This is a genomic window from Pseudoflavonifractor phocaeensis (genome assembly GCF_038439875.1).
Classification (GTDB): Bacteria; Bacillota; Clostridia; order Oscillospirales; family Oscillospiraceae; genus Vermiculatibacterium.
In genome coordinates this window covers 341,845-456,415 of record NZ_JBCDMT010000002.1, presented here as the reverse complement: position 1 = coordinate 456,415, position 114,571 = coordinate 341,845, and the positions used below count along the sequence as shown (strand labels likewise).

Sequence of the window (114,571 nt, the reverse complement as noted above, 5' to 3'; positions counted from 1 at the left end):
CGGCGCACTCGGCCTTGCCGGCCCCCTGGGCCAGGATGTAGACCTTCACCTTGGGCTCGGTGCCCGAGGGGCGGACCACCAGGTCGGTGCCGTCGGAGAGCTTATACTTGAGAACGTTGGAGCCCTTAAGCTCCATCTCGGACTTGGTTCCGGCAACCAGGTCCTCCTCGATGCCGGTGGAATAGTCCTTGCGCCGGGTGACGGCCACCCCGGCGATCTCGGTGAGGGGCTTTTCCCGCAGGTCGGCCATGAGCTTGGCCATCTTGGCCAGGCCGTCCAGGCCCGGCATGACCAGGTTCAGGGTCTTCTCGGCGTAATCGCCGTACTTGGCGTAGAGCTCCTGGAGGGCGTCGTAGAGGGTCATGCCCCGGTCGTAGTACCAGGCGGCCATCTCGGTGGCCACCAGGGCGGCGGTGACGGCGTCCTTGTCCCGGACATAGTCGCCCATCATATAGCCGTAGCTCTCCTCGTAGGAGAAGATGACCTTGCCCTCCCCGGAGGCCTCCAGGGCGTTTTTCTTCTCGGCCATGAACTTGAAGCCAGTGAAGGTGTCGAACATATTGACGCCGTTGACCTCGGCCACCTTCCGGGCCATCTCGGTGGTGACGATGGTCTTGAGGGCGGTGGCCTTCTCGGGCAGGGTGCCCATGCGCTTCTTGGCGCCGATGACGTAGTCCAGCAGCAGCACGCCGGTCTGGTTGCCCGAGAGGGGGATGAACTTGCCGGTGTGGTCCCGGACCATCAGCCCCACCCGGTCGGCGTCGGGGTCGGAGCCCAGGATGAAGTCGGCTCCCTCTTTGTCGGCCAGGGCCACGGCCAGGGCGAAGCCCTCCGGGTTCTCCGGGTTGGGGGAGGCCACAGTGGGGAAGTTTCCGTCCAGCACCATCTGCTCCGGAACGCAGAGGACATGCTTCATGCCCAGGCGCTTCAAGGCCTCGGGGATGAGCTGGTAGCCGGTGCCGTGGAAGGGGGTGTAGACCATCTTGAACTGGTCCGCCACCTTGGCCACCACGGCCTTGTCGGTGGCCTGGCCCATGACCTGGGTGAGGAAGGCCTCGTCGGTCTCGGCCCCCATGATGGTCACGAGGCCCTGCTTCACTGCCTCGTTATAGTCCATGCGCTTGATGCCGTCGAAAATGTCGATCTCCCCCATCTTCTTGGCGATGGCGTCGGCGTGGTGGGGGGGGAGCTGGGCGCCGTCGGCCCAGTAGACCTTGTAACCGTTATACTCCTTGGGGTTGTGGCTGGCGGTGACGTTCACCCCGGCGGTGCAGCCGTACTCCCGGATGGCAAAGGACAGCTCGGGGGTGGGGCGCAGGGCGTCGAAGATGCGGCTGGGGATGCCGTTGCCCGCCATGACGGCGCAGACCTCCTCGGCAAACTCCCGGGAGTGGTTGCGGCAGTCGTGGCAGACGGCCACGCCCTTCTTCACCGCCTCCGGCCCCTCGGCCAGGATGACCTCGGCGAAGGCCTGGGTGGCGTGGCGGATGACGTGGACGTTCATATTGTGCAGCCCCACGCACATGGTGCCCCGCAGTCCGGCGGTGCCGAACTCCAGGGGGGCGAAAAAGCGGCTCTCGATCTCCTTGTCGTCGCCGGAGATGGCCTTCAGCTCGGCCTTTTCACCGGCGCTGAGGGCGGGGGAATCCAGCCACTTCTGGTAAGTATCCTGGTACGTCATTGTACTTCCTCCTTTATTTTACTCGGCGTCTTCCGCCGGGGCTAAAAGCTCTTTCGCCTCCTGGAGGCGGCTTTCCGGGACAAAAAACTGGATGCCGGTGATGGAGCTGCCGCCGTACAGGAAGGACATTTCCCCCAGATCGGGGCGGTTGGTGAACACGGGAATACCGAATGCCTCCAGCTTGGACAGGGTGATCCCGCCGAAGGCCGCGAAATCGGCCTCACAGTCCAACAACACCGCTTTTTCCGGCTGGCCGTCCGGCCCGACGGGCCAATTTTCCACGCCCATGACGCTCGTCCCCCTTTTATTTGTGGTAGCTGGAGCCCTCGTTGATCTTAAACGCCCGATAGAGCTGCTCCAAAAGCATCACCCGGGCCAGATGGTGGGGAAAGGTCATGGGGGACATGGACAGCCGGGCCCACGCCTCGCTCTTGAGGGCCCCGTCCAGGCCGTAGGAGCCGCCGATGAGGAACACCAGGTGCTTGGCCGCGTTGTGGGTCCAGGTCTCCACCAGCTCCGCCAGCTCCTCGCTGGAGCGCAGCTTCCCCTCCACGCACAAGGCTATGATACTGGAATTGGGGGGCAGTTTCCCTCGAATGGCGGCGGCCTCCTTTTGGAGGGCGGCGTCGATCTGGGCCTGGGAGGGGTTCTGGGGCAGCCGCTCCTCGGCAAGCTCCGTGATTTGGAGTTTGCAGTAAGCCCCCAGCCGCTTGCGGTATTCCGCCACGGCGTCGGCGTAAAACTTCTCCTTCAGCTTGCCCACGCAGATGATTTGTACATCCATCATAGGCTCACACCGAATAGGCCGGGGACAGCTCCCCCCGGGGTGCGGCGGACAGGACCACGTCCCGCTCCGGGTCGATGCCCGCCCGGCGGAACACGTCCTGGGTCACCTGGAGGGCCCGGGCGGGGGTGTTGTTCTCTGCGGAGAGATGGGCCAGCAGAACGGTGGCGGCCCCCGCCTCCACGCACCAGCAGGCCAGGGCGGCCCCCGCCTCGTTGGACAGATGGCCCTTGCTGCCCAGGATCCGGGCCTTTAAATAGTAGGGATAGGACCCCGACTCCAGCCAATCCACGTCGTGGTTGGCCTCGCACACCAGCAGGTGGGCCCCCTGGACGCCGGAGCGCACCTCGTCGGTGACGTAGCCAAGATCGGTGACCACCGCCGCCTTCCGTCCGCCGTGGGTCAGGGCGAAGCCCATGGGCTGGGCGGCGTCGTGGGAGGTGGGGAAGGTCTCCACCCCGAAGGGGCCGATGTCCAGGCTGTCTCCCGGCGCCACCGGGCGGACCAGGTCCTCCAGGGCGGCGATACGGTAGCACAGCCGCCGGGCGGTGCCGGGACTGGTGTACACCGGCAGGGCGTATTTTTTCGTCAGGGTGGCAAGGCCGGAGACGTGGTCGGTGTGCTCGTGGGTGATGAGCACGCCCGCCAGCTCCTCGGGCCGCACGCCCAGGGCGGCCAGGGCGGTGGTGACGCGGCGGCAGGAGATGCCGGCGTCGATGAGCACGTGGGCCCCGCCGGCGCTGGCCAGCAGGCAGTTGCCCGACGAGCCGCTGGCTAACGTATGGATTTCCAAAGAATCGCTCCTTCTATGTATGGAAAAAGCGGCGGCGTCACGCCGCCGCTTTCGGGCTTGCTGTTCCGATTTTCTTTTAACCCACCTGGGCGGCCTTGGCCTCGTCGGGGGTGACCACCACCCGGATGTCGGCGCCGATGCCGGAGAGCTTGCGCACGATGTCCTCGTAGCCCCGCTCGATGTGGCGGATCTGGCTGATTTCCGTGGTACCCTGGGCGGCCAGGCCGGCGATGACCAGGGCTGCCCCGGCCCGCAGGTCGCAGGCCTCCACACAGGCGCCGGTGAGCTGCTTCACGCCCTCAATGACGGCCACCTTGCCGTCCACCTGGATCTGGGCCCCCATGCGGCGGAACTCGTCCACGTAGCGGTAGCGGTTGTCCCAGACGCCCTCGGTGAGGACGCTGGTGCCGTCGGCCAGGCACAGGCAGGCGGCCACCTGGGGCTGCATGTCGGTGGGGAAGCCGGGATAGGGCAGGGTTTTCACGTTGGTGCGGATGAGCCGCTGGGTCCGGCGGACCCGGACGGCGTCGTCCAGCTCCTCCACGTCGGCCCCCATCTCGATGAGCTTGGCGGTGATGCACTCCAGGTGCTTGGGGATGACCCCCTGGATGAGCACCTCGCCCCCGGTGGCGGCCACGGCGGCCATGTAGGTGCCCGCCTCAATCTGGTCGGGGATGATGGAATAGGAGCCGCCGGAGAGGTGGCTCACCCCCCGGATCTTGATGACGTCGGTGCCGGCGCCCATAATGGAGGCGCCCATGGAGTTCAAAAAGTTGGCCAGGTCCACCACGTGGGGCTCCTTGGCGGCATTTTCGATGATGGTGGTGCCCTCGGCCAGGGTGGCGGCCAGCATGATGTTCATGGTGGCGCCCACGGAGACCATGTCCATGTAGACGGTGGTGCCCACCATGCGGCCCTTCTTGGCCACGGCCCGGATGAGGCCGCCCTTCACGTCCACCTCGGCGCCCATGGCGGCGAAGCCCTTGATGTGCTGGTCGATGGGACGGCCGCCGAAGTCGCAGCCGCCGGGAGGGGGCACCTCCGCGGAGCCGAACCGGCCCAGCAGAGCGCCGATGAGATAATAGGAGGCCCGGATCTTCCGGGCCAGAGCGTCGGGGACCTTGGCGTTGCGGATGCGGGAGCAGTCGATCTCCACCGTGGTGCGGTTGATGGTTCTCACGTCCGCGCCCAACTCCTGAAGGATGTTCAGGATCAGCGTCACGTCGCTGATCTGGGGAATGTTCTCGATACGGCAAACGCCGTTCACCAGAAGGGCCGCGGGCAAAATCGCCACAGCCGCGTTTTTCGCGCCGGAGATGTCCACGGCGCCGTAAAGCGGTTTCCCGCCGTTGATCACATATTTTGTCAAAGCTGCACCCTCGATCCTTACCGCAGGTCCCACACCAGGACGGCGGCTATTGTATCAGACCGGCAAGAGACGACCGGTCATTCCTATTGTGTCCAATTCTCCGCGGATACACGCAGAAATACATTGTTATTATAGCATCGAGGCCTTTTAAAAGTAAAGATGTTTTCCAAACTTTCCACATGGTTGTGGAAATCAAACGAAGATATGGGCCGGATCATATCGATTTCCGTCGCCCGGGACACGGCGGAATAATATCCCGTTTGGGCGCAGAGCTCCCCCGGAAAAACAGTTTGCCCCAAGGGAGCAACGTTCCGTCCGCGGGCCCCCTGTTTGGAATGGAGGAATGCGATATGGCAGCGAACAGGACCCAGCGGTACGGGCTCCACCTGTGGGAGCCGGGGGACAACTTTCTGAGGGAGGAATTCAATGAGAACTTTGAGGCTTTGGACGCCGTCCCGGAGGCGGTGACCGGGACCTACACCGGGGACGGGGCATCCAGTCAGAGCATCACTCTGGGGTTCCAGCCCCGTCTGGTCCTGGTCACCAGCCGGGGGAATACCAGCAGCGGGTACGCCGCCGTGGCTGTACCGGGCGGCGACGGATACGCCCACAACGGCGGCGTGGCCCTTCAGGTGACGGAGGAGGGTTTCGCGGTTTTTATCGGCAGGCAGTATGTGTTCACCAACGAGACGGACAGGCGCTACTATTATCTGGCCGTCCGGTAAAAGAGGAAGCACCCCCGCCACACGGCGGGGGTGCTTCTTTGCCTAGAAATTAACTGTGCATCAGGTTTTTAGGCACCAACGGTAATGTCGTAAGCGGTGATCACATCGCCGTTCAGGGCAATGTAGGTCACGGTGACGACATCGCCGGCATCCGGGTTGCCGTTGGTGTTCGCGTCAGTCTTAAGGGTTACAGTCACGGAAGCGGCGTGGGCAGCGGTCAGGGTGGCATCGGCCACGGACTGGGCGCTGGCCAGATTGGTCAGGGAGTCAGCAGACACGCCGAGAGAGGCAAGTTTGGCGCTGGCGTCAAACGCGACCACCAGGGAGTAGGTCACGCCCACACCGTCGGGACCAGTGACAACGGCGGTGGCGCAGTTGCCGCCGGAGGTGCCGATGGTCACGGTGACGGCGTTGCTGAACAGGCCCATGACGTGGGTCTGGACATTGGTGATGTTGCCGGCAGCCAGAGAGGTAGCGGCGGGCACGCCGATCTTCATGGTGCTGTTGTTGATACCCACGCCGTCGGTCAGGTTCAGGGAACCCTCAACAGTGGCCAGACCGGTAACGGAGTTAAGGGTGTTCTTGTTCACGTCGATGACGATGACGTCCACCTCATCGCCGCTGGTGCGGTAGTAGCAGTTCTCAATGTAGGCGGCCACAGTATCGGTGCCGGGGTAGTTGATGCTGCTGGCCAGAGCGATGCTGTTGCCCTCAACGCCCGTCTTGTCGGCGTCGTTGATGTTCAGGATCACGGTCTGGTTGGTGATCTTGTACTCGGTGCCGGAAGAGGGAGAGGAGCCGCCCAGGGTGACCTTGCTGGCGCTGCTGGAATAGGCCTGGACAGCGCCGGTGGTGATACCGGAGGTGGTCACGTTCTTGATGGTCTGGTCGTCCACCACGTCATAGGCGATGACGGTGCGGGCGGGCAGCTTGGCGTCAACGGAGTCCTTCTCGCGCATGGTGATGACTTCGGAACCGTTCCAGAACTTGAAGACGTTGTAGGCGGTGCCGTCCACATTCTCAGTCCAGGAGGAGGTTACCAGGTAGCCGTAGTTGCTGCCGGTGAACACGCCCAGGTTCCAATCCTTCACGGAGGAGGTGGTATCATAACCGTAAATGTTGGAGGAGGTGTTGGCGTTGGCGATGACAGCGACAGAGGCCACGCGGACGCGGTTAAAGCCGTCAGAATCCCGGCCGATCAAAGCGGTAGCAGCGTTGTCGTCGTCAAAACGATAGTACTTGGTGGCGCCAGAGGCGTCGTTGTTGATGGACTTAAACTCCTTGCCGCTGATGACCTTCACGGCAGTGGCGGAAGCAGAGACGGTGCTGGAGGACAGGGAGGCGCTGGGGTTGGCGTTGGAAATGACCGTGTCGTCAGTGGCAGCATAGAGCACGATAACGGCATCGTCATCCACGATCACACCGCCGATGGTGTTGTCCTTGTCCCTCGTGGTGACAGCAGCGCCATAAGCATAGCTGTCATATCCAGCTTTGTTGTTGCTGGTCAGCAGAGTGAACTCATACTCACCGTCGTTGTTCACCTTATAGGTCACAACGCGGCCCATGAAGGCTTCTTCCTTATAGGTGTCGCCCAAGGTGTGGTTGCCGTCGAGGTCAACGTAATCATTGCCGTCGATATCATCGTACAGCTTGGCGACGGTGACGGTCTTCTTGGTGCCGTCGGCCAGGATGATCTTGGCCTGGAGGGTGTCGGAATTAAAGGTGTTGGCGGCGCCATAGGACATATCATAGATGACGGCCACGTCCTTGGAGCCGGTGGCGGCGGAGGTCAGCTTGGCGTAGTAGATAACGCCGTTGACGGCCACGTAGTCCATGGTAGAGCCGGACTTGATGGTGGTGGGCATGGTGTAGCCGGTAGCCACGGTGAACCAGCCGTCTTCCACCTGGAAGTCGGTGTAGGTGGAAGCGCCGCGGTTGAGGGCGTTGCCGGAGACCTTCACGCCGGAGACCTTGGCGCCGGTGACCTTCTCGACCTTGGTCAGCTCGTCCTTGTTGGCGTAGAAGTTACGGGTGGTGACCACATAGTCGCCCTTGGCCAGATCATCGGGATAGATGATGTCCTCCAGCTTGGGAGACAGGGTCTTCATGGTGCCCAGGGTGCCGCGGGCGCTGGACTGGTTGGACAGGGTCACGGCGGTGGAGCTCATGAAGGTGACCTCGGCCACGCCCATGGTGTGGACCAGAGCCACGTCGAACTTGCCGTTGCCGTCGTTGTCGATAAAGGTGACCTTATCGGCAAATACCCGGTCGGTAGCGGTGCTGCTGCTCAGGTCATTGTAGGTGTCGGTACGGGAGCCGGCGCCCATGTCCTTGATGAAGGTCAGGGTGGAGGAGCCGGTCTCGTAGGGATACAGCTCGCCGTCGATCTTCACCTTGTTGGTCTCGTTGCTGGGATAGCTGACCTTGGTGACGTCGGTGACGACCACGTTGTTCTTCTTAACGACGGGGTACACGCCGAACAGGGTGTCCTTGCTGTCGTTGTACAGGACCTTCACGTACTGGCCCATGTACTCGGTCAGGTCGGTGTCCTTGGCCTTGAAGTACTCGCCGTGGACGTTGGCCTGCTCACGGCTCTTGCCGTTGACGGCGTCAACATCCACCACGAAGCCGTCCTTGTTGGCGGCGTCGGAGCTGTTGGTCTCCAGCCGGCTGGTCAGATCATACTCGCCGGTGGCCATCAGAACGCCCTCGTAGATGTCCACGTTGTACTTTTCCTTGAGCATGGTCTTGCCGCTCTTCTTGTACTGGTAGGTGATCTCGCCATTGGTGATGGACATGTTGGGGTCCATCTGCATGGTCTCGGCCTGCAGGCCGTTGTAGATCAGCTGGGCGGCGTTGTCACGGCTGAGAGGCTCGGCGGGGTTCAGGCCGTCCAGGTCCTCGTACAGGTCGTTCTCGGGCTTGTTGGCCACGCCGTTGACGTTGATCTCCCAATCCACGCCGGTGAAGTTGAACACGGTGGCGTCGTAGCCCATGGCGGTCAGCACCATCTTCGCGGCCTGAGAGCCGGTGACGGAGCCGTCGGGGTTGAAGGTGCCGTCGCCCTGGCCGGAGATGATCTTCTGGCTGGAGCAGTACTCGATGTAGCTCTCGGCCCAGTGGTTGCCGATGTCGGTGTAGGTGGGGATGGTCTTGGTGCCCAGGACGGGCTCTTTGCCGCCGTGGAGGGCGATGGTGATCATCTTCGCCATCTGGGCGCGGGTGACGGTCTCCTCGGGAGCGAAGGACCCGTCGTCCTTGCCGTTGATGATGTTCAGGGACACCATCGTGTTCACGGCTTCACTGTGCTCAATATCCTTGACATCAGTGAAGTCCTTGGTGCCCACAGCTCCGGCGCCGGTCAGCATCAGCCCAGAGAGCATGGTGCCAGCCAAGCCCAAGCTGAGGACGCGCTTGAGGTTGTTCATGGAAATTCCTCCTTCTGTTTTTTGACAAGGTTCGGTTTTGCACCTCTAAAAACCCTGGAATTCCGGGCTTTTTCAGGGATTTAGGGGCGTATAACGCCCCTGGGGATTTAGAAAAGGTTGCGGAAGGGGCAAAAAAGGGCCGTGAAGCGCAGCTTCACGGCCCTTTTTGTTGCGGTGGTAGACTTTTTGGTTGACAAAATGGCGGAGGAAAACGGTGGAATGACTTGGTTTCAGAGGGTTTGGGCGGGTTTTGTGGTTGACTTTTGGTAGACTTGGGCAACTCTTGTGGAGAGGGGCGCAGTTGGGCCTTGGAGAAAGTAGGGGCGGATTGATGGCACTTTTATGGTCTGTTGCCCAAGAGGAAGAAGGGGGAATGGATGTGTCACAGAATCAGACGGAACGCTTTGGGCTGCATTTATGGGAGGCGGGCGACGACTTTTTAAGGGAGGAGTTCAACGAGAACTTTGAAGCACTGGATGACGCCGCCAGGGTGGTGTGCGGCAGTTATATTGGCAACGGAGCAAATGAGCGGCAAATCATGCTGGGCTTTATCCCAAAGGCGGTGGTGCTGTGCGACAGCTACGGCACCATGCGGGACATCAGTTATTACTACGGCGGTCTGGCACTGAAGGGAGGGGCGTCCCGTGCTTTCGAGGTGTCAGAGGGCGGATTTATCGTCCGATATGATCAGAACAGCCACTTTATGACCAACAGCGGTGGACAGACCTACTATTATCTGGCCTTCCGCTGAATAGGCAAAGCACCGGCCCCGGGATATTCCCGGGGCCGGTGCTTTTGTAGGATGTCACTGACAGGGATTGCTGGAAATCAGGAGGCGTGGCCGGTAGTAAAAGCGAAGGTAGGAGCGGCCACGTCAACTGCGGGATCATTCACGGTGGCGGTGAAGGTAATCACAGCACCGGCGCCCTCGGTGGCGTCAAAGTTGACGTTGTTACCATCAAAGGCAGTGGCATCACCAGAGACCACGGTAGCCCCATCGACGACCACGGTGGAGTTGGTACCAGCCGTAAAGGTCAGCTTGCCGTCGGCGGAGGCATTGCCAGAAACAGTCACAGTGTAAGTGATGGTCTCGCCGGCAATGGCCTGAGTCTTGTTAGTGGAGATAGTGGCGGTCTGCCCATTAGCGGCGACAGTCACGTTGGCGGCGGCGGTCACAGTTACGGTCGCACCAGCGTTGCCGGCACCGTCGATGTTGTTGTCCTCATCCACGAAGATGGCCTTAATCACGGGGGTGCCGTCCTCGACCTCGTAGATGATGTGGGCGTTGTTGTAGTCCTCGCCGGAGATCTTGGTGTAGGTGGTGATAGCATTGGCGGTAGAGGACTTGGTGCCGTCCACCTTCACGCCAATGATCTTGGAGTCCTTATCCATCTTGTAGATGGTGTCGCTGCCGCCGACCAGCTCGCCGGAGACGCTGTACTTGCCGGTGGTGGTAACGACCAGGTTCCGGCTGGTGTCGTACTCCTTCACCTTCACGGTGGCGTTACTGCCGCTGGTGACGTCGCCGCTGCCAATGGGAGCAGAGCTGACGGTGTACTGGATGAAGTCGCCCTTGGCGGCGGGGGAGGTGGAGCCGTCCACGACGACGGTCTGGGTCTCCTCGCCGTCCCAGACGGAGAGCTCGACCACGTTGTTGTCGTCGTTGTCCTTGGTGTACACCACGCCGGTGACATAGCCGTAAGCGGTGGCGTCGCCGGAGCCGGTGGGCGTGGAGTCAGAGGTCAGGGCGAAGGCCACGATCTTGCCGCTGTCCTTGGTGTAGAAGGCCTTGGTGTTGTTGCTGGCGGTCACATTGCCGATGGTGTTGGGATTGTAGACCTTCCACTTGGCGTTGGCGTAGACGAAAGCCACGGCGTCGTTGGCAGCCAGGGTGGAAGTGGGGGTGGTGTTGTTATAAACGGTCAGAGTCTTGGTGTTCTTGTTAAAGGTGTGCAGGTTGCCAGCGGCGACATCGTCGGTCACGGCGTCCACGGCGCTCATCTTGACCTCGGAGCCGCTCTTCACCAGCTCATACTTCACCATGACGGCAGCGGACTCAGCCATGCTGGCGGTGATAGCCACGCCGTTTACGGTGTCGCCGTACTTAATGCTGGAGTCGGAGTTAATGGTATAGGTAGTGGTGGTACCATCCTCCTTGAGGAGCTTCACCTGGTCGTTGATGCCCTGGGAAGCCTTCAGGACCATGGCGTAGTTCACGGTGGCGGAAACGGTCTTGCCGCCCACGTAGTACTTGCCGCCGTCCAGGACCAGCTTGTACTCGTTGCCCACAGTGTAGGTCATGGTATTGTCATAGTCGCTGAGCTTCTCGGTGTTGGCGGCCTGGTTGTACCAGGTGCCGTCGATGCGCAGCTTGGTGCCGTCCTTGGCCTCGACCTTGCCCTGAACAGTCTCAGCCTTCTTGATCTGGGTCTCGGCCACGTTGCCGTAGAAGGTAGCCACGGCCACCAGGTCGTCTTCCTTCACCTCATCGATGAAGTTGACGTCCTCCAGGTTCTTGGAGCCGATGCCCTCCAGCTGGACCTTCTTGTCGTTGAGGGAGGTGACGCTGGAGTAATCCCAGGTCTCCACATAGGCCTTGACAATCTTGCCGCTGTCGCTGTCGGTCACGAACTTGATGCGGTCGGCGGAACGAACCCGCAGGCCGTTGACGGCGGTGTTGATATAGGTGGCGAACTCAGCGGCGGTGCAGCCGGCGGCCTGGTTGTTGCTGGTGGCCGTATCAATATCACCGGCGTCCACGTCGGCCACGGCACCGTAGTTGGTCACGATGGCCACGTCGCCGTCGGCGGCCAGAGCGGCCACGTCGTACAGGGAGTCGTTGAACTTGATCTTGCCCTTGGCCAGGTTAGTAGCCCCGGCGTCCTGCAGGTCGGCCTTGGTGATGTCGTAGACGGTCACGGCGTTGGTGTTGAAGATGCCGTAGATGGTGTCATTCTTGTCGGGCTTGCCGGCGACACCGCCCTTGCCGTCCTTGAAGATGACCTTGAACTCTTCGCCGATGTTGGCGATGTCCAGGTCAGCGGGGAAGTCGGCGTTGCGGTCCAGCTGACCGGCGGTCACACCGTCGTCGGTGTCCAGACGGCCATTGAGCCGAACCTCATCCTTGGCGCCCATGCCCATGTTGTGGTTGCCCTCAAAGGTACCCACAAAGATCTTGGCGTCAAAGTACTTGTTCAGGAAGGACTCGTCGCTCTTGAAGTAGTTGTAGCTGATCTCGCCGGAGGAGGCAACCTTGTCAAAGCTGCGGTCCATGATCTTGGCCTCGAGGGCGTTGTAAGCCATCTGGGCCACATTGTCACGGGACAGGCCGGCGGAGGTGTCGATGGAGCGGATGCCGTCGTACAGCTTGGCGTCGTTGGCCTGGAGGTTGACGCTCAGCTCCCAGTCGATGCCGGTGAAGCCAAACACGTCGGAGTCGTAGCCCAGGGCCACCAGCAGCATCTTGGCGGCGGCGGCGCCAGTCACCTGGCCGTCGGGATTGAAGGTGCCGTCGCCCTGGCCAGCGATGATGTTCAGGTTGGAGCAGTACTCAATGTAGCTGCGGGCCCAGTGGTTGCTGACGTCAGTGTAAACGGGGTTGCTGGAAGTGCCCAGAGTGGGGTCCACACCGCCGTTGCGCATAACGCAGATGATCTTGGCCATCTCGGCGCGGGTCACGGTGCCGGCGGGGTCGAAAGCGCCGGTGTCCTTGCCCTTGAGCACGCCCAGAGTGGACATGACCTCGACGGCCTCTTTGTTCTGGATCTCATCGGCGTCGGTGAAATCCTTGCTCGCAGCCGAGGCGCCGACGAGCATCATGCCGGAGAGCATGGCGCCAGTCAAGCCCAAGCTGAGAACGCGCTTGAGGTTGTTCATGGAAATTCCTCCTTCTGTTTTTGGCGGGGGGTTATTCCCCGAAAAGACCCGTAATTTTAGGCATTTACGGATATTTTAGGGGCGTATAACGCCCCTGGGGATTAAGAATAAGTTGCTGAAAAGGCAAAAAGAGGCCGTGAAGCACAGCTTCACGGCCCTTTTTGTTGTGGTGGTAGACTTTTTGGTTGACAAAATGGCGGGGGAAAACGGTGAAATGGCTTGGTTTCAGAGGGTTTAGGCGGGCTTTATGGTTGACATTTGGTAGACTTGGGCAACTCTTGTGGAGAAGGGCGCAGTTGGGCCTTGGGGGAAGTAGGGGCAGATTAATGGCACTTTTATGGTCTGTTGCCCAAGAGGAAGAAGGGGGAATGTATATGTCACAGAATCAGACGGAACGCTTTGGACTGCATTTGTGGGAGCCGGAGGACAATTTTTTGCGGGAGGAGTTTAATGAAAACTTTTTGACGCTGGACAAAGTGTTGGGGGCAAAAAGCGAGGTGGTGTTCGGATCTTATACCGGGACTGGAACCGTAAATAGAGTGATATCGCTGGGATTTACGCCTAAGTGCGTTATCCTGGTCAACGACCGATGGCGGCTGTTTTCCACAAACAACCCCAACGACGTGGAAGGGGGTATTTTCTTTTCAGAGACGGATATCCCTAATTTTAAAATCGTCACGAACGGCTTCCGGGTGTCCAACGAGGAGAGCTATGGAGGCTCCACCAACAATGCCAGAATCCATTATTATATTGCGTTTCGGTAACAGGCTGGAAAAACACCCCCGGGTCATTCCTGACCCGGGGGTGAAACTAAATTTCAGTTTTTTGGTTCTGCCAAAGCACCGAAGAACAATTACTGATCAGCCAGAGTAAAGGTCAGCACAGTGTCCTTGGCAATAGCGGTAATGGTAACCACAACATCTTTAGTGGCGCCCACGGCATCGCTGTTGGTAAAGACAGAGGTGCCGGTGAAGCTGGTGGTAGTAGCAACGGGAGCAGAAGCCACAGTGGCGTCCACAGCACCGTTGGTCTTCTTACCGCCCAGGGTGAAGGTCACCGTAATGGTGTCAGTGCCGCCGGAAGCTGCGCCCACCACGTAGTAGACATTATCCACCTTAATGACGTTGGCACTGGCTCCCTTAATAGATGCGGTGGCGGTAGTAGCGTTGCCGCTGTCCGCATCAGTCACGCCGGTAGTATTCACAGTGCCGGCCACAGAAACCTTATAGGCCTGAGTCAGAGCAGGAACGCTCACATTGGTCATCTGTGTACCGTCAGCGGCGGTAAAGGTCATCTTAGTAGTGCCGTCGAAGGTAATGTTGGTGCAGCCGTCAGCAATCATCTGCGCACGGAGGGCAGAGATCTTCTCGGCAACAGTAATGGCGTGGCCGTCCTCCACGTAGAAGACAGGAGCGGCATAGTAGTTGCCGCTATCAGACTTCAGAACCTTGACGTCGGTGGTGGGAGCGGGCGTATCGGTGCTGCCGCTCTTGGGGTTCTGCACGACAACCAGCTTGGCAGTGTCGGGGTTGCCGCTGTCCAGGTCGAACAGGACGTAAGCGATCTTGTCGCCTTCCTGAGGACCAGCGCCCAGCTCGGCGGTGGGATCGTCCAGATACTTGCTGTCGTCCACCAGCAGGGTGTTGGAGTCGATCTTCATCTCGTACTTGTCGCCGCCAGCGGTCTTGACCACGAAGGTCTTGTTGTTGGAGGCCTCCACAGTGAGGTCCTTCAGCAGGTTGCCGCCAGCGCCGAGAAGCTTAACATCCTCAGTCTCGTAGTACTTGTCGGAGTTGATGGTGTAGGTGTAGACGCCAGTGGAAACACCCTTGCCGTCCACCTTCAGGTCGGTGATGGGATCGGTGCTGCCGGCCACAAAGGCCTTGACGCTGGTGTAGTCGCTGGAGGTGTTGTTCACGCTGTAAATGTACATGTTGTCATCCACATTGGCCTTGGTGATGTTGGTGCCATTGAAGAGGACAGCCACGATCCGATTGGCGGCGTTGGTAATGTACTTACCAGTGACAGTGCCAGTCAGAGAGGGAGCGGAGGCATAGCCGGTGTAGGTGTTGACCTTCTTGCTGTCGATGGTGGTACCGCTCATGGAGCCGTCCACATAGAAGAAGGAGGTGTTGGCGTTGGTGTAGCCCTTCACGGTGCTGCCGTCGGTGAGGGCGGTCTTGCCCTTGGTGAACTTGGCGTTGGTGAGGCTGGTGCCAGTGGCCTCGGTCAGCTTGATCTTGCCGTTGCTGCCGATGCTGTAAGAGCACACGGAGCCGACGTCGAAGTAGCCGGCGCCGCCGCCGTCCTTGTAGGTGTCGCCATTGGTGTTGACGGTGTAGGTGCCCACGGAGCCGTCGGACAGGACAACCTTGACCTGGTCGTCAATGGCGGTGCCCACGCCCAGAACCAGAGCGTAGTTGTAGGCGTTCTCCACGACCTCGCCCACGGCGGCGATGTAATCGCCCTTGCCCAGGTAGAAGGTGGCCTCGGTGTCCAGGTTGTTGGGGCCGTAGCCGGTAGCGGCGGTGATGCTGTCGGCGCCGCCGGTGTAGCCGGCGATCCAGGACACGTTGTAATTGGTGCCGTCGACCTCCAGCTTGGTGGCCTTGCTGGTGTCCTTGTCGACCTTATAGCTCTTCAGCTCGCCGGTGACGGACTCGGCCTTCTCCACGTAGAGGTTGCCGCCGATGTAAGCGGCCAGGACATAGTCGTCCTTCTTCACGTCGTCAAAGCCAACCACGTCGTCCTTGTCGGAAGCGGTCATGGCCTGGCCGGCGGTGACGGTGATGGAGCCGTCGCCGGAGGTGACGTAGGAGGTGACCTTGCCGAAGGCGTAGGTGTTCAGCAGGACATAGTCCACGTTGCCGTCGTCATCGTTGTCGATGAGGACCTTTTCCACGCCCCGGATGCCGGCCTTGGTGGCGTTGGCATTGGTCAGAGTGGTGGAGCCACCGTAGTTGGCGGCGGTCATGGTGCCGGAGACGATCTTCAGGCTGTTGTCGTCGGCCACTTTGCTGATGGAATCAGCGGAGTAGTCGGTGACCACGGTGTTGTCAGCGCTGACGATGACGGAACCCAGGACCTCAGCCTTGGAGGCGCTGGAGTTCTTCTTCACGTACACGTTGACGCTGCGGCCCAGATCCTCCAGACCAGTGGCGGCCTGCACGGTCAGGCTGGTCTTGAAGTCGTCCTGCTCGCCGTTGCCGGTGCCATAGTTAGTGACACTGATCCGGGTGCGGTTGGCGTCCAGGCTGTTGCCCTTGTCGGCGGTGGAGGCCAGGTCGGCGACCTCGTTGGCCACGACCACGCCCTCGACCTTGACGGCGTCAAACTTCTTCTCCATCATGGTCACGTTGCTCAGAGAGTACTTGTAGGTGACCTCGCCGGAAGAGGCGACGGAGTCATAGTTGCGGTCCATGACGCGGGCGTCCAGAGCGTTATAGAGCAGCTGGGCGGCGTTGTCGCGGCTCAGGCCCTCGGAGGGGTTCAGGCCGGACAGGTCGTCGTACAGGTCGCACTCGGGGGCGTTGGCGGTGGAGTTGACGTTCACTTCCCAGTCGATGCCGGTGAAGTTGAACACGTTGGAGTCGTAGCCCAGGGCCACCAGGGCCATCTTGGCGGCCTGGCTACCGGTGACGGTGCCGTTGGGATTGAAGGTGCCGTCGCCCTGGCCGGCGATGATGCCGTTCTTGGAGCAGTACTCAATGTACTTCTGAGCCCAGTGGCCGCCGATGTCGCTGTAAGCGGGGGTGGCGTTGGTGCTCAGGACGGGCTCCTTGCCGCCGTTGAGCATGATGGTGATCATCTTGGCCATCTCGGCGCGGGTCACAGTGGCGCTGGGGTCGAAAGCGCCGGTGTCCTTACCCAGGATGACGCCCAGGGCGCTCATGGTGGTGACCGCCTCTTTGTTCTTGATTTCAGCGGCGTCGCTGAAATCCTTGACGTCCGCAGCCGAGGCGCCGACGAGCATCATGCCGGAGAGCATGGCGCCAGTCAGACCCAAGCTGAGAACGCGCTTGAGGTTGTTCATGGAAATTCCTCCTTCTGTTTTTGGCGGGGGGTTATTCCCCGAAAAGACCCGCAATTTTAGGCATTTACGGATATTTTAGGGGCGTATAACTCCCCTCGCCTTACGCTCCACATGATAACCCAAAGAAATCCCCCCGTCAACGGCTTTCCGGGTTTTGTAACACAACCGTAAAAATCGGGGGCTTGTGTTACAGAAGGACGTCAGCGTACAATCAGCGCCCTTTTTTCGACGGTTTTTATTTATATTAAGGTAGGGAACCTTTTCCTCTCTGGGACCGTCTAAAACCAAGACAGTCCCGAGGGGGTTCAGAAAGTTTTAAGAATTTGTCACCGCTTTGTTCTTGCTATGCTTTTACCCCCACCTTATAATGTACTCTGACAGAATTTGAACAGCCAGGAGGAAACGCCATGTCTGAACAGCAGACTCCCGTGGTCGAGCAGGCCGCGGCCCCGCAGTCGCCCAGCACCCCGCCGAAGAAGGAGAAGACCCCCGCCACCCATGAGCAGAAGCAGAAGAAGCGCAAGCTCATCCGGCGGATCATCGCCCTGGTGGTGGCGCTGGCCATCATCATTACGTCCGCGGTGCTTTTGAAAAAGTTCGTGTTCAACGACAAGGAGGAGCTGGGCGAGGTCATGACCATGCCCGTCACCCTCGGCTCCATCCAGTCCATGGTGGAGGGCACGGGCAACGCCCGGGCCAAGAACTCCGCCACCGTCACCCCCGACGCGGGGTACAAGGTGCTGGAGCTCTTCGTCAAGGAGGGCGACACGGTGGAGGAGGGACAGCTCCTCTACAACCTGGACGACTCCGCCGCCCAGGAGGCGGTCTCCACCGCCCAGAACAACGTCCGCAAGGCCCAGGAGACGGTGGACGACTACAACACCGAGCTGTCCAAGCTCTACGACAACGTGGCCGACCTGACCATCAAGGCCCCCCATGACGGAAAGCTCATCGACATCAACGCCGACATCAAAAACGGCAAGGACATGTCCGTGGGCGACGCGGTGGCCACCGTGGTCAACGACACCAAGCTGCGCCTGCACCTCTATTACAGCTGGGCCTACGAGGGCCAGATCAGCGTGGGCCAGACCGCCCAGATCACCCTGCCCGCCTCCATGACCTCGGTCACCGGCACGGTGGAGCAGGTCAACTACGTCAAGCGGGTGGTCAGCGAGGGCGGCGTCACCTTCGAGGTGGTGTTCGTGCTGAACAACCCCGGCACCCTCACCGAGGGCATGACGGCCTCCGCCGCCCTCACCACCTCCGACGGCACCCCCATCTATCCCTACGAGAGCGGCAAGCTGGAGTACTTCGAGACCACCAAGCTCACCGTAAAGGTGGCGGGCCCCGTGCAGTCGGTGAACCTGATGAACTACGCCGACGTCACCAACGGCCAGGTGTTGGTACAGCTGGGCGACAAGGACGCCAGCGCCAGCATCGCCTCCAAGCAGAACAGCCTGCGGGAAGCCCAGAAGAGCGTGGACGACGCCGTGAAGGCCCTGGAGGAGGCCCAGAAGAAGCTGGAGAATTACCACGCCACCGCCCCCATCTCCGGCCGGGTCCTCTCCTGCAACCTGGTCTCCGGCGAGGACGTGGCCTCCGGCCAGGCCATCCAGATCGCCGACACCTCCACCATGATCGTGGACATCAACATCGACGAGCGCAACGTGGGCTACGTCTCCAACGGCATGATGGTGAACCTCCAGGACCAGATGGGCAATTTCTACATGGGCATCATCGAGCAGATCGCCCTCACCGCCAAGGCGGAAAACGGCGTGGCCTCCTTCCCCGCCACCGTGGTGGTGGATAACCCCGAGGGGATGCTGATGACCGGTACTTACATCCAATACTCCTTCGTGGCCAGCCAGTCCGACAACTGCCTGGTGGTGCCCATCCAGGCCGTGATGAACGTCACCCTGCCCCAGACCGCCATGCCCGGCAGCGAGATGGGCGAGGACGGGATGGAGCCCGGCATTGACGACGGCGGCATGGTGGACGGCGACATGGGCGTGGCCGAGCCCGCCGTGGACGCCCCCGCCGCCGGCGGCCCCCGGGCCCAAAGCCTTGGTATGGTGGTCATGAGCGGCGGCTCCTTCGCCGTGGACGGCGGCTCCATGGGCGGCTCCTTCGGCGGCAAGAGCGACACCGCCACCGTGTGCTTCGTCCAGGGCGAGCCCGACGAACGGGCCATCGAGGCCGACCCCTCCTGGAACATGCCCGAGGGCTTCTTCGCCGTGGTGGTCACCACCGGCCTGTCCGACGAGACCAACGTGGAGATCACCTCCGGCCTCAACGAGGGCGACATGGTCTTTACCGGCTACATGACCAACTCCGCCAACACCTACGGCTGATAGGGGCGCGCCATGCTGATTGAAGTCAAAGACCTATATAAGATTTATAATGAGGGAAAGGAAAACGAGGTCCGGGCTCTGGACGGCCTCGATCTCCAGATCGACCGGGGGGAGTTCGTGGCCATCATCGGCGCCTCCGGCTCGGGCAAGTCCACCCTCATGAACGTGCTGGGGCTGCTGGACATCCCCACCTACGGGGAATACCACCTGGACGGCACCGATGTCACCAGCCTCACCGATAAGCAGCAGGCCCATCTCCGAAACAAGCAGATCGGCTTCATCTTCCAGGGCTACAACCTGATCCCCGCCCTCAACGCCGCGGAAAACGTGGAGCTGCCCCTCATCTACCAGGGCATGCCCATCGACCAACGGGACGTTCGGGTGGAGGAGGCCCTGAACAAGGTGGGCATGTTCGACCGGGCGGGTCACAGGCCCGCCGAGATGTCGGGCGGCCAGCAACAGCGGGTGGCCATCGCCAGGGCCATCGGCACCCACCCGCCCATCATCATGGCCGACGAGCCCACCGGCGCCCTGGACTCCAAGACCGGCCGCCACGTGCTGGAGATCCTCCATAATCTCCACGAGGAGGGCTCCACCATCATCCTCATCACCCACGACAACGGCATCGCCGCCACCGCCGAGCGCATCGTGCGCATCTCCGACGGCAAGATCATCCTGGACGGCACACGAGAGGAGGCGGGATTGTGAATCTGAAACAGGCCTTCAAGATCGCCGCCAAGTCCATCGCCGCCAAGAAGGGGCGTTCCGCCCTGACCATGCTGGGCATCATCATCGGTCTGGCCGCCGTCATCATCCTGGTCTCCTTCGCCCAGGGTCAGAACAAGTGGATCGAGGACTATTACGCCAGCCTGGGCGACAACACCATCAACATCTCCGCCTGGACCTACAACGGCAAGGACGTGACGGAAAAGCTCTACTCCTACTGCCAGAAGATGGACGAGTACATCGTAGGCGTCACCCCCAACAACCAGGTCTACGGCAACACCACGGTGAAATACGGCGCCAAGACCCTGGGCCGGAACAACACCGACTGGGAGAGCCGCCCCAATATCATCATGGGCAACCAGCAGTTCGGCGTCTGCCAGAACTACACCCTGGAAAAGGGGCGGGACCTGGCCTATCTGGACATCGAGAATCTCAACCAGGTCTGCGTCATCGGCTCCAAGATGGCAGACAGCCTCTTCAACTACTCCAACCCCGTGGGGGAGACCATCACCATCAACGGCATCCCCATCAAGGTGGTAGGGGTCTACGCCGAGACCGACCCCAACAACATGTCGGGCAAGGACCGGGTCATCCTACTGCCCTACACCCTCCAGCGCTACTTCGCCGACAACGTGGACACCGGCAATTTCGTGGCCAAGGCCAAGGACGCCCGGTCCACCACCATGGCCATCACCCTCCTCAACGGCTACCTCAAGGGCCTGGTGGGAGACAACGGCTACGGCTACGCCGAGACCCCCAACCAGTGGCAGGAGAGCTCCAACGAGCAAAACCGGATGCAGCAGATGTTCCTGGGCGGCATCGCCGCCATCTCCCTGCTGGTGGGCGGCATCGGCATCATGAACATCATGCTGGTCACCGTTACCGAGCGGACCCGGGAGATCGGCATCCGCAAGGCCATCGGCGCCGAGCGCAAGAGCATCATCGCCCAGTTCCTCATCGAGGCCTGCCTCATCTGCGGCCTGGGCGGCATCATCGGCATCGCCATCGGCTATTTGGGCACGGCCATCGTCTGCCAGTTGGTCCTGAAATTCATCGTCTGGCCCAGTGTGTCCGTCACCGTGGGCTCCTTCGCCTTCTCGGTGGCCATGGGCGTCATCTTCGGCCTCTATCCCGCCATCAAGGCCAGCGGCCTCCAGCCCGTGGAAGCCCTTCGGGCGGAGTAACGGCCCGCCACCCCATACCAGAAAAGGATGTGTTGTTCCATGCGTGTGAATCGTCTCCTGGCCGCCGCCCTGGCTGCCGCGACCCTGGCGGGGACTGCCCCGGCCCTTCAGCCGCCGGCCTCCGCCGCCCAGCCCTCCTCCTTTACCGACCTCTCCGACCCCAAGCAGGCTGAGGCCGCCGAATTCCTCAAGCTCCTGGGGGTGGTCAACGGCGTCCCCGGCGGCGCCTACAACCCCTCCGGCACCCTGAGCCGGGCGGAGTTCTGCAAAATGGCGGTCTCCGCCCTGGACCGGGCCGACGAGGAGCTGGCCCAGCGGGGCCGCACCATCTACTTCGACGTGGGCCCCACCCACTGGGCCCGGGGCTATATCAACCTGGCCTCCACCATCACCCTGGGCTCCGACTCCGACGGCAAGGGCGGCACTGCCCTGGTGGCCGGGGCCGGGGACGGCAATTTTTACCCCGACCAGCCCATCACCTACGGCGCGGCGGTGGCCATCCTCTGCCGGATGCTGGGCTACGGCGTCAATGACGTGGCCACCGGCGGGGCGTGGTACGACGGTTATCTGGCCACCGGCGCCGCCAACGGCCTCACCGACGGCATCTACCTCTCCGGCGACGACGTCATCGACCGGGGCCAGGCGGCCATCCTCTTCTATAACCTCTATTTCACCAAGTCCAAGGGCTCCGATAAGACCTACCTGGTGAGCATGGGAGGCAAGGAGGAAGAGGGCGGCATCATTCTGGACACCGACGCCACCGCCGACGACGGCACCACCGGCTCGGTGGAGACCACCAAGGGCACCTATAAGACCGACCGCTCCTTCGATCCCTCCCTGGAGGGGCAGGAGGGCAAGGCTTTCCTGGATAAGGACGGCAAGCTGCTGGCCTTCCAGCCCAAGGAGGGCACCAGCCAGAAATCTGTGAACGTCCTCTCCACCAGTACTACCTACCTCACCATCTCCGGCGGGGACAAGCTGGATGTGGAGCCCGACACCGTGGTCTATCAGGACGGCAAGGCCACCACCTGGGACAAGGTCTATCTGAATGTGGCCTCTTCCACCGCCGTCACCTTCCACTACGGCGCCAACGGGAAGCTGGCCTATCTCTTCTTCCCCTCCGAGTCCGCCGACGGTCCCACCGTCATGGTGGCCCGCTCCACCCCCAACGGCACCGTCAACCCCTTCTCCGGCATGGCCGGGGGCGGGACCTACACCATGTTCAAAAACGGCGTGGCCGCCTCCGCCTCCGATATCCGGCAGTACGACGTGGCCACCTACGACAGCGGCACCCGCATCATCCAGGTCTCCGACCTGAAGCTCACCGGCATTTACGAAAACGCCTCCCCCAGCCCCTCTGACCCCACCAGCCTCAAGGTCATGGGCCACGACTTCCCGGTGCTCTCCACCGCCCGGAACGACCTGTCCTCCTTCAAGGTGGGGGATAAGATCACCCTCCTGCTCACCTCTGACGGCCGGGTGGCGGGAGCGGTTCCAGCCACCGCCGTAAAGGGCGAGGCCGTAGGGATCGCCACCGTCAGCAAGGGGGACGGCAATAAGAGCACCGCTACCGTCAAGCTTCTCCAGGGCGGCCTGGAGGTCAAGGGCGAGGTCTCCTCCGGCGCGGCCGATACCTATAACAACCAGCTGGTGACGGTGACCAGCAACGCCACCGGACGGCTGTCCCTGAACAAGATCTCCGGCAGCGCGGCCAAGGGCACTCTGGACGTGGCCGCCCGCAAGCTGGGAGAAAAGGAGATCGCGGAGAACGTGGCCATCTATGACCGTGTCAAGGACGGCGCCATGGTGGCTGTTGAGTACGAAGACCTCTCCGCCGCCGCCATTCCCTCCAGCAAGATCAGCTTTGTCTCCTACGACTACGCCGGCCGGGTCAAGTATCTGGTGCTGGATGACGCCACGGGGGATGCCTATACCTATGGGTATCTGTCCTATACCAGCGCAGAAACACAATGGGTAGATGATGAGAGCAGGCCCATTTATAAAAAGGATAACTTAGGCAACTTTGAGTTGGATGAGAATGGCAATAAGATTCTTCTTGGCTACGAGAAACAACTCGAGACCACCGGAACGCCCACCCTCTGTGTAAGGCAAGGGGACAAAGACGGCAAAGAAGTGGTCTCCTCCAAGGGTTCCTTTATCGGCTCTGTCCGTAACGGCGCCGCCGGCGGCGTAGCCTATGGAGCTGACGGCAAGGTGGTGGCCTCGGTTTACCTCCAGTCTCTCACTGGAGTCAACCGCACCGCCTTCGACCCCGAGGAGATGACGGTCACCGTGGCCGGCGTGGCCTACCCGGTGTCAGACACCGTCCAGTGCTATAACAAGACCACCAAGACCTGGTTTGCCCCCGGCAAGGACGGCATGGAAGCCGCCCGGGCCTATTCCGACGACCTGACCCTCTACTATGACCGCGCCCCCAGCGAGGGCGGCAAGATCCGTATGATCGTCGTCCCCTGAGCTTTAGCGTAAACAGCCCGGAAGCAAATGCTTCCGGGCTGTTTTTTTACCGAAGAGGGGTCCGGGTCTACCAAAAGTCAACCACTAAACCTGCACAAACCCTTTGAAATCAAGCCATTCCGCCGTTTTCCCCCGCCATTTTGTCAACCAAAAAGTCTACCACCACAACAAAAAGGGCCGTGAAGCTGTGCTTCACGGCCCTTTTTTGCTTATTTCTGCAACCTTTTCCAAATTCCCAGGGGCGTTATACGCCCCTAAATCCATGAAAAAACCCGGAATTTCAGGGTTTTAGAGGTGCAAAACCGAACCTTGTCAAAAAACAGAAGGAGGAATTTCCATGAACAACCTCAAGCGCGTTCTCAGCTTGGGCTTGGCCGGAACCATGCTTACTGGCATGATGATGGTCGGCGCCGGAGCTGTGGGCGTCAGCGACTTCACCGACGGTGAGGAGATCAAAAACCAGGAGGCTGTCACCACCATGGCCGCCCTGGGCGTCATCCTGGGTAAGGACACCGGTGCCTTCGACCCCGCCGGCAACGTCACCCGGGCCGAGATGGCCAAGATGATCACGGTCATGCTCAACGGCGGTAAGGACCCCGTCCTGGGCGTCAAGGCTACCCCCAGCTACACTGACATCGGCGGACACTGGGCCGAGAGCTACATCGAGTACTGCTCCACCCAGGGTGTCATCTCCGGCCAGGGCGACGGCACCTTCAATCCCGACGGCTCCGTCACCGGCAGCCAGGCCGCCAAGATGGCTCTGGCCGCTCTGGGCTATGACTCCAGCGCCTACAACTTCACCGGCATCGACTGGGAGGTCAACACCAACCGTGTGGCCAACGCGGACGCCGACCTGTACGACGGCCTGGCCGGAATCAACCCCTCAGAGGCCATCAGCCGCGACAACGCCGCCCAGATGCTGTACAACACGCTGGACGCCAGGACCAAGAAAATGACGCCCACCACCAGCACCAACGGCAGCATTGAGTACACTTACACCGACGGCGGCACCTTCATGCTGGAGAAATTCGGCGCCGTGAAGGTGGAGGGCGTGGTCACCGGCAATGAGATGGCCGTCCTGACCTCCTCTGCTACCGGCAGCCACCTGGATGCCAACCGCACCCGTCTCCAGGTCACCAATTACAGCACCAACCCCGGCAACGATGAGCAGAGCTACTTTGGCAGCTCCGGCACCGTGACCGTGCAGGCCACCACCGGCTTGGACGAGCTGGGCCGCAGCGTCAGCGTGTATGTGAAGACTGGTTCCAGCGCCTCCCGTGCCGAAATCATGGGCGACGTGATCCTCTCTGAGGATAACGTGGTCGTCACCGACTACTCCGGCGATTCCATCGCTACCGTGGCCGACGACAACCACCTGAACCTGGTCTCCGGCACCCAGACCGCCCGGAACTACACCAATGTCGCCGTGTACAGCGCCAGCGTGCCCGGCAACAGCACCCGTGGTGTGGAGAAAATCCTCATCGACAACGACGATGACGGCGACATCGACTACATCCTGCTGAACACCTACCGTCTGGGCCGTGTCACCAGCTACGTCACCACCGGCGACGGCTCCATCACCGTCAACGCCGGCGTCGGCGGCAACACTTATAGCCAGAGCGACGCCGACGACGTGGTGGGCTTCGAGGACGTGGCCCGCAACGACTACGTCATCGCCGCTGAGATCGGCGGCCGCCTCCACGTGGAGAAGGCCGAGACCGTCACCGGCGAGCTGACCGCTTACCGTACCAGCACTGACAGCAACAACGTTCTGGGCGGCGGCGCCAGCGCCACTTACAGCAACCGCCTGGCCATCGACGGCACCAACTATAACGTCGCCTGGCTCACCGGCTTCATCAATGGCACTGACAACGTCCAGCCTGCCTACAACTACGGCGCCACCTTCCTGAACAACAACGCCACCTTCTATCTGGGCAAGGGCGGCTATGTTCTGGCTGTGGGCGACTCCTCCGAGAACGCTTACAACTACGCTCTGGTCCTGGCCGCCGACACCGCCGGCGTGACCGATCAGGTCCGTGTGGTCCTGTCTGACGGCACCAAGGCTACCTACACCGTCAACTCCAACGGTCACACCTACAATGCCGCGAACAACTTGACCGACAGCTACTTTACGGTCGGTTCTCTGTGCTCCTACACCATGGCCAGCAACGGCTCTATCCGCCTGACCGAGGTGGCCAACATCACCGACAGCTCCGCCAAGACCACCTCCAGCGACGCTTCCTTCACCAAGGGCCGCACCGGTCTGACCATTAACGGCAGCACTGCGGTGTACACCAACTCCAGCACTGCCTTCTTCTACGTGAAGGACGGTAACCTCACCACCAGCACCGCCAGCGCCGACGTGAGCACCTACACTGGCTACGCCAACGCCACCTCCGTCACCGGCGCCAACGCCCTCTACTACACTAACGCCGCCGGTCAGGCCGTTGCCGTGGTGCTTTACAGCTCCACCCTTTCCGCCAACGCCGATGTGGACGATTTCGTCTATATTTATGGCACCGGCAACTCCAACAACGACTACACCGACGCCAGCGCCTTTGTGGCCGGCATGGATGGCCCCCAGGATATCCACGTAGACGGAGGGGTCTACGCCTACGCCGCCGGCGGAGCCACTCTTGGCACCACCGTTACCAACGAAGGCCTGTATAAGTACTCCACCACTCCCGAGGGCTACTACGAGCTGGCGGCCATTGCCGACTATGTCAGCGGCACCGGCGGCAACAAGTTGGTCTCCGACTACAACGCCAGCACCAACCCCAGCGGCAAGACCTACGGCGTGTACTCCGCCAGCGGCAGCACCGTCGTCATCGGCGAGTGGGATGCCAGCCACCAGGCTTTTGACAAGGCCGGCACCCTCTTCGAGGTGAAGATCACCTCCGACACCATGGTGGTGGACGACAGTTCCGATCTGGACGATCCCACCATGTCCTACGGCGACAACACCTTCTCCGAGGGTGACCGCATTGCCTACCTGCTGGTGAACCGGGACAGCAGCAACGTGGCTGACGAGGCCCTGGCCATTGTTACCAAGCGCAACCAGGCCGTGGCCGCCAAGCCCGCGCCCACGATTGCCAACGCCACTCTGGCCGCCGGTACCACCAACCCCCTGACGACTGTCAGCGGCACCACCACCCTGGTGGCCGGCACTCCTGCCACCGCTACTGCCTCTACCTATAACGCCACCACCGCCAACACCGTGAAGGTGACCATCGGTGCTGTCACTGGCGGTACCGCGGGTCAGGCCACCGTTGCCATCGACGGCGGCGTTGCTACCAACTACACCTCCAACGATGACATCACTTTGCCCGGCACTGGCGAACACACTGTGACCATCACCGTGCCCGTGACTGGCGATTCCACCCACTCCAACGCTACCTTCACCTACACTGTGACCATCACCGTCTCTTAATCGAGTTCCCACAAGCGATTTGAACGGCTGACACAGCCAAGAAAAGCGCCGCCCCATTTGGGGCGGCGCTTTTCCCATGCCCTCACCGAAATGCGAGATAGAAATGCTGAAACCGATTGTTGGTGGAGCCGCCATAACTGGCCTCGTTGGATACCTGGAACCCCCCGTCCACGATGGCAAAATTGGTTAAGCTCATTTCGGGGAAAAAGACGCCGCCGCCGATGTCCGCGCCCGCGTATATCTGGCCGCTGTGGTTCACCAGGATGACGCACTTGGGCGTGAAGCCCAAAGAGATGAGCCGATTGGCAGTATTGTCTCCGGTGTACGAGCCGAACACCACCTCAACCTTTTCCCCTAGTGCAGCCTCGATGGCCAAAGTGTTCTCATTGAACTCCTCCCTTAGAAAATTATCCCCCGGCTCCCACAGGTGGAGCCCGTACCGCAGGGTCTGATTTGTTGCCATACGCATAACCTCCCTCTCTGCCCAAGGCGGAAATGGGGGACGCGTTTCTCTTTTTTATCCCCTACCTGCCCCCAGGGCCCACTGCGCCCATTTTAAAAAAGCCGGCCCGGAACGAAATCGTTCCGGGCCGGCTTTTTCATTATCGGGTTGATCTGTATTGCAGTTCGTCACTCCGCCTTTTATTCCGCCGCCGTCACTGCGCCCGTGACGGCGTCCACGGCGTAGCGCCAGGGCCAGGTGTCCGTCTCGATATACCAGGCCGGGGTCAGGGTCACAGGCCCCGTGCCTCCGGCGGCGTACCCGGCGTACATCTCCGTGATCCCCGAACAGACGTAGCCCTCCTTGTTGAGGGCCTCCAGAAAACGGGACAGGGCGGTGGAAGCGGTGAGCAGGTTTTCCCCCGCCGTGCGCTCCGCCGTCCCGGTCAGCCAGCGGCCGCTGAGCTGCCTCAGCGCGCCGTCCTGATAGGTCAGGGTGACAGCCAGATCGGGCACCGGCGTCCCCTCCCAAAGCTGGGTGAAGGTGAGCCGCAGGGTGCTCCCCTGGGTCTCCCGGGACGCTTCCTGAACCTGAAGGCCCAGAGCCTCCAACAGCTCCGCCCCGGCCTGATCGGCGTCGGTGCCGTCCAGCGGCCAGGCGGCAGCGTCAAATTCCGCTGACGCTTCCCCCGTGGGGGAGAAGGTCACGGTGCCCTTTTCCCCCGTGTACAGGGTCCTGGAGCCCACCGTGGCCGCCTTGCTCACCGGCCCCACCAAAAGGGCGGCCTCGGCCTCTCCCATGGGAGAGGCGGTCACCCGCAGGCTGGACAGGGGCATGGCGCCCGGAACCTCCTCCGGCGCGAAGGCAATGCCGCCCCGCTCCAGAATGGTGATCATCCGCTCCCGAGTCTCCCGCTCGCTGCGGGCGGTCCGGCCGGCCCGCAGGCCCACCATGACCAGAAGGCAGACATTGACCACCACCAGCAAGAGCAGGATGATATTTTTGATTTTTGACCAGCGCATGGCCCCGCTCCTTTCCCCTCAGGGAGATTCCGCCACCCACCCGGCCGTGACGGTGGCGGCGTTGGCGTCGCTGTAACAGAGCGTCAGCCGCCCCCCCTGGCCGTCCAGGGCCACCAGGGCCGCCGCAGCCAGCAGCTCCCGGGGCACCACGGAGGTGGCGCCGCTGTTGCTGTAAGACCGCAGGTTGAGGGTGAAATCGGTGATCTCATTTCCCTTCACCAGGAATTGGGCCGCCCAGCCGGAGCCGCCCACCAGCACGGGCAGGCCGTCCAGCCGGTAGTGGAAGGAGACCACCCAGCCCTCGGCCCGGGCCTCGGCCCCGGTGAGGACCAGGGCCCCTTCACCCTTCCAGCCAGACATGGCCTGGTTGGCCAAGTCCCAGGCGGCCAAGGCGGCCTCCTCACAGGTGGGTTCGGAGCCGGCGGAGGCCACCGGGTAGCCCCCGTCCTCTCCGGCGTGGTACACCACGGTGCCCGTCTGGCTCACCCGCAGGCGGCCCGTGCCCTCGCTGATGGTCAATCCCTCGGCGGTCATATAGGCCGAGTCGCCCCCGGACTGGAATCCCAGGTATCCCAAAAGCTGGTCCAGGGCTTCCGCGTCCCCCACAAAATCCGGGCTGGAGGCGCTGTACACGATGGGCTGGGGCGTCGCCATGGACACCATCACGTAGGGGTCCAGCACGGCATAGGTCCCGTCGCTCTCGGCCAGGGCGTAGGCGAAGCCCGCGCCGTTGGGGTTGAACTCGTCCAGGACATCCTCCAGATGGCCCGTCCAGGCCACCTGGGTCCGGGCGGCCTGATAGTCTCCCCCGTCCCGCCAGCACAGCCACACGGTGGAGCCGTCCCAGGCCAGCAGGGCCGCTTGGGCGCCCCCCGCCAGGGTCTCCGGACCGCCCCCCAGCCAGGCGGACAGTGCCGCCAGAGGGGGACGGCCCTGAAAGGCGCAGTAGACCCCCGGCATCTCCAGCAGGGTCCGCCAGCGGCCCTCGGTGATCTTCTCCGCCGTCCCGGCGGTGGCCAGCCCCTCTCCCAGGAGGGAGGCCGTCAGCTGGAAGGCTTTGCCCACCAAATCCTCGTCGTAAGCTACGCCGTAGAGCCCCCGCTCGTTGCGCACGGCCAGCAGATAGGGCTCCAGGGCCTCTTCCGGCTGTCGGCTCTGGGGCTGATTGGTCTGCACCGGCTCCGCCATCCAGCCCCGCAGCTCGTTCACCATGGGCGTCTGGCCGGCCAGAAAGAGGGCCGAGCAGGCCAGGGCCACGATAAGGACGTCCTTCCCCAGCTCGATGAGCCTGCCCTTCCCCCTGGGGCGGGGCACCTGGGGCACCTTGTTACGCCTTGCCATGGCCCGGCCCCTCCAACAGCAGTTCCACCCGGATGGTCAGGCCGGGCCCCTCCCGGTCCACCAGCTTGATCTCCCCCTGGTGCTGGTCCACGATCTCCTTGGCGATGGACAGACCCAGGCCGGTGCCGCCAGACTCCCGGGAGCGGGCCTTGTCCACCCGATAAAACCGCTCAAAAATGCGGCCCCGGTCCTCGGCAGGGATGCCCATTCCGTTGTCGGCCACCTCCAGCCAGACCTTGTGCCGCCCCATCCGCCCGGCGGAGACCTCGATGCGGCCCCCGTCGGGGGTGTATTTGATGGCGTTGGAGACCACGTTCATCATCACCTGGGTGATCCGCTCCCGGTCCGCGGTGATGGAGGGCAATCCCGGCTCCAGGGTCAGCTCCAGCTCGTGGCCGTGGCGCTGGGCCTCCATGCGGTTGGCGTTCACCATGCTCTGAATGGCCTCGGCGAAGGAGAAGGTGGTAAGATTGAGCTCGCTGCGGCCGGAGTCGAACCGGGACAGGGTCAGCAAATCCTGGACGATGTGGGCCATCCGGTCGGACTCGCTGAGAATGACCTCCAAAAAGTTTTTCTCCGTATCCTGGGGAAGGGCCCCCGCGTTGTCCACCAGGGTCTCGGCGTAGGAGCGGATGTTGGTCAGGGGGGTGCGCAGCTCGTGGGAGACGTTGGCCACGAACTCCCGGCGCATCTCCTCGGTCTTGTGCTGCTCGGTGACGTCGTGGATGACCACCAGCACACCGGCCTGGGCCTCCTTGTCGAAGGGGGCCAACAGCAGCTCCAAACTCCGGCCGCCCCGCTCCCGGGCGCCCTCCACGTAACCCTTCTGGCCGGGCTCCAGCACCGCCTCCAGGGGGGCGATGTCCCCAAAGAGGGCGCCGTAGCCCACCGCCCCGCCCAGGGGCAGGGGACAGCCCAGCATCTCCTCGGCGGCGGGGTTGGACTGGATAATCTCCCCCAGCCGGTTGAAGGCCACCACGCCGTCGGTCATGTGGAGGAAGAGGGTGTCCAGTTTGTTGCGCTCGTTCTCCACCTCCTGGATAGTGTTCTGAAGCTGCCCGGCCATGCCGTTGAAGGTGGCGGTGAGCACGCCGATCTCGTCTTTGGAGTCCACCTCAATCTTGTGGGAGAAGTCCCCGGCGGCCACCTCCTCGGCGCCCTCGGTGAGCCGCTCGATGGGGGTAATGAGGGTCTTGGACAGCAGGAAGGAGAGGAGCACCGAGATGGCCAGGCCAAAGGCCAGCGCCTCCAGGATGAGGGTCACCAGCTCGCTGTTAAGGCTCTGCACCGTCTGTTTGGTGTCCTTGACGTAAATGACGTAATTCACCCCGCCCCGCTCCACGGGGATGGCCACGTCCATGTAGGCGGCGGAGACGTCGCTGTCGTCTCCCACCTCTCCCGCCAGGGCGGCGGCCAGGTTGTGGGTCATCTCCAGGTTCGTCACTTCTTTTTCCGAGCTGGTCAGGTAGGCCCCGGTGGCGCCGTCCAGCACGTAGTAGTTGCGGTTCCCGCCGTCCACTCCCAGACGGCCCTTGTTGGTGTCTAGCATCTGGCCGATCTGCTCGGCCCCGTTCTCCTCCCCGGGCACGATGCTCTCCAGGTCGTGGAAAAACTCCGGGTCATTTTGGAACACGTCCTGCATCTGAGTGTAGAACTGGTTGAGGTAAAACCCGGACACCGAGTTCACCAGAAAGGCCCCCACCACCGTCATCAGGGAGACGATGAGCAGCGTCATGATGAGCATGAGTTTCATATGCAGGCTGCGAAACATGGCGGCACCTTCCTACTTCAGCGTTTGTGCGACAGTTTTCCCCCCGGCGTACGGGGGCCCTATCCCTCGTGGAACAGGTATCCCAGCCCCCGGCGGGTGATGATAAACGACGGGTTGGCGGGGTCGTCCTCGATCTTCTCTCTCAGCCGCCGGACGGCCACGTCCACCGCCCGGACGTCCCCCACGTAGCCCTCATAGTTCCACACGTGCTCCATCAGGGCCTCCCGGGAGAACACCTTGTCGGGCTGGGCGGCCATGAACTTCAAAAGCTCATACTCCCGCTGGGTCAGATCCAGGGCCCGGTTATCCTTAAAGGCCATCAGCAGGCCCATGTCCACCAGGATACGGCCCCGCTCCAGCCGATCGGCGGCACTGGCGGCGGGGGCCTGGGGCTGGTCGGAGATCATGTCGATGCGGCGGATGTTGGCCTTCACCCGGGCCAGCAGCTCCCGCATGGAGAAGGGCTTGGTTATGTAGTCGTCCGCCCCCAGCTCCAGCCCCAGGACCTTGTCGGTCTCCTCCTCCCGGGCGGTGAGCATGATGATGGGGGTGGATCGGTTCTCCGCCCGCACCGCCTTGCACACGTCAAACCCGTTCATCTTCGGCAGCATCAGGTCCAGAAGGATCAGGTCGGGATTCTCCTCCAGCGCCAGCTTCAGCCCGGCTTGGCCGTCGTAGGCCTCCAGGGTGTCGTACCCCTCCTTGCTCAGGTTAAAGGAGAGGATATCCACGATGTTTTTTTCATCTTCCACAATGAGGATGCGTTTGCTCATTTCGTTCCTCCCGCCTCACGGCTCAGATATTCCTTGGTCTTTAAAATGACGGCCACGGTTTTGGCGTCGGTCAGCTCTCCCGCCATCACCCGCTCCACCAGAATGGAGAAGGGGGTGCGCTCCACCTCCAGGAATTCGTCCTCGTCCGGGTGCTGTTCCCCATGGCGGAGCCCCCTGGCCAGATACATGTGCAGCACCTCGGAAGAAAATCCCGGCGAGGCCATCAGGTATCCCAGGTAGACCAGCTCCTCCGGCTCCGCCCCGATCTCCTCGCTCAGCTCCCGCAGCGCCGCCAGCCGGTGGTCCTCCGGCCCGTCCAGCTTCCCGGCGGGCAGCTCCTCCGTCACCCGCCCGAAGGGATAGCGGAACTGCCGCACCGTATACACGGTGCCGTCGTCCTCCATGGGCAGGATACACACCCCGCCCGGATGCTCCACCACCTCACGGCTGGCTGTTTTCCCATTTTCCAGTTTAGCGGTATCCAGACGCACAGTAATGATCTTTCCCCGGAAAACAATCTGGCTGTCCACCGTCTCCTCGATCAGCTTCATGCATACCACCCCATTATGCTTTTTGATTTTAACATAGAGTAAGTATATCACAACAGATCTCATTGTGCCACCTTGAACTTCTTGGGTCATAGAGTTGCCCAAGTCTACCAAAAGTCAACCACTATACCCACCTGAATCCTTTGAAACCAAGCGGTTCCACCGTTTTCTCCCTGCATTTTGTCAACCAAAAAGTCTACCACAATAACAAAAAGGGCCGTGAAGCTATGCTTTACGGCCCTTTTTTGTCCTTTCTGTAATCTTTTTTAAATCCCCAGGGGCGTTATACGCCCCTAAAATATCCGCAAATGCCTAATATTACGGGTTTTTTCGGTAAATAACCCCCCGCCAAAAACAGAAGGAGGAATTTCCATGAACAACCTCAAGCGCGTTCTCAGCTTGGGTCTGGCCGGAACCATGCTCGCGGGCATGATGATGGTCGGCGCCTCTGCTGCGAGCAAGGATTTCAGCGACGCCGCTGATATCCAGAACACCGACGCTGTCAACACAATGGTGGCCCTGGGTGTCATCAAGGGCAAGGACACCGGCGATTTTGATCCCAACGGCAACGTCACCCGTGGTGAGATGGCCAAGATGATCTGTGTCGCCATCAACGGCGGTGCCGAGCCCGTCCTGGGCACCAAGGCTACCCCCAGCTTCAGCGACATCAGCAACCACTGGGCCGAAAGCTACATTGAGTATTGCTACTCTATGGGCTATGTTGCCGGCCGGGGCGATGGCACCTTCGCTCCTGACGCCACCGTGACCTCCACCGAGGCCGCCAAGATGATCCTGACCACCATGGGCTATAAGGCCGAAGTGTCCGGCTTCACCGGCATGGATTGGTCCATCAACACCAACTCCGTGGCCAACCAGCAGGGTCTGTATGAGAAGCTGGCCAAGATCGACACCAACGCCCCCATGAGCCGCGATAATGCTGCTCAGATGCTCTACAATGCTCTGGACGCCAAGACCGTGGAGCTGGGTGCCAGCGGCGCCGACTACAAGACCAGCACCTACACCTACACCGGCACCGAGCAGGTCGCCGTGGGCAGCGAGCGCGTGTACGTGTTCACCGCCAAGTCTACCAGCAGCAAGTACACTGAGCTGAGCGCCCTGGATGGTGAGGAATACGCCTCCCACGCCGACGCCGACTCCGATGCTGATGCCGCCGCCGGCACTGATGTCAGTCTCGGCACCGACTACACCCTGGAGTCCAAGTCCAAGGTCATCTACGGCACCCAGTCCGTCACCAAGACCAAGGACGAGACCTTTGGTCACAAGTTCCTGTCCCTGGACACCTATTCCGAGGACGGTGTGTACCTGAAGAAGGTGGAGAAGGACGCTAAGGGCACCTACACCATCACCCTGTCCGACGGCTCTTCCTTCAAGAAGGTCGCCGAGGACTACAGCAACCTGATGGGCGAAAAAATTAAGGTCCTGTCTAAGGCCTCCGACGATGTCTATGGCGTGTTCGCCTCCGGCGGCGCCGTTCTGGCCACCGGTGTGGTGGGCGACATCGCCTCCGGCTCCAGCGTCAAGAGCACCGACACCTCCATCAAGGTCGACGGCACCAGCTACAAGGTGGAGAAGACTGTTGGCACCACTCCCCTCTATGCCTTCAACGACTTTGACAACACCAGCTCTGATCTGAAGACCCTGGTCACCAATGAGGCCGCTTCCATCAAGGTCGTGGACCTGGACGACAACGGCAAGATCGACCTGGTGGTCTACACCCCCTTCACCGTGGCGAAAGTCACTTACGTGGGCTCCACCTCCTTCACCGCCGGTGGTAAGACCGTGAAGCTGGCTGATGTCAACACCTATGACGGCATGGCCAAGAACGATTACGTTATGATCGTGGATGGCGATAACACTGTTGACGGCGACGACACCTACACCAAGATCGACGAGATCATCAAGGGCGACGTCACCGCCACCAAGGACAGCGGCGCCAGCTTCAAGCTGGACGGCGAGTGGTACAACATGGCCGCCGACAGCATCCTGGCCAGCGGTTCCAAGAAGCAGGCCGACATCAAGGCCGGCACCACCGCCAGCAAGGTGGTCGTGGTCAACGGCTACGCCTTCTTCGTGGACACCTCCTCCGCTGTGGAGACCCAGGATTACGCCGTGGTGGTCGACGCCAGCAATAAAGTCGGCATGAACGGCACCCAGGCCAAGCTGCTCTTTACCGACGGCACCCAGAAGGTCGTGGATACCGACAAGGATTATTCTGATGAGGCTAACAGCGGTGCGGCTTCTCTCATCGGCAAGCTGGTCACCTATGACATCGACGATGGCGACTATGTCCTGACTGAAGCCGAGACCAGTGATGCCGATAAGGCCGGCTTCGACGAGATCGTTTCCGGATCCTACACCTATGCCAAGAACAACAAGAGCACCATCGGCGGCAACTATATCGACGAGAACGCCATCATCTTCGTGGAGAAGACCAACGGCAAGTTCACCGTCGTCACTGGTGCCACCATGATGAAGATGGCCACCGCCACTGTGTACAACGCCTACGCCAACAAGAACTCCTCCAACGGCTACAACACGGTTGCCATGGCCTTTGTTAAGGGCGATGTCACCTCTGCCGACGAGCAGTATGGTTACGTGGTCTCCGCCATTGAGACTGTGGACAACAAGGACAACGGTCTGGTCACCACCTTCACCATCTTCACCGGCACCGAGGACATTGTTGTCACCACCTCCAACAAGGCTTCCGACGCTTCTCTGAATGACCTGGCCAAGAACACGGTCATCAAGTATGTGGCCGACGGCGAGTACATCGACGTCAAGTCTGTCACCAAGCTGGATAAGAACACCTCCGGCATCGGTGCCATCATCGCCTACAACGGCAGCGATGAGATCAGCTTCATGACCGGTATGACCACCGAGACCATTGGCAGCGACACCGTGGATGTGGTGGATAAGAGCGGTACCAAGGTCCAGAACAAGGAGATCGACAAGGATACCGTCATCCTGACCGTCAACGTGGTTGACAAGGCTGGCGTGGCTGGCGGCGAGCTGGCTCTGGCCGATACCACGCCCAGCGAGAACTACTACGCCAACTGCTACTACGTCATGGGCACCGGCAACTCCGTCGCCCTGATCGTCTACTGCAACGACATCCTGAACGTGAACGGTTAACACCCTGCGTTCCTGATTCCCCCGCAGATGCGAAAAGCGGCGCTCCCGAATGGGAGCGCCGCTTTTGTCGTGCCGGTCAGCCTTGGACGGCCAGGAAATGATACCTGACCCCGGACTGATTTCCGCGGGGGCTTTGGTTGGAGCTTTCCCGGCTGAATACGGTAAAGCCGCTGGGATCCACCGCTACAACCGTGTCCTGGTCATTGACGGAAAGCTTCACGGGCCTGTCCCGGAGGGCCAGGCCGCCATATCCGGTGCGGCTGAGGCTCACTGTTATCTCGCCGTCCTCTCGTGCCGCCAATACCGAGGCGGGCCAAAATCCAAGCTCAATATGCTGCCCAGCCGCTCCATTGCCGGTATAACTCCCCGAAACTACCCGAGCGGACAGATCCAGTCTGCTGAAGTTTTCATTGAACTCCTCCCTTAAAAAGTCGTCCCCCGGCTCCCACAGGTGGAGCCCATATTGTTCCGTCCGATTCGTTGCCATACGCATAACCTCCCTCTCTGCCCCTGGGGGGTGCCCCCCTGCCGTTGTCCTTCCCCCGCATCCTCTCTCCCCCAGGCCCCGCCCTGCCCTGCCGCCCCTTTTTTCCACCTCTCCCAATCATTACAGCTATACAGCCAAGCCCCCCGCTCATATAATGGAGACAAACGATTCAAAGGAGGTCCCCTATGACCATCCAGCCCATTGGAGCCGCCAGTGTGGCCCTCTACCTGACCCCCGCCGATCTCTCCGAATACGGCTTCACCCCCGCCGGGCTCACCCTGGAGCAGGCCCTCCTCCTCACCCGCTCCGCCTGCGCCGACGCGGGCATCGTCCTCAGCGGCTCGGTGGAGATCGAAGCCTATCCCGAGTGCTGCGGCGTCCTGGTCTTTGCCCGGGTCCGCCCCGACGGGGAGCAGTGGTTCACCTTCGACGACCTGGAGGCCCTCCTCCAGGCCGCCCTGGCCCTCCGCCACACCCCCGTGGACGGGGCGCTGTGGTGGTGGGAGGGCAAATACTGGCTCTCCCTCCCCGTTCAGGTGGAGGCCGCCGCCGCCATTTGCTGCGAGTTCGGTGCCCCCCAGAGCGCCGATCCCCTCCGCCCCGCCCGCCTGGACGAGGCGGGAAAGCCCATCTTCTCCCACAACGCCCTCTCCGCTCTTTTTTACCATTTTTTACGTCTGCGGTCTTGACATTTATGGTATAATACCATTACTGGCCAAGTGGAGAGGAGGTGCCCAATGGACCGAAAAGGAACCAAGCAGATCGCCAAAAACAGCAAGGCCTTTCACGACTATTTCGTGGAGGACCGCTTTGAGGCCGGCATGGTCCTGGCGGGCACCGAGGTCAAGTCCATCCGGCAGGGGGCCGTCAACCTCAAGGATAGCTTTTGCCAGGTAAAGGACGGGGAACTGTGGCTCTACGGGCTGCACATCAGCCCCTATGAGAAGGGCAACATCTTCAACAAAGACCCCCGCCGCACCCGGAAGCTCCTCATGCACCGCCGGGAGATCCTCCGTCTCCAGTCCTCCGTCCAGCGGGACGGCCTCACCCTGGTCCCCCTGTCCCTCTATTTCAAGGACGCCAAGGTGAAGGTGGAGCTGGGGCTGTGCAAGGGCAAAAAGCTCTACGACAAGCGGGCCACCGCCGCGGAGCGGGACTCCAAGCGGGACATCGACCGGGCCATGAAAGACCGGGGCCGCTATTGACCCACTTTTTCTTGAAAAAAGTGGGCAAAGAGAACTTTAATACATTTATCTGAATTGTCTGCCAAACAGCTTGAAAGGACGTGTTTCCCATGGCTCAGAACCCCATCGTCACCTTCGAGATGGAAAACGGCGCCAAGATGACCGCCGAGCTCTATCCCGAGATCGCCCCCAACACCGTCAACAACTTCATCTCCCTGGTCAAGGCCGGTTTTTACGACGGGCTCATCTTCCACCGCTGCATCCCCGGCTTCATGATCCAGGGCGGCGACCCCAACGGCACCGGCACCGGAGGCCCGGGCTACGAGATCCCCGGCGAGTTCACCGCCAACGGCTTCCAAAACGACCTCAAGCACGACAAGGGCGTTCTCTCCATGGCCCGGACCAATGATCCCGACTCCGCCGGCAGCCAGTTTTTCATTATGGTGGAGAAGGCCCCCCATCTGGACGGCCAGTACGCCGCCTTCGGCAAGATCATCGAGGGCATCGAGACCGCCGACGCCATCGTCAGCGCCCCCACCGACTGGAACGACAAGCCCAAGACCCCCCAGAAGCTGAAGGCGGTCACGGTGGACACCTTTGGCGTGGATTACCCCGCGCCGAAAAAATCCTGACACAGCAACTTACCTCCGGCTCCCCCAGCATGGGGCCGGCTTCATGCCTTATCGGTCCTCGTGACCTTCGTCCTTTATCCTGGGAAAGCGGCTATGCCGCTTTCCCAGGAAGAGGAGGAGCAGCGAAATGAGCGAGCTTTCGGGCAAAGCCCGAAAGCGAGGGATATGCAGCTTGCTCCGACGACGAGGGGGCGTACTGGTTTCGACGGGGGTGTGGAAGTGGGAACAGCGGGCGGATGCGCCTAACATCCTTAAAATGGGCAAAAAACAATTAAACGCCAACAATAACGTTGAGCTCGTCGCGGCTTAAGCCGTGACCGTCCCGCCCGGAGGGGCCACAATCCGGGACGGGGCGTCGTGCAGTGGCGAACGTGAGTACGCAAAGCTTTGAGCGTGCCATGCATCATGAAGCTACCAAGCCTTTGAGTGTGTCAGCCCACGCCTGGGTAAGGGAATGTAAATGACTGTCTGCGCCCGGAGAAATTCCCATGAAAACGCTTTCGGACAGGGGTTCGACTCCCCTCGCCTCCACCATGAAAGTGCCTCGCTGTATTGCAAAATACGGCGAGGCACTTTCTTTTTGCCCATTTTCAAGGGCGAAACATATCAGAGCATTGGGTCGGGTAAACATTTAGGTAAACAGCGCACATAAAAATTTTTCGGTAAACATTTTTTGAGCGCTTAACTTTCGGGAAGTTTTGTGGTATAAGAATTAACCCAGCCATTTTGCCTCTTGTCCAAGAAGGGAGCCAAACATGGCAAGAACAAAAATTGAGAAGAACATCTACTATGACGACCAGAAGAAATTATACTATGTGAATATGGACTACGGCAAGGACGGCACGGGCAAACGCCACCAGGTACAAAAGACCTACCACACCAAGAAGGAGGCCCAGCTCGCCCTGGCAAAGTTCAAGGCCACCCGTGAAAGCGCCGTCATTCCCTGTCGGGAGACCTTGGCGGAATACTGCGGCTACTGGCTGAACACCGAGAAGCGGGAGCTTGGGGCCACCACCCGCTACGGCTATCGGAACATCATCGAAAACCACATTGTCCCCCATATGGGTAAGCTGGCCTTGAAGGATGTGAGCCGTGCCAGGATAAACGAATATCTTGCCGCCGTCAGCAAGGAGCTATCCCCCAACACCGTCCGCAAGCATTACGACCTGTTGAACAGCGTCTTTCTCACGGCGGTGCAGGAGGAAAAGGTGGGCAAGAATCCCCTGACCACCATCAAGCCCCCCAAGAAGGGCGAGGTGGAGTACAAGGTCTACAACGCCGACCAGCTTATAAACCTGTTTGAGCTGGTCAAAGGGGACCGCCTGGAAATCGCCGTGGGGCTTGCGGCACGCCTGGGCCTCCGCCGTGGCGAAATCTGCGGCCTGCGCTGGGAGCATATCGACATGACCGCACAGACCCTTTACGTCTGTGAGACACGCACCCAGGCGGGCAACAGCCACATCACCAAGGAGCCCAAAAGCGCGGGCTCCGTCCGCACCCTAAAAATCCCCGCCGAACTGCTTGTGTTGCTGGGGAAAATCAAGAAAGCACAAGAGGAGGATAAGCAGTTCTGTGAGGGAGAATATCAGGATAACGGCTATGTGTTCGCATGGCCCGATGGGAGGCCCTACCGCCCCAACTACCTGTCGGATATGTTCACCGACTTTCTCAGGAAGAAGGGGTTGCCCCGTATTCGGTTCCACGACCTGCGGCACAGCTTCGCAAGTCTGGCCGTTGAACACGCCGACGTGTACGACGTGAGCCGTGCCCTGGGCCATTCCAACACACGCATTACAGAGGATATTTATATCCACGACAACAAGAAATGCAAGACTGCCGCTGTGGAGGCGGTGTCAAAGGCATTGAGCGCATGAGCAGGGGGAGGCGGCGCTACCGCCTCCCCCTCCCCTGTGTCGGGTTTTCCCGACAGTGAGGCGGTCAGGGTTTCCCTGCGCCTCGGTTGTGCTGTGCTTGAAGTACAGCAGAAGTAGTCTGAAAGCTATGTCATGTGTCGGCATTAACGGCCTTGGCCGTTAATGCCGGACACGATATGCCACAAACGGAAACGAACGGAAACAAAAGGAAGGGGTGAGAATGGGGAAATCAATCAAGCACCAACTGATACACGCTATCGACAGTAATTTCAAAGAGGGCCAGGACAAGCACAGCATGAAGCGGGCGGGGTACGAGCGGCAGAGCACCATATTCAGCTTTGCCGACAGGAAGAATCTTATCGACACGGCGGCGGGGTTTGCAAACTGGCTGAAGGCGCAGGCAGACCCGCCCCGCTTTCTCTATGAGCTTCGGCCCGAGCACGTCCAGGGGTATCTCTCCGCCCATGCTGGGGCATGGACAGGGGCCACCCTCAAACTGCGGGCCTCCCATCTGCGCAAACTGGAAGCCCTGGCACGGGCCACCTATCCCAATAGTAAAATCAGCTTCACCGAGGGCGTAGCCGTCCCTGCGGCGGCCTCCGCCCCTTGCAGGACAGTCCAGGTGTCGGAGGCTGATTATATGCGCCTCCTGGACTACGCCGACCAGAGCAGAAGCGGGGCCAAATACGCCCCGTTCCTGTCTGGCTCCTGCGGTCTGCGGGTCAGTGAGTGCGCCAAGCTCAAAGGCTCGGATATCTCCATACAGGCCGACGGAACCGCCACGGTTCGGGTGGTGGACAGCAAAGGTAAGAGAAGCAGGGTCATTACCTTGAACAACAAAGATACTGTGTCACGTCTCGCTGAAATCTGCCGTGAACGAGGGGAAGGGCGGGTCTGCCCTGTCCAGTCGGACAGCCTCAATACATACCTTCGGAGGGCGTTCCACGCCCTGGGTATGACCGAGTACACCGCCCACAAGACCAGAGTTACCATGCCCTGCGAAAGCTGGCGGCACAACACTACTATGACGCTTGCCGACAGCAGGGTTTGACTATGAAGGAAAGCCTTTCCCGAACCTCTGTCTGGCTGGGCCACGGGAGGGACAGGGACGAGCTTATGAAGCATTATGTGCTAAATATAAGGTAAGCGGGGGACGAATATCGTCCCCCGCTTATCCACTGATAACCCTTAAAATGCATTGGAGATTTTTAAACCTTCAAGAAATCCTACATCAGAAATATCAAGTTCTACAGTAATATTTCCAAAACTTTTAGGACAGCTTTTTAATTTTTCTGTAATTTTATTTGTTTCATTATGAACCCCAATCCAATAATCGGTTACGATTTGGTCCAACTCATCTAACCAACCTACTAATGCATTTGCAGATTCAGTATCACACACATCTTTAATTAGGGCACAAGTCGCATTATAGTTAAATGGACTATTAGCACTATAATCAAATCCCTTAATTTCGATATAATGAGAATCTGTATCAAGTTTCATTGAAACAGCTCCACCCATAATATAAATATAATCAGTAAATCCAGAATTTCCAGCATCTACTCCATACTCATCACAAATTACTTTAGTATTGGGAAGATTTTCAAGAGGGTTTTCTTCACTAGAGCGCCAACTTGTGTTTACACCGACAAACTCTGATTTTGTTGCCGTCGGCGTAAATATTTTTCTTCCTTGGCTCTCAACCACTCGGCCCAGTACCGTGGCAAGCTCTCCCCGTGTGATGGGGCTGTTGGGCGAAAAGGTTCCATAATCGTCCCCGCCTGTCAGCACTCCCGCCCGATACAGGGTGAGAATCTCGGCACTGTAAGGGGTCTCTCCATTTACGTCGGGTAGCTTCTCCACCGTGTTGATTGCCTCGAACTCGGAGGCGGGGAGAATCCTCATCAACTGCCCCACCACATAGGCACGGGCCACCGTCCCATCCTGGGCGGCTTGGAGGTCAACGGCAAGCCCCTTTTCTTGAAGATAGGTATAACCCGCCGTCTGCCAGTCTCCGCTGACTTCACCCGTTCCGCCACTGTAAAGGTCGGCTATCCGAGCCATCAGCAGATAGATTTCTGGGGCGGTGATATTTTTCATGGGGCTGAACGTGGCCCCGCCCGTCCCATTCATCAGCCCAAGGCGATACATTTTCGCCGTTCCCGCTCCGAACCAGTCGGAGACGTACACGTCGGTAAACTGCCCTTCGGTATAGGTCTGCTTGTCTGTAAAGTTCTCCATGCTCCCCGTCACTGTAGCGCTGGCCGATACGGACAAGCCCACCATCAACGCCAGGGTCAGACACATACTGATGATTCGCTTCTTCATTCTCTTTTCTCCTTCTCTCTTTTTCGACATTCGCTGTTTATCATGATACGACGATTCATCCCATAAGACAATCCTTCCTTTCTTTATTTCGACCTGTTATAAGTTCCGCCCTTACTGATTAGGACATATTTCATTCTATTTCGGTTCATTCCGATTTATCACCAGGGTCACGATTTGCCACCACCGGCAAAGGATCGCCACGGTTTACCGTGGGGCTCCTTTGCCGATGGTGGCATGACCTCGGGGGTCAGACAAAAGAAAGCTGGGGGTCGAACCATTCTGATTTGTAATCGGCGGTCAGAATGTATAACTTATTAGTAGGAACAAAACACAACGGCTCCGTTGCGGCGGCTGTCGCCTACATTGGAACCAAAAAAACAAACTTACTTTTATATATTTAGGAGGTCATTCAATGCTTACAAAAGAAACCGTACTACGCAACACCATAAACAATACATTTGTAAAAAGAAGCTATTCACAAGCTAAGATAAGCAAGATAAGCAACAGCGACCTGATTCAGTTTATCTTTTGGTTTGATAATAACCTTGTCCTCCGTATTGGCAATCAGTACCGCTTTCGCGAGGACACACAGATAGCGCTATATTCCAACATGGCAATAAACCACTACACAGGTGAATGTATGCCTCCGCTGTTCTTTTTGCAAAACTATCTTGGCTTTACCTTTCCGCAAGCGTTATATTTGCTGAACCACTTTTATTTTAAGGTTGCCAAAGCTCCCATTCAAAAAGAACTAAACGCCATTTCGGCCAGTTCACACGCCGCTGTAAGCTCCATTAATGAATTAGACCTCAATGGCATTACCGACGAGGACAGGCTATTCAAGGGGGAGAATTTAGCCCTGCGGCGCACCATGGCCTACTTATATAAAACACGTCACATATCAAGAGACGTGGTATTACATTTTATCCACCACCGCTATTTGATGATGGACGAAAGCTACAACCTCTGCTTTATTACTTATCGTGACTCGCTGGCAAAGGGAGAAGTCATAGCCATCACCAAAAAGGGGACTACGGGAACGCCCTACGAGTGCAACCTAGTCAAAGAATCCAGCACGGGCTTCTTTTACGCAAAGAAGGACAACCTTTCCACTGCCGACTATGAAGAAGTCTTTGTCTTTGAGAGCATAATTGACCTGCTCTCTTACCTCTCCCTGCTCCGTGAGGGCCGTATCCATGAGGCCGACCATGCGGACAACCGCTGTTACATTTCCCTCAACGGGGCTAACAACCGAAGGTATTTAAGCGGCCTGCTCTTAAAATATCCGTCCATCCAGACTGTCAGCCTATGTATGGACAACGACCAAAAGGGCATTGAGGGGGCGGAGCGGTTACGGACGGAAATCAAGAGTATCATCAAGCCCGAAAATATCATAGACCTGCGGGAGCGTGGCCTAAAGCCTATTTCCGCCAAGTACGGCTACTGTAAGGACTGGAACGACGTGCTTCGGCTCCTTGCGGGTGATGTGCTGGCAGAGGTATGAAAAAGGCCCCGCCTCCGATTGGGAGGCGGGGCAGGGACCAAATCAATTCCGACCTTTCTTATATCGGGCTTGTGCCCTTCCATATATATTATTGATATGGAAACAAAATCATAACAAATACGGGGGTAATCATATGGAAAATAAAGAATGTATCATGTATACCGTGGAAGATGTTCAGAAGTTGCTTGGAATCAGCCGCAAGGCGGCCTACAAGCTCTTTAAGCAGGAGGATTTTCCCTGGATGATGATAGGTAACGCAAAGAAGATAATCAAAGAGGACTTCTGGGCATGGCTCCAAAAGCAGAAGCAGGGACGGGACAGCGCATAATGCGCCGTCCCGTTTTTTTGCACAAAATTTTCTGGCGAACTTAACTTTTTGAACGTTTTGTTATAAACTGATATTGTAAACTTCATTACAAAGTCAAATGGACTGAATTATAAACTTCTCCCTGTCCTTATATAATATATTATTATCTTTAAGTAAAATGTGTTAGGCAGGAAAATGAGAAGCAGGAACAAATGAAGTAAAGATTATAAAAAGGAGAATATACATAAACCAAAATGACAAAACCCCCGAACGCCCCGTTATGGATGTAAAGGAGGTTCAGACCATGCTGGGAATCAGCAAGGATTTAGCTTATAAGCTCTGTAACGATGGGCGGTTTAAGGTCAAGAAGCTGGGCCGCAGAACGCTGGTAAACCGTCAGTCCTTCAACGAATGGCTGAATAACGGAGAGATGTTCAGTGCCATGCGCCTGCACCGTTGACCAACAGGAGAAGGGGGAGCTTTGCTCCCCCTTTCTTCATACCCAGGCACAACACCACCGTACCAAAGCGGACAACGCAGACAGGAAAGCTGGGTCAACATCAGGTAAACATTTACCTTCACAACACCACAGGACACTATCCGACATCAAAGAAACCACCCCACCCGAACGCTTGAAACGCCCGCAATACAGCGACTTGACGGGACGAGACGGAATCATTGGACACGGGCCGAAACCTCGGCCTACTCGTTCGACTCCCCTCGCCTCCACCATGATAAGTTGACAAACTCTGCAAGCTGGAAACATCTTGTTACAAGGGTTTGTCAACTTTTCTTTTTTACCGCAAAACCGTTAAAAAGACTCAAAACGCACTTGGGGTGACTCGAACCCCGGGGCAAACAACTAAATTCATGAAAATGAGGCACAGCCGGTTGGCTGTGCCTTTTGCATACAAAAATTGTAATTGTAAAAGGAATGTGCTATGATGAACACAACAAAAAGCGAGCAGATCCGGGCCGGTCTGCAAAAGAGCTTTTGGAGCGGAACATCCGCTAAAGCATCTACCGTCTGCTACGGCTACAGTATGGCATCCACAGGTAATCTGTTGATCTGTCCTACCGAGGCAGTCATTGTTTTTCATATCTTCGACTGCTTTATTTTGGGTGACAGCTTGGGCAAGATTGTCGCGTTCCTGGTGCATATGGGAATACCCCCTCCCACTTGAAAACCGACATGGAGCCGTGAAATGATTTCCAAGCTTCTTGAAAACGAGAAATATGTAGGCGATGCCGTTTTGGGAAAAACGCAGGTGAAAGACGGCGTCCAAATTAAGGTGTTTGATTCAACAATACAGACTACTATAAAAATCACCACCCAGCGCTCATTTTCAAAGAATTATTTGATGCCGCCAACGGAAAATATCTGACCAGAGAAAAACGTGGCAGCATACTGCCGTGTCAGCACTCATACTCCGGAACAGCTTGTCAGTTTGTCGGCGCAGGAGTGCTACTATGAGAAGCGGATCCGAACAAATCCCTACTGGACGTTTGCGAGAGTTTACTCAGACATTAGAAGCGGCACTTAGAAAAAAGGACGGCGCAGATTCAGCCTTGATTTCAGCTTGGAAGCGGGGTAAGATCTACATGGTCCTTACGAAGTTGGCCCACCGATTTGGCCGGAACACTGCGGATGCATTAGAAACCATTCGGATGCTGCGAAGATGGAATGTGGATATTTACTTTGAGCAGGAAGATATCTACTCACTTTACGAGAGTTCCGAGTTTATGCTAACACTGAATTGTGCCAAAGCCTCGGAGAAGAGCCACTCCAACAGCCAAGACATCAAGTGGGGGCTACAGAAGTCTTTTGAGAACCCTGATTTTAAATACTATCAGCGCAAGTGCTATGGATATACCCATGATGCAGACGGTCGCCTTGAGGAAAAGCCACATGGAGCCGGGAGACGTTGAGGAAGATTCTTAACAACGAGAAGTATTCTGGGAATGGTGATTTTGCAAAAAACTTTCGTGGAGAACTTCCCAGAGCATAGACAACTGAAAAATAATGGGTAGTTGCAAAAGTATTTGATGGCTAAAAATTGCCAGCAATTATTGGGGGAAGACACTGAATGCGGATGTGACAGTGTGTAGGAGCAATTATATAGGACTTGTTATGTGAATAATGTGCTGTTGGACAGGTTGTGGAGTTTAACAATTATGAGAACTTTACTTTAGGTTTTTTATGATGCGCCATATGAGAGTCCTAAGATACAATCATAATTCGTTCCGAACGACGGAATGTGATAAAAATATTTGGAGAGGAAGTATAAAATGGGTTCAATAAAAAGTGACGTTAAATCAGTTTTTTTGTCTCGTTATCCAGATCAAGAAAGCCTTCTTAAATCCTTTCTCAACGGATTTGATATATCATATGCTGAAAAGAAAAGTCTCAATAATACCATATTGTTTGTATATCTTTTAAAGCCCGAGGACTATTTAAGTGATGCCTTTGGTATAGACAAAGAAATACTGTTAGCGTATTCTCCTTATGACACATTAGAACCTCGTACAATCCAAGCTGTCAACATGATGTTTGATGTTTTTCCGTTCAAAAACCGTGTTGACACTCTAAACTGTTTTGTGGTTTCTAAGGATTGTGGTATATTGAATTACGCAGGCATTACAAATTTTACGGAGGAACAATCCCGCTGCATTGTACCGTTTGTTTACGAGGAGCTAATTCAAGGTGCACATGATAACTGGTTTATTAGGAATCAGCTTCGAAAATATTTTTACGATGTGGATTTATTTGGTTACACGCTTCCCTTGAGAGATGAAACATCATTCTTTGGTCGCCAGCAAATAGTTGCAAGATATATTGATGCAATTAAACGGTGTGAAAACCGAGGTATCTTTGGAGTTCGAAAAACAGGAAAGACATCACTGTTGTTTAAAATTGACAGAATTATAAGGGCTCAGCATATTGGATTTGTTTTCTTCTATGATTGCAAATCCCCCTCTTATAGAAAACTACATTGGAATGAGCTTTTAGGTGAAATCTGTGACAATATTGCCAAGCGTTTAAAGATAAATATTAGAAAGGAATATGATGAGAAAGGTATTATAAAAAGTTTTCGTTATGTCGTCCATGAGGCTGCATTACGAAACAAGAAAATAATTATAATGTTTGATGAAATTGAGTACATATCATTTAAGAGTATTCTGGATAGTCATTGGCAGACGGAATTTATAGACTTTTGGCAGACTATTTGGTCTGTTCAAAGTATTCACCGAAACCTGGTATTTATTTTATCAGGCGTGAATCCAAGTGTAACGGAAGTTGATACAATAAATGGTATACAAAACCCTTTGTTTAGTATTGTTCAATCCGAATATTTACAAGGATTAACAGAAGAAGATACTCGTACAATGATTCGAACTCTTGGAAAGAGAATGGGTATTAAAATTAACCATACCGCTATAAGTGTTCTGTACAAGCAGTTTAATGGGCATCCCATGTTATTACGATTGGCATGTAGCTATATTAACCGCCAGTATAGCGCACAAAACCGGCCCATCAGCATATCTGATACCAATATTTCAGAGCTGCAGGAAGGTATAGATACAGAGCTTGCGTACTACTTCAAACATATTGTTTCTGAAATTCAACAGTTTTACCCAGATGAATATGAAATGTTTGAGATGCTTGCATCAGGGCAAGTCGCCGATTTTATTGAATTGTCCTCAATGGTAGACTACTCTAAACACCTTTATAGCTATGGACTTGTTGCAAAAGATAGTAATGGAATCCCAGTCGTAAACATACCAGTTGCAGGAAGATATGTTGCTATGGAGTTGGCAAAAAAAGAAAATCGTACATCTCTTTATCGCTTAGTAGAAAAAGAAAAACGAGACGATTGGATAACTCAACGTGTTAAATCTATTATACGCGACCTTCGCCAACTGGAATCCGCTATTCGCAGTTCTGGGAAAAATAAATTATTTGGTGAAAACTCCTTTCCCGAGGCCGAAAAATTTGCAACCATAAAACCAATCATTACCGAATCCGATTTTGAGACCTTTTTTAATATTTGTAACCGTTGCTTTGTGGAGTCTATAGAAAACTACGGAAAATCAATTTCAAAAAACAAATATTTTTGGACAGATATTAAATCTGACTTCCCTTTGCTTCATAAAGTTCTTCACAGAATTAAAGTATATCGTCATTCTCAAGATCACTTGGAGTTAAATCCCACCGTCTCTAGACAATATCAAGAGTTTTGGACAGAGGATACAAATGGTTTTTCCGATATACGGGATCAGCGATTTGCTGTTCAGCAAAAACTTCTTGAGAACTTTTTGGCCGCTATACAACTAGAAATAACTGATATTACTTGAGGATAGAGTCCTTTTATAATCACGACGTTCAATTATTAGCATTTTAACCATCTTAAGTTTCCTCCCATAAACTGGCGCCAAGGCTTTTTTAAAATGTAACAGTAGCCATCTTTGATTTCCAAAATCGGTGAGCTTCGCAGTTTATTTATACTACGTTGCTGGCCCTTGACTGCTGAACTTACGATTATCTATTAAAATATCGCAACCCTTGCTGCAGAACTCTTGTAGCCCTGCATCTTTTTCGTCAGCACAAGGCAAAAAAGAAGGAATTTTGTCAACTGACAAAATTCCTTCTTTTTGCTCCCGTGCCGCTCTGCTCCGAAATTTACACCAGGTTTCCAGCAAGGGTCCTAATGAATCCCGCGTCACTTTCAGCAATATAGGCCAAAAGCTGGGACAGAACCGATGTGCCCCCACGTTTGTGTTGTTCTGGCTTTTTTGTTATGATATGAGTATAGGTTATTTATATTGGCCTGCAATCCGCCAAAACAAATGCCCCGCAACTTGTAGTTGCGAAACTTCCATGTTCATTTGGTGGAGTCCGGCTCCAAAAATTGTTATGCTGCAGCCATGGAAGGAGAGGAGCGCTATGACATTCGGGGAAAAACTCCAACTGCTACGAAAACGGCAGGGTTTATCCCAGGAAAAGCTGGCGGAACAACTGGACGTATCCCGGCAGGCCATTTCCAAGTGGGAGCTGGGAGAGTCTCTCCCCGATACCGAAAATGTGGTCCAGCTCGGCAAGTTGTTTGACGTCTCAATCGACTATTTATTAAAGGACGAGTTCCTGCGGGAAGACGGGATTCCTGCGGCGCAAAACAACACGGCCGGCTCACAGCGTAAATTCCGCTCCAATATACAGCTTGTGATCGGTATCATATGCACCGCCATCGGCTGTATTGGAAATATTGCGCTGATGGTTCTGTCCACCATGATAGAAGTCCATGTAACCAAAACGCGGATCCTGCCTGACGGCTCCGTTCAATCCTATGGCGGCGGAGACGTGCTTGGATATGACTTTGGGACGTTCATCAGCGAGTATCGGCTGCAGGCACTATTGGTAATCTTTCTTCTTCTCGTGATCGGCGGCATCGCGGCCATATGGATATCCCGCATGAACTCAGACCGACAGCCCCATTGATCCATCACCCAGGCCGGCAAATACGATTCGCCCATCTATTTTGACTTTTTGACGCAAAAAAGGACGCGCCGCATTCTGGATGCGGCGCGTCCTTTTTTATCTATATTTTTGCGACAGCGCAGGTGGTCTTTTGTGGAAAGTTCTCTCCGTCCGGCTTTCTCAATCACCCGCTGCCGTTTTGCGGAAAAGTCTTTTTCAGCGGCCCTCAGTGGTGCCTGTCCCCATGATGTTCCCCCGCGCCGCAGCCTTCGCCGGGAAATGTCCACGCCCCTCCGTTTCCCGCCCCGCTGCCGTGGGACATGTGGCACCGCTCGATCTGCTCCTCGATCTCGCCGATGCCGCAGTGGGCGTATTCCGTAATGTCCACCCCGGGGTCCGCCGCCTGGAGCTCCAGCAGAGCCAGGTACTTCCCCGCCGTCATGCCGTAGCTGTGGGCCTCCTCCACCAGCGCGCCGTCCACCCCGTGGCAGGACACCCGGGCCTGTGCCCCCACCGAGGCGGAGGCCGTCTCGTCCACCAGGGCCAGCAGCCGCCCGGCCAAATCCTCGTCCTCAGACTGGACCGTAAGGGTGACGTAGTTCTCCCGCTCCAGGTAGGGCTCCAGATAACCGCTGTCCAACAGCGCCGCCACTGCCCGCTCCGCCGGCATCCCGTTCACGGTACCGGCCTCCAGCAGGGCAGCCCCCTCCGCGTTCAGGGCCCGGGCAGACACCACCCGCTCGAAGCGGTTCAGCGTCAGCTCCACCGACGGGTTCACGTCCATACTCACCAGCGCCGCGGGGCTCAGCCAAAGCCAGCTCCCGCCGCCGGCCAGCGCCAGGACCAGGCAGGCCGCCGCAGCGGCCAGAGCCCCCGCTTTCCCACGCTGTCCCGGCAGAGGCACCACGTCCCCCGGACGCCACTCCGGCCGGGCGGACACCGCCCGGAAGCCCCCCGATCCGTCCAGGACCACCGCCCTGCCCCCGTTACATTCCAATACCACGCCCGTCTTCACTCCGCCGCCTCCCCCTTGGGTAAAAATGCCCGGATCCCCGGGTGGTCCCCGGTCAGCAGGACCGCCAGGGCCGCGATATATTTTCGGTGCTTCTCCACCGTCTTTACCGACAGCCCAAACCGCCGGGCCAGCTCGCCCTGGGGAAGCCGTCCCGTCCGTCTGAAGCCGGCGCGCAAGGCCTCGTCCGCCGCCACACAGGCGGCCAGCCGGAGGCACTGCGTCCTGGCCCGCCGCTGCCTGGGGCAGGCTTGGGGCAGCTCCGCGAAGGTCACCCCGCACAGGGCCAGATCCCGGTCAAACTGCTGGATCTCCTGGGCCAAGGCCTGCCGTTCCAGCTCCCGGTCCCAGACATCGCCCACGGCCCGCTCCCCCTCCCGGAGGGGGACCACGTTTCCCGCGTGCCGCAGCTCCCGGCGACTCTCATCCAAAAGGCGGTTGCGGATACAGACCTCGGCGAAGGGAAGAAAGGCCCCCCGGGGGGGAGCGTACCGCCGGACGGCCTCCGCGAAGGCCACCATGGACAGGCTCAGCCGGTCGTCATAGTCCAGCCCGGGCCCGCCCTGTGCGGCCTGCTTCTTCAAAAAGGGCAGGTAGTCCCGCACCAGCTCCTCCATCGCCTGCCGGTCCCGCCCAGCGGCCAGGACCCGCGCTTCCAGCTCCTCCACTCCCACACCCCCTTGGTTCTAGAATACGCCCGCCGGGCCGGTTTTCATAGGGCAAAATAATATTTTTTTCTCACCCTACGTTTTGGAACTTCTCATTCGTATCCTATCTTAGACAAAATGAAGGGAGATCCTTACCATGAAGCTGAAACAAACCCTGGCGGCCACCGCCGCCTGCGCCCTCCTCCTGGGGGCGGTCACCCTCCCCGCCTCCGCCCACGGCGGGCGACACCACAATGCCTCCCCCTCCTACGCCGTGTGCGCGGTGGAGGGCTGCGCAGAGACCGGCCGCCACACCCACGACGGCGTGACTTACTGCGGCTACGACCATGCGGGCGGGACCTGCACCGGCGCCTCCTGCTCCGGCGGCGGCCACTCCTCCGGCCGCCACGGCGGGCGGCACTGCTGATCCTCATGAGACGCCCCGGCGGCAAATCCGCCGGGGCGTCTCATATTCCCAGACCTTGTCTAAAAACCGTTTCTTTCTTCTCCCCCACATGCGGGTCTGCCCAGACCCTTTCGACAGCGGGCCGGTGTTCCCACCGGCCCGCTGTCGTTTTCACAGTCCGGCCCCCGTGGCCTTCAGCCGTTAAGTTTCTGTAAATTGTTCTCATACCGGTTCCTTTTGGGCCATAAATATGTTAATATTATGACAATAGGTTTTCAATAGGCCCACCGCTTTTCCGCGGCGGCGCCGTTACGACAGGTCAGAAAGAGGTGTTTCGTGGGTAGGCCGAATCAAATCATACTGGAAAAAAACCGCACCATCCTGATGGAGAAGCTGAAGGAATCTATTTCCTCCGTGCTCCCCGTGACGGGGATCGTCTTTTTACTGTGCTTCACCATCTCGCCGGTGCCCAACGACCTGCTGATGGGCTTTGTTCTGGGGGCCGTGATGCTGATCCTGGGTATGGGGCTCTTTACCCTGGGGACCGACCTGGCCATGACCCCCATCGGAAACCACGTGGGCTCCGCCGTCACCAAGTCCCGCAGCGTGTGGATGATCGTGCTGGTGAGCCTGCTGGTGGGGGTCTTCATTACCATGTCCGAGCCGGACCTCCAGGTTTTGGCGGAGCAGGTGCCCGGCATCCCCAACATGACATTGATCCTGGCCGTAGCCGTGGGCGTGGGCTTCTTCCTGGTGGTGGCCATGCTGCGGATGCTGCTGCGGATCAAACTCTCCCACCTGCTCATCGCCGTCTATCTCTTCGTCTTTCTGCTGGCCCGGTTCGTCCCCCGGGAGTTTTTGTCGGTGGCCTTCGACTCCGGCGGCGTCACCACCGGCCCCATGACAGTGCCCTTCATCATGGCCCTGGGCGTGGGCGTGGCCGCCATCCGCAGCGACAGCAACGCCGAGAACGACAGCTTCGGCCTGGTGGCCCTCTGCTCCGCCGGGCCCATCATCGCCGTGCTGGTCCTGGGCATCGTCTACGGCGACGTGGCGGGGACCTACGTCCCCGTGGCCATGCCCCAGATCGCCGACTCCAAGGAGCTGTGGCTGCTGTTTCTCACCGCCTTCCCCAAGTATCTCAAGGAAGTGGCCCTGGCCCTGTGCCCCATCCTGGTCTTTTTCCTCCTGTTCCAAGTCACCAAACTCCACCTGCCCAAGGGGGAGCTCATCAAGATCTGCGTGGGGCTGGTGTACACCTACGTGGGGCTGGTCCTCTTCCTCACCGGCGTCAACGTGGGCTTCATGCCCGTGGGCAGCTTCATCGGCCAGCTCATCGGCGGCATGTCCCACAACTGGATCATCATTCCCATCGGCATGGTCATCGGCTACTTCCTGGTGGCCGCCGAGCCGGCGGTCCACGTCCTCAACCGGCAGGTCTACACCATCACCGCCGGCTCCATCCCCCAGAAGGCCCTCTCCACCAGCCTGTCCATCGGCGTCTCCATCTCCGTGGGCCTGGCCATGCTGCGGGTGCTGACCGGCCTGCCCATCCTGTATCTTCTGGTTCCAGGTTATCTGCTGGCCGGGGTCCTCACCTTCTTCTCCCCTCCCCTGTTCACCGCCATCGCCTTTGACTCCGGCGGCGTGGCCTCCGGGCCCATGACGGCCACCTTCCTCCTCCCCCTGGCCATGGGGACCTGCAGCGGCGTGGGCGGCAACGTGGTGGTGGACGCCTTCGGCGTGGTGGCCATGGTGGCCATGACCCCCCTCATCACCATCCAGCTGCTTGGGATCTACCACAAGTACCGCTTCCGCCCGGAGGAGGTCCAGGAGGAAGAGGCCGCTTCGGAGGACGAGGACGGCGGCGACATCATCACATTTTAAAGAGGAGCCGGCATGAGTAATATGTACTATATGGTCACGATTACCAAGCGGGAATACGGGGAGGAATACCTGCGCTACCTGTACGGCGGCGGGGTCCACTGCCTGTCCGCCGCCCTGTGCGAGGGTACCGCCCAGCAGAAAACCCTGGACCTGCTGGGATTGGAGAAAACGGAAAAGGTCATGATCTCCTCCATTGTCTCCAAAGACCTGGCCGGTGAACTGCTGCGGGGCCTGATGCGGACCATGCGGATCGACGTGCCCGGAAACGGCATCGCCTTCACCGTCCCCCTCCAGAGCGTCGTCAACCACTCCAGCCTGAAATACCTCACCCAGGGCCAAAATTTTGAATCGGATAAGGAGCGCGAAATGGAAGAGAACCGTTACTCCCTCGTGGTCGTGATCGCCCAGAACGGGCATACGGAATCGGTGATGGACGCCGCCCGCAGCGCCAACGCGGGGGGCGGCACCATCGTGCACGCCAAGGGCATCAGCGAAAAAAGCGCCGCCCAGTTCTTTGGCATGTCCATCGCCTCGGAGCAGGACCTCATCTATATCGTCTCCAGGCAGAGGGACGAAAAAAACATTATGCGGGCCATCATGGAGCACGCCGCCGCCAAGGATGGGGGCGTGCAGGCTGTCTTCTCCCTGCCGGTGAACCAGGTGGTGGGCCTGCGCAGCCTCCTGGACGACTGACGTGATAAAAAGCCGCCGCCCCGGCCGGGGCGGCGGCTTTTTCGCGTGTCAGTGATAAAAGACCTGAAAGAACTCCTCATAGGTGTCCTTCAAAAATCCCAGGTGCTCCTTCATATAGAAATAGGCAAATTCCCCGTTCCCATCCCGGATGGCCTCATAGATCTTCTCATGCTGGCTCTGAAGCTTGGCCGCTACGCTCTTTTGACGAAAGGGGGGCACCAGCTTCACCATGGGAGGGGCGTTCTCCAGCTCCAGAAGCCGGTCGAACATGTCAATGAGCACCTGGTTGTGGGTGGCGGCGATTATGGCCCGGTGAAAGCCCTCCAGCTCATCCCCGCCGGCGCTGAGGTAGTCCCCGATAGCCCGGCGCTCCTCCTCGTCGGCCCGGAGGGCCACCTCCCGGGCCGCCTCCGGCTCCAGAAGGATACGCAGGTTGGTGGAGTCCAGAAAGGTCTGGGGGTATCCCCCCTGGACCGCCTGGCTCTCCGCCAACTGCTGCCAGTCCATAAGCAGGTAGCTCCCCTTCCCTTTCACGGTCTGGATCACGCCCGTCTCCCCCAAAAGCCGCAGGGCCTCCCGCACCGTGATGCGGCTGACCCCCATCATCTCCATCAGCTCTTTTTCGCTGGGGAGCAGATCGCCCTTTTGGTAGATTCCCTGGGCAATCATGGTGTTGATCCGCTCCACCACTTGTTCATAGAGCTTTTTCCCCGAGGTCACTTTCGTCATCTCTGGTTCCTCCCATCCCGGGTCTGTCATTCATGTCTTACAGTATAACAGCGCCCGGAGGGAAATGCAAACGGAAACACCCGATCCGCTCCCGGATCGGGTGTTTCCGTTTGGAGTTTAGAGAAAGGAGGTGTATCCAAAACAGTCCTAAGACTGTGTTTGGCCGGTTAATTCCGCTTCCTTGGCCCGCTTTTCCTTCCGGGAGCTGTCCAGGGTGATGAAGCACACGCTGGTGAGGATGAGGACGCTGCCAACCACCACGCCCACGGTGACGGGGTCGGCGAACCAGATGGTGCCGAAGACCACGCTCACCACCGGCTCCAGCATGGACAAAAACGAGGCGGTGGAGGCCCCCAGCTTTTGGATGCCGAACATCATGAGGAAGTAGCCCCCCACGGTGGCCAGGCCGGAGCAGACGATGAGCTGGAACCAGCTCACGGGGCTGGAGGGCACCGCCAGGTTCCCCGTGGCGGGGGCCAGGACGGCGAAGAGGAGGGTCCCGGGGAGAGAGACGTAGAAGAGCTTTACCTCCAGCGGCAGGTCGTTGGCGGGGCCCTTCTCGTTGGCGATGAGGTAGGAGCCGTAGGTCAGCGAGGAGATGGCCGCCAGGGCGATGCCCAGCACGGGCAGGCTGCCGTTCTTACCAGTGAGGAAGAACATCCCGGCGATGGAGACTACGATGGCCGCCACCTGGAGCTTGGAGAAGCCCTCCTTGAAGAGGGTGCCCATGACGATACACACCACCGTGGGATAGAGGAAGTGGAGCATGGTCACGGTGCCCACGGGCATGAAGAGGTAGGCGGTGTTGATGAGCATGGCGGTGGCCACCATGCCGGTGAGGCCCATCAGGACCACCTGGATGAGCTGGGGGCGGCTCAATTTCAGGCTGCGGCCCCTGCCCAGGGAGACCGCCAGGGTCACCAGGGTGATGATGAGGTTGGTGAAGAACATCAGGCTGAAGATGGGCAGGCCGTCCACCATCAACTGCTTCTGCATGGAGGGCATGACGCCCAGGATGGTGGCCGAGGCCACCACCGCTAAGATTCCTTGTCCCATGGCGTCTCCTTACTGCCGGGCGGGGGCCCCGTTGACCCCCGCCTGGCGCAGGGCGGTCTGCCGGGCGTGGAAGTCGTTCTCGTCCAGCAGGGTCAGCGCCCCCGTGGGGCAGACCTTCACGCAGGCGGGCGTCATGCCGTTCTCCTGCCGGGTGAAGCAGGCGTCGCACTTGCGCATCTTGCCGTTCAGATCGAAGGTGGGCACGCCGTAGGGGCAGGCCATGGCGCAGGAGTGGCAGCCGATGCAGCGGGTGTTGTCGTAGAGGGTGAAGCCGGTGTCCGGGTCCTTGGTGAGGCACCCGCTGGGACAGCCCACCACGCAGGGGGCGTCGTCGCAGTGCATGCAGCTCACGGAGTAGAACTCCAGGTGCCGGGCCGCCTCCAGGGTGAAGGTGTGGCGGAAGGGCTGCTCCCCGCCGGGGATGTCCACGTCGTTCTGGTCCATACAGGCCAGGGCGCAGGCCCCGCAGGCGGAGCACTTTTCAGGGTCGAAAAAGAGGTATTTTTTCATACCGCATCATCCTTTCTCACCCCACAGCGGGTGGAGCGGTAGGCCGGGAAGCCGGAATAGGGGTCCAGATGGTCGCTGTCCAGGATGCTGTTGGCGTCGGCCTCGGAATAGCCGTGATAGAGGTTCACCAGCCCCTGGGGCATGGCGGGGGTGGGGTGGACGAAGACCCGGACCTCCCCCCGCTCGGTGGAGATAACGATGCGGTCCCGCTCCTTGAGGCCCAGGGCGGCGCAGTCCTCCACGCTCATGTCGGCGGTGGGGTCGGGCCGCAGGGAGCGGTTGTTAGGGCAGCCGTGGAGCCGGGAGTGGATGGCGTGGGGGATGCGGGAGCCGGAGGTGAAGGTGAAGGGGTACTTCCTCTCGTCGGCGGCGTCCAGGGGGGGCGTGTAGGTGGGCAGGGCGTCCAGGCCCCACTCGGGGTGGGCCTCGATGATGGCGGACTTGAGCTCGAACCTGCCCGTGGGGGTGCGCAGGCCCTTTTTCACGTGCTCCAGGGGCTCGAAGCGCTCCACCTCGGCCACCTTGATGGGCAGGTCGGCCTGCTTGAGCTCGGCGGTGGTCACGTCCAGGTCCCGGATGATGTTCTGGACGCAGGCCTCGTAGCCGGCCTTGAGGAGGCCGTCGTCCAGGTCCAGGCGGTTGGCCAAATCGCACAGGATGTCCACGTCGGACTTGGCCTCCCCCAGGGGGGGGATGACGGGATTGGTGTAGATGGCCACGCCGCCGGGGTAGGGCTTGAACTCCCCCCGCTCCATGGAGGTGCAGGCGGGCAGGACGATGTCGGCGTACTTGGCGGTGTCGGTGAGGAAGAGGTCGGTGTCCACGAAGAAGTCCAGCTTTTGGAGGGCGGCGAACATCCGCCCGTCGTCAGGCCACATACGGGCGTTCATGCCCAGGGCAAAGACGGCCTTGACGGGATAGGGCTCCCCGGTCTCGATCTGCCGGGGCAGGTCCATGGCCTGCATCTCCCCCTCCAGGTGGTTCCACAGGGGGAAGCGGTCCCCGCCCACGGGGACGGGGGCGTCCTGGGGCTTAGTGCCGTACTGGAACTCCTCCTCGTGGAGGGGGAAGCCGCACTCCACGTGGATATAGGTATGTACCACCGGGCTCTGGCAGCCGGGGCGGTCGAAATTGCCGGTGATGGCCAGCAGGGAGATGATGGCCCGGTAATTCTGGAAGCCGTTTTTGTGGTGGGGGATGGGGGCGGAGGACTCGTAGGAGGACATGCGCTCGCTGGAGGCGATGAGGTCGGCGGCCTTCACCACGTCGGCGTAGGGCACCCCCGTCAATTCCTCGATGTTCCCGGCGTGGAAGCCCTTGACGTACTCGGCGTACTCCTCGAAGCCGTATACGTAATTGGCGATGAACTCTTTGTCGATCTGCCCCCGGCTGATGAGCACGTTGGCGATGGCGTGGGCCAGGGCGCCGTCGGTGCCGCTGCGGGGCTGGAGGAACACGTCGGCCAGCTTTTCCGCCGCGGGGGTGTAGCGGGTGTCCACGATGAGGAACTTCACCCCCCGGGCCTTGGCCTCCATGGCCCGCTTGGCGCCCATGTAGTTGGAGTAGAAGGGGTTGTAGGCCCAGCCCAGGAAGAGGTCGCAGTTGGCCATGTCGGCGGCCCCCTGGTCCCCGGCGGCGGTCTTCCAGGCCATGAAGGCGGCGGTATAGCAGGAGCTGGACTCGCTGCCGTAGTTGGGGGAGCCGAAGGAGTAGGCAAACCGCCGCAGCATGGGCCGGTACCACTTGGAGTAGCCGGAGTAGAAAGCCACGGACTCAGGGCCGTACTGGGCCTTGGCGGCGTTCAGCTTTTCGGTGATTTCAGCGTAGGCCTCGTCCCAGGAGATGGGCTCGAACTTGCCCTCCCCACGCTCCCCCACCCGGCGCAGGGGGGTCATGATACGGTCCTTGCGGTACAGGTACTGCCGGTTGGCCAGGCCCTTGGTGCAGAGCTTGCCGTCGTTCTGGGGGTGACCGTCGGTGCCCTCGATCTTGATGACCTGGCCGTCCTTCACGTAGCAGCTCAGGCCGCAGTGCATCCCCGGCGAGCAGATGTCGCAGATGGAGCGCTTGACCTGGATGCCGGTATCCGCCCCGGGGATTTTGGCCCGGAGGCGCCGTTCCTCGTTTGTCATACCATTCCCTCCAAAGTGTCGATGAAGTCGCCTTCCAGGCCGTAGCGCAGGAGCTGGCCCCGCTGCTCGGGGGTGAAGCCGCTCTTCTCCCCCCGCAGGACCTTGACGAGATGGGCCTTCAAAATGCCGCTGATGCCGTAGTTGTCCAGGATGTTGAAGCCCACGGGCCAGCCGTCCTTCAGGACGGCCTGCAAATAGAAGCGCCGGTCGGGGCTATAGTACTGGTACACCTCGCCGGTGGCCCGGTTGTCCCCCAGGCCGATGAAGTCCATGTCCAGGAAGTGGGTGATGTTGTGGAGGATGTTGCCGTCGGTCTCGTCCCCCACCCCCGCCATGTTCCGCCCGGCCACCCGGCCCTGGACGCCGGCGTTGGCCCACAGGCCGATGATCTGGGTCTGGCCGGACTGGAGGTTCCTGCCCTGGCAGCAGTCCCCGGCGGCGTATACGCCGGGGGCGGAGGTCTCCATCCTCTCGTTGACCACCACGCCCCGGTCGATGTTCACCTGGGCGGGGTCCAGCAGCCCGGTGGCGGCCCGGGTGCCGATGTTCAGCACCAGCAGGTCGGTATCCAGCGTCTCGCCGTCGGCGAAGGTCACCCGGTAGCCCTCCGGGGTCTTTTCCGCCCCGGCCAGGGCCCGGCTGAAGGCCATCCGGATGCCCATTTTGTCGATGCGCTCCTCAATCATGGCGGAGACCTCGGGGTAGGCGGCCAGGGCGAAGATGTGGGGGGCCATGTCGGCCAGGGTGACCCGGATGCCCCGCTTTAAGAGCAGTTCCGCCACCTTGATGCCCACCATGGATGCCCCCACCACCACGGCGGAGCGGTACTCCCGTTCCTCCAGGGCGGTCTTGAGGCCCACGGCGTCGTCCACCGTCCGCATGCAGAAGGCCCCCTCCACCCCGGCGAAGGAGGGCGGCACGAAGGCGGTGGCCCCGGTGGAAACCAAAATCTTGTCGTAGCTCCGGACCTCGCCGCTCTCCAGCGTCACCGTGCGGCGCTGGGCGTCCACTTTGGCCGCACGGGTGCCGGTGAGGAAGCTGGCCTCGTACCGCTGCCCAATTTCCTCCAGGGTGCCGAAGGGGAACAGCCCCTCGTAGGGCAGCTTGCCACCCACGTAGTAGGTGGTGAGCATGGGGTTGTAGGGGGGCAGGTCGGTCTCGGTGTACACGTCCACCTGGGCGCCGCACCCCGCCTGCCGGATGGCCGCCAGAGCTTGGTAGCCCGCGCAGCCGAAGCCGATAATGGCAAATCGTTTCATAGCTGTGTTCTCCTTTACGGAAGGCGTCTTCCAAAACTGGTGCTCAGGGAGGCCCCCTGCGCGAAGGGGCTTCCCTCAGCACCCACCCGGAGCAGTTTGCGGAATAAACGGCAGGAAAGGAGGCCGGGAAAAATGGATACGTGACAAGGCGAAGGACGCCGACGGGCTGACGCCCGTCAAGGACGACAACGAAGTCACGTGCGATTTTTCCCGCCGAACTACTGCCGGTTATTTTGCAAGCTGCTCCAAGGGAGGAGGGATGCCACAATAGGCATCCCTCCTCTTGGGTGGATACGGAAGTTTTTCTTACTTGTTCAGCGCGGCGCCCTCCCGGCGGGCGAGCACGTGCTTGTAGCGGATCTGGGTGTAGACGAACAGCACCACCACATAGACCACGCAGGCGATGCCGGCGGGCAGGGTCAGGTCGGACAGGTTGACGTAGGAGGTGCCGATCATCAGGATGCCCACGAAGATGAGCAGGGTGTGGAGGGTGCCCTTCTTCATGTAGAAGTTGGACTTCCTGTACTCCTCGGGCAGGATGTCGGGGAGCTTCCAGCAGGCCAGGAGCACCATGAACTCGGTGATCATGTCGGTGCCGATGCCCATGTTGGAGATGAGGGTCAGGTCCATGCCGGTGACGATGGGCAGGGCGCCCATGACAAAGAAGACAATGAGCAGGATGACGGGCACGCCGTTCTTGTTCTCCTCGGCGCACTTCTCCGGCAGCCAGCCCTCCTTGGACGCGGCCTGGAGGCCCCGGGTCACCCAGGACAGGGTGCCGTTCAGGGTGGTCAGCAGGGCGAACATGGCGCCGCCGAAGACGAAGAACATGTACAGCCAGGTGGGGAAGATCTCCTGGGCCACGTGGGTCAGGTTCTCAAAGGCCACGGTCTCGATGGGCAGCACGCCGGAGGCCACGATGCCGATGAGGGCGTAGAACACGGCCACGATGGAGGTGGAGAGGATGATGACCTTAGGGATGGTGGTGGAGGGGTTCTCAATGTCGTCGCCGTTCTCAGCCACGAACTTGGCGCCGCCGCAGGCGAAGGAGAGCAGGGCCACGCCGGTGAGGAAGTTCTTGGGGCCGTTGGGCATGACGTTCTGGGTGGCCAGAGACAGGGTGGACCAGTCCACCTTGGGCAGGCCGAAGGCGATGAACAGGAACAGGCTGATGAACAGGAAGGCCACCATGACCTTCTGGACGATGGCGGAGCTCTTCAGGCCCACCATGTTGACGATGGTGCACAGCACCAGGGCCCCCAGGGCGATGACGTTCTCGTTAAAGCCGGTGAAGATGGTGCAGAAGTAGCTGGCAAAGCCCTTGGCGAAGGTGGCGATGAGCACCTGGCTCAACACAAACATGCCGATGTACATGAAGCTGGCCTTGTCGCCCATCAGGCGCTTGACGTAGGTGTAGCCGGCGCCGGAGGCGGGGATGGTGGACGTGAGGATGATGAAGGGGATGCAGGTGGCGATGGCAAGCAGGGCGCCCAGAATGAAGGCGTAGGGTGTGCCGTGGCCGGTGAGGCCGATGACGATGCCGGTGAGTACCATGATGCCGGAGCCGATGATCTGGCCGATGGCCAGGCCCATACAATCGCTGAAATTCAGCTTCGTATGGCCGTTCGCGGGCTGTTTGCTCATAGTGGTTCCTCCCTTATCTTTTGTGTTCCCTTTTCAAAAAAGCTCTCTCTCAGCTTTATTTGACGTAATTGCGGTAGAAGCGCTCCAGGCCTTCCAGGCCCTCCTTCAAGGTCGCGTGGGTGCAGCCGATGTTCAGGCGCATGAAGCCCTCGGCCTGTTTTCCGTAGTGGCTGCCGTCACCCAGGGCAAGGCCGTACTCCTTGGCCAGGATGGAGGTCATCTCGCCGCTGGTTTTGCCGGCGCAGGTCATGTCCAGCCACATGAGGAAGGTGCCCTCGTGCTTTGTGACCTTCACCTTGGGCATGCGCTCGGACACGAAGCTGTTGACAAGCTCCACGCTCTGGCGGAGGTAGCCGCACACAGCGTCCATCCAGGCGTCGCCGTGGGTGTAAGCCGCCTCCATGGCGGTGAAGGCCAGGTCGGCGGGGCCGAACATCCAACGGCTGTCGAACTCGTAGCGGACCTTGGCGCGGACGTCGGCGTTGGGAATCATGATGCAGGCGGAGACCATACCCGCCAGGTTAAAGCTCTTGCTGATGGCGGTGAAGATGACCAGCTTATCATGGACCTTCTCAAAGATACCCATGGGGATGTACTTGCGGGTGAGGCCGTAATCCGCGTGGATCTCGTCGCTCAAGAGCCACACGTCGTACTTGACGCACAGGTCTGCCACCCGCTCCAGCTCTTCGGCTGTCCACACCCGGCCCACCGGGTTGTGGGGGTTGCAGAAGACCACGGCCTTTACGCCGTTCTTGAGCTCGTTCTCAAAGCGGTCAAAGTCAATGGTGAAATAGTCCTCTTTGTGCTCCAGCGGGCAGTCCACCAGGGTGTGGCCGCTGTTCTTGATGGCGGCGAAGAAGGGGTCGTAGACGGGGGTGAAGGTGAGTACCTTATCCCCCTTCGCCACCAGGGCGTCCAGGGCAAAGTAGATCCCCGTCACCACGCCGCAGGTCATGAACATCCACTCGGTATCGGGCGTCCAGCCGTAGCGGCGGCTCCACCAGCCCTGGATGGCCTGGAAGGTGGAGGGCAGGGGGTCGGAGTAGCCGAAGACGGGGTGGTCACAGCGCTTTTTCAGCGCCTCGATAACCTCGGGCACCGTGGGGAAATCGGTGTCGGCGATCCAGAAGGGCAGCAGGCCGTCCTGCTGGCCAAAGCTGTTCTGGAAATTCCACTTGATGCTGGTGGTCCCTCTCCGGTCCACCGCTTGGTCAAAATCGTACATCAGAATAGGTCCTTTCTCTCATTGGGATTAGCTGCCGCGGGCCTCCCGGCCGTGAAGTCCGCGTGGGCGGCAGGTTTTTTGCCGCCCCGACCTATCATGTATTATAACAAGATAGGTTTGATTAAGCAACTTATTTGTTTACAGAATGTTCAAATTCGGCTCTTATTACAAGAATCATTTGGCTAAATTAGCGGATATGCACAAAAAATTGGTAAGTATGATGCCTTTTTGCCTGTCCTATTAATTTGTTAGTCAATACAAGTCAGCCATTAGATTCCCAGCAGGGACAGCAGCCCCACCGCCACCGGGGGGACCAGCAGGGCGGGCAGCAGGTTGAGGGTCTTGAACTGCTTGATGTTCAGGATGCTCAGCCCCGAGCTGAGGATGAGCACCCCTCCCACCAGGGAGATCTCGGTCAGAAGCTCCGGGGTGAGGTAGGGGGCGATCAGGTTGGCCAGCAGGAAAATCCCCCCCTGCCAGCAGAAGAGCACCCCCGCCGCGATGGCGATGCCCATGCCGAAGGTGGACGAGAGCACGATGGAGGTGATGCCGTCCAGGATGGCGTTGGTGAAGAGATAGGTGTGGTCCCCGTGGAGGGCGCTCTCGATGGGCCCCAGGATGGACAGGGTCCCGAAACAATAGAGCAGGATGGCGGTGGACAGCCCCTTGGCCAGGTTGGAGCCCTTGGAGAACCTGGCCACCAGGGAATCGAAGGCCGTGTCCAGGCGCAGCCTGGTGCCGATGAGCCCGCCCAGGGCCAGGCTGACGATGAACAGCACATGATAACGGCTGTCGGGCATGGCCCCTACGATGGAATTGATGCCCAGGGCGGTGGCGGCCAGGCCCATGGCATCCATCATGATGTTCTGGTACCGCTCCCCGATGCCTTTCTTCAACGCGCTGCCCAACAGGCTGCCCAATAAAATGGCGCTTGTGTTGGCAATGGTTCCGATCATACAAGTTTCCTCCTTGCGGCAATTTTCGCAGTCTCCAGCCTAAACCCTCCACCTACCGGAGAGTCAATACTTTTTTGATAATGCAAGGAGAAAGGCCCGGCCATAAGCGGCCGGGCCTTTCTCAGAGAGAGAAAAAGAAAACAAAAGAGGGTGGGCGCCCGGCTCAGCGGACCAGGCTCTCCCGCTTGGCCACCACGTGCTTATAGCGCACCTGGGTGAAGATGAACAGGGCAACCAGATAGACGGCCAGGCACAGGTAGTTGATGGGGGTCAGGTCGGACAGGTTCACGTAGGACGTGCCCAGCATGATGACGCCGATGCAGGCCAGGATGACCTTGAAGAGCCGCTCGTCCATGTGGAACATGGAGCTCTGGAACTCCTTGGGGAACTTCTTGGGCAGCTGCCAGCAGGCCACCAGGATGACGAACTCGGTGAGCACGTCGGTGCCCACACCCATGTTGGAGATGGCGGTCAGGTCCATGCCGGTGAGGATGGGCACGGCGCCCACCACGAAGAATACCAGCAGCAGGATGACGGGGGTGCCCGCCTTGTTTTCCTTGGCGCACCGCTCGGGCAGCCAGCCCTGGGTCGCAGCCACCTGGAGGCCCCGGGTCACCCAGGACAGGGTGCCGTTCAGGGTTGTGAAGAGGGCGAACATGGCGCCGCCCACCACGAAGAAGATATACAGCCAGGGCGGGAAGATCTGCCGGGCCACCAGGGTCAGGTTTTGGAACGCCACGTCCTCCACAGGGAGCACGCCGGCGGCCACGATGCCCACCAGGGCGTAGAACACGGCCACCAGGACGGTGGCCAGGATGACCACCTTGGGGATGGTGCGGGAGGGGTTGGGGATGGCGTCGGCGTTCTCCGCGATGTACTTGGCGCCGCCGCAGGCGAAGGACAGCAGGGCCACGCCTGTGAAAAAGTTCTTGGGGCCGTTGGGCATCATGTTTTTCGCGGTGATGGTCAGGTTGCTCCACTCCACCTGGGGCAGGCCGAAGGCGGCGAAGAGGGCCAGGCTGACCAGCAGCACCGCCACCATCAGCTTCTGGGCCGTGGCGGAGTTCTTCAGGCCGATGATGTTCAGGGCCACGGCGATCGTCAGGGCCAGCATGGCGATGACCGCCTCGTTGAACTGGGGAAAAATCTGGCAGAAATAGCTGGCGAAGCCCTTGGCGAAGGTGGCGATCAAAATCTGGCTCAGGACAAACATGCCCAGATAGAAAAAGCCCATCTTGTCGCCCAGCAGGCGGTTTGCGTAGGTGTAGGCCGCGCCCTTGGCGGGGATGGATGAATGCAGGACCAGGAAGGGAAAGGCGTTGCACAGGGCCACCACGGCGCCCAGGATGAAGGCCAGGATGGTGCCGTGGCCGGTCAGGCCGATTACGATGCCGGTGAGCACCATGATGCCCGAGCCGATGATCTGGCCGATGGCCATGCTCATACAGTCCGTAAAGGAGAGCATCTTTTTCCCGGAATTTCCGGCGTCACTCATGTCGGTTTTCCTCCTCAAAATTCTCAAAAAAGAGAGCGATCTCGCGAAAATGCCCTCCCCCCGGGGTCATGACTCCCGGAGGACACAGGCGGGTATGGCGTTGTCCAGACTGCCAGCCGGACCCAGCCTAAACCTTCCACCTGGTGGAGAGTCAATGGCATTTTCGCTAAAATCGCTCTTTCTTTTTTGTTCAATTTTGGGGAGGGCCTTCCCTCAGCCGGGCCCCGGAGCCACGGGGATCTGGAGTTCGGTGATAAAATCCTCCGGCCGCTCGGTAAGGCCGAAGTCCAGCAGGGCAAATTCCGCCCCGTCCCCGGCGGGGACCATGCCACGGTTCCGCAGCAGCTCCAGCACCCGGGCGTACTGTCCCCTGGCGTCGGCGTGGGAGCCCCGGAAGCGCCACAGGGCCCACTTGCCCCCGGCCAGGGTCCCTCCCAGCCCTTGGGGGGCCTCCCCCGGGTCCAGCAGGCAGAAGAGGCTGCGGTAGCGGTCGAAGCGGCCCCGCTCCAGGTCCTCCCGCCCTATGGACAGTCCCACCTTGCCCAGAAAATAGCTGGGTGCCATGCCGCTGGTGTTCTCCAGGGAACGCAGGGGCAGCTCCAGGCTCTCCCCCGCCCGTAGGGGCTGGTCCAGCACGGCGATGGGCCTGGGGTCCATGTCCTGGAAGCGAAGCAGGTCCAGAAGAGAGGTATCCATCACGTCGTCGATCTGCTTCACCCGTCCAGCCAACCGGGCCTTGGCGTTCTCCAGCGCGGCCAGCTGGCGGGTCACCGCCTCCTCCTGCCGCCGCAGAAGGTCCCGGATGCCCGCCGGGTCCCGGTGGGCCAGGGCGGCGCGGATGTCCTCCAGCCCCACCCCCTGGGTGCGCAGGTAGCGGATGGTGTTGAGCTGCTCGAACTGCTCCACCGAATAATAGCGGTAGTTGGTCTCCGGGTCCACCCGGACGGGGTGGAGGAGCCCCGCCTCGTCATAGTAGCGCAGGGTCCTGATGTTCATGCCGAAGAGCTTGGCCATCTCCCCGATGCGGAAAAGCTGTCCCATGTTCCCTCTCCCCCTCTCGCCGTCTCACTGCTCCGCCTCTTCCCGGCGGGCCAGGATCAGTCTTTTGGCCTTGCCCCGGGCCCGGCTGAGATAGACCCGCACGCTTCCTTCCTCCACGCCCAGGTCCGCCGCGATCTCCGCGTCCCGCCGGTTCAGGAAGTACTTGGCCATCAGCAGGGAGCGGCTTCGCTCGTCCAGCTCTCCCATCACGTGGTAGAGCTCATCGACGCGCTCCATGCGGATGATCTCCTCCTCCGCCCCGCCGCCGTCCAGAGGGTCGGGGCCATCCAGGGCCTCTTCAAAGGACACCCGCTTGTGGCGGTCCTGATAGCGCAGGAAGTTTTTCGCCTGGTTCTCCGCCGCCGTCACCACGTAGCTGGTGAGCCGGGGGCGGTTCAGCCGCCGCATGGTGTCGATGTGGTCGCACAGGGCTGCCGCCGTGTCGTGGAGGATATCCTCCCATTCGTCCTTCCGGCCCCTGGCCACCAGGCTGATCTTGTAGTACATCAGGTCCCGGTATTCCGCGTAGAGCTCCATCATAAAATTTCGGTCGCTTTCGTTTTCAATGGCAAGGATACAGCTTGGGTAAAAAATCATTTCTCTCAGCCCCCTGAATCCGCATTCGGCATCGTTGCGTCCCGCTCCAATTTGTGGTAAAGTTTGTTTGTTGTGTCGAAAATCGTCTATTGCCGCAAAAGAAGGGGTTTTATTATGACCATTCGGGAAGAAAAAATCGAGCGCTACGAGGAGGCCCTCTTCACACTCTGGGCGGACGAGGTGGCCGTCCGGGAGGGCCGGGACCTGGAGCGGGAGAACGCCGCCCTGCGTCTGGACGCCAATTTCCGGGTGCCCGAGGAGGTGGTCCGCAGAGGGAGAGAGCTCATCTCCCGGAAGCTGGCCGCACGCACCGCCCGGTCCGTGGGGCACCACGCCTGGAGGCTTGTCCACGCCGCGGCGCTGGTCTGCCTGTTCAGCATGCTGGCCTTCTCCGCGGCCTTCGCCGCCTCGCCCACCTTCCGGGCTAATACGCTGAATCTGGTGATTGAGACCTTTGATGAGGGAACAAGATTTAGTATCGCGTCAGAAGAAAACGGCTTAGAGTTTACCGTCAATTGGTTACCAGATGAATTGAAACTTGAATCTCGTGATGACAATCGAAATATGTCTTATAAAGAATACCAATCTTCCAACGGAAAATGTATTAGCATTGCACGAACCACAAATTATGATACCACATTTATTGTGGATACCGAGGCAGAAGATGTTCAGCACACAAACATCAATGAAAATAAAGCTGTTATATCCGCAAAAGACGAAAACGACATTCAAATCTTTATTATAGATGAGAAAACTTCCACTTATATTTACATCACGGCTGAAGGTATCGGATTAAAGGATTCTCTTCGCATAGCAGAAAATATTATTTTTTAAGTAACGTTTTTTGTCGAACGGTGTCTCCTATATGAGCTTAAGCTCAAAATAAAAGGAGGTCATCCGACATGAAAAAGCGTATTTCCAAGTTCCTCAGCATGATCCTGGTCTTTTCCTGTATTACAGCTACCCTCAGCACAGTTAGCGCTACATCCATTGAACCCAGATATACAGGGCTCTTCAATGCAGCAGTATCTCTCAATATTTCTTCTGGTGGACAAGCTAATCCGTTTTGTAGCGCCAAATTGCGTACTGGCTATACTGCTGATGTAACCCTTGAACTCCAACGCAGCACTAATGGGTATAGTTGGTCTTCTATTAAGGAATGGACTGGTTCCGGTTCCAGCATGATTTCTCTGGATAAAACCTACTACGTTACATCCGGTTATGAGTATCGTTCAAAGTGCTCTGTAAAGGTCTATGATTCTAGTAACAACCTAGTTGACAGTATTATTGAATACTCTTCCACAGTCTCTTACTAAGAAAGGAGCCTCTGCATGGCACCCGAACAGAATCCGTCCCCGGTGACCGCGGAAGCTCTGCTCCGCCGCCTGGGTCTGACGGGGAAGTTCACCGGCTTTCAAAGCGCCATCTGCCTGGTGGAGAAGGTGGTGGAGGATCCAACCAACCTCAAGCTGGTCACCAAGCGGCTCTACCCTGAGACCGCCGCCCAGCTGGGCATCACCCCGTCCGCCCTGGAGCGCTCCGTCCGCACCCTTGTCCAAGTGTGCTGGAACAGAGGCGACCGCAAATACCTCGACCTGGTGGCGGGTTTCCACCTGACGGAACGCCCCTCCAACACCGAGTTCATCGACATCCTGGCCAATTATCTGAGAAAAGCCGTTTAACAAGAAAGCCGGGCCTGCGGGCCCGGCTTTCTTTGTCTTCTCAGTGGAACAGCCTGCCGAAGAACCCCTTCTTCTTGGGCTTGGGCTCCTCTTTGGCCTCGGCCTGGGGCGCCGCGGGGGCGGCCTCCGGCCCGTCCGTCTGAGGGGCGGCTTCGCCCCGGTCCATGCGCTCCAGGGCCTTCTTGGCGTCCTCGTCCCCCTGGCCGGCGGCCTTCTCATAGAACTCCCTGGCCTTCACCTGGCTCTTGGTCAGCCCGCCCAGGCCGCTTTCGTAGTATTCGCCCATCTTGTACTGGGCGCCAGGGTGGCCCTTGACGGACGCCTTCTGGAACCACTCCACCGCCTTGAGCCGGTCCTTGTGGACCCCGTCGCCCCGCTCGTAGCACAGCCCCACGCTGTACATGCCCCGGACGTTGCCCTGCCCGGCGGCCTTCTCAAACCAGAAGAAGGCCTTCTCCATGTCCTTGTCCACGCCGGTGCCCTGGGTGAAAAACCAGGCGATATTGCACTGGCCGAAGGGGTCACCCCCCTCGGCGGCCAGCAGGTAGAGCCGGGCGGCCTCCTTCAAGTCCTTGGCCACCCCCTCCCCGTTTTCGTAGCAGTAGCCCAGGTTGCACTGGGCACGGGAGTAGTCCTGCTCGGCGGCCAGGGTATACCAGTGGACGGCCACTTCCTTGTCCACGGGCACGCCGATGCCCTCGTCATAGCAGTAGGCCAGGTTGCACTGGGCACGGGCCTGGCCCTGCTCGGCGGCCAGGGTGTACCAGTGGACGGCCTCGGTCAGATCCTTTTCCACGCCGATGCCCATCTCGTAGCAGTAGCCCAGGTTGCACTGGGCACGGGGGTAGCCCTGCTCGGCGGCCTTGCGGTACCACCGCACGGCCTCGGCCTTGTCCTCGGGGACGCCATGGCCGGATTCGTAGCACCAGCCCAGGTTGCACTGGCCGGCGTCGTCGCCCAAGTCGGCGGCCTTGCGGTAGCACTCCACCGCCTTTTCCCAGCTCTTGTCTACGCCCCAGCCCTGCTCGTAGCAGACCCCCAGGTTGCACACGGCGGGGGGATAATCCTGCTTGGCGGCGGCGGAGTAGAGGCGGAACGCCTCCTGGTAGTCCACCTCCACGCCCCGGCCCCGCTCGTAGCACCAGCCCAGGTTGCACTGGGCCCGGGGATAGCCCTGCTCGGCGGCCGCCCGGTACCAGCTCACGGCCTCCTCCCAGCTCTGGGGGACGCCCTTGCCCGCCTCGTAGCACCAGCCCAGGTTGCAGATGGCCCGGGGGTAGTTCTGCTCGGCGGCCGCCCGGTACCACTTCACGGCCTCTTCCCAGCTTTGCTCCGCGCCCTTGCCCGCCTCACAGCACCAGCCCAGGTTGCACTGGGCCCGGGGGTAGCCCTGCTCGGCGGCCGCCCGGTACCACTTCACGGCCTCCTCCCAGCTCTGCTCCACGCCCTCGCCGGCCTCATAGCACCAGCCCAGGTTGCACTGGCCGGGGGCGTAGCCCTGATCGGCGGAGCGGCGGTAATATTCCACCGCCTTCTCCCAGCTCTGCTCCACCTGGTCGCCCTCTTCGTAGAAGAGCCCCACCCGGCACAGGCCCCGGGGGAAGTTCTGCCCGGCGGCGGCGCTGAACCAGCGGAAGGCCTCGGCCAGGTCCTTCTCCACCCCCTTGCCGAACTCACAGCACCAGCCGTAGTTGCACATGCCGGGGGCGTAGTCGGCCTGGGCGGATTTCAGGTAGAGGGCGGCGGCCTGCTCCCAGCTCTGCTCCACCACCTCGCCGTTTTCATAGCACAGGCCCAGGCGGCACACGGCGGGGGGATAGTCCCGCACCGCGGCCCCCTGGTAGAGGCGCACGGCCTCCTCCATGTTCTGGTCGATGCCCTTGCCGTACTCACAGCACCAGCCCAGGTTGTTGAGGGCCCGGGGGTCTCCCTGGCCGGCGGCCTTGGCGTACCACTGCACGGCCTCGGTCCAGCTCTGCTCCACGCCCAGGCCGCTCTCATAGCACCAGCCCAGGTTGCACTGGGCCCGGGCGAAGCCGTTGTCGGCGGCGGCCCGGTACCAGCGGATGGCGTCGGGCCAGCTCTGGGCGATGCCCTCCCCCGCCTCGTAGCACCAGCCCAGGTTGCACTGGGCGGGGGGATAGCCCTGGTCGGCGGAGCGGCGGTAGAGCTCCACCGCCTTCTCCCAGCTCTGCTCCACCCCGTCGCCCCGCTCGTAGCACAGCCCCAGGTTGCAAAGGGCACGGGGGTCGTCCTGGTCGGCGGCGGCCTGATACCACTCCACCGCCTTGGCCTGGTCCTTTTCCACGCCCTCCCCAGCCTCGTAGCACCAGGCCAGGTTGCACTGGGCGGGGGGATAGCCCCTCTGGGCGGAGGCCTCGTAGAGCTTCACGGCCTTTTCCCAGCTCTGCTCCACCCCCTCGCCCCGCTCGAAACACAGGCCCAGGTTGCAAAGGGCACGGGGGTCCTGCTGGTCGGCGGCGGAGGAGTACCAGTAGATGGCGTCCTCCCAGCTCTGGGGCACGCCCTTGCCGAACTCGTAGCACCAGGCCAGATTGCACTGGCCCCGGGCGTAGCCCATGTCGGCGGACTGCCGGTAGAGGCGGGTGGCCTCCTCCCAGCTCTGCTCCACGCCCTCCCCTGTCTCGTAGCACAGGCCCAGACAGCACACGGCGGGGGCGTATTCGGCCTCGGCGGCCTTGCGGTAGAGCTCCACGGCCTTTTCAAAGTCCTTCTCCACGCCCTCGCCCTGCTGGTAGAGCTGGCCCAGGGCGCACCAGCCGGCGGGGTCGTCCTGCTCCCCCACCTGCTTGAAATACTCGGCGGCCTTCTCCGGATCCTTCTCCACCCCCAGCCCCCGCAGGTAGCACACGCCCATGCGGTAGATGGCGGGGGGATACTCCTGGTCCATGGCGGTCTCTATGTAGCGCAGAGCCTTGGCGTTGTCCCCTTTCTCCTGGGCCTGGTCCGCCAGGCACAGCCACCCGTAGCCGGAGACGTACTCCTCCTCCACGGGGATAAAAAAGGTCCCGCCGCACTCCGGGCACTTTTCCAGATTGGCGTCTTCGGTCACGTATCCGCAGTCCGGAGAGTCACAGCGAAAATACTCCATGCGATCAAACCTCATTTCTTAGCGTTTAGGTAGATTATACACCGATGGGGCTGATCCGCACAAGAGTAAAAAAAGGTCCGGGCGCCTTTTCGCGCCCGGACCTCTCCTCACAGCTTTTCCAATAGACAGCGGCGCAGGGTGAGCCGGCGAAAGGCCGCGTACTCCCCGGCCAGCTCCTCCAGCCGCCCCTCCTCCGCCCGGGAGAGGGGCTCCCACACCGTCAGGGCCGCATCCAGCCTGTCCCCCAGGGTCTTTCCCTTCCAGATCCCAATGACCCGGCCGCCCTTCAGGACGGCCCCCGGATTGGCCACCGTCCTCCACACCCGTTTTTGCAGGGCGGGGTCGGCCAGGACCACTTCCCGGTCCCTCAGATCCAGGTAGGGGTCGTGGGGACCCAGCAGCAGGAGCCGGTCCCCACCGTCCCCGGCGGCGGCCAGGGCCTCCAGCTCCTCCGCCAGCAGGTACCGGGTCCTCCCCGCCACCCCCACGGGGACGGTCTCCGCCGATACGCTCTCCCACAGGCGCTTGGCCTGTCTGGGGGAGGCGCCCAGCCAGTCCTGGAAGGCCGCCGGTCCGGAAGGCCCGTAGCAGCGCAGGAATTTCCGCGCCAGCCCCCGCTCCGCCTCCGGCCGGGGGGCGGGGGCACGGCCCACCCAGTTCTGAAAGGAGGTAAAGGCGGGGCTGTTCCCCTCCCGGGCCCCGAACACCACCTTGGCCGAAAAGGCGCAGGGCCGCAGAAGGAAGGACACCGCCGCCCCGCCCACGGTCTGCCGGTCCGGGGCGCCGTACATGGAGGGGTCCTCCCACAGCGCCCGCTTCTCCGGGGACAGGCCTTCCCCCACCAGCCCGGCCAAGGTCTGGTCCAGGGCCTCCTTGCTCTTCACCGTATGGTCGTCCAGATACCCCGCCGCCTTCTCCACCAGGGGGAGGAGCTCGTCAAAGGTCATCCCCAGGTGGTCCAGGGCCAGGCCGATCCCCCGGGTGTAGATCCAGGGCTCCTCCCCCGGCCGGGCCCGCAGGGCGTCCAGGAACACGCCGCTCTCCCCGGTGGGGAATACCATGGGGACGCCCCGGCAGCTCCAGGCCTGGAGCAGCTCCTTATCCTCATACAGGATGCTTTGCAGCCCCTCCTGCGTGCAGCCCTCCACCCGGTTGAAGAGGGCCGTCTCCCAGGCCCCCGGCGGGGAGTTCTGCACGCCGCAGGCCCCCGCGGCCTCCGCCTCGCCCCCCGGCGGCAGCTTCCGGTCCAGATGGTGGGCCCGAAGCCGGTAGCCCCGGACCTGTTCCAGCCCCACGTCCATTTCAGCGCCCCCCGTCTTTTTCCTGATGATACCACACCCCGGGCGGAAAGGCAAAGGCGGTTCAGTCCCCCAGCTTCTGGTCCACCTGGTCCCGCAGGGCCTTGGCCATCCGCTTGAGCCAGGCCGGCACCGGGGCCCCCATGGCCCCGGCGTTCTCCACGATGCTCCCCACCTCGGTGAGGATGTACCACACCACCACCAGCGGGCAGAGGAACACCGTATAGGCAAAGGGGAGGGCCGCCTCCGGCATGCCCCCCAGGATGTGCCCCACTACCAGGTCCAGAATTCCCGAGATGGTCACGGCGGCCACGCAACCGGCCTTATGCCAAAGCCCCTCCCGGGCCAGGGCGGAGGACCACTTCCCCGCCTTGCAGGCCGCGGCGGAGCCCGTCAGGTAGTCGATGGCCATGCACACCACCCAGGCCACGATGAGCCACCCAAACCACCCCCAAAGGGCCGTCAGGGCCGCCAGGGCGGCGGTCACGGCGGCTTTGACCCCTTTGATCCGCTCCTCCACCGTCATTTTCCCTCCTCCACCGGCCGCTCCAGCAGGCCCAGCCGGTCCAGCCAGGTCAATACCTGAAGGCCCGGCTCATAAACCATCACCGCCCCCTGGGCGTTCATTTTCACCAGCCCCGCGCGGATGGCCTTGGCCGCCGCGGCCTGGAAGTCCTCCGGCATCTCCGCGACATAGTTGTAGATCTTCATCTCGTCCTCCCCTTCCTCCTCATAACCGGGCCGGGCCGCCCCGCCCACGTACTTCAGCGCCCTCCGCCGCCGGGCCACGGTGCCGCCGTTGGCCTCGTCCCCGTCGCCGGTGTTGCCGTCGATGGTGGTCACGTACCCCGGCTCCACCTTCTCGCAGAGCCCCACGTGGTTCATGCACCCCGAGCGCCCGCCGTCGAACACGAAGAACACCAGGTCCCCCGGCCGCAGAGCCCCCTTGCCCACCGCCTGCCCCCGGGCCCGGTAGTCCCGGTACAGCTCCGTGCAGGAAGCGGTCTTGCCGCCACCGTAAAAAAGGGCGCCCGCTCCGGCCTGCCGGAACAGCCACCACTGAAAGGTACAGCACCAGGGATACCAGCTCCCCGCCACCTCCCGGCCGTAATAGGCCGCGTTGTACTTCACCCGGTTGCTCCCCGCCGGGTCCTCCCGGACCCCCAGCTGGCTCCTGGCCAGCTCCAGCAATGTCTCCGCCGTCGCCATTCGTTCTCCTCCCCTCGCTTCGTCCTCTTTTTCTTGTCAGGAATTTGCATTGACTTTTCGCCCCCGCCCTACTATTCTTTTGTGTGTGAAATCAAAGGAAAGGCGGATGTCCTATGATCAGCCAGGAACTGCGCAAGCTCTCCCCGGAGATCGACCCCCTGCGGATGGGCATGGGCTGGACCGCGGAGGACCTGTCCAAGCCCCAGGTGTTGGTGGAGAGCACCTTCGGGGACAGCCACCCCGGCTCGGGCCACCTGCTGGAGCTGGCAAACGAGGCCGTCAGGGGGGTGGCCCTGGCCGGGGGCCGGGCCGCCCGGTATTTCGCCACCGACATCTGCGACGGCATGGCCCAGGGCCACGACGGCATCAATTTCTCCCTGGCCTCCCGCTCCACCATCTGCGACCTCATCGAGATCCACGCCTCCGCCACCCCCTTCGACGCCGCCGTGTTCCTGGCCAGCTGCGACAAGTCGGTGCCCGCCCAGCTCATGGCCATGGGGCGGCTGGACCTGCCCGCCGTCTTTGTCCCCGGCGGGGTCATGGCCCCCGGCCCCGACCGGCTCACCCTGGAGCAGATCGGCACTTACTCCGCCATGTACCAGCGGGGGGAGCTCACCGGGGAGCAGTTCGCCTTCTACCAGCATCACGCCTGCCCCTCCTGCGGGGCCTGCTCCTTCATGGGCACCGCCTGCACCATGCAGGTGATGGCCGAGGCCCTGGGCCTGGCCCTCCCCGGCACCGCCCTCCTCCCCGCCGTGGGGGACGCGCTGAAGGACGCCGCCTTCCAAGCCGGGCAGGCCGCCCTGGCCCTGGCGAAGGCCGGCCTCACCGCCCGGAAACTGGTCACCATGGACTCCTTTGAAAACGCCGTCATGGTCCACGCCGCCATCTCCGGCTCCTCCAACGCCCTGCTGCACCTGCCCGCCGTGGCCCACGAGTTCGGCCTCACCCTGGACGCCGACGACATCGACCGGCTCCACCGGGGGGCCCACTATCTGGCGGATATCCGCCCCGCGGGCCGGTGGCCCGCCGAGTACCTCCACCGGGCGGGGGGCGTCCCCGCCGTGATGGAGGAGCTGCGGGGCCTCCTCCACCTGGACGCCCGCACCGTCACGGGCAAGACCCTGGGGGAGAACCTGGACGAGCTGAAGGCGAACGGCTGGTACGACCGCTGTCCCGCCCGCCTGGAAGAGGTGGGCCTCCAACGGGAGGACATCCTCCGCCCCTATGACGACCCCATCAGCGCCGACGGGGCCATCGCCATCCTCAAGGGCAACCTGGCCCCCCAGGGAGCCGAGGTGAAGCACACCGCCGTCCCCCAGCAGATGTTCCAAGCGGTGCTGAACGCCCGCCCCTTCGACTCCGAGGAGGAGGCCATCGCCGCCATCCTCCGCCGCGACATCCGCCCCGGCGACGCGGTGTTCATCCGCTACGAGGGCCCCAAGGGCAGCGGCATGCCCGAGATGTTCTACACCGGGGAGGCCATCTCCTCCGACCCCCAGCTCTCCGCCTCCATCGCCCTCATCACCGACGGCCGCTTCTCCGGGGCCTCCCGGGGCCCGGTCATCGGCCACGTCTCCCCCGAGGCCGCCGAGGGCGGCCCCATCGCCCTGGTGGAGGAGGGGGACCTCATTGAGCTGGACATCCCCGCCCGCCGCCTGGCCATCGTGGGCGCAAAGGGCGTCCGAAAGGCCCCCGCAGAGATGGAGGACATTTTAAAAGAGCGGAGGGCCCGCTGGGCCCCCCGCTCCCCCAAGTACACCGCCGGCGTCCTGGGCCGGTTCACCCGCTGGGCCGCCTCCCCCATGGCGGGGGCTTACCTGCCCTGAGCCCCGGCGGACAAAAGCTCCTCCACCTCCGCTCCGGTGAGCCGTCCGGCCGCCGCCAGGGCGTCCAGCCGGGCCTTGTCCCACAGGCGGGGGTAGTATTTCTTCGCCATCTCGTACACGCTCACAGCGCCACACCTCCCATCGCCGCCAGGAAGTCCACATCGGCCCGGAGCCGTTCCGTCTCCGTGGGCTCCGGCGCGGGGGGCCGGGGCCGTTCGGTGGGGGTGATCCCCACCAGTCTGCCCTCCTCCAGGGTAAGCTCGCAGTAGCCCCCGCAGTCCCACACGGCCTGGGTCAGCTCTCCGGGCACCTCCACCCAGCCCTCCAGCCAGCACTGGGTGCGGTGGCTCTGGCTCTGGATCCCCCGGCCCCCGTCGGCCCTGGGGGTCAGCTCGATAATGGTCATCATGATTTTACATCCCTCCCTCTACCGCTCCGCGTTCCCTCCCATCCGGTTGCACGGGGCCGTACATCCTCCCACAAAAAGGAGTTTCCGCCTATGAAAAAGATCCTCATGGTCGGCACCGGCGGCACCATCGCCTCCGAGATGACCGAAGCCGGTCTGGTCCCCGAGCTCACCGGCGCCGATTTCCTGAAATACGTCCCCGCCGTCCGCCAGCTGTGCCAGGTGGACTGCCTCCAGGTGTGCAACATCGACTCCACCAACATGACCCCCGCCCACTGGCGGCAGGTGGCCCAGGCCATCCAGCTCCGCTACGGCGGCTACGACGGCTTCGTGGTCTGCCACGGCACGGACACCATGGGCTACACCGCCGCCGCCCTGAGCTATCTCATCCAGGACAGCCCCAAGCCCATCGTCCTCACCGGCAGCCAAAAGCCCATCCACATGGACGTCACCGACTCCAAGACCAACCTCCTGGACGCCTTCACCGTGGCCTGCGACGGCCGGCTCCCCGGGGTGACGGTGGTCTTTGGCGGGGCGGTCATCCTGGGCACCCGGGCCCGAAAGACCTATTCCAAGAGCTTCGGCGCCTTCTCCAGCATCAACTACCCTGTTCTGGGGGTGGTCCAGGAGGGCCGGCTCATCCCCTACCTCCGCCCGGCCCCGGAGGGGACGGTGAAATTTTATCAGGAGCTTGACGAAAAGGTCTCCCTCCTGAAGCTCATCCCCGGGGTCTCCTCCGCCCAGCTGGCCTTCCTTCTCCGGGAGAGTGACGCCGTCATCATCGAGAGCTACGGCGTGGGCGGCGTCCCCGCCGGGGACCAGGGGGAGTTCTACCCGGTCATCCGCTCCGCCGTGGACGGGGGCAAGATCGTGGTGGTCACCACCCAGGTCCAGAACGAGGGCAGCGACCTGTCCGTTTACAACGTGGGCCACCGGCTGAAAAGCGACCTGGGGGTGCTGGAATCCTACGATATGACCACCGAGGCGGTGGTGGCCAAGCTCATGTGGGCCCTGGGCCAGAGCCGGGACAGCGAGCTGGTTTCCCGCCTCTTCTACACCCCCATCGCCGCCGATATCCTCTGCGGCCCCTGAGCCCTCCCGTGTTTCTCCACAAAAACGAAGATGATATTTCAGCGAATATTTCAAACAATTTCTCAGGAAACCACTATCTTTTTCAGATTTTTTCATCTATACTCATGAGTATGGACTGATGGTCCAGCAATCGCCGCCGCCAATCCGGCAGCAAGAAAAGGAGTGTTTCGAATGGATTTGTTTGACCTTTCCGGAAAAGTGGCTATGGTGACCGGCGCCAGCGCGGGACTGGGCGCCGACGCCGCCCTGGCATATGCTCAGGCGGGGGCCGACGTGGCCCTGCTGGCCCGCCGGGCGGAAAAGCTCACCGCCGTCAAGGAAGAGATCGAAAAGACCGGCCGCAGGGCTATCGCGGTCCCCTGCGACGTCACCGACGAGGAGAGCGTGAAGGCCGCCGTCTCCGCCGTGCTCCAGGCCTTCGGCCGCATTGACATCCTCCTCAACAACGCCGGCGTGGCGGTCCGCGGGGGCGTGGACACCCTGAGCGTGGAGGACTGGAACAAGTCCTTCGACACCAATGTGAAGGGCATCTTCCTGGTCAGCAAGTACGTGGTGCCCCAGATGAAGGAGCAGAAGTACGGCAAGATCGTCAACATCGCCTCGGTCAACGCCGTCATCGCCGACAAGAGCGACCTCTTCATCCGCCACTCCTACAACGCCTCCAAGGCGGCGGTGCTGGGCCTGACCAAGGGCATGGCCTGCTCCTACGCCCAGTACAACATCACCGTCAACGCCATCGGCCCCGCCCTCTTCGAAACCGAGATGACCGCGGGCACCCTCTTCAAGTCCCAGGAGTTCCTCAACGGCTACAACACCCTCAACCCCGCCGGCCGCCCCGGCAAAAAGGGTGAGCTGAACGGCACCGTGCTCTACCTGTCCAGCGACGCCTCCAGCTACGTCCAGGGCCAGTTCATCATTGTGGACGGCGGCGGCGCCCTGGTCTGATCCACTCTGACCCACCTGCAAAAACGCCCGGACGGCCATAGCCGTCCGGGCGTTTCTTACGCTCCGTAATACCGCAGCAGGTCCTCCACCAGCAGGCTTCCAATGAGCCCGCAGCCAAAGGCCACCAGCGCGGCGAACTGAAAGGCGTCCGCGTACTCGTAGAGCCGGGGCGCCATGCTGCCCCCCTGCCCCGCCCGGAACAGCAGGGCCAGGGTCCCCGCCAGCAGGATGCCGCACAAAACCAGCCCCCGCGTCAGCACGAACCGGGAGAGTCCCTTGTATGTAGACATTGTCTGCCTTCGCCTCACTTTCGTGGTGCTTCGTCGTCCTTTTGTATTGTAGCAAATGTAATTTTTGAAAACAACCGAAAGAAATTTCCAGCATAATTCGATCTGATTCGACGGCGTTTTTGTTTCCAGTTGACCGATAAGAGGGAAGGGTCAACATAAGACACGTGCCTTGTCGATTTCGGGTGAAAACTCTTCGTATACAAATGTCCTCCAATACAATATAATGTGGTCATATTGGTAAAAACGGGAGGCAGACTACAATATGAGGGAAGTTAAACTCGACCTGAAGTCCCTGTACCCGGACCTGGAGACCTCGGGCCTCCACGACTACTCCATCCTGGTGGACGAGATGGACGTGGGCAGCTTTTCCTGTGAAAGTTACGGCGTTTGTGTGTCGTCGAAACGCACGGAAGAGCGGATGGTGATCCCCCACATCACCATAAGCATCCCCCGCATCGATGAGCTCTTGGACAAGCTGATCCGCAACGACGTGGGTCCCACCCATCTCAAGGACGTGGTGGACGACTGGTTATAGGGGAAACTTTCACCATTACATCAAAAAAGGGCTCCGGCGGATTTGATTCCGCCGGAGTCCTTTTCTTCATCCGTTCCGCTCCGCCCAGTAGGCGGCGGTCTTTTCCCAGGCCGCGGCGTTCTCCGCCGTCTGCTCCCGGGGGGTGCAGCCCATGGCCAGCAGGACCTTTCCGGTGTAGTCCGAGAAGATTTGGGCCCCGTCGGCGTTCAAATGCCCGCCGTCGTAGAGGTGCCGCTCCGGGTCCAGCCCGATCTCCTCAAAGCTGTCCGCCCAGTTGACAAAGACCGCCTCCGGGGCCAGCCGGGCCACGTCCTCCTCCAGTCTTTGATAGACCGCCTGGGTATACTGGCTGTATGTGGGGTTGACGGTGAGCACCAGCTCCACCCCCGCCTCCCGGCAGACCTGGGCGATGCGCCCAAAGTCCTGGAGGTTCTGGAGGTAGACCTCCTCGCTCTGCCGCATGTCCCAGACCGCCGGCCCCTCCCAGGCCCGGTCGTACACCTGGTCCACGGCGGTGTGGCCCTTGAGCTGGTCGGCTTTGGCCGGGGTCAGAGCCTTTTTCACGTCCCCCGCCGTCAGTTCCTTCCAGCGGTCGTGGTAGAAGTACAGGTCGAAGAAGAGCCCCAGCCGCTTGTCCTCCTCCGCGGCGTCGAAGATGGCCCCCACCCGGTTGGCCCCCCAGGGCATATAGCCGATGTTGATTTGGGTATAGTTCTGATATCGGTCAAAAAAGAGGGAGCTGCCCTCCATCACCACCACCGAGGGGCTCTGGGTCTTCAGGGCCTCCTTCAGATACCAGTACGTGATGGCCGGGGTCTGCTCCGACCCGCCCAGCACATACCCCGTCAGCCCGCTGCCCGCGTACATGGCGCCGGGGTTCCAGTCGCAGTAGGCGTAGGAGCTGCCGAAAAACAGCACGTCGATGGAGTCCTCCGGCTCACAGAGGTAGGCATCCCAGGTGGAGCCGTAGTCCGTGTGGGCGGGCCGGAGGACCGCCGCGATAAAGTTCAGCAACAGGGCGGCCGTCAGGACAAAGGCCAGGGCGAACAGGGGTTCCTTCCACTTTTTTCTCATGTCCGCACCCCCTTAAAACTGCCCATAGATGAAGGACTGGGCGTCGTACCCGGAGCCGTAGCTGCCAAAGACCACCACGATCACCAGCAGCCCCAGGTACACGCACCACCGGACCCAGCGGGGGGCCTCCAGCACCCGGCGGGCCACGTCGGTCTTCTGCCGGGCGGCGTCCACGGCGAAGAGGAGGAGGAAGCCCGCCCCGGCGGCCAGGAACTCCCACCGGTCCATCCCCATGCCGGACAGGGGCGGCACCCACAACGGCCCCGTCACCATCCCCCGGAGCACCGCCAGGGCGGCGGACACCGAGCCGGCCTTGAAAAATACCCAGGCCAGGGTGGCCAGGACGAACACGCAGAACATCTGCCAAAGAGCGGTGATCTTGCTGTCCTCCCCCAGGTGGAGGACAGCCCGGACCCGGGTCCGGGCCGGGGCGGTCAGGCCGCCCACCACCTGATAGATTCCGTTCAGCAGGCCCCACACCAGGAAGGACACCGCCGCCCCGTGCCACAGCCCGCTGACAGCAAAGACGGCCAGCAGGTTGAGATACTTCCTCGCCCGCCCCTTTCGGTTGCCCCCCAGGGGGATATAGAGGTAGTCCCGGAACCAGGTAGACAGGGAGATGTGCCACCGCCGCCAGAACTCGGAGATGGAGCGGGAGAAATAGGGGGTGCGGAAGTTCTCCATCAGAGTAAAGCCCATGGCCTTGGCCGAGCCCAGCGCCATATCGGAGTAGGCGGAGAAGTCGCAGTAGATCTGAATGGAGAAGGCGCAGGCGGCAGCGGCGACCTGGACCGCCCCAAACTGGTCCGGGGCGGCGAACACGGTGTCCACCACCGCCGCCAGCCGGTCGGCCAGCACCAGCTTTTGAAAGGCCCCCCACAAAAAGCGGAGGAGGCCCTCCCGCAGGTCGTCATAGCGGAACCGGTGGGTCTCATTGAATTGGGGAAGCAGCTGTTCCGCCCGGCCGATGGGCCCGGAGAGCAGATAGGGGAAAAAGGAGAGGAAAAGGGCGCACCTGACAAAGCTCCGTTCCGCCGGAAGCCTGCCCCGGTAGACGTCCATCAGGTACCCCATGGCGGCGAAGAGATAGAAGGAGATCCCGGCGGGCAGCAGCAGCTTGGGCACTGCGGGAGCCCAGTCCAGCCCCACCCAACCCAGGGCCCGGACCAGGAGGGAGGCCCCGAAGTCCAGGTATTTGAACAGGAACAGCACCCCGATAAAGAGGCACAAGGCCAGGACCAGCAGCCCCTTCCGGGGCCGCTTTTCCAAGGCCCGGGCGGCAAAATAGGTCACCAGCGCCGCCCCCAACAGGAAGGGGAAGCTCTCCGGCCCGGCGCACAGATAGAAAAACCAGCTGCACGCCAGCAGCCAGCCGTTTCGGCCCCGGCCCGGCAGGAGAAAATACACCAGGGCCGTCAGGGGGAAAAAGAGAAAATAGCTCAGGGACAAAAAGCCCATGCCTTCCCCTCCGTTCGTCAAAATCAGATTTTATTTTAACGGATAAGCGTCCGGCTGTCAAACGGCGGGAGAGGGGCTCCGGGGGCCCTGGAGCGGGCCAGGGGCCGCCCGCCTCTCGTTGCGCCGGAAAATCAAATATGCTATACTGAAAAAACCTCGATTCAATCCCAACCATCAAGGAGGTGAGCGCCACGGACGCCCTTCTCTCCCTGCCCCAGACCCTTCTGGACGCGTTCCACCAGCTCTTGGCGGAGTATCCCGCCGCGGCAGGGTGGTATACCACCCTGGTCCGCTTCCTCTTTCCCATCCTGGCCCTCCTGATCCTGGTGAAGGCCATCCGCTCCCTCCTCACCGTCCCCCACCTCCCCGAGGTGTGGGCCTACCTCTCCCTGCCCAACGGGGCCGGGGCCCCCCTCACCCACTGGGAGAACACCCTGGGCCGCTCCCCCCAGGCCGATGTGGTGCTGGAGTACCCCACCATCTCCCGTCAGCACGCCGCCCTCATCCGGGACCCCCACGACCAGTGGACGGTCTACGACCTGGACTCCAAGGGCGGCGTGGCGGTGAACGGTAAGCCGGTGGAGGACGCCGCCCCTATCCAGTACGGCGACGTGCTCTCCCTTGGGGGCGTGGAGACCGTGCTCCTTCCCGTCTCCCCGGAGGAGAAGGCGGAGCGCCGTAAGCGTCGCAAGCAGGAGGCCAAGCCCGTCTCCCCCTGGGGGAGCCTCATCCTCCTCACCGTTTTTCAGGTCCTCACCGGCATCCAGCTCACCCTCTCCGAGGGGGCCGGCGCCACCCCCGTCCTCCCCTTCACCTTCCTGGCCCTCACCCTTCTGATGTGGGCCTACTTCCTCACCCTCCGGGCCCTGCGCCGGGTGGGCTTCGAGATGGAGACCATCGCCTTCTTCCTCTCCACCCTCTCCCTGGCCGTGGTGGCCTCCTCCAACACCCCCGCCCTCCCCAAGCAGTTTTTGTGCCTGGTGCTGGGGCTGATCACCTTCCTGGTGCTGGGGGTCTTTCTCCGGGACCTGGAGCGGGCCAAAAAGATCCGCTGGCTCATGGCGGGGGCCGCCATCGGCCTGCTGGGCCTCACTCTCGTGCTGGGCAGCCGGAAGTTCGGCGCCACCAACTGGATCACCATCGGCGGCATGTCCCTCCAGCCCTCGGAGCTGGCCAAGATCTGCTACATCTTTGCCGGCGCCGCCACCCTGGACCGGCTCTTCAAAAAGCGGAACCTGGCCCTCTTCATCCTCCTCACCGGGGCCTGCCTGGGCTGTCTGGCCCTCATGAGCGACTTCGGCACCGCCGCCGTCTTTTTCATCACCTTCCTGGTCATCGCCTACCTCCGCTCCGGGGACTGGGCCACCCTGGGCCTCATCACCGGCGGGGCCGTGGGGGCCGTCATGGTCATCCTCAGCGTCAAGCCCTACATCCTCGCCCGCTTCGCCTCCTGGGGCCACGCCTGGGAGAACGCCAGCGTGGGCGCGGGCTACCAGCAGACCCGGGCCATGGCGGCGGCCGCCTCCGGTGGCCTCATCGGCGTGGGCCCCGGGGAAGGCTGGCTCCACGTGGTGGGGGCGGGGGACACCGACCTGGTGTTCGGCATGCTCTGCGAGGAGTGGGGGCTCCTCATCGCCCTTCTGGCCGTCGTCTGCGTGGTCACCCTGGCGGTCTTCGCCGTCCGCTCCTGCCGCACGGGCCGCTCCAGCTTCTACACCATTGCCGCCTGCGCCGCCACCTCCCTGCTGGTCTTTCAGACCTGCCTGAACGTCTTCGGCTGCATGGACCTGCTGCCCATGACGGGGGTCACCTTCCCCTTCGTCTCCAACGGCGGCTCGGCCATGATCGCCTCCTGGGGCCTGCTGGCCTTCCTAAAGGCCACCGACACCCGGCAAAACGCCAGCTTCGCCATCCGCCTGTCCTCCAAGCGGGAGGACGCCGCCAACGCCGATTTGGCGCCCAAGGTATCCCCTGAGGGGGAGGAATGATGTTTTCCCCCGTGGGGGGACGGAGGGGCAGGGCGGCCCTGCGAGGCTGCCTCCGGCGGGGCAAAGCCCATTTCTTTTTTCGTGAAAAAAGAAACGGTCTTTGATGCCAAAGAAAAAAGTCAAACTAAATTTATTGGCGGTGGCTCCTAACGACCGGCGCTCACGTCTGTCAACTCCGTCTTCTCCTAGCGCCGCTGCCGCTGGGTACTGCTGTACAGCCAGCGTTTGCAACTCATAGGTGCGCCTGGGCCCGGAAAATTTGTCAAATAGGCTTCCCCTGGGGGAAGCTGTCTGCGAAGCAGACTGATGAGGGGAACGTATCAGTTAACAGGGCTTTTCTCTATGTCCGCAGTTCCCCTCATCCGTCAGCCCTTCGGGCTGCCACCTTCCCCCCAGGGGAAGGCGAAAGACCAACTTTCTATCAAGAACACGTCAGCGGCCGAGCGGCGCAAGAGGGACCACGGGTCGCACAGACGCTCCCGTGCTTTTCCCCCTTTTTCGGGCAGTAGACCTTCTACTAAAAAGGAAACCTGCGAGCAGGTCAGCACCAAAGACTTTTCTTTGGGGGTCTGGGGCGGCGTTTCTTTTCCTCGGGAAAAGAAATGTCCCCCAGATAAGCGCACGTTTGACGTGCAAGCACTCAACGAAAGAATATCCTTATCCTGACACCCCCCAGTGAACATCCAGAAAGGAGGCCCCTCATGCGCAAAATCGAAAAGCGGGCGGCGGTCTGCCTCCTGCTGTCCCTGGCCCTCCTGCTGGGCGCCGGCCTCTTCGCCTTCCGCTTCGTCACCAGCGGGGGCAAGTGGGTCTCCTACCTCTCCACCTTCTCCGGCCGCCCCGCCTCGGGCCGGGTGCTGGACCGGGACGGGGACGTTTTGAGTTATGTTAACTCAGACGGCAGGCGGGTCTACTACGACAACCCTGCCGTCCGCAAAGCCACCCTCCACGCCGTGGGGGACGCCCAGGGCCGCATCGGTACCGGGGCCCTGGTAGCCTTCTCCGACCAGCTCTCGGGTTACAACCTCCTCACCGGCACCTACTCCCCACTGGGGGCGGGCAACGACCTCTACCTCACCATCGACGCCTACCTCAATTATGTGGCCCACCAGGCCATGAACGGCCGGAAGGGCACGGTGGCGGTCTACAACTACGAGACGGGGGAGGTGCTGTGTATGTACTCCGCCCCCACCTTCGACCCCGCCGATCCCCCCGCCGTTTTGGATGGGGACCCCGCCTACGATGGAGTTTATGTCAACCGCTTTCTGGGGGCCACCTATCCCCCTGGCTCGGTGTTCAAGCTGGTCACCCTGGCCGCCGCCATCGAGAACATCCCCGACCTGGCCGGGCGCACCTTCACCTGCACCGGCGCCACCGTGGTGGGGGGCGAGACCATCACCTGCCCCTCGGCCCACGGGGAGCTGGACGTGGAGAGTGCCCTGGCCCACTCCTGCAACGGCTTTTTCGCCCAGCTGGCCGCGGAGCTGGGGCCGGACGCCCTGGCCTTCTACGCCGAGGAGGCGGGCCTCACTCACAGCTATACTGTCAGCGGCCTCAGCACCGCCAAGGGCCACTTCGACCTCACCGATGCCACCGCCGGACAGGTGGGCTGGGCGGGGGTGGGACAGTACAACGACTTGGTGAACCCCTGCTCCCTGCTGGTATATATGGGCGCCATCGCCCGGGGCGGCGAGGCCGCCGTGCCCCAGCTGGTGCTCAAGACCCAGTCCGCCCTGGACCTCCCCCTCACCTTCTACCTGAAGAAAAAGACCGGCCGACTGGTGGAGGAAAAGACCGCCGAAAAGCTGGCCGACATGATGGCCAACAACGTTCAAACCGCCTACGGCACAGGCCGCTTCCCTAATATGGACGTCTGCGCCAAGTCGGGCACCGCCGAGGTGGGCGGGGGCAAGGCCCCCCACGCCTGGTTCGCCGGCTTCCTCCGTGGGGAGGATACCCCTTACGCCTTCGTGGTGCTGGTGGAAAACGGCGGCTCCGGCTCCGACGCGGCGGGGAACGTGGCCGCCAAAGTGCTGGACGCCTTGGTAAACGGATAAGTGAACCAATTCCTGTCAATTATCATGAAATTCTGGTTATCCTATTTTCTCAATCCTCCCACAAGACGTACGTCTTGTGGGAGGATTTTTGCCATTATTAAAAACCCCCGCCCATTTTTCAGCCGGAATAAAATAAATAGAAAAAACCAACCATAATGTGAACTGCTTCATACCCCTTTTTTCGTACAATGTTTATAATTCTAAACGCTGGAGTGCATTTTTTGTGCCACCCCTGAAAAGGAGGACCCTGTGCTGAATGATTATTATTCTCCCTGGATCTCGTCCGACCTCTCCTCCTGGACCGCCGTCGCCCGTCCGGAGTTTCTGGTCCCCATGCCCAAGGGGACCCACATTGAACAAGGCCGCGACAACACGGGCTATATCTATCTGGTGGAGAGCGGCCAGCTTATGCAGACCGTCCTCTCCCAAAGCGGCACGGAGCGCATCCTGATGTTCCTCGCCTCTGGCAGCCTGTTCAATGAGATGGGGCTGTTTGAGTCGGCATTCACCTTCTATGCCGTCGACGCCCTGGTGAACTCCATGCTCTACCGTATCCCGCAGGACCGGTTCCTCCACTGCCTCCACCAGGACAACAACCTGTGCCTGGCGCTGATCCGTCAGCTCACCCGCAAGGTGGCCATTCTGGCCCACCAGACCTCCGACCTGGTGTTCGGCAACGCCTATCAGCGCATTGCCGCCGAGCTTCTGTATTTTGTCTGCAACCACGGCGTCCCCGTGTCCGGGGGCACCATGATCGACATGGACATCACCCAGCAGTTCATCGCCAAGCGCATCAACACCTCCCGGGAGACCGTCTGCAAGGTTATGGGCAAAATGACGGCTGCGGGCATCCTGAAAAAGGAACAGGGCCGCTATGTCATCCGTGATGAGGAGGCCCTGCACCGCGCCGTCGCCGCTCTGCGGGACACTTGAGGCAAGCCCTCTCTTCGGCGAGAGACGAAGTTGATCAAACATTGGGGAAAGGAGGAAAAAATATGATTATGAACATGCCCGTCAGTTCCTTTTTTGTTTACTACGTGGGATATTTCCTGCAGGCCGCCGTCATTGTTGCCCTGGGCATTTACTGGTACAAAACAGAAGGCCGCAAATAGCGTTTCGCAAGCCGTTCTGCCCCTGACAGCGCCGAAGGGACCGCCGCACTGTACAGATACGAATGAGGAGGGATGACCGCATGATTATTTTTTGTATCGTTGTCTTTTTAGTGGCCATGATCGTGGTTGGATACGTCGCCACAAAAAAAGTCAAAAACTCCAACGACTATTACCTCGGTAACAAGGAATTCGGCCCCTTTGCCACCGCGTTCAAATTTGCAAGCACCTGGGAGAGCGGCTCCAAGCTGGTGGGCTCTCCGGGCCAGGCTTACGCCAGCGGCATGACCGCCTTTTTGCAGGGATTGACCTCTCCCCTGGCCTATTTCATGAGCTTCCGGGTCTTCGGCCCCCGTCTGAAGGCCGCCAGCGACTACTATGACGTCATCACCGTCCCCGAAATGCTGGGGAAGCGCTACCACAGCCAGACGGTACATACCGTCAGCTCCCTGGCCCTGCTCGTGGGGCTGATGGGCACCCTTCTGGGCCAGTTCCAGTCCATCGGCAACGTGGTGGGCACCGTTCTGGAAATTCCCTATGTGCCCGCCCTCGTCGGCGGCGTGGCCATCATCGGTTTGTACACCGTCTTCGGCGGTTACCGGGCCTCCGTGTGGACCGATATGGCCCAGGGCGCCTGCATGGTGGGCGGCTCCATCCTGATTTTCATCTTCGTCGTCAAGGAGGCCGGAAACTGGTCCCTCCCCAGCCTGAATGAACAGTTGAACGCCATCCAGCCCACCATGCTCCACCTCACCGGCGGGGCGGAGATGACGGTGCTGACCCTGTGCACCTTCCTCATCATCCCGCTGTTCATGGGCATCGCCCTGCCCCAGCAGTCGGTAGCCATCTTCTCCATGAAGGACCGCCGGGTGGGCAACGCCTCCCTTATCATCTGCGTGCTGTTCTCCACCGTGCTCATCTGGGGGCTCTATTTGGCAGCCATGACCGCCCGCACCATGGACGGTTTTGTGGTCCAGAGCCCCGACGCGGTAACCACCACCCTGGCCATCCAATACATGCCCGAGGTGCTGGCGGGACTGTTCATCGCCGCCATCCTGGCCGCCATCATGAGCACCTGCGACGGCGTGCTGCTGGTGGCCTCCTCCATCCTCACCCGGGACATTTTCCGCCGGATCAAGCCCGACGTCTATGAAAAGCACGCCGTGGCCTATAACCGCCTGGCCACCATGGTAGTGTGCGTCATTCCCCTTCTCATCGCCATCAAGCCCCCCGCCGCCGTATTCTGGGTGGTCTCCTTCGCCATGGCGCTGACGGTGTTTACCTTCGCCCTGCCCATGCTGGGCATCATCGCCATCCGCCGGGCCACCAAGGAGGCCGCTCTGGCCCAAATCATCGTGGTGGTCCTGCTCATCCCCGCCTGGGTAATCTTCGGGCTGGACAAGGCCACGGGCATCTCCGCCCTGGCCATCGGTATGCTTGCCGCCCCGGTGGTCTTCTTCCCGGTGATGCTGCTGACCAAGCCCCCCGCCAGCGATCCGGAGACCGACCGGCTCTGGGAGATCTACGGGGAGATTCGGGAGGAGCGGCGCCAGGCCAAGCTGGCCCGCAAAAAAGGATGATTCGCCGACAGGCAGAACAGGAGGTATCTCAACCATGAAAATCGGCACCGCCACATGCGAAAAGGGCCAAAAGGCCACAGGTTACATCCACACCGCCTGGTTGGGGGACTGCAGCGAGGTCCGGGTCCCCGTCATGCTGGTCCGGGGCGCGCAGGACGGCCCCGTCCTGTGGATCAACGCGGGGGTCCACGGCGAGGAGGTCTCCGGCATCTTCGCCATCCACCGGCTCTTCGAGCGTTTGGACCCCGCTCAAATCAAGGGCGCCGTCGTGGCCACCCCAGGCTGTAACCCTCTGGGGCTGAAGGGGCACAACAAATTCACCCCCGAGGACCAGCTGGACCTGGACCAGCAGTTCCCCGGCCGTCCGGACGGCTGGCTCAGCGAGCAGATGGCCTATCACTTCTTCCGCGAGGTGAAGGACACCGCCAACTACATGCTGGATCTCCACGCCCTGGGCGGCGTGGACGCCGCGCCCTACACCGTGTTCAAGTCGGCGGCGGGGGTGAACCCCAAAATCAACGCCGACACCCAGGCCTTGGCCCTTTTGATGCAGGCCCCCTTCAACTGCCACGTGGACCTGACCACCGCCACCGGGGAGCTCCCCGGCTCGGTCATGGGGGCCCTGGACATCCAGTGCATCCTCAACGGCATTCCCGCCGTCATGGTGGAGATGGGCGCGGGGAACCGGGTGGTCTGGGAAAACGTGGACCGGGTCTGTGAGGGCATCCAGCGGGTCATGCGGTACATAGGCCTTCTGGACGGCGAGGCCGCTTTCATCCCGGGACAGAAAATCGTCACCAAACGCTGCTTCCCCACCAACACCCGGGGCGGCCTGGTCTTCCCCCAGGTCAAGCCAGGCTCCATCCTCAAGGGCGGCGCGCTGATCGCCCTGGTCAAGGACTACGTGGGCAACGTGCTGGAGGAGATCCGCGCCCCCCAGGATTGCATCGTCATTGGCATCCTGGAAAACCCCATCGCCAACGCCGGCACAGTCATCACCGCCATGGGCCTGGAATGGTATGAGACCGACCAATGAAGGGAGAAAAAACACCATGATCAACTCTCTGAGAGATTACATCGCCCTCCTAGATGAGCTGGGCTGGATCGACCACATCACTGATGAGGTGGAGCTTCTGCAAATTCCCACCATCATGAAGGAGCAGGAACAAAAGCGGCGCACCGTCCTGTTCGAGCATGTCAAAGGCTGCCGCTCCCCCCTTATCAATAACCTCTTCCCCAGCCGGGACTATCTGGGTCGGCTCTTCTCCTGCGAGGGCCGGGACGTGACCCGGGTGTTCGCCGAGCGCTACGAGGCCTCCATCCCCCCCGTCCTGGTGGACAGCGGCCCCGTCCAGGAAGTGGTCCTGGGCAAGGGGGAGTTCGACATCCGGGACTTCCCCTTCATCCAGCACAACGCCGGAGACGCCGGGCGGTACATCACCGCCGGCATGGTCATCGCCAAGGACCCCGTCACCGGCGTGCGCAATTTGTCCTTCAACCGCATGCAGCTCAAGGGCCCTGACCGCACCGGCTTCCGCATGTCCCCCACCCAAGACCTGGAAAACTACTACAACAAGGCCAAGAAACTGGGACAGAATTTGGAGATTGCCGTGGTCATCGGCAACAGCCCCTATGAGCTTCTGGCCGCGGCCTGCGGCCCGGCCCGGGACGTGGACGAGCTGGGGATCGCCGGGGCCCTCCGGGGCGCTCCGGTGGAACTGGTCAAATGCAAAACCGTGGATTTGGAGGTCCCCGCCAACGCCGAGCTGGTGCTGGAGGGCTACCTGGTCCCCGGCGAGATGGAGCCCGAGGGCCCCTTCGGGGACTTTATGGAGTTCAAAATCCAGATGATGGACAACCCCATCCTCCACATCCAAACCGTCACCATGCGCAAAGACCCCATCGTCCAGTGCATCGGCGCCGGCTCCAAGGACGACGGTACCCTCCTGAGCACCCCCCGGGAGGCCCAGATTTACAACGTGCTCAAGGCCGCCAACGCCGATGTGACCGCCATCAACCTCAACCTGGTCAACAACTACCTCACCGGCGTGGCCGCCATCCGCAAGCAGTTGGAGTACGAGCCCAAAAACCTCATCATGGCCGCCTTCGGCAGCTTCAAATTCCTGAAAAACTTCATCATTGTGGACCATGACGTGGATATCTTCGACCCCAAGGACGTCTTCTGGGCCCTCTCCACCCGCCTGCGGGCGGAGCAGGGGGTGATGGTGGTGCCCCACACCGTGGGCTTCGGACGGGATGACCACGGCATCCACACCGCCAAGATGGGCATCGACGCCACCGCGCCGCTGAACTGCTGGGATGAGTTTGCCCGGGTGCAGCCCCCCGCCTGGCCGCCGGAGTCCTGAGCGGCCCCCGCCGGTGGCCGGGGCCGGAACCGGGCCGGCGGGCGAACTGCTGCGCCTGTCCGGCCCCATGCTGCTGGGCAACCTGTTCCAACAGCTCTACTATCTCACCGACATCTGGATAATTGGCCGCTTCCTGGGACAGGACGCCACCGCCGCCGTGGGCGCGGTCATGCCCGCGGTCAATCTGCTGCTCACCCTCCTCATCGGCCTGGCCGGCGGCGCCAGCGTCCTGTTCAGCCAGCGCGCCGGGGCGGGCGATCAGGCGGGAGAGCGGCGCTGCGTGGAGACCGCCGCCGTCCTCTGGCTGGCCGCCTCCGCGGCGGTCACTGCCCTGGGCCTGACCCTCTCCCGCCCCGCCGTGACGGCCCTGGGGGTGCCCCCCGCGCTGCGGGAGCCCGCCCTGCGCTATCTGACCATGGTCTTCGCGGGCACTGTCTTCAACAGCGGCTATAACACCCTGGCCGCCCTCCGCCGGGGCGCGGGGGACGCGGTGCGGCCCATGCTCTTTCTGGCCGCCTCCGCCGGGGCCAACATCGCTCTGGATTACCTCTTTCTCGTCCCCCTTGGTCTGGGGACGGCGGGGGCGGCTCTGGCCACGGCTTTGGCCCAGGCCATGGCCTGCGCGGGGCTTTACCGCTCCGTCCTGCGGACTAGCTCCCTCTACCGGCTCCGGCCGGGCCGGGTGCGCCCCGCCGCCGAAGACGTCCGGGCCATCCTGCGCCTGGGTCTGCCCGCCGCCCTCCAGCAGGCCGCGGCCTGCCTGGCCGCCTTCGCGGCCCAGATCATGGTCAACTCCCTGGGGCCCCAAATGATTGCCGGCTATGCCGTAGCCCTCCGGGTGGAGAATTTTGTGGTCCTGCCCGCCGTCAGCCTGGAGCACTCCGTATGCAGCCTGACCGGGCGCAGCGTAGGCGCGGGGCGGGAGGATTGGATTTCCAAAGCCCTGGGCTGGGCGCTGGCCTTTTCCGCTGTGCTGGGCGGAGGGCTGTTCCTCTTGTTCCAAAGCCATTCCGGCGCCGTCATCTCCCTCTTCCTCCCCGGCGCGGGCGAGGCCGCCCGCCTGGGCGGGGCCTATCTCGCCGGCGCGGGCGCGGGCTACTGGGCCCTTCTGTGCACCTATGCCCTGGGCGGCGTGTTCCGGGGCAGGGGCAGAGCGGCCGTCCCCCTGGCGGCGGCCCTGCTGGGCTCCTGGCTCATCCGCCTGCCCGTCACCTGGCTCCTGCTGCGCCGGGGCGGCGGGGCCGACGCCCTTTGGCTGGGGGCGGTCCTGGGTTGGCTGGCCGGGCTCTTTCTGGAGCTGGCGGTTCTGGTCCGGGACCGGCGCCGCAACACGCGAAAAAGGAGCTGTTCGATATGAATCTGGTCGTCGCCATCTCCGGCGCCACCGGCGCCATTTACGGCGTCCGCCTGCTGGAAGTCCTCCACGCCATGCCCCAGGTGACCACCTATGCGGTCCTGAGCCACTGGGCCCGGCAGACCATCCCCCTGGAGACCGGCCGCGCGCCCGAGGAGGTGCTGGCCCTGGCCGACCGGGTCTTCGACGACAACGACCTGGCCGCCGCCATCTCCAGCGGCTCCTTCCGCCACGACGGAATGGCCGTGCTGCCGTGCAGCATGAAGACCCTCTCCGCCATTGCCAACGGCTACTCCGAGACCCTCATCGCCCGGGCCGCCGACGTGACGCTGAAGGAGCGCCGCCCCCTGGTGCTGGCGGTCCGGGAAACCCCCCTGAGCCCCATTCACCTGGAGAACATGCTCAAGCTGTCCCGAATCGGGGCCGTCATCATGCCCCCCGTGCCCAGCTTTTACAGCTGTCCCACCTCCCTTGAGCAGGTGGTGGACCAGTTTGTGGGCCGGGTGCTGGACAGCCTCGGGGTGGAAGGCCATTCCCTCTGCCGCCGCTGGGACGGCACGCCGCCGCTCTGACAGCCTGAAAAGGAGGCGTTTTTCTTGACGCGCGAAAAAAAGGCGGGCCTGCTCCCCTTTCTGCTGGGATTGGCCCTGTGCCCCGGCCTGCCGGCAGTGGGGCTGCTGGCGGCCGCCCTGTGCCCCGAAGACCTGCCCGCCCTCTACTGGGCGGTGTCCCTCCTGCTGCTGGGACACCTGTTTTTGAGCTGTCTCACCAGCCGTCAGGCGGCGCGGCCCATCCTCTTCGCCCTGACCGCCTCGGCCAGGATGCTCTTCCTTCCCCCGGCGGCCACGCTCTTCCGGCAGATGTTTCAGGCCGTCTGTCTGGGCTCCCTGGCCGTCTTCCTCTTCACGGCGGCGGGAACGCTCCGAACCGCGTGGGTCCTGGCCCGCCGGGCCGGCTGGGAGGGCGGACAGAATGGATGACGCCCCCCTCCTGCTCTCCTTCGGCCGGGGCCGCCACCGAATCACCGCCCGCGCCCTGGCCTGCGGGACCGACCTGCTGGTCAGTTTCACCGGCGGCGATACCCCCCACATCGGCGCCTGCGCCACCGCCGTGCCCCGGCCCAATCTGCGCCCAGGCGGCCCCTCCTCAGCCAGCGCGTCGGTCCTCTGCGTCCCCGGTCACAAGGAGGACCTCCCCGCCCGGCAGGCCGCCCTGGCCTTAGCCTCGGCCTGCGGCTGCGTGGTCTGTGTCTGCGCGGGATTCCACGTGGATGACGCGTCCCCCGCCGACATCGAACTGCTGCAGACAAACTTCACCTCTCTCCTAGAAGCGCTGACCAATGCCTGTCGGGGTTGGCCCTCTCTCCGGCCTCCGGCAGGCGGCAGGCCGTAAAGCGGCGCTTCCGCCTCTCTCCCACCGGGCGGCAATTCCTTGCCGCCCGGCCCTTTTTATGCTAAAATGGGGGCCAAGCATCAAAGGGGGGCGTTTCTCCGTGACAAAGCCAAAGCTCATCGTCATCCTGGGCACCACCGCCTGCGGCAAAAGCGGCCTGGGCGTGGCCCTGGCCAAACGATATCAGGGGGAGATCGTCTCCGCCGACTCCCGGCAGGTATACCGGGGCCTCGATCTGGGCACCGGCAAGGTGACGGCGGAGGAGATGGAGGGCGTCCCCCACCACATGCTGGACGTGGTAGACCCCGGCCAGCCCTACTCCGTGGCCCAGTTCCAGCAGGGGGCCTATGAAGCCATCGACGGCATCGTCGGCCGGGGGAGGCTCCCCTTCCTGGTGGGGGGCACCGGCCTCTACGTCCGGGCGGTGGCCGAGGGCTTCGTCTTTCACGCCGCGCCACCCGACCCCGCCCTCCGCTCGGAATTGGAGGCCCTCCCCACCGAGGAGCTGCGGGCCCGCCTCGCCGCCCGGGGCGTGGCCCTGGACGTGGACGCCTGGAACAACCGCCCCCGGCTGGTGCGGCTGCTGGAGAAGGCCCGGACCGGTTGCGACCCCCACGCCGAGGCCCAGCGAGACCCCCGCTACGATGTTTTGACCCTGGGGGTCAATTTTCCCCGGGAGACGGTCTGCCGCCGCATCGACGACCGCCTCTTAGCCCGCCTGGACGCGGGCATGGTAGAGGAAGTGGCCGCCCTCCGCGCCGGGGGCGTCCCCGACGACTTCCTGGAGGGCCTGGGGCTGGAATACCGCTACATCCTGTGGTACCTCCAGGGGAAGCTCAAGACCGAGGATGAACTTGTGGACGAGCTGGGCCGGGCTATCAAGCGTTTCGCCAAGCGGCAGGTGTCCTGGTTCAAAAAGGACACGGACGTCCACTGGCTGGACATGGAGGCCGACCCGGCGGCGGAGGCCGGGGCCCTCATCGACGCCTTCCTGGCCTGAGCCCCCTTCAGAATTTCTTCATAATTCTTTACTAAATCCTCATGGTTTCGCTACTGTTTTCCTTCGATTTTTCGGGTAGACTGAAGTCACCCTTGAAAGACCGGAGGAAACCCATTATGTTTTGGAAATTCAAAGAAAACGCCGCATGGCTTGCCTGCATCTCCGACCTGCTGCCCGACGAGGCCGTGCAGTCCATGAAATCTCTGCCCCAGCACCGCCGGGGCTTTAGCTGCTACCACCACTCCCTGCTGGTGTCCTACGCCAGCTTCGTCCTCTGCCGCCGCCTGGGCTGGCGGGCCAAGGAGGCCGCCCGGGGCGCCCTGCTCCACGACCTCTATCTCTACGACTGGACCGACCGCAGCCTCCACACCGGCCGCGCCCATGTCATGAACCATCCCCGCTGGGCCCTGGAAAACGCCAACGCCCGCTTCCTACTCACCAAGCGGGAGCAGGACATCATCGCCACCCACATGTTCCCCGTGACCCTTACGCCCTACCACTATTTGGAGTCCTTTGCCGTCAGCACCATGGACAAGGTGTGCGCCGTCATGGAGCTGCTGGGGATCCTCCCCGAGACCGTCCCCGCCCCCTACGCCCTGCCCCAGAACGTTTACGCCTATCAGGAACTCTCCCTGGGCCGGGCCATCTCATAACGTATAACACCACAAAAAATGGACATGCTGATACCATCCATAAAGGGGGTATCACCATGTCCGTTTCCTTTGAAAACAGCGAGACCAAACGCAACGTCCTCCGGGCCTTTGCCGGTGAGAGCCAGGCCCGCAACCGCTACACCTTCGCCGCCGGTCTGGCCAAGAAGAACGGCCTGGAGGTCATCGAGGCCGTCTTTACCTTCACCGCCGACCAGGAGCGGGCCCACGCCAAGGCCTTCTACGACTACCTGGAGAAGTGCTCCGGGGAGAACATTGCCATCGACGGCACCTATCCCGTGGACCTCTACCCCACCCTGGTGGAGCACCTGCGGGCCGCCCAGCACAACGAGTACCAGGAGTGGGAGCACGACTACACCGGCTTCGCCCACGTGGCCAAGGAGGAGGGCTTCCCCGAAATTTCCCACCTCTTCTCCCAGATCGCCCGTATCGAGCAGGTCCACGGCGACCGCTTCGGCCTCTTCGCCGACCTGCTGGAGCAGGACAAGCTCTTCGTCAGCGAGGTGGAGTGCCAGTGGATGTGCCTCAACTGCGGCTATCTGGTCACTTCGACCCGTCCGCCTGAGATCTGCCCGGTGTGCAAGGAGGGGCAGGGGTATTTTGTTCGGATGGAAATGGTTCCCTATCAAATGGCAAAGAGATAAGGATAGGCATCTCCGTCAGAAAGAGCAGGATCTCCTCCGGGGTGGGCTCCTCTCCGGAACCGTGAAGGGGCGCCCAGGCGGACCGCTTTTGGGGCTTCTCGCTGGTCATGCCCCTGCGGTAGAGGTTCAGAATGCCCTGCCGCACCGTATCCACGTCGCAGTGCATACAGCGGGCCACCTCCGTGAAGATCCCCGCAATGTGCCCCATCATCTCAGGCGTATCATCCAAAAGGATGGCCCCCCAGTGGGGGCCTTTCTTTTTTGCCATCTTTATCCCCTCCTTTTAACAGTATACCTCATTTAAGGTTTAATATTAGCCTCTTGTTAGTTCTATTTTATACCTTAGTTGAGCGGTAAAATTAACTCAGAAGGGAGGGAATTACTGTGGACGTGGTGGCACATATTTATGAATTGCTAGACGCGCGCGGCTGGTCTGTATATCGTTTAAAAAAAGAATCCGGCTTGCCCCAGTCTACCCTCAGTAATTTCTCCCGTGGAACGGTCCCCAGTATTTCCACTTTGGAAACTATCTGCAAGGCCTTGGGTATCACATTATCCCAGTTTTTTGCCGAAGAGGGTGAAGCGGTAATTTTAACACCTAACCAAAGGAAGTTTTTAGACCGCTTGAATTGCCTCTCCCCGGAAAAACAGGCGGCCTTGCTTCAATTCATGGATCAAATGTAAAACAGGACGGAAACCGGTGAAGGTCTCCGTCCTGTTTTTTGTGGCTGCACGTCGGGACGTGCGTAAATCTGGGGGACATTTCTTTTCCCGAGGAAAAGAAACGCCGCCCCAGACCCCCAAAGAAAAGTCTTTTGGTGCAGCCTTGAGCGCAGATTCCCTTTTCAGTAGCAGGTTTACTGCCCGTTGTTAGGGGGAAAAGCACGGGAGCGTCTTTACGACCCGTGGTCCCTCTTGCGCCGCTGCCGCTGACACGTGCTTGATACCGCCTGGTCCTTAGCCTTCCCCTCGGGGGAAGGTGGCAGCCCGAAGGGCTGACGGATGAGGGGAACTGCGGACACGGGGAAAGGCTCTACCAAAACGATAAGTTCCCCTCATCAGTCTCGCTTCGCTCGACAGCTTCCCCCAGGGGAAGCCTAAGACCTGTCGAACCCCGGCGGCGCTACGAAGTGCGCCGCCGGGGTTTTCTTACCCTCTTGTGGACAGCTTGGGGAGGTTTCCAAAGTGAGGGGGACCACAGTCCCCCTCCTTTGGTCGTTGAGAGGGGGACTTGGGGGAGAGAGTCGAAACCGCAGCGTTAAGAAAACTTGCCAGTGGCAAGTTTTTAGCGTAGGCCACCCGGCTATGCCGGGCGGGTCTCTCTTTCAAGGGGAGCACAGCAGGGGTGCCATCTTTTCCACGCGGAAAAGATGGTCCCCCAGGAGGCTCCACCTCCCGGAGGTGGCATCACAGGAACACCCGATCCTCCCCCCGCCGGGCATACCCCTCCTCCAGTTCGGTCTTATGGTAGAGATACCCGGCGTCGTCGTAGTACTTGGCCCCCACGGGGCACTTCTTCACGCAGGCCCCGCACTTGATGCAGATGCCCACGTACTGGGCGGGGTCCTCGGCGCTGATAGATCCCATGGGGCACACCTTCACGCACAGCTCGCACTTGTCGCAGGCCTCCGAGGTCAGGGGCTTGACCTTGAGGATGTTCACCGGCGCGCCCGCCCGGTCCCTGGGCTGGTAGTACCCCCGGTAGGGTTTGGGCGTCCCCTCCACCTCCACTTCGGGGCAATCGGTCCCCGCGGCGGCCAGCTTTTCCGCCGCCCGCTCCCCCAGCTGCCGGGCCAGGGCCAGATCCTCGGCGTCGGGCCGCCCGGCGGCCAGAGTGGTGGAGAAGGAGTGCTCTCCCACAAAGGCCCCGGCGGCCAGGGGCCGGAAGCCGTGGTCCGCCAGGATGTCTCTGAGCTCCACCAGGGAGTCGTCAAAATTCCGGTTGCCGTAGGTCACCACAGGCACGGCGGCGGCTCCGTGCCCCGCCAGGGTGTCTAAGTACTTCAGCAGCACGTTGGGCACCCGCCCGGCGTAGGTGGGGGTCCCATAGACCACCGCGTCGGTGTCCCGGAACTCCGGCTGCCCCTGCCGCCCGGCGGGCAGGGTGAAATCATAGGTCTCCACTTCCAGCCCCAGCTTTCCCGCCAGGGCCTCCGCCACCGCCCGGACCACCTTTTCCGTGGTGCCCGTGGCGCTCCAGTACATGGCCCAAACCCGCTCGATCTTCATAGGTTTTCCCCTTTCTCTTCCTGTTTTATCCTGCCGCTTTTTTTCTTTCAGTATATCAGTCCCCCTTCCCACTTGCAAGTGCAAGCCAATCTGATATAATACCCATTAGCAGCGCCCGGAACGGGCGGAGGGATGGGAATATATGAACATCATTATCGTGGGCGACGGCAAAGTGGGCGCCGCCCTGGCCGCGCAGCTTTCCACCGAGGGGCATGACATCACCATCATCGACTCCAATCCCCAGGTGGCGGGCCACAGCGCCGAAAAGCTGGACGTCATGGCGGTCATCGGCAACGGGGCCTCCATGACCACCCTCCAGGAGGCGGGCACCGACAAGGCAGAGCTCCTCATCGCCGCCACCAGCCGGGACGAGCTGAACCTGCTGACCTGCCTGACGGCCAAAAAGCTGGGGGCCAAGCACACCATCGCCCGGGTCCGCAACCCGGAGTACGCCGACCAGCTGGTGGCCATGCGGGACGAGCTGGGGCTGTCCATGACGGTGAACCCGGAGCTCTCCGCCGCCTACGAAGCCTATCAGCTCCTCCAGTTCCCCTCCTTCCTCAAGCGGGAGTCCTTCGCCAAGGGCCGGGTGGAGATCGTGGCCATTCCGGTGGACGAGGGGTCCAAGCTGGCGGGCATCCCCCTCTTCAAGCTCTACGAGATCGCCGGAGTCCAGGTCCTTGTGTGCGCCGTGGAGCGGGGGGAGGAAGTACATATCCCCTCCGGCGGCTTTACCCTGGAGGCAGGGGACACCATCTACGTCACCGCCGGCCTGGCCGACCTGGCCAAGCTGGTAAAAAACCTGAAGCTGGTGGACCGCAAGGTGAAGAACCTGCTGATCATCGGCGGCTCCCGCATCGCCTTCTACCTGGCCCACCGGTGCCTGGACAGCGGCGTCTCGGTGAAGATCATCGAGCGGGACCACCAGCGCTGCCTGGAGCTGGCCGAGGTCCTCCCCGGCGCCGTCATCATCGAGGGGGACGGCTCCCGCCAGGACGTGCTGGACGCCGAGGGCCTGCGGCTGGCCGACGCCGTGGTCACCCTCACCGGCATGGATGAGGAGAACCTGGTTCTCTCCATGTTCGCCAGCCACGTGGGGGTGCCCAAGGTCATCACCAAGATCAACCGCATCGAGTACGCCGACGTGTTCCGCAAGCTGGGCATTGGCTCGGTCATCAGCCCCAAGGGCCTGTGCTGCGCCAATATCGTCCGCTACGTCCGGGCCATGTCCTCCGCCAGCGGCATCGACTCCGTGCTGGCCCTCCACTCCATCGTGGACGGCCAGGTGGAGGCCCTGGAGTTCCTGGCCGGACCGGAGACCCGCCACTGCGGGGAGACTTTGAAGGACATCCCCCTGAAAAAAGGCATCCTGGTCTCCTGCATCACCCACGAAGGAAAAACCATTCTCCCCAAGGGCGACAGCCGGTTTTACCCCGGTGACACGGTCATCGTGGTCACCGCCGGGGACCACGCCATCAGCGATCTGGACGACATCTTCTCCGACTGACCCGGCGAGGGGCGCGCCCCTACCTTATGACTTGGATGTGTGTGTGCATTGAATCGGAAAATGATTGGAAAGTTCCTGGGGTTCCTCCTTTTGCTGGAATGTCTCTTCCTCCTGCCCCCGGCCCTGATTTCCGCCATGGACGGGGAGGGGAGGGCCCTCCGGGCCATTTTTACCACCATGGCCATCTCGGCCGTGGTGGGCGGCGCCCTCTCTCTGGGCTGCCGCAACGCCCAGCGCAGCTTTTACGCCCGGGAGGGCTTCCTCATCGTGGCCCTGGGCTGGATCGTCCTGTCCATGGTGGGGGCCCTCCCCTTCTGGCTCTCTCAGGAGATCCCCCACTACGTGGACGCCGTGTTCGAGGTCATCTCCGGCTTCACCACCACCGGAGCCTCCATCCTCACCAACGTGGAGGCCATGAGCCGGGGCCTCCTCTTCTGGCGCTCCTTCACCCACTGGCTGGGGGGCATGGGTATCCTGGTGTTCCTGCTGGCGGTGGTGCCCACGGGCAAGGGGGGCTACTCCGTCCACCTCCTCCGGGCCGAGAGCCCCGGCCCCAGCGTGGGCAAGCTGGTGCCCAAGATCCGCCAGACCGCCGCCATCCTCTACCTCATTTACGTGGCCCTGACGGTGCTGTGCGTGGCCTTCCTCCTGGCCGGGGGCATGTCCCTCTTCGACAGCCTGTGTACCGCCTTCGGCACCGCCGGCACCGGCGGCTTCGGGGTGAAGAACGACTCCATGGCAAGTTACAGCCCCTATCTTCAAAGCGTCTGCACCGTGTTCATGGCCCTCTTCGGGGTCAATTTCAGCATCTACTTCCTTGTCCTCCTGGGCAAGTTCAAGCAGGTGCTCCACTCTGAGGAGCTGGGGGTCTACCTGGCCATCCTCCTGGGCTCCATGGCTGTCATCACCGTGAACATCCTCCCCCTCTATTCCGGCAGCATCGGCGCCGCCTTCCACGACGCGGCCTTTACCGTCTCCAGCATCATGACCACCACAGGCTTCGCCACGGCGGACTTCAACCTCTGGCCCCAGCTCTCCCGCAGCATTTTGGTGGTGCTGATGGTGGTGGGGGCCTGCGCCGGGTCCACCGGCGGCGGCATCAAGTGCGCCCGGCTGGTGCTCCTCTACAAGTCCCTGGTGGCCCGCATCCGCCAGACCTTGCGCCCCCGCAGCGTCAACCTGGTCCGGGCGGAGGGCCACACGGTGCCCGACGAGGTCTTGCAGGGCGTGAGCACTTACATGTCCGCCTACTCCGCCATCGCCGTGGTCTCCTTCCTCATCCTGTCCCTGGACAACTTCTCCCTGGAGACCAACCTCACCGCCGTGCTGGCCTGCCTGAACAACATCGGCCCCGGCCTCGACATGGTGGGCCCCACCAGCAACTATTCCCTGTTCTCAGACCTGTCGAAAATCGTCCTCATGCTGAACATGCTCCTGGGACGCCTGGAGATCTTCCCCATCCTGATCATGCTCTCCCCCCGGACCTGGCGGAAGGCCAACTGAAGCCCCTTCCCACCCACCACTGCGGAAAAGGAGGTCCCCATGCAGCTCCAGCAGCTTCAGTACTTCAAAGAGGTAGCCGACCACGGCAGCTTCAACAAGGCCGCCGACGCCCTCATGATGACCCAGCCCAATCTGAGCCGTGCCATCCAAAAGCTGGAGAGCGAACTGGGCCTGACCTTCTTCCTGCGGGACAATAAGGGGGTCCAGCTCACCGAGGAGGGAAAGATCCTCTACCAGTATGTCTGCGGCATCCTGGACCGCATGGAGATCATCCGCAGCATGTCCCAGAAGGAGGCCCCCCGGGTGCTGACGGTGTCCGCCTTCCCCACCCTCACCTCCTCCGGCCTCCTCCAGCAGCTCTATGAGCGCTACCGGAAAAACAGCATCCACTTCACCCTTCGGGAGGCCCGCATCTCCGAGATCATCGACGACGTCCACCAGCTGCGCTCGGAGCTGGGCATCATCCACGTCAACCAGGTCCAGCGCAGCCAGGTGCGCAACCTGCTGGAATACCGCCAGCTGGAGTTCCACCCCATCTGCAACGACACCTGGTACGCCTACCTGGGCCCCCACAGCCCCTTCTACCACCTGCCCCAGGTCCCTATCCGGGACCTGCTGGAATACCCCGTCCTCCGGGCCCCCGACGACTACTTCTCCCTGGTCACCTCCCACATGGTCATCGACGGCGTCAGCCTTTTGAACGGCACCAAGCGGGTCCTCTTCCTCAACAACGAGGGGGCCATCATCAACCTCCTGCGCACCACCGACGCCTTTACCTTCGGCATGAGCTGGAACCGGGACTTCTACGCCGAGCTGGGCATCGCCTGCAAGCCCATCGTCAACTGCGACGTGGAGATCTCCCTGGGCTGGATCAAACGGAAGAAGGAGCGGCTGTCCGGCGAGGCCGAGCGCTTCGTCTCCCTGCTGGAAAAAAATTATACCCCCTGAATCCGCACCTCCCAAAGCGGGGAGCCGTCTGATCGACGGCTCCCCGCTTTTGCGTCCCGTTCTAAAAAGCATTGCTGGGCAATACTTTTTCTTTATTTCCCATATCGCAGGCATAACTGAGCTATATTTTATTAAGATTATACAACAGAAGATCTAAACTCTATAATTTATTTATGGAAAACATCCAACACCCGACCGTTTGGAAAGGAGGTTTGGACACAGCGCCGCCGGATCGCCGCCCCTGTTGTTTGTGTCAGTTGTCAACGCGGACGTATCAGCCAAGTTGGAAAAGGAGGTTCCCTATGCTGCCGATTTTTGCGCTCGCCGTCCTGTTAGCCATCTACGCCCTGGGTGAGATCGTCGCCCAGAAAACCAAAGCCGTGCTGTCCATGACCCTGGTCATCGCCCTGGTGCTCCTGGTCGGGTTCTGGTGCGGCCTGCCCCCCACCATCTTTGACGACGCCGCCATCCCCGGGGCCGGGATGCTCCTGGTGGGCATTCTCATCACCTCCCTGGGCACCCGCATCGACTTCGCCGAGCTCCGCCGCCAGTGGAAGACCGTCATCATCGGCGTGGTGGGCGTCTCCGTTGCCGTGGCGGGCATCATCCTGGTGGGCCAGTTCGTCATCGGCCGGGACATGGCTATGGCCGGGGCCCCCATCTTCGCCGGCGCCAATACCGCCTCCCTGGTGATGATCGACGCCCTGGGCAAAAAGGGCCTGAGCGAGCTGAGCACCTTCTGCATCCTCATGCTGGTCACCCAGAACTTCGTGGGCATCCCCGTGGCCTCCCAGCTCCTGCGGAAGGAGGCCAAGGATATGCTGGCCCGCCCCGACCAGCTCCGGCTCTACATGCACACCCAGGCCGAGGCCGAAGAGGCCAAGCGCCGCAAGCCCCTTCAGCTCCCCGAGATGTTCGCCAAGCCCTCGGTGTACCTGTGCAAGCTGGCCCTGGTGGCCACCGTGGCCAACGTGCTGGCAAGCCTCACCAAGGGCAAGATCCACTACTTCGTCTTTGCCCTGCTGCTGGGCATCCTCTTCTACGAGCTGGGCTTCCTGGAGGAGGACTCCCTCACCAAGAGCCACGCCAGCACCTTCATCCTCTTCATCACCACCGTGGTCATCTTCACCAACCTGGCCAACACCACCCCCCAGCAGGTGCTCAGCATGCTCCCCGCCCTTCTGCTGTGCCTGGGCATCGGCGTGGTGTTCGCCGTCGCCGCCGGCTTCGTGCTCGCCAAGGTCCTCAAGGTGGGCACCGGCCTGTCCATCTCCATCATCCTCACCTGCACCTTCGGCTTCCCCACCACCCTCTTCATGCCCCAGGAGGTGGCCCAGGCCATCGGCCGCACCGACGAGGAGAAAGCCGCCCTGCGCAACTACTTAGAGCCCAAGATGATCACCGGCGGCTTCGTCACCGTCACCATTTTCTCCGTCATTCTGGCCGGCATCGTGGCCGGGATGCTGTGACATCGGGAAAGGAGTTTTTTCATGGTTCTGGAATTGGCCCATAAATATCACCCCTACATGGTGGACCTGCGCCGCCACTTTCATATGCACCCCGAGCTGAGCTTCCACGAGGTGGAGACCTCCAAACGGGTCCAGGCCGAGCTCACCAAGCTGGGCGTCCCCTTCCAGGTGGTGCCGGGGAGCAACTGCGTGGTGGGCACCATCGAGGGCGGTAAGCCCGGAAAGACCCTGGCCCTCCGGGCGGACATGGACGCCTTGTCCATCCAGGAGCTGTCCGACCCCCCCTATAAATCCACCGTCCCCGGCGCCATGCACGCCTGCGGCCACGACGGCCACACCGCCGCCCTCCTGGGGGCGGCCCACATCCTCATGGACTGCCGGGACCAGCTCCAGGGCACCGTCAAGCTCTTCTTCGAGTCCGGTGAGGAGCTGGGCGGCTCCATGGACACCCTGGAAAAAGAGGGGTTTTTGAAGGGCCTGGACAACTGCTTCGGCATTCACATCTGGGCCGACGTGCCCGTGGGCAAGATCTCCTGTGAGCCGGGAGCCCGGATGGCGGGCACCGACCTCTTCACCCTGAAAATCACCGGCAAGGGGGCCCACGCCTCCACCCCCAACCAGGGGGTGGACGCCATCGTGGCCGCCGCCTCGGTCATCATGAACCTCCAGACCATCGTCAGCCGGGAGCTCTTCCCCCAGGACGTGGGGGTCATCACCATCGGCAAGCTGACGGCGGGCCAGCGGTTCAACTCCATCGCGGACGAGGCCATTTTGGAGGGCAACCTGCGCTCCTTCGACCCCATCATCCGGGACAATTACTGCAATATGATCAACCGTGTGGCGGAAAATACCGCCGCCGCTTTCCGAGCCAAGAGCGATATGATATACTATCTGAAAGGCACCCCGCCCCTCATCAACACCAAGGAGGGGGCCGACTTCGGCAAGTCCGTTGCCGTCAAGCTCCTGGGGGAGGACTGCGTGGCCGACCTGCCCCCCCTCATGGCCGGGGAGGACTTCGCCACCTTCATGGAGAAGGTGGGCGGCACCTTCATGTTCGTGGGCGGCGGCTTCCCCGACCGGGAGAACGCCCCCCACCACAACGGCTGCTTCGACATCCACGAGGATTCCCTCTGGATCACCGCCGCCATCCACGCCCAGTACGCCATCGACTACTTGAGACAGGACCCCTGACGGGCAAGCCCGTCCCGGCCCGGAAAAGATAGGAAGTGCGCCCCATGCTGAACATCCGAAAAGACCCCGCCCTCACCCAGCGCGGCATCCCCTTCGGCCTGGTGGAGGTCCGCTATCCCGACCCCGCCGCCTGGCGGGCGGAGGACTTCTACGCCCTGGCCGAAACCGGGCTGGCCGGATTGAAGGAACGCTTCGCCCAATATGACCGCAAGGCGGTCTTTTCGGAGCATCCCTACTCCCGCTTCTTCAAGAAGTTCAAAAAGACCTACCCCGTCATGCTCCAGCTGGAGTCCTTTCTCCTCAAGGGCCGCCCCTTCCCCCGCTCCAGCCCCGCGGCGGAGGTGCCCTTCCTGGCCGAGCTCATGACCCTGGTCCTCTCCGGGGCCCACGACGTCCAGGGGGTCCAGGGAGAAATATGCCTCTATTCCGCCCTGGAAAAGGAGCCCTTTCCCGGCATGCGGGGGGAGGAGGCCCACACCTACCCCGGCGACGTCTGCGGCCGGGACGAGGGGGGCGTCATTTTCAGCATGATTGCCGGGGCGGACGAGCGCACCTGCGTCAAGCCCGGCAGCCGCCATGTGTTCTACCCCGTGTTCGGCGTCCCGGACCAGCCCCCGGAGGCCTTGCGGGAGCCCATGGAGCAAATCGCCCGCTACGCCCGGACGCTCTCCCCCGGGGCGGAAGTGGAAAGTATGGTTCTATGAGCGGAAAAGAGCCGCCCCCGGTTGGGGACGGCTCTTTTTATTCGTCGTTCGATAAAATTTCGTCCGTGGTGACACCCAAAACCTGGGCCAGCCCTTTTAACTCCACGTCCGTCACAAACCGCTTTCCGCACTCGATTTGCTGGATCGCGTTTTTTCCCAGATCCACGTCAATGAGCTGGAGCCTGTCGGCCAGCATCCGCTGTGACACCTTTCCGGGCAGTTGAAGCCGCAGCTTTGCTATCTTGGGGCCGGAAATATTCATTTTTCCATCTTCGGCTTTATTTTTAAACACGCTTCTACCCTCATTGACATTGAATGCTTGTCATTTTAAGTAGAATTATATGTTATATTTTCCCTCAAGATGACCTTTACCACGGGTCAATTTACGGAGGGCTATAAAATGCTGGACGAAGCACTGGAAGAACTGTTTCAAGCCGCTACGGACTTTTTGGACGGGGAATTGGCCCAAACGCAGGAATATTTAGACCTGTTAAAGGAGCGCTCCGACCTGGAAGATGCGTTGATGCGAGTGTACGACTCCCGCTTCAGTCGGTTCCTGTTCAACTATTCCATGTGCATTTTGATGGAGGAAGATATCGTGGCCCGCCACTATTTTGAGCAGGGCTACCTGGCCGCCGGCGGGGGCGTCTGACAGGCGCCCGGGAAGTTGGGGGGCTATTCTTTCTGGAAAGAATAGCCCCCCACCCCCCCAAGAAAGCACTCGGGGGAGAGAGTTTCGACTCTCTCTCCCCCGAGACCCCTACTCTCAACGACCAAAGGAGAGGCACCTGCGGGTGCCCCTCCTTTGGAAACCTCCCCGAGTTGTCCACAAGAGCGAGAGAAAACCCCAGGGCCGCACTTCGTAGCGGCCCCGGGGTTCGTTTTCCTATTTCCAAAGCCTTCCCTCGGGGTTGGCTGTCCGTTAGCGGCTGTGCCCGCCCTTGGCCTTCCCCTTGGGGGAAGGTGGCAGCCCGAAGGGCTGACGGATGAGGGGAACTGAGGAAAACGGGAAAGGCCCTGCTAAAGGGATAAGTTCCCCTCATCAGTCTGCTTCGCAGACAGCTTCCCCCAGGGGAAGCCTAAGACCATTGCCACGGGCTCCCCCCACGCGGGACGTACCGTCTCTAAATCACAGCCGCTTCTCCAGCTCCCCCCGGATGGCCTTCAAAAACGCCACACTGGTGACAGCCTTGGCGGGGCTCTTCCCCTCCCAAAGCCCGGCCAGGTCCTTGGTCATGGTCCCGCCCTCGATGACGGCCACGCAGGCCTCCTCCAGCTTCCCGGCAAACTCCCCCAGGGCGGGGATGCCGTCCAGCTCCCCCCGCTTGCGCAGGGCCCCGGTCCAGGCGAAGATGGTGGCCATGGGGTTGGTGGAGGTTTCCTCCCCCTTGAGGTACTTATAGTAGTGCCGGGTGACGGTGCCGTGGGCCGCCTCGTACTCGTAGTTCCCCTCGGGGGAGACCAGCACGGAGGTCATCATGGCCAGGGAGCCGAAGGCGGTGGACACCATGTCGCTCATCACGTCGCCGTCGTAGTTCTTGCAGGCCCAGATAAAGCCCCCCTCGGAGCGGATGACCCGGGCCACCGCGTCGTCGATGAGGGTGTAGAAATACTCGATGCCCAGGGCGTCGAACTTGTCCTTGTACTCGGCGTCGAAAATCTCCTGAAAGATGTCCTTGAACCGGTGGTCGTACTGCTTGGAGATGGTGTCCTTGGTGGCGAACCACAAGTCCTGCTTGGTGTCGATGGCGTACTGGAAGCAGGACCGGGCGAAGGAGGAAATGGACTCGTCGGTGTTGTATTGGCCCTGAAGGACGCCGGGGCCCTGGAAATCAAAGATGGTCTGGCGCTTCTCCGTCCCGTCGGCGGCGGTGAACACCAGCTCCGCCTTCCCCGGCCCCTTGGGCTGGAACTCGCTATTTTTGTACACGTCGCCGTAGGCGTGGCGGGCGATGGTGATGGGCTTTTTCCAGTTCTTCACCACCGGGGAGATGCCCTTGACCATGATGGGGGCCCGGAACACCGTGCCGTCCAGGATGGCCCGGATGGTGCCGTTGGGGGATTTCCACATCTCGCTGAGCTTGTACTCCTCCACCCGCTGGGCGTTGGGGGTGATGGTGGCGCACTTCACCGCCACGCCGTATTTCTTGGTGGCCTCGGCGGAGTCCACCGTCACCTGGTCCTTTGTCTTTTCCCGCTCGGGGAGCCCCAGGTCGTAATACTCGGTCTTTAACTCCACGAAAGGCTCCAGAAGTTCCTGCTTGATCTCGCCCCAGAGGATACGGGTCATCTCGTCCCCGTCCATCTCCACCAGGGGGGTGGTCATTTTGATCTTATCCATGGGTAGCTCCCCCTTTTCGCATTTGTCACAGTTTACCACGATGAAGTAAATAAGTCAACGCCCGGCCCCGGCGCATAGGATGGCGGGAAACTGAATTGACGAGGTGTACCCGCCATGCTGAAAAAACTGCTTTCCGCCCTCCTGTGCGCCCTCTTCCTTCTCCCCTCCGCCCTTGCGGTGGACGGGATGGACGTCAGCGTCTTTCAGGGGGACATCAACTTTAACGCCGCCCGTGCCGACGGCATCGAGTGCGTCTATATCCGCTCCAGCTACGGCCAGTCCGGCGTGGACGAGACCTTCCGGCAGAATTACTCCCGCGCCTCCGCTGCCGGGCTCTCCTTCGGCTTTTACCACTACCTGGAGGCCCGCACTCCCGCCGCCGCCCGCCTGGAGGCCGAGCATTTCGCCGCCCTCCTCCGCCCCCTGACCTACGACTGCCGCCCCGCCCTGGACTTTGAGAACTACCGGAGCCTGGACGAGGCCCAGGCCACCGCGGTGGCCCTGGCCTTCCTCCAGCGGACGGAGGAGCTTTTGGGGGAGCGGCCCATGATTTACGCCGACACCTACACCGCCTCCACCCGGCTGGAGGACGCCCTGGCCGCCTACCCCTACTGGGCGGCGGAGTGGGACGTGGAGACCCCGGATCTCACCGGCACCCCCTGGACCGACTGGACCGGCTGGCAGTATACCGACCGGGGGCTGGTCAGCGGGGTCAACGGTTACGTGGACCGGGACCGGTTCACCGACGGCGTTTTCCTGGCCGAAGAGGAGGCCGCCTTCCTCTACACCGTCCGCCCCGGCGATACCCTCTGGGCCCTGGCCATCCGCTACGGCACCACCGTGGACGCCCTTGTCAGGCTCAACCACATCCAAAACCCCGACCTTATCTACGTGGGCCAGGTCTTGCGCATCCCCGGCCAGGCCCCGGAATATGAGACCTACACCGTCCGCCCCGGCGACACCCTCTGGGGCCTGTCCATCCGCTATGGCACCACCGTGGCTGAGCTGGTGGAGCTGAACCACATTCAGAATCCAGATTTGATTTATGTTAACCAAGTTTTGCGGATCCCGGTGCGGTGAGGGCTAGTCGCACGTCGGGACGGGGGACCTTCTGGGGGACATTTCTTTTCTGTCTCAGGGAAGGGTGACCTGGCCGGCATAGCCGGCCAGCCTCCGCTAAAAATGCGCCACCGGCGCATTTTCTTAACGCTGCGGCCCCAGACCCCCAAAGAAAAGTCTCTGGTGCTGACCTGCTCGCAGATTCCATTTTTAGTTGAAGTTCTACTGCCCGAAGCCAGGGGGAAAAGCACGGGAGCGTCTGTGCGACCCGTGGCCCCCCTTGCGCCGCTGCCGCTGACACGTGCTTGATACAGCCTGGTCTTTAGCCTTCCCCTGGGGGAAGGTGGCAGCCCGAAGGGCTGACGGATGAGGGGAACTGGGGACATGGGAGAGGCTCTGCCAATCCGACAAGTTCCCCTCATCAGTCTCGCTTCGCTCGACAGCTTCCCCCAGGGGAAGCCTAAGACCTTACGAACCTCAGGACTGTTACAAAGTTTAGGGTCAAGATTTCTCCCCTCCTGCGCATGCGGGACAATGACCCAAAGCCGCCGGAGGGCCGCAGAGCCGCCGCCCCAAGCCCCCCTTGCCTTTTCCGCAGAAAACCCTTATAATGGGTCTACTTGCGAAAAAAGGAGCCAAAACATATGGCCAAGACCGTCATCCCGGAGGGTTACGCCCCCTCCCTGAACCTCTACGACACCCAAAAGGCCATCGGCCTGCTCAACCGTCTCTTCGAGGACACCCTAGCGGGCGCCCTCAACCTCCGCCGGGTCTCCGCCCCCCTCTTCGTGGAGGCCAGCTCCGGCCTGAACGACGACCTCAATGGCGTGGAGCGGCCCGTCTCCTTCGACGTGCCCTTCGCCGCCAAGGACGCCCAGGTGGTCCACTCCCTGGCCAAATGGAAGCGCATGGCCCTCTACCGCTACCACTTCTCCGTGGGGGAGGGGCTCTACACCAACATGAACGCCATCCGCCGGGACGAGGAGCTGGACAATCTCCACTCGGTCTACGTGGACCAGTGGGACTGGGAAAAGGTCATCGCCCCCCGGGACCGCACCGAGGAGTTCCTGCGCCGGACGGTGAACGATATCGCCCAGGCCATGCGGGAGACCCAGCTCACCCTACGCTCCGCCTTCCCCGTCCTCACCAAGCTGCCCCTGATGGCCGGGGAGGTCTCCTTCGTCACCGCCCAGGAGTTGGAGGACCTCTGGCCCCAGCTGCCGCCGAAGGAGCGGGAGCGCCGCTACGTGCAGGACCACCCCCTCACCTTCCTCATGGGCATCGGCGGGGCCCTCAAGTCCGGCAAGCCCCACGACGGCCGTGCCCCCGACTACGACGACTGGAGCCTGAACGGCGACCTTCTGGTGTGGAACGAGGTGCTGGGGGACGCCCTGGAGCTCTCCTCCATGGGCATCCGGGTGGACCCCGACGCCCTGGACCGCCAGCTTACCCTGGCCGGCTGCGACGCCCGGCGGGAGCTGCCCTTCCACAAGCTGCTTCTGGCGGGCAAGCTGCCCCTCACCATCGGCGGGGGCATCGGCCAGTCCCGGCTTTGCATGTACCTGCTGGGCAAGGCCCACATCGGGGAGGTCCAGGCCGGTATCTGGGACCCGGACACCACCGACGCCTGCGAATCCGCCGGGGTCATCCTGCTTTGATCCAACCGCAAAAAGCCCCCTGTCCCGTATCGGGACAGGGGGCTTTTTTATCGCAGGACCTCCGCCATAAGCTCATTGAAGCGCCCGCTCTCGCTCCACTGGGGGAAATGGCAGGACGCCTCAAACCAGAAAAACCGTTTTTCGGTCCGGATGGTCTCATAGTATTCCCACGCCAGGGCCGAGGACACGTGGGCATCGTGCCGGCCCTCCACAAAGATCACCGGCACACCATAGGCGCGGACGTCCTCAAAATCGGTCTCCATAAGCTCCGGCCATAGCCGCTGAAGGGACTGAAGCGACCCCTTCTGCCGCCCCATCAGGTCCTTGAGCCCATATTGGCCCGAAAACAGGAAGGGGGCCACAAGGCTGTTGTAGCTCCTCTTTCCATAGAGGGAGCCCCCCTGCTTCACCACCTGCCCCGTGACGAACAGCAGATCGTCCAGCCAGTGTTCCCCGGTGTAGGCGCAGTCGATGCCCCTCAGCTTTTCCAGCGTCTTGCCCGAGGCTCCGGCGCAGGCGAAGTCATAGGCCCTGCGGCAGGATTCTTTCATATGGACCACCTGGCCGCAGCCCACATAGGCCCGGACCAGCTCCGGGTGCCGTTGGAGGAACCGCAGGCCAAGCACGCTCCCCCAGGAGTGCCCCACCAGGTACAGCTTTTCCTGGTGGAACCGCTCCAGCAGATACCGGGTCAGCGCCATGAGGTCCTCCAGGAACACCTCGATGGTCACCCGCTCCCCGCCGCCGAAGGGGTAATAGGACTTCCCCGTCCCCCGCTGTTCCCAGACGGCCACGGTGAAGTCCCGCTCCAGCGCCCGGTTGTACTTGCGCACCAGCGGCAGCGCGGCGTCGCCGGGCCCCCCGTGGAGGTACAGCAGCAGCGGGGCGTCCTGCCGATCCGCCCGCACCGACACATACTGGGGCACGCCCTGGAGGGGGATCATCCCCTCTTCACAGACCGCCCCGCCCATCAGAGATTGACCGTGACGGCCTGCCGCCAGTTCTTTCTCTCCCCGTGCTCCATAAGCTGGGCGCCGGGTCGGCCCATCAGGTCGTGGCCAAGGCCGGGATAGCCCTGCCAGGGCTCGATGCACACAAAGCCGGGGATGCCGGGCTTGCTCCAGAGGAGGACGTTGGGATAGCCCGCCGTCTCCACCTCCAAATATTTGCCCGTCCCCTTGTGTTCCAGCCGGGCCCAGGCCCCCACGTCGGTATAGCGGATGGAGTCGTCGTCGAAGATGTGAGAATCCAGCGCCACCACCCGGCCGCTCTCAAAGCGCACCTGGTACTCCTCCACCGCCGTCCCCGGCAGGAAGGGGCACCGCAGGGCCGGGTGAAACCCGAACTGGACCGGCATGGACCGGCCCGCCCGGTTCTCCACCGTGCAGGTGGTGACGGCGGAGCTTCCCTCCAGGGTGTGGACCGTCTCGAACCAGAAGGCCCAGGGCCACATGGCCAAGCTCCCCGGCCACTCCAGCCGGAAGGACAGCCGCTCCGGCGTCCGCTCCACCAACAGGTGCTCCATGTCCCGGACGAAGCCGTGGCGTCTGTCCGCCTCCCGGTACTGAAAGCCCCGGTCCTCATACCAGCCATCCTCGATGGCCCCCACCCAGGGGAAGCAGACCGGCGCCCGCCGGGGCCAGATCTCCGCCCTGCCGTCCCACAGCAGAGGCAGTCCCTCCCTGGTGGTCAGGCTGTGCAGCTCCCCGCCGAAGGTGCTGGCGGTCAGGGTCAGTTCGCTATTTTCAATGGTGTACTCCATATTATTCCGCTTCCTTTATCCACAGGTTGCTCCCATTGTACCAGCTTCCCGCCCCAAACGCAACCGCGCACCCATCGCCCACCACCGGAATAGGATGGCCCAGCAAGTGATATGGAGGGAACGCCTATGCGGCAACGATTGAATTTCTGGGTCATCGGGGGAGACCCCCGGCAGATGACCCTGGCCCGGTCCCTGGCCGAGGACGGGCACACGGTACATACTTACGCCTTGGACCGGGGGGGCGAACCGTCCCTGGCCGCCGACGGCCTGGCGGGGGCGGCGGTGGCCGACTGCGTGGTCCTCCCCCTCCCCGCCGCCGACGGGGAGAACCTGAACGCCCCCCTCTCCTCCCTGCGCCTGCCCCTGGCCCAAGTGCTGGACACCCTGCGCCCCGGCCAGCTCCTCTGCGCCGGGATGGCGGACGCCAGGCTGGTCCAGGCCGCCGAGGCCCGGGGCCTCACTCTCCGGGACTACTTCGCCCGGGAGGAGCTGGCGGTGGCCAACGCGGTACCCACCTCCGAGGGGGCCATCCAGATCGCCATGGAGGAGCTGCCCATCACCCTCCACGGCTCCAAGGCCCTGGTGGTGGGCTACGGACGGCTTGGCCACGTGCTGGCCCGGCAGCTGCGCGGGCTGGGGGCCGCCGTCAGCGTGGCCGCCAGGAACTACACAGACCTTGCCTGGGCCCAGGTGTGGAGCTATGGGGTGGAGCGCTCCGACCAGCTCTCCGGCTGGCTGTGCGGCTACGACCTGGTCATCAACACCGTTCCCGCCCCCGTGCTGGGCCGGGCGGAGCTGGCCGATCTGAAGCCCGGGTGTCTGGTCATCGACCTGGCCTCCAAGCCAGGCGGGGTGGACTTCACCGCGGCGGCGGAGCTGGGAGTCAAGGTCATCTGGGCCCTGTCCCTCCCGGGCAAGACCGCCCCCGTCACGGCGGGGCTGGCCATCAAGAATACGATCTACAATATTTTGACCGAGTTAGGAGTGTGACCATGGAATTGGAATCCTGCCGCGTCGGCTTTGCCTTCTGCGGTTCCTTTTGTACTTATGCCAAAGCCCTGGACGCCCTGGAGAAGGTGAAGGCCCGCTTCGGGGACGTGACACCCATCGTCTCCCAGGCCTCCGCCGCCTGCGACACCCGCTTCGGCAACGCCCATGACTTCATGCGGGAGATGGAGCGCATCTGCGACAAGCGGGTGGTGGACACCTTGCAGAAAGCCGAGCCCATCGGCCCCAAGCAAACCCTGGACGCTCTGGTGATCTGCCCCTGCACCGGCAACACCCTGGGCAAGCTGGCCGCCGGCATCGCGGACACCACCGTCACCCTGGCGGCCAAGGCCCACCTGCGCAACGGCCGGCCCCTCATCATCGCCGTCTCCACCAACGACGGCCTGGCCTCCTCCGCCAAGAGCATCGGGACCCTCCTGGACAAAAAGCACGTCTACTTCGTCCCCTTCCGCCAGGACGACCCCGTGGGCAAGCCCACCTCCCTGGTGGCCGACTTTTCCCTGGTCCCGGACACCGTCGCCGCCGCCCTCCGGGGCGAGCAGCTCCAGCCCCTTGTGCTGGGGCCTGAAAAATAAACAAGGACGGCGGCGCGGCTCATGCCGCGCCGCCGTCTTTCCCTGTCAGGAGATATGGATATTCACCCCGTTGACCTCCACGCCCTCGTCGGCCCGGATGAGGATGTACTTTTTTCCGTCGATGACCCTGGTCTCCACCAGGTCCTCCCGGTCGGGGCTGACCCGGATGGTCACGTCCGGGGTCTTGATCTCGGTCTGGGCGGTGTCCACCAGGTTTTTGGGACTCAGCGCCCTGCCGTCGCCGAACTCGGCGGCGTACCGGGCCTCAAAGGTCTCGGTCTGGCCCTCGGCCACCCCGCAGGCTGAGAGCATTTTCTTCACCACGTGCTGGTCCACCACCAGGGGCTCCTCGGCCTTGCTCTCCTTATGGGCCTCGATGAGGCCCCGCAGCCGGCCCTGCACCCCCTGGACCACCTCCAGGGAGCAGTCGTCGGACAGGCTGTCCGCCAGGATGGACTGGAAGGTCTCCCGCTGGGCCTGGGCGGGCATGAGGGGGTCCACGTGGAAAATGGCGTCCACGAAGCCGGGGTGGCTGTCGGC

101 protein-coding genes and 1 other RNA gene (2 of these 102 running past the window's edge) are annotated in these 114,571 nt (G+C 61.4%); 58 read left to right on the top strand and 44 right to left on the bottom strand.

Annotation, left to right across the window (positions count from 1 at the left end):
- From AAEU42_RS04190 to AAEU42_RS04170, 5 genes are all read right to left on the bottom strand, one after another.
- On the bottom strand, positions 1-1,681 hold the 5' portion of the coding sequence (locus AAEU42_RS04190) for a phospho-sugar mutase (RefSeq protein WP_342232277.1). 47 nt of this gene lie to the left of the window's left edge; 1,681 of the gene's 1,728 nt are visible here — the first part of the coding sequence; its start codon is at positions 1,679-1,681; the stop codon falls past the left edge of the window.
- Positions 1,682-1,699: 18 nt separating this feature from the next.
- A complete protein-coding gene (locus tag AAEU42_RS04185; RefSeq protein ID WP_342232276.1) occupies positions 1,700-1,969 on the bottom strand; it encodes a putative signal transducing protein in 270 nt (89 codons plus the stop codon).
- 16 nt (positions 1,970-1,985) lie between these two features.
- The gene (gene rlmH, locus AAEU42_RS04180; RefSeq protein ID WP_342232275.1) at positions 1,986-2,468 is read right to left on the bottom strand and encodes a 23S rRNA (pseudouridine(1915)-N(3))-methyltransferase RlmH; all 483 of its coding nucleotides are present in this window, start codon (positions 2,466-2,468) and stop codon (positions 1,986-1,988) included.
- Between the two features lie 4 nt (positions 2,469-2,472).
- Positions 2,473-3,258, bottom strand: coding sequence for an MBL fold metallo-hydrolase (locus AAEU42_RS04175; protein ID WP_342232274.1), 786 nt, complete (start codon positions 3,256-3,258; stop codon positions 2,473-2,475).
- Positions 3,259-3,334: 76 nt separating this feature from the next.
- Positions 3,335-4,627 carry a UDP-N-acetylglucosamine 1-carboxyvinyltransferase gene (locus tag AAEU42_RS04170; protein ID WP_342232273.1) on the bottom strand — a complete coding sequence of 431 codons (1,293 nt, stop codon included), beginning with the start codon at positions 4,625-4,627 and terminating at the stop codon, positions 3,335-3,337.
- A 350-nt stretch (positions 4,628-4,977) separates the two neighbouring features.
- Between AAEU42_RS04170 and AAEU42_RS04165 the strand changes: the two genes are divergently transcribed.
- Positions 4,978-5,352 (top strand): hypothetical protein, encoded by a 375-nt coding sequence (locus AAEU42_RS04165; RefSeq protein WP_342232272.1) that lies wholly within the window; start codon positions 4,978-4,980, stop codon positions 5,350-5,352.
- Between the two features lie 68 nt (positions 5,353-5,420).
- Here AAEU42_RS04165 and AAEU42_RS04160 read toward each other — a convergent pair whose 3' ends face one another.
- Complete coding sequence (locus tag AAEU42_RS04160) at positions 5,421-8,780, bottom strand: S-layer homology domain-containing protein (RefSeq protein ID WP_342232271.1); 3,360 nt, start codon at positions 8,778-8,780, stop codon at positions 5,421-5,423.
- 379 nt (positions 8,781-9,159) lie between these two features.
- On the opposite strand from AAEU42_RS04160, the gene AAEU42_RS04155 reads away from it, so the two are divergent.
- Positions 9,160-9,531 carry a hypothetical protein gene (locus AAEU42_RS04155; protein ID WP_342232270.1) on the top strand — a complete coding sequence of 124 codons (372 nt, stop codon included), beginning with the start codon at positions 9,160-9,162 and terminating at the stop codon, positions 9,529-9,531.
- A 77-nt stretch (positions 9,532-9,608) separates the two neighbouring features.
- Here the strand turns inward: AAEU42_RS04155 and AAEU42_RS04150 are convergent, their stop codons facing one another.
- Entirely contained in the window at positions 9,609-12,656 is a 3,048-nt protein-coding gene (locus tag AAEU42_RS04150) for an S-layer homology domain-containing protein (RefSeq protein WP_342232269.1), read from the bottom strand.
- Positions 12,657-12,982: 326 nt separating this feature from the next.
- Between AAEU42_RS04150 and AAEU42_RS04145 the strand changes: the two genes are divergently transcribed.
- Positions 12,983-13,420: a hypothetical protein gene (locus AAEU42_RS04145; protein WP_342232268.1), complete on the top strand. Its 438-nt coding sequence runs from the start codon at positions 12,983-12,985 to the stop codon at positions 13,418-13,420.
- An 89-nt stretch (positions 13,421-13,509) separates the two neighbouring features.
- On the opposite strand, the gene AAEU42_RS04140 is transcribed toward AAEU42_RS04145, so the two are convergent.
- Positions 13,510-16,689: an S-layer homology domain-containing protein gene (locus AAEU42_RS04140; RefSeq protein ID WP_342232267.1), complete on the bottom strand. Its 3,180-nt coding sequence runs from the start codon at positions 16,687-16,689 to the stop codon at positions 13,510-13,512.
- A gap of 407 nt (positions 16,690-17,096) precedes the next feature.
- Between AAEU42_RS04140 and AAEU42_RS04135 the strand changes: the two genes are divergently transcribed.
- The 5 genes from AAEU42_RS04135 (at position 17,097) to AAEU42_RS04115 (ending at position 26,855) form a co-directional block, all read left to right on the top strand.
- Positions 17,097-19,040, top strand: coding sequence for an efflux RND transporter periplasmic adaptor subunit (locus AAEU42_RS04135; RefSeq protein ID WP_342232266.1), 1,944 nt, complete (start codon positions 17,097-17,099; stop codon positions 19,038-19,040).
- Positions 19,041-19,052: 12 nt separating this feature from the next.
- Positions 19,053-19,748, top strand: a complete 696-nt coding sequence (locus AAEU42_RS04130) for an ABC transporter ATP-binding protein (protein ID WP_342232265.1) — start codon at positions 19,053-19,055, stop codon at positions 19,746-19,748.
- The gene (locus tag AAEU42_RS04125) at positions 19,745-20,950 is read left to right on the top strand and encodes an ABC transporter permease (RefSeq protein WP_342232264.1); all 1,206 of its coding nucleotides are present in this window, start codon (positions 19,745-19,747) and stop codon (positions 20,948-20,950) included. The genes AAEU42_RS04130 and AAEU42_RS04125 overlap by 4 nt, the downstream gene beginning before the upstream one ends.
- Positions 20,951-20,989: 39 nt before the next feature.
- Positions 20,990-23,425, top strand: a complete 2,436-nt coding sequence (locus tag AAEU42_RS04120; protein WP_342232263.1) for an S-layer homology domain-containing protein — start codon at positions 20,990-20,992, stop codon at positions 23,423-23,425.
- Positions 23,426-23,762: 337 nt separating this feature from the next.
- Positions 23,763-26,855 carry an S-layer homology domain-containing protein gene (locus AAEU42_RS04115; RefSeq protein ID WP_342232262.1) on the top strand — a complete coding sequence of 1,031 codons (3,093 nt, stop codon included), beginning with the start codon at positions 23,763-23,765 and terminating at the stop codon, positions 26,853-26,855.
- An 82-nt stretch (positions 26,856-26,937) separates the two neighbouring features.
- Here AAEU42_RS04115 and AAEU42_RS04110 read toward each other — a convergent pair whose 3' ends face one another.
- From AAEU42_RS04110 to AAEU42_RS04085, 6 genes are all read right to left on the bottom strand, one after another.
- Positions 26,938-27,318 carry a hypothetical protein gene (locus AAEU42_RS04110; protein ID WP_342232261.1) on the bottom strand — a complete coding sequence of 127 codons (381 nt, stop codon included), beginning with the start codon at positions 27,316-27,318 and terminating at the stop codon, positions 26,938-26,940.
- A gap of 179 nt (positions 27,319-27,497) precedes the next feature.
- Complete coding sequence (locus AAEU42_RS04105) at positions 27,498-28,319, bottom strand: hypothetical protein (protein WP_342232260.1); 822 nt, start codon at positions 28,317-28,319, stop codon at positions 27,498-27,500.
- Positions 28,320-28,337: 18 nt separating this feature from the next.
- Positions 28,338-29,660, bottom strand: coding sequence for a hypothetical protein (locus tag AAEU42_RS04100; protein WP_342232259.1), 1,323 nt, complete (start codon positions 29,658-29,660; stop codon positions 28,338-28,340).
- Entirely contained in the window at positions 29,647-31,413 is a 1,767-nt protein-coding gene (locus AAEU42_RS04095) for an ATP-binding protein (protein WP_342232258.1), read from the bottom strand. Before AAEU42_RS04095 ends, AAEU42_RS04100 begins: the two co-directional genes overlap by 14 nt.
- Before the next feature lie 77 nt (positions 31,414-31,490).
- Positions 31,491-32,204 (bottom strand): response regulator, encoded by a 714-nt coding sequence (locus AAEU42_RS04090; RefSeq protein ID WP_342232257.1) that lies wholly within the window; start codon positions 32,202-32,204, stop codon positions 31,491-31,493.
- The gene (locus AAEU42_RS04085; protein ID WP_342232256.1) at positions 32,201-32,755 is read right to left on the bottom strand and encodes an NUDIX domain-containing protein; all 555 of its coding nucleotides are present in this window, start codon (positions 32,753-32,755) and stop codon (positions 32,201-32,203) included. Before AAEU42_RS04085 ends, AAEU42_RS04090 begins: the two co-directional genes overlap by 4 nt.
- Before the next feature lie 369 nt (positions 32,756-33,124).
- Between AAEU42_RS04085 and AAEU42_RS04080 the strand changes: the two genes are divergently transcribed.
- On the top strand, positions 33,125-35,905 hold the full coding sequence (locus tag AAEU42_RS04080; RefSeq protein WP_342232255.1) for an S-layer homology domain-containing protein: 2,781 nt from the start codon (positions 33,125-33,127) through the stop codon (positions 35,903-35,905).
- A 76-nt stretch (positions 35,906-35,981) separates the two neighbouring features.
- Here the strand turns inward: AAEU42_RS04080 and AAEU42_RS04075 are convergent, their stop codons facing one another.
- The gene (locus AAEU42_RS04075; RefSeq protein WP_342232254.1) at positions 35,982-36,392 is read right to left on the bottom strand and encodes a hypothetical protein; all 411 of its coding nucleotides are present in this window, start codon (positions 36,390-36,392) and stop codon (positions 35,982-35,984) included.
- 185 nt (positions 36,393-36,577) lie between these two features.
- Between AAEU42_RS04075 and AAEU42_RS04070 the strand changes: the two genes are divergently transcribed.
- From AAEU42_RS04070 to AAEU42_RS04045, 6 genes are all read left to right on the top strand, one after another.
- Positions 36,578-37,081 (top strand): adaptor protein MecA, encoded by a 504-nt coding sequence (locus AAEU42_RS04070; protein WP_342232253.1) that lies wholly within the window; start codon positions 36,578-36,580, stop codon positions 37,079-37,081.
- A 48-nt stretch (positions 37,082-37,129) separates the two neighbouring features.
- A complete protein-coding gene (gene smpB, locus AAEU42_RS04065) occupies positions 37,130-37,597 on the top strand; it encodes an SsrA-binding protein SmpB (protein ID WP_342232252.1) in 468 nt (155 codons plus the stop codon).
- 89 nt (positions 37,598-37,686) lie between these two features.
- A complete protein-coding gene (locus AAEU42_RS04060) occupies positions 37,687-38,208 on the top strand; it encodes a peptidylprolyl isomerase (RefSeq protein ID WP_342232251.1) in 522 nt (173 codons plus the stop codon).
- 187 nt (positions 38,209-38,395) lie between these two features.
- Positions 38,396-38,742, top strand: a transfer-messenger RNA (tmRNA) gene (gene ssrA, locus AAEU42_RS04055).
- Positions 38,743-38,963: 221 nt separating this feature from the next.
- Positions 38,964-40,082 (top strand): tyrosine-type recombinase/integrase, encoded by a 1,119-nt coding sequence (locus AAEU42_RS04050; RefSeq protein ID WP_342232250.1) that lies wholly within the window; start codon positions 38,964-38,966, stop codon positions 40,080-40,082.
- Positions 40,083-40,302: 220 nt separating this feature from the next.
- Positions 40,303-41,133, top strand: coding sequence for a tyrosine-type recombinase/integrase (locus AAEU42_RS04045; protein WP_342232249.1), 831 nt, complete (start codon positions 40,303-40,305; stop codon positions 41,131-41,133).
- Positions 41,134-41,270: 137 nt separating this feature from the next.
- Here the strand turns inward: AAEU42_RS04045 and AAEU42_RS04040 are convergent, their stop codons facing one another.
- Complete coding sequence (locus AAEU42_RS04040) at positions 41,271-42,410, bottom strand: S-layer homology domain-containing protein (RefSeq protein WP_342232248.1); 1,140 nt, start codon at positions 42,408-42,410, stop codon at positions 41,271-41,273.
- A gap of 412 nt (positions 42,411-42,822) precedes the next feature.
- Between AAEU42_RS04040 and AAEU42_RS04035 the strand changes: the two genes are divergently transcribed.
- The 8 genes from AAEU42_RS04035 (at position 42,823) to AAEU42_RS04000 (ending at position 49,718) form a co-directional block, all read left to right on the top strand.
- Positions 42,823-43,914: a toprim domain-containing protein gene (locus AAEU42_RS04035; RefSeq protein WP_342232247.1), complete on the top strand. Its 1,092-nt coding sequence runs from the start codon at positions 42,823-42,825 to the stop codon at positions 43,912-43,914.
- Positions 43,915-44,047: 133 nt separating this feature from the next.
- Positions 44,048-44,242 (top strand): helix-turn-helix domain-containing protein, encoded by a 195-nt coding sequence (locus AAEU42_RS04030; protein ID WP_342232246.1) that lies wholly within the window; start codon positions 44,048-44,050, stop codon positions 44,240-44,242.
- 259 nt (positions 44,243-44,501) lie between these two features.
- Positions 44,502-44,681 (top strand): helix-turn-helix domain-containing protein, encoded by a 180-nt coding sequence (locus tag AAEU42_RS04025; protein ID WP_342232245.1) that lies wholly within the window; start codon positions 44,502-44,504, stop codon positions 44,679-44,681.
- Positions 44,682-45,162: 481 nt separating this feature from the next.
- Positions 45,163-45,405 carry a hypothetical protein gene (locus tag AAEU42_RS04020; RefSeq protein ID WP_342232244.1) on the top strand — a complete coding sequence of 81 codons (243 nt, stop codon included), beginning with the start codon at positions 45,163-45,165 and terminating at the stop codon, positions 45,403-45,405.
- A gap of 21 nt (positions 45,406-45,426) precedes the next feature.
- Positions 45,427-45,606 carry a hypothetical protein gene (locus tag AAEU42_RS04015; RefSeq protein ID WP_342232243.1) on the top strand — a complete coding sequence of 60 codons (180 nt, stop codon included), beginning with the start codon at positions 45,427-45,429 and terminating at the stop codon, positions 45,604-45,606.
- Between the two features lie 85 nt (positions 45,607-45,691).
- A complete protein-coding gene (locus tag AAEU42_RS04010) occupies positions 45,692-46,150 on the top strand; it encodes a recombinase family protein (RefSeq protein WP_342232242.1) in 459 nt (152 codons plus the stop codon).
- 342 nt (positions 46,151-46,492) lie between these two features.
- The gene (locus tag AAEU42_RS04005) at positions 46,493-48,577 is read left to right on the top strand and encodes an AAA-like domain-containing protein (protein ID WP_342232241.1); all 2,085 of its coding nucleotides are present in this window, start codon (positions 46,493-46,495) and stop codon (positions 48,575-48,577) included.
- Positions 48,578-49,166: 589 nt separating this feature from the next.
- Positions 49,167-49,718, top strand: coding sequence for a helix-turn-helix domain-containing protein (locus AAEU42_RS04000; RefSeq protein ID WP_342232240.1), 552 nt, complete (start codon positions 49,167-49,169; stop codon positions 49,716-49,718).
- Between the two features lie 205 nt (positions 49,719-49,923).
- Here the strand turns inward: AAEU42_RS04000 and AAEU42_RS03995 are convergent, their stop codons facing one another.
- Entirely contained in the window at positions 49,924-50,712 is a 789-nt protein-coding gene (locus AAEU42_RS03995; RefSeq protein WP_342232239.1) for an anti-sigma-I factor RsgI family protein, read from the bottom strand.
- On the bottom strand, positions 50,709-51,377 hold the full coding sequence (locus AAEU42_RS03990; RefSeq protein WP_342232238.1) for a sigma factor: 669 nt from the start codon (positions 51,375-51,377) through the stop codon (positions 50,709-50,711). Before AAEU42_RS03990 ends, AAEU42_RS03995 begins: the two co-directional genes overlap by 4 nt.
- A 136-nt stretch (positions 51,378-51,513) precedes the next feature.
- Between AAEU42_RS03990 and AAEU42_RS03985 the strand changes: the two genes are divergently transcribed.
- The 3 genes from AAEU42_RS03985 to AAEU42_RS03975 all read left to right on the top strand — a co-directional run bounded on the left by AAEU42_RS03985 (position 51,514) and on the right by AAEU42_RS03975 (position 54,342).
- Complete coding sequence (locus tag AAEU42_RS03985; RefSeq protein ID WP_342232237.1) at positions 51,514-51,783, top strand: hypothetical protein; 270 nt, start codon at positions 51,514-51,516, stop codon at positions 51,781-51,783.
- Between the two features lie 363 nt (positions 51,784-52,146).
- Complete coding sequence (locus AAEU42_RS03980) at positions 52,147-53,649, top strand: DUF1538 domain-containing protein (RefSeq protein ID WP_342232236.1); 1,503 nt, start codon at positions 52,147-52,149, stop codon at positions 53,647-53,649.
- 12 nt (positions 53,650-53,661) lie between these two features.
- Positions 53,662-54,342 (top strand): P-II family nitrogen regulator, encoded by a 681-nt coding sequence (locus tag AAEU42_RS03975; RefSeq protein ID WP_342232235.1) that lies wholly within the window; start codon positions 53,662-53,664, stop codon positions 54,340-54,342.
- A gap of 48 nt (positions 54,343-54,390) precedes the next feature.
- Here AAEU42_RS03975 and AAEU42_RS03970 read toward each other — a convergent pair whose 3' ends face one another.
- The 11 genes from AAEU42_RS03970 to AAEU42_RS03920 form a co-directional block, all read right to left on the bottom strand.
- Positions 54,391-55,071 (bottom strand): FadR/GntR family transcriptional regulator, encoded by a 681-nt coding sequence (locus AAEU42_RS03970; RefSeq protein WP_342232234.1) that lies wholly within the window; start codon positions 55,069-55,071, stop codon positions 54,391-54,393.
- Positions 55,072-55,218: 147 nt separating this feature from the next.
- A complete protein-coding gene (locus AAEU42_RS03965) occupies positions 55,219-56,127 on the bottom strand; it encodes a DMT family transporter (protein ID WP_342232233.1) in 909 nt (302 codons plus the stop codon).
- Positions 56,128-56,136: 9 nt separating this feature from the next.
- On the bottom strand, positions 56,137-56,637 hold the full coding sequence (locus tag AAEU42_RS03960) for a 4Fe-4S dicluster domain-containing protein (protein ID WP_342232232.1): 501 nt from the start codon (positions 56,635-56,637) through the stop codon (positions 56,137-56,139).
- Entirely contained in the window at positions 56,634-58,769 is a 2,136-nt protein-coding gene (locus AAEU42_RS03955) for a molybdopterin-containing oxidoreductase family protein (RefSeq protein WP_342232231.1), read from the bottom strand. Before AAEU42_RS03955 ends, AAEU42_RS03960 begins: the two co-directional genes overlap by 4 nt.
- A complete protein-coding gene (locus tag AAEU42_RS03950) occupies positions 58,766-60,028 on the bottom strand; it encodes an NAD(P)/FAD-dependent oxidoreductase (protein ID WP_342232230.1) in 1,263 nt (420 codons plus the stop codon). The genes AAEU42_RS03955 and AAEU42_RS03950 overlap by 4 nt, the downstream gene beginning before the upstream one ends.
- Before the next feature lie 306 nt (positions 60,029-60,334).
- Positions 60,335-61,672, bottom strand: coding sequence for an APC family permease (locus AAEU42_RS03945; RefSeq protein WP_342232229.1), 1,338 nt, complete (start codon positions 61,670-61,672; stop codon positions 60,335-60,337).
- A gap of 55 nt (positions 61,673-61,727) precedes the next feature.
- On the bottom strand, positions 61,728-62,897 hold the full coding sequence (locus tag AAEU42_RS03940; protein WP_342232228.1) for a MalY/PatB family protein: 1,170 nt from the start codon (positions 62,895-62,897) through the stop codon (positions 61,728-61,730).
- 269 nt (positions 62,898-63,166) lie between these two features.
- The gene (locus tag AAEU42_RS03935; protein WP_342232227.1) at positions 63,167-63,853 is read right to left on the bottom strand and encodes a DUF554 domain-containing protein; all 687 of its coding nucleotides are present in this window, start codon (positions 63,851-63,853) and stop codon (positions 63,167-63,169) included.
- Positions 63,854-64,016: 163 nt separating this feature from the next.
- The gene (locus AAEU42_RS03930; protein WP_342232226.1) at positions 64,017-65,348 is read right to left on the bottom strand and encodes an APC family permease; all 1,332 of its coding nucleotides are present in this window, start codon (positions 65,346-65,348) and stop codon (positions 64,017-64,019) included.
- A 213-nt stretch (positions 65,349-65,561) separates the two neighbouring features.
- A complete protein-coding gene (locus tag AAEU42_RS03925; RefSeq protein WP_342232225.1) occupies positions 65,562-66,389 on the bottom strand; it encodes a MerR family transcriptional regulator in 828 nt (275 codons plus the stop codon).
- A gap of 24 nt (positions 66,390-66,413) precedes the next feature.
- Positions 66,414-66,929 carry an RNA polymerase sigma factor gene (locus AAEU42_RS03920; protein ID WP_342232224.1) on the bottom strand — a complete coding sequence of 172 codons (516 nt, stop codon included), beginning with the start codon at positions 66,927-66,929 and terminating at the stop codon, positions 66,414-66,416.
- Positions 66,930-67,100: 171 nt separating this feature from the next.
- Between AAEU42_RS03920 and AAEU42_RS03915 the strand changes: the two genes are divergently transcribed.
- The 3 genes from AAEU42_RS03915 to AAEU42_RS03905 all read left to right on the top strand — a co-directional run bounded on the left by AAEU42_RS03915 (position 67,101) and on the right by AAEU42_RS03905 (position 68,668).
- On the top strand, positions 67,101-67,820 hold the full coding sequence (locus AAEU42_RS03915; protein WP_342232223.1) for a DUF4367 domain-containing protein: 720 nt from the start codon (positions 67,101-67,103) through the stop codon (positions 67,818-67,820).
- A 68-nt stretch (positions 67,821-67,888) separates the two neighbouring features.
- Complete coding sequence (locus AAEU42_RS03910; protein WP_342232222.1) at positions 67,889-68,302, top strand: hypothetical protein; 414 nt, start codon at positions 67,889-67,891, stop codon at positions 68,300-68,302.
- A gap of 15 nt (positions 68,303-68,317) precedes the next feature.
- On the top strand, positions 68,318-68,668 hold the full coding sequence (locus tag AAEU42_RS03905) for a sporulation initiation factor Spo0A C-terminal domain-containing protein (RefSeq protein ID WP_342232221.1): 351 nt from the start codon (positions 68,318-68,320) through the stop codon (positions 68,666-68,668).
- A 40-nt stretch (positions 68,669-68,708) separates the two neighbouring features.
- On the opposite strand, the gene AAEU42_RS03900 is transcribed toward AAEU42_RS03905, so the two are convergent.
- The 4 genes from AAEU42_RS03900 to AAEU42_RS03885 all read right to left on the bottom strand — a co-directional run bounded on the left by AAEU42_RS03900 (position 68,709) and on the right by AAEU42_RS03885 (position 74,287).
- Positions 68,709-71,780 carry a tetratricopeptide repeat protein gene (locus AAEU42_RS03900; RefSeq protein ID WP_342232220.1) on the bottom strand — a complete coding sequence of 1,024 codons (3,072 nt, stop codon included), beginning with the start codon at positions 71,778-71,780 and terminating at the stop codon, positions 68,709-68,711.
- Positions 71,781-71,887: 107 nt separating this feature from the next.
- Entirely contained in the window at positions 71,888-73,081 is a 1,194-nt protein-coding gene (locus AAEU42_RS03895; RefSeq protein WP_342232219.1) for a winged helix DNA-binding domain-containing protein, read from the bottom strand.
- A 61-nt stretch (positions 73,082-73,142) separates the two neighbouring features.
- Entirely contained in the window at positions 73,143-73,604 is a 462-nt protein-coding gene (locus tag AAEU42_RS03890) for a phage holin family protein (protein ID WP_342232218.1), read from the bottom strand.
- Positions 73,601-74,287, bottom strand: coding sequence for a CHAP domain-containing protein (locus AAEU42_RS03885; RefSeq protein WP_342232217.1), 687 nt, complete (start codon positions 74,285-74,287; stop codon positions 73,601-73,603). Before AAEU42_RS03885 ends, AAEU42_RS03890 begins: the two co-directional genes overlap by 4 nt.
- 113 nt (positions 74,288-74,400) lie before the next feature.
- Here AAEU42_RS03885 and ilvD point away from each other — a divergent pair, with 113 nt between their 5' ends.
- The gene (gene ilvD / locus AAEU42_RS03880; RefSeq protein WP_342232216.1) at positions 74,401-76,116 is read left to right on the top strand and encodes a dihydroxy-acid dehydratase; all 1,716 of its coding nucleotides are present in this window, start codon (positions 74,401-74,403) and stop codon (positions 76,114-76,116) included.
- On the opposite strand, the gene AAEU42_RS03875 is transcribed toward ilvD, so the two are convergent.
- Together AAEU42_RS03875 and AAEU42_RS03870 are read right to left on the bottom strand one after the other, a co-directional pair.
- Positions 76,104-76,241, bottom strand: a complete 138-nt coding sequence (locus tag AAEU42_RS03875) for a hypothetical protein (RefSeq protein ID WP_342232215.1) — start codon at positions 76,239-76,241, stop codon at positions 76,104-76,106. The two genes, ilvD and AAEU42_RS03875, sit on opposite strands and share 13 nt — an antisense overlap.
- Entirely contained in the window at positions 76,238-76,525 is a 288-nt protein-coding gene (locus tag AAEU42_RS03870) for a toxin-antitoxin system toxin subunit (protein ID WP_342232214.1), read from the bottom strand. The genes AAEU42_RS03875 and AAEU42_RS03870 overlap by 4 nt, the downstream gene beginning before the upstream one ends.
- 90 nt (positions 76,526-76,615) lie before the next feature.
- Here AAEU42_RS03870 and AAEU42_RS03865 point away from each other — a divergent pair, with 90 nt between their 5' ends.
- Both AAEU42_RS03865 and AAEU42_RS03860 read left to right on the top strand, forming a co-directional pair.
- On the top strand, positions 76,616-77,614 hold the full coding sequence (locus tag AAEU42_RS03865) for an asparaginase (protein ID WP_342232213.1): 999 nt from the start codon (positions 76,616-76,618) through the stop codon (positions 77,612-77,614).
- Positions 77,615-77,791: 177 nt separating this feature from the next.
- Complete coding sequence (locus AAEU42_RS03860; RefSeq protein ID WP_342232353.1) at positions 77,792-78,559, top strand: SDR family NAD(P)-dependent oxidoreductase; 768 nt, start codon at positions 77,792-77,794, stop codon at positions 78,557-78,559.
- Positions 78,560-78,615: 56 nt separating this feature from the next.
- On the opposite strand, the gene AAEU42_RS03855 is transcribed toward AAEU42_RS03860, so the two are convergent.
- Positions 78,616-78,849: a hypothetical protein gene (locus AAEU42_RS03855; protein ID WP_342232212.1), complete on the bottom strand. Its 234-nt coding sequence runs from the start codon at positions 78,847-78,849 to the stop codon at positions 78,616-78,618.
- A gap of 262 nt (positions 78,850-79,111) precedes the next feature.
- Between AAEU42_RS03855 and AAEU42_RS03850 the strand changes: the two genes are divergently transcribed.
- Positions 79,112-79,384, top strand: coding sequence for a DUF6514 family protein (locus AAEU42_RS03850; protein WP_342232211.1), 273 nt, complete (start codon positions 79,112-79,114; stop codon positions 79,382-79,384).
- A gap of 66 nt (positions 79,385-79,450) precedes the next feature.
- Here the strand turns inward: AAEU42_RS03850 and AAEU42_RS03845 are convergent, their stop codons facing one another.
- Both AAEU42_RS03845 and AAEU42_RS03840 read right to left on the bottom strand, forming a co-directional pair.
- Positions 79,451-80,458: an SGNH/GDSL hydrolase family protein gene (locus AAEU42_RS03845; protein ID WP_342232210.1), complete on the bottom strand. Its 1,008-nt coding sequence runs from the start codon at positions 80,456-80,458 to the stop codon at positions 79,451-79,453.
- 12 nt (positions 80,459-80,470) lie between these two features.
- Positions 80,471-81,916: an MBOAT family O-acyltransferase gene (locus AAEU42_RS03840; protein WP_342232209.1), complete on the bottom strand. Its 1,446-nt coding sequence runs from the start codon at positions 81,914-81,916 to the stop codon at positions 80,471-80,473.
- A 182-nt stretch (positions 81,917-82,098) separates the two neighbouring features.
- Here AAEU42_RS03840 and AAEU42_RS03835 point away from each other — a divergent pair, with 182 nt between their 5' ends.
- The 14 genes from AAEU42_RS03835 (at position 82,099) to AAEU42_RS03770 (ending at position 96,761) form a co-directional block, all read left to right on the top strand.
- Positions 82,099-83,904 carry an FtsW/RodA/SpoVE family cell cycle protein gene (locus AAEU42_RS03835; protein ID WP_342232208.1) on the top strand — a complete coding sequence of 602 codons (1,806 nt, stop codon included), beginning with the start codon at positions 82,099-82,101 and terminating at the stop codon, positions 83,902-83,904.
- 701 nt (positions 83,905-84,605) lie between these two features.
- A complete protein-coding gene (locus tag AAEU42_RS03830; protein WP_342232207.1) occupies positions 84,606-85,961 on the top strand; it encodes a penicillin-binding transpeptidase domain-containing protein in 1,356 nt (451 codons plus the stop codon).
- A 249-nt stretch (positions 85,962-86,210) separates the two neighbouring features.
- Positions 86,211-86,894, top strand: coding sequence for a Crp/Fnr family transcriptional regulator (locus AAEU42_RS03825; RefSeq protein WP_342232206.1), 684 nt, complete (start codon positions 86,211-86,213; stop codon positions 86,892-86,894).
- Positions 86,895-87,153: 259 nt separating this feature from the next.
- On the top strand, positions 87,154-88,650 hold the full coding sequence (locus AAEU42_RS03820; protein WP_342232205.1) for a sodium:solute symporter family protein: 1,497 nt from the start codon (positions 87,154-87,156) through the stop codon (positions 88,648-88,650).
- Positions 88,651-88,684: 34 nt separating this feature from the next.
- Positions 88,685-89,686, top strand: a complete 1,002-nt coding sequence (locus tag AAEU42_RS03815) for a M14 family metallopeptidase (protein ID WP_342232204.1) — start codon at positions 88,685-88,687, stop codon at positions 89,684-89,686.
- A 16-nt stretch (positions 89,687-89,702) separates the two neighbouring features.
- On the top strand, positions 89,703-91,016 hold the full coding sequence (locus tag AAEU42_RS03810) for a UbiD family decarboxylase (RefSeq protein WP_342232203.1): 1,314 nt from the start codon (positions 89,703-89,705) through the stop codon (positions 91,014-91,016).
- Positions 91,017-91,029: 13 nt separating this feature from the next.
- A complete protein-coding gene (locus tag AAEU42_RS03805; protein WP_342232202.1) occupies positions 91,030-92,373 on the top strand; it encodes an MATE family efflux transporter in 1,344 nt (447 codons plus the stop codon).
- Entirely contained in the window at positions 92,370-92,942 is a 573-nt protein-coding gene (locus AAEU42_RS03800) for a UbiX family flavin prenyltransferase (protein WP_342232201.1), read from the top strand. Before AAEU42_RS03805 ends, AAEU42_RS03800 begins: the two co-directional genes overlap by 4 nt.
- A gap of 24 nt (positions 92,943-92,966) precedes the next feature.
- Positions 92,967-93,350 (top strand): hypothetical protein, encoded by a 384-nt coding sequence (locus tag AAEU42_RS03795; RefSeq protein WP_342232200.1) that lies wholly within the window; start codon positions 92,967-92,969, stop codon positions 93,348-93,350.
- Positions 93,343-93,762 (top strand): prenylated flavin chaperone LpdD, encoded by a 420-nt coding sequence (gene lpdD / locus AAEU42_RS03790; RefSeq protein ID WP_342232199.1) that lies wholly within the window; start codon positions 93,343-93,345, stop codon positions 93,760-93,762. The genes AAEU42_RS03795 and lpdD overlap by 8 nt, the downstream gene beginning before the upstream one ends.
- 100 nt (positions 93,763-93,862) lie before the next feature.
- Positions 93,863-94,762 carry a tRNA (adenosine(37)-N6)-dimethylallyltransferase MiaA gene (gene miaA / locus AAEU42_RS03785; protein WP_342232198.1) on the top strand — a complete coding sequence of 300 codons (900 nt, stop codon included), beginning with the start codon at positions 93,863-93,865 and terminating at the stop codon, positions 94,760-94,762.
- A 116-nt stretch (positions 94,763-94,878) separates the two neighbouring features.
- Positions 94,879-95,415, top strand: a complete 537-nt coding sequence (locus tag AAEU42_RS03780) for an HD domain-containing protein (protein ID WP_342232197.1) — start codon at positions 94,879-94,881, stop codon at positions 95,413-95,415.
- 56 nt (positions 95,416-95,471) lie between these two features.
- Entirely contained in the window at positions 95,472-96,077 is a 606-nt protein-coding gene (gene rbr / locus AAEU42_RS03775) for a rubrerythrin (protein WP_342232196.1), read from the top strand.
- Between the two features lie 384 nt (positions 96,078-96,461).
- On the top strand, positions 96,462-96,761 hold the full coding sequence (locus AAEU42_RS03770; protein ID WP_342232195.1) for a helix-turn-helix domain-containing protein: 300 nt from the start codon (positions 96,462-96,464) through the stop codon (positions 96,759-96,761).
- A 723-nt stretch (positions 96,762-97,484) separates the two neighbouring features.
- On the opposite strand, the gene AAEU42_RS03765 is transcribed toward AAEU42_RS03770, so the two are convergent.
- The gene (locus AAEU42_RS03765) at positions 97,485-98,306 is read right to left on the bottom strand and encodes a 4Fe-4S binding protein (RefSeq protein ID WP_342232194.1); all 822 of its coding nucleotides are present in this window, start codon (positions 98,304-98,306) and stop codon (positions 97,485-97,487) included.
- Between the two features lie 142 nt (positions 98,307-98,448).
- On the opposite strand from AAEU42_RS03765, the gene trkA reads away from it, so the two are divergent.
- The 6 genes from trkA to AAEU42_RS03735 all read left to right on the top strand — a co-directional run bounded on the left by trkA (position 98,449) and on the right by AAEU42_RS03735 (position 105,628).
- Positions 98,449-99,813 (top strand): Trk system potassium transporter TrkA, encoded by a 1,365-nt coding sequence (trkA, locus tag AAEU42_RS03760; protein WP_342232193.1) that lies wholly within the window; start codon positions 98,449-98,451, stop codon positions 99,811-99,813.
- 48 nt (positions 99,814-99,861) lie between these two features.
- Positions 99,862-101,316 carry a TrkH family potassium uptake protein gene (locus tag AAEU42_RS03755; protein ID WP_425288193.1) on the top strand — a complete coding sequence of 485 codons (1,455 nt, stop codon included), beginning with the start codon at positions 99,862-99,864 and terminating at the stop codon, positions 101,314-101,316.
- Positions 101,317-101,355: 39 nt separating this feature from the next.
- Positions 101,356-102,264, top strand: coding sequence for a LysR family transcriptional regulator (locus tag AAEU42_RS03750; RefSeq protein ID WP_342232191.1), 909 nt, complete (start codon positions 101,356-101,358; stop codon positions 102,262-102,264).
- 302 nt (positions 102,265-102,566) lie between these two features.
- Positions 102,567-103,733 (top strand): hypothetical protein, encoded by a 1,167-nt coding sequence (locus tag AAEU42_RS03745; RefSeq protein WP_342232190.1) that lies wholly within the window; start codon positions 102,567-102,569, stop codon positions 103,731-103,733.
- Positions 103,734-103,754: 21 nt separating this feature from the next.
- Positions 103,755-104,924, top strand: a complete 1,170-nt coding sequence (locus AAEU42_RS03740; RefSeq protein ID WP_342232189.1) for an amidohydrolase — start codon at positions 103,755-103,757, stop codon at positions 104,922-104,924.
- 44 nt (positions 104,925-104,968) lie between these two features.
- Positions 104,969-105,628: a hypothetical protein gene (locus tag AAEU42_RS03735; protein WP_342232188.1), complete on the top strand. Its 660-nt coding sequence runs from the start codon at positions 104,969-104,971 to the stop codon at positions 105,626-105,628.
- Between the two features lie 37 nt (positions 105,629-105,665).
- Here the strand turns inward: AAEU42_RS03735 and AAEU42_RS03730 are convergent, their stop codons facing one another.
- Positions 105,666-105,890, bottom strand: coding sequence for a helix-turn-helix domain-containing protein (locus AAEU42_RS03730; RefSeq protein ID WP_342232187.1), 225 nt, complete (start codon positions 105,888-105,890; stop codon positions 105,666-105,668).
- A gap of 138 nt (positions 105,891-106,028) precedes the next feature.
- Here AAEU42_RS03730 and AAEU42_RS03725 point away from each other — a divergent pair, with 138 nt between their 5' ends.
- Positions 106,029-106,280 (top strand): hypothetical protein, encoded by a 252-nt coding sequence (locus AAEU42_RS03725; RefSeq protein ID WP_342232186.1) that lies wholly within the window; start codon positions 106,029-106,031, stop codon positions 106,278-106,280.
- Positions 106,281-106,757: 477 nt separating this feature from the next.
- Here the strand turns inward: AAEU42_RS03725 and AAEU42_RS03720 are convergent, their stop codons facing one another.
- On the bottom strand, positions 106,758-107,969 hold the full coding sequence (locus tag AAEU42_RS03720; RefSeq protein WP_342232185.1) for an NADP-dependent isocitrate dehydrogenase: 1,212 nt from the start codon (positions 107,967-107,969) through the stop codon (positions 106,758-106,760).
- A 114-nt stretch (positions 107,970-108,083) separates the two neighbouring features.
- Here AAEU42_RS03720 and AAEU42_RS03715 point away from each other — a divergent pair, with 114 nt between their 5' ends.
- Both AAEU42_RS03715 and asnA read left to right on the top strand, forming a co-directional pair.
- Positions 108,084-109,049, top strand: coding sequence for a LysM peptidoglycan-binding domain-containing protein (locus AAEU42_RS03715; protein WP_342232184.1), 966 nt, complete (start codon positions 108,084-108,086; stop codon positions 109,047-109,049).
- 623 nt (positions 109,050-109,672) lie between these two features.
- Complete coding sequence (asnA, locus tag AAEU42_RS03710) at positions 109,673-110,686, top strand: aspartate--ammonia ligase (protein ID WP_342232183.1); 1,014 nt, start codon at positions 109,673-109,675, stop codon at positions 110,684-110,686.
- A 47-nt stretch (positions 110,687-110,733) separates the two neighbouring features.
- On the opposite strand, the gene AAEU42_RS03705 is transcribed toward asnA, so the two are convergent.
- On the bottom strand, positions 110,734-111,657 hold the full coding sequence (locus AAEU42_RS03705; protein ID WP_342232182.1) for an alpha/beta fold hydrolase: 924 nt from the start codon (positions 111,655-111,657) through the stop codon (positions 110,734-110,736).
- A complete protein-coding gene (locus AAEU42_RS03700; RefSeq protein ID WP_342232181.1) occupies positions 111,657-112,448 on the bottom strand; it encodes an aldose epimerase family protein in 792 nt (263 codons plus the stop codon). The genes AAEU42_RS03705 and AAEU42_RS03700 overlap by 1 nt, the downstream gene beginning before the upstream one ends.
- A 126-nt stretch (positions 112,449-112,574) precedes the next feature.
- Between AAEU42_RS03700 and dpsA the strand changes: the two genes are divergently transcribed.
- Together dpsA and AAEU42_RS03690 are read left to right on the top strand one after the other, a co-directional pair.
- Positions 112,575-113,438 carry a dipicolinate synthase subunit DpsA gene (dpsA, locus tag AAEU42_RS03695; RefSeq protein ID WP_342232180.1) on the top strand — a complete coding sequence of 288 codons (864 nt, stop codon included), beginning with the start codon at positions 112,575-112,577 and terminating at the stop codon, positions 113,436-113,438.
- A 2-nt stretch (positions 113,439-113,440) separates the two neighbouring features.
- Positions 113,441-114,031 (top strand): dipicolinate synthase subunit B, encoded by a 591-nt coding sequence (locus AAEU42_RS03690; protein WP_342232179.1) that lies wholly within the window; start codon positions 113,441-113,443, stop codon positions 114,029-114,031.
- A 45-nt stretch (positions 114,032-114,076) separates the two neighbouring features.
- On the opposite strand, the gene AAEU42_RS03685 is transcribed toward AAEU42_RS03690, so the two are convergent.
- Positions 114,077-114,571 carry the final stretch of a DUF4317 domain-containing protein gene (locus AAEU42_RS03685; RefSeq protein ID WP_342232178.1) on the bottom strand. 636 nt of this gene lie beyond the right edge of the window, so only the last 495 of its 1,131 coding nucleotides appear in the window; its start codon lies off the right edge, out of view; the stop codon is at positions 114,077-114,079.

Excerpts from the sequence above, each read along its gene's own strand:
- AAEU42_RS03765 (WP_342232194.1), bottom strand. The coding sequence starts at position 98,306 with ATGAAGATCGAGCGGGTTTGGGCCATGTACTGGAGCGCCACGGGCACC.
- AAEU42_RS03965 (WP_342232233.1), bottom strand. The coding sequence starts at position 56,127 with ATGGGACAAGGAATCTTAGCGGTGGTGGCCTCGGCCACCATCCTGGGC.
- AAEU42_RS03830 (WP_342232207.1), top strand. The coding sequence starts at position 84,606 with ATGCGCAAAATCGAAAAGCGGGCGGCGGTCTGCCTCCTGCTGTCCCTG.
- ilvD (WP_342232216.1), top strand. The coding sequence starts at position 74,401 with ATGATCAGCCAGGAACTGCGCAAGCTCTCCCCGGAGATCGACCCCCTG.
- AAEU42_RS04185 (WP_342232276.1), bottom strand. The coding sequence starts at position 1,969 with ATGGGCGTGGAAAATTGGCCCGTCGGGCCGGACGGCCAGCCGGAAAAA.
- AAEU42_RS04040 (WP_342232248.1), bottom strand. The coding sequence starts at position 42,410 with ATGAAGAAGCGAATCATCAGTATGTGTCTGACCCTGGCGTTGATGGTG.
- trkA (WP_342232193.1), top strand. The coding sequence starts at position 98,449 with ATGAACATCATTATCGTGGGCGACGGCAAAGTGGGCGCCGCCCTGGCC.
- AAEU42_RS04090 (WP_342232257.1), bottom strand. The coding sequence starts at position 32,204 with ATGAGCAAACGCATCCTCATTGTGGAAGATGAAAAAAACATCGTGGAT.
- AAEU42_RS03885 (WP_342232217.1), bottom strand. The coding sequence starts at position 74,287 with ATGGCGACGGCGGAGACATTGCTGGAGCTGGCCAGGAGCCAGCTGGGG.
- AAEU42_RS04105 (WP_342232260.1), bottom strand. The coding sequence starts at position 28,319 with ATGCGCTGGTCAAAAATCAAAAATATCATCCTGCTCTTGCTGGTGGTG.
- AAEU42_RS03715 (WP_342232184.1), top strand. The coding sequence starts at position 108,084 with ATGCTGAAAAAACTGCTTTCCGCCCTCCTGTGCGCCCTCTTCCTTCTC.
- AAEU42_RS03855 (WP_342232212.1), bottom strand. The coding sequence starts at position 78,849 with ATGTCTACATACAAGGGACTCTCCCGGTTCGTGCTGACGCGGGGGCTG.
- AAEU42_RS03800 (WP_342232201.1), top strand. The coding sequence starts at position 92,370 with ATGAATCTGGTCGTCGCCATCTCCGGCGCCACCGGCGCCATTTACGGC.
- AAEU42_RS04030 (WP_342232246.1), top strand. The coding sequence starts at position 44,048 with ATGGAAAATAAAGAATGTATCATGTATACCGTGGAAGATGTTCAGAAG.
- AAEU42_RS03955 (WP_342232231.1), bottom strand. The coding sequence starts at position 58,769 with ATGACAAACGAGGAACGGCGCCTCCGGGCCAAAATCCCCGGGGCGGAT.
- AAEU42_RS03690 (WP_342232179.1), top strand. The coding sequence starts at position 113,441 with ATGGAATTGGAATCCTGCCGCGTCGGCTTTGCCTTCTGCGGTTCCTTT.
- AAEU42_RS04130 (WP_342232265.1), top strand. The coding sequence starts at position 19,053 with ATGCTGATTGAAGTCAAAGACCTATATAAGATTTATAATGAGGGAAAG.
- AAEU42_RS04120 (WP_342232263.1), top strand. The coding sequence starts at position 20,990 with ATGCGTGTGAATCGTCTCCTGGCCGCCGCCCTGGCTGCCGCGACCCTG.
- AAEU42_RS04050 (WP_342232250.1), top strand. The coding sequence starts at position 38,964 with ATGGCAAGAACAAAAATTGAGAAGAACATCTACTATGACGACCAGAAG.
- AAEU42_RS04035 (WP_342232247.1), top strand. The coding sequence starts at position 42,823 with ATGCTTACAAAAGAAACCGTACTACGCAACACCATAAACAATACATTT.
- AAEU42_RS03985 (WP_342232237.1), top strand. The coding sequence starts at position 51,514 with ATGAAGCTGAAACAAACCCTGGCGGCCACCGCCGCCTGCGCCCTCCTC.
- AAEU42_RS04165 (WP_342232272.1), top strand. The coding sequence starts at position 4,978 with ATGGCAGCGAACAGGACCCAGCGGTACGGGCTCCACCTGTGGGAGCCG.
- AAEU42_RS03890 (WP_342232218.1), bottom strand. The coding sequence starts at position 73,604 with ATGACGGTGGAGGAGCGGATCAAAGGGGTCAAAGCCGCCGTGACCGCC.
- AAEU42_RS03850 (WP_342232211.1), top strand. The coding sequence starts at position 79,112 with ATGAGGGAAGTTAAACTCGACCTGAAGTCCCTGTACCCGGACCTGGAG.
- AAEU42_RS03980 (WP_342232236.1), top strand. The coding sequence starts at position 52,147 with ATGGAGAAGCTGAAGGAATCTATTTCCTCCGTGCTCCCCGTGACGGGG.
- AAEU42_RS04010 (WP_342232242.1), top strand. The coding sequence starts at position 45,692 with ATGAGAAGCGGATCCGAACAAATCCCTACTGGACGTTTGCGAGAGTTT.
- AAEU42_RS03950 (WP_342232230.1), bottom strand. The coding sequence starts at position 60,028 with ATGAAACGATTTGCCATTATCGGCTTCGGCTGCGCGGGCTACCAAGCT.
- AAEU42_RS03820 (WP_342232205.1), top strand. The coding sequence starts at position 87,154 with ATGATTATTTTTTGTATCGTTGTCTTTTTAGTGGCCATGATCGTGGTT.
- AAEU42_RS04025 (WP_342232245.1), top strand. The coding sequence starts at position 44,502 with ATGGATGTAAAGGAGGTTCAGACCATGCTGGGAATCAGCAAGGATTTA.
- AAEU42_RS04000 (WP_342232240.1), top strand. The coding sequence starts at position 49,167 with ATGACATTCGGGGAAAAACTCCAACTGCTACGAAAACGGCAGGGTTTA.
- AAEU42_RS04020 (WP_342232244.1), top strand. The coding sequence starts at position 45,163 with ATGATGAACACAACAAAAAGCGAGCAGATCCGGGCCGGTCTGCAAAAG.
- AAEU42_RS04060 (WP_342232251.1), top strand. The coding sequence starts at position 37,687 with ATGGCTCAGAACCCCATCGTCACCTTCGAGATGGAAAACGGCGCCAAG.
- AAEU42_RS03945 (WP_342232229.1), bottom strand. The coding sequence starts at position 61,672 with ATGAGCAAACAGCCCGCGAACGGCCATACGAAGCTGAATTTCAGCGAT.
- AAEU42_RS03725 (WP_342232186.1), top strand. The coding sequence starts at position 106,029 with ATGCTGGACGAAGCACTGGAAGAACTGTTTCAAGCCGCTACGGACTTT.
- lpdD (WP_342232199.1), top strand. The coding sequence starts at position 93,343 with ATGGATGACGCCCCCCTCCTGCTCTCCTTCGGCCGGGGCCGCCACCGA.
- AAEU42_RS03700 (WP_342232181.1), bottom strand. The coding sequence starts at position 112,448 with ATGGAGTACACCATTGAAAATAGCGAACTGACCCTGACCGCCAGCACC.
- AAEU42_RS04070 (WP_342232253.1), top strand. The coding sequence starts at position 36,578 with ATGACCATCCAGCCCATTGGAGCCGCCAGTGTGGCCCTCTACCTGACC.
- AAEU42_RS04150 (WP_342232269.1), bottom strand. The coding sequence starts at position 12,656 with ATGAACAACCTCAAGCGCGTTCTCAGCTTGGGCTTGACTGGCGCCATG.
- AAEU42_RS03910 (WP_342232222.1), top strand. The coding sequence starts at position 67,889 with ATGAAAAAGCGTATTTCCAAGTTCCTCAGCATGATCCTGGTCTTTTCC.
- AAEU42_RS03815 (WP_342232204.1), top strand. The coding sequence starts at position 88,685 with ATGAAAATCGGCACCGCCACATGCGAAAAGGGCCAAAAGGCCACAGGT.
- AAEU42_RS03840 (WP_342232209.1), bottom strand. The coding sequence starts at position 81,916 with ATGGGCTTTTTGTCCCTGAGCTATTTTCTCTTTTTCCCCCTGACGGCC.
- AAEU42_RS03915 (WP_342232223.1), top strand. The coding sequence starts at position 67,101 with ATGACCATTCGGGAAGAAAAAATCGAGCGCTACGAGGAGGCCCTCTTC.
- AAEU42_RS03845 (WP_342232210.1), bottom strand. The coding sequence starts at position 80,458 with ATGAGAAAAAAGTGGAAGGAACCCCTGTTCGCCCTGGCCTTTGTCCTG.
- rlmH (WP_342232275.1), bottom strand. The coding sequence starts at position 2,468 with ATGATGGATGTACAAATCATCTGCGTGGGCAAGCTGAAGGAGAAGTTT.
- AAEU42_RS03970 (WP_342232234.1), bottom strand. The coding sequence starts at position 55,071 with ATGACGAAAGTGACCTCGGGGAAAAAGCTCTATGAACAAGTGGTGGAG.
- AAEU42_RS03745 (WP_342232190.1), top strand. The coding sequence starts at position 102,567 with ATGCTGCCGATTTTTGCGCTCGCCGTCCTGTTAGCCATCTACGCCCTG.
- dpsA (WP_342232180.1), top strand. The coding sequence starts at position 112,575 with ATGCGGCAACGATTGAATTTCTGGGTCATCGGGGGAGACCCCCGGCAG.
- AAEU42_RS03730 (WP_342232187.1), bottom strand. The coding sequence starts at position 105,890 with ATGAATATTTCCGGCCCCAAGATAGCAAAGCTGCGGCTTCAACTGCCC.
- AAEU42_RS04080 (WP_342232255.1), top strand. The coding sequence starts at position 33,125 with ATGAACAACCTCAAGCGCGTTCTCAGCTTGGGTCTGGCCGGAACCATG.
- AAEU42_RS04015 (WP_342232243.1), top strand. The coding sequence starts at position 45,427 with ATGATTTCCAAGCTTCTTGAAAACGAGAAATATGTAGGCGATGCCGTT.
- AAEU42_RS03900 (WP_342232220.1), bottom strand. The coding sequence starts at position 71,780 with ATGGAGTATTTTCGCTGTGACTCTCCGGACTGCGGATACGTGACCGAA.
- AAEU42_RS03895 (WP_342232219.1), bottom strand. The coding sequence starts at position 73,081 with ATGGACGTGGGGCTGGAACAGGTCCGGGGCTACCGGCTTCGGGCCCAC.
- AAEU42_RS04115 (WP_342232262.1), top strand. The coding sequence starts at position 23,763 with ATGAACAACCTCAAGCGCGTTCTCAGCTTGGGCTTGGCCGGAACCATG.
- AAEU42_RS03925 (WP_342232225.1), bottom strand. The coding sequence starts at position 66,389 with ATGGGACAGCTTTTCCGCATCGGGGAGATGGCCAAGCTCTTCGGCATG.
- AAEU42_RS03935 (WP_342232227.1), bottom strand. The coding sequence starts at position 63,853 with ATGATCGGAACCATTGCCAACACAAGCGCCATTTTATTGGGCAGCCTG.
- AAEU42_RS03705 (WP_342232182.1), bottom strand. The coding sequence starts at position 111,657 with ATGGGCGGGGCGGTCTGTGAAGAGGGGATGATCCCCCTCCAGGGCGTG.
- AAEU42_RS03810 (WP_342232203.1), top strand. The coding sequence starts at position 89,703 with ATGATCAACTCTCTGAGAGATTACATCGCCCTCCTAGATGAGCTGGGC.
- AAEU42_RS03905 (WP_342232221.1), top strand. The coding sequence starts at position 68,318 with ATGGCACCCGAACAGAATCCGTCCCCGGTGACCGCGGAAGCTCTGCTC.
- AAEU42_RS03975 (WP_342232235.1), top strand. The coding sequence starts at position 53,662 with ATGAGTAATATGTACTATATGGTCACGATTACCAAGCGGGAATACGGG.
- rbr (WP_342232196.1), top strand. The coding sequence starts at position 95,472 with ATGTCCGTTTCCTTTGAAAACAGCGAGACCAAACGCAACGTCCTCCGG.
- AAEU42_RS03740 (WP_342232189.1), top strand. The coding sequence starts at position 103,755 with ATGGTTCTGGAATTGGCCCATAAATATCACCCCTACATGGTGGACCTG.
- AAEU42_RS04140 (WP_342232267.1), bottom strand. The coding sequence starts at position 16,689 with ATGAACAACCTCAAGCGCGTTCTCAGCTTGGGTCTGACTGGCGCCATG.
- AAEU42_RS03930 (WP_342232226.1), bottom strand. The coding sequence starts at position 65,348 with ATGAGTGACGCCGGAAATTCCGGGAAAAAGATGCTCTCCTTTACGGAC.
- AAEU42_RS03780 (WP_342232197.1), top strand. The coding sequence starts at position 94,879 with ATGTTTTGGAAATTCAAAGAAAACGCCGCATGGCTTGCCTGCATCTCC.
- AAEU42_RS04100 (WP_342232259.1), bottom strand. The coding sequence starts at position 29,660 with ATGGCAAGGCGTAACAAGGTGCCCCAGGTGCCCCGCCCCAGGGGGAAG.
- AAEU42_RS03865 (WP_342232213.1), top strand. The coding sequence starts at position 76,616 with ATGAAAAAGATCCTCATGGTCGGCACCGGCGGCACCATCGCCTCCGAG.
- AAEU42_RS04110 (WP_342232261.1), bottom strand. The coding sequence starts at position 27,318 with ATGGCAACAAATCAGACCCTGCGGTACGGGCTCCACCTGTGGGAGCCG.
- AAEU42_RS04145 (WP_342232268.1), top strand. The coding sequence starts at position 12,983 with ATGGCACTTTTATGGTCTGTTGCCCAAGAGGAAGAAGGGGGAATGTAT.
- AAEU42_RS04095 (WP_342232258.1), bottom strand. The coding sequence starts at position 31,413 with ATGAAACTCATGCTCATCATGACGCTGCTCATCGTCTCCCTGATGACG.
- AAEU42_RS03720 (WP_342232185.1), bottom strand. The coding sequence starts at position 107,969 with ATGGATAAGATCAAAATGACCACCCCCCTGGTGGAGATGGACGGGGAC.
- AAEU42_RS03960 (WP_342232232.1), bottom strand. The coding sequence starts at position 56,637 with ATGAAAAAATACCTCTTTTTCGACCCTGAAAAGTGCTCCGCCTGCGGG.
- AAEU42_RS04135 (WP_342232266.1), top strand. The coding sequence starts at position 17,097 with ATGTCTGAACAGCAGACTCCCGTGGTCGAGCAGGCCGCGGCCCCGCAG.
- AAEU42_RS04160 (WP_342232271.1), bottom strand. The coding sequence starts at position 8,780 with ATGAACAACCTCAAGCGCGTCCTCAGCTTGGGCTTGGCTGGCACCATG.
- AAEU42_RS03940 (WP_342232228.1), bottom strand. The coding sequence starts at position 62,897 with ATGTACGATTTTGACCAAGCGGTGGACCGGAGAGGGACCACCAGCATC.
- AAEU42_RS03920 (WP_342232224.1), bottom strand. The coding sequence starts at position 66,929 with ATGATGGAGCTCTACGCGGAATACCGGGACCTGATGTACTACAAGATC.
- AAEU42_RS03750 (WP_342232191.1), top strand. The coding sequence starts at position 101,356 with ATGCAGCTCCAGCAGCTTCAGTACTTCAAAGAGGTAGCCGACCACGGC.
- AAEU42_RS04085 (WP_342232256.1), bottom strand. The coding sequence starts at position 32,755 with ATGAAGCTGATCGAGGAGACGGTGGACAGCCAGATTGTTTTCCGGGGA.
- AAEU42_RS03735 (WP_342232188.1), top strand. The coding sequence starts at position 104,969 with ATGCTGAACATCCGAAAAGACCCCGCCCTCACCCAGCGCGGCATCCCC.
- AAEU42_RS03870 (WP_342232214.1), bottom strand. The coding sequence starts at position 76,525 with ATGATGACCATTATCGAGCTGACCCCCAGGGCCGACGGGGGCCGGGGG.
- smpB (WP_342232252.1), top strand. The coding sequence starts at position 37,130 with ATGGACCGAAAAGGAACCAAGCAGATCGCCAAAAACAGCAAGGCCTTT.
- AAEU42_RS04045 (WP_342232249.1), top strand. The coding sequence starts at position 40,303 with ATGGGGAAATCAATCAAGCACCAACTGATACACGCTATCGACAGTAAT.
- asnA (WP_342232183.1), top strand. The coding sequence starts at position 109,673 with ATGGCCAAGACCGTCATCCCGGAGGGTTACGCCCCCTCCCTGAACCTC.
- AAEU42_RS04075 (WP_342232254.1), bottom strand. The coding sequence starts at position 36,392 with ATGGCAACGAATCGGACGGAACAATATGGGCTCCACCTGTGGGAGCCG.